The following is a 115,343-nucleotide window of genomic DNA, read 5'->3' as shown; positions in this document are numbered from 1 at the left end:
AAATTGACGGGTTAACAAATCCGTTTCGATACACACTTCAGACATGTTATTCACCGTTTGACGCTTTACGAGGGCGAACGCTTTCCAGTGCATTAGCTACTGTACTAAGCAACGTCTCTTGGCTGTAATCTAGATAGGCTACTTCATTGACAAAGACTTCAACAGCACTGTCTAATTTCTGCTGCTGTGCTTCCTGACTCAACATTTGGCGCTGCTGCGCCACAAATAGTCCTTTGCCTTGATGCGATTCAAGCACACCTTGTGAGGTAAGCTCGTTGTAGGCTTTTGCCACTGTATTGGCATTAACCAGCAGTTGCGTAGCAAGCCCTCGTACGCTTGGAAGTTTGGCCCCGACCTCTAGTTCATTGCGCGCCACCAGCATACGGACCTGATCGACAATTTGCTTGAAAATAGGGCGAGCATCTCCAGTGGAGACCTGAATACTTAACGGTTTCACTTTTTGTATATTTTGCATATTACACTCAACTGTACCATCTGTATTAATACAGTATACATCGTTCGTTATTTATGCAAACATTTTTTAAAAAAAAGGACAGACACAAAAAAACGGTGAGGCGTGCTATTGCTCGCCTCACCGTTTTTGTGCGGTATACCTACTAACTTAATTTATCGGCTAATCAGTCCCACTGCGGCGCGAAATCAGGGTCAACAATTCGCTTGCCGTTATCTAAACCGTCTATTCGCTGTAATTCTTCATCTGACAATTGGACACCACCATAGGCAAGGTTTTCTGAAAGGTGCTGTCTACTTGTTGAAGAAGGTATGGCGTAATAATGGCGCTTTTCCATCCAAGAGAGAACGACCTGAGCAGGGGTGGCATCATGTGCATTTGCGATTTGCTTTAACGTTTCGTCTTCCATGACATCGCCAACCGCAAACGGCATATAAGCGGTAACTCGGATCCCCTTATCGCGACACGCTTTCACCACCTGATGATTTTGCATAAACGGATGCAGTTCAATCTGATTGGTATACAACTCACCGTTACCTAGAATTGCCTCTGCTTTGTTCATCAGATCTATTGTGAAGTTAGACACACCTATGTGCCTTGCCAGACCTAGCTTTTTCGCTTCAGCGAGCTGAGTTAAGTAAGCTTCAAGCGCAATGTCTGTCCCAGGGTAAGGCCAATGAACAAGCAGCAAATCGACATATTCAAGCTTCAGCTTTGCCAAACTCTCGTGAACGCTAGGGATAAAATGATCGTCACCAAGCGACTCATACCATACTTTTGTGGTGACAAATAAATCTGAGCGCGCGATACCGCTAGTTTGAATTGCATCGCCAACTTGCGCCTCATTTCCATATATTTGTGCTGTATCAATATGTCTAAAACCCACATCTAACGCATTGGTGACAGCATCTCGCGCCACGTCACCTTCGAGTCGAAATGTGCCTATTCCTAACTGCGGCATGTCTTTCATAGCATCTCCTTGTCAACATTAATGAATACCAATACCTACGGCTAACATGCTGAGGAAGATCGCCTTTATACTTAAGTAGCAAATGTAATGTATTGCTCCCGTTGCGTTTTTTCTTGTGCTAATCTGCTGTTGATGTGAATTATGGCAAAGTATCTAGACAGGCTTTTGATATAGTGTTGAAGATAAACGTGTTTGAACACCTTGTATGCGCGCTCGCTGCTACAATATGTTTTGTGAGCCCATATTCACTTGCCACAGAAAATCAAACGCTGCCGAAAACCTTGCGAATTGGTGTAGAAGATATCAACTATGCGCCAGTAATGAATTTTACTGAAGGTAAGCACGACGGCCTCCTGTATCAAATTCTTCATGAATTCGCCTTACAAAATGACATTGAGCTATCATTTATTCCTCTACCATTGAATCGCTTTCCTTTCTGGTTCGATGAAAATGCCATTGATATCCGACTGCCTGATAACGCGCGTTGGAAGCTGAGCTCAACGAATAACATTCGTTACAGTGCGCCGATGATCACCGTGTGTGATACTACTGTAGTACTCGATAAAAATAGAGACATGCCACCAGATGCCTTCATGCGATTAGGCTTGCCAATAGGGTTTACGCCATCAAGCAAATGGAAAGATGCAATTGAGACGGGCAAATTAGAGATAGTAAGAGATACCTCCTTAAGGGTACTCGCACAAATGTTGGTTAATGAAATGATTGATGGCATTGATGTAAACATTGCTATCATCCAAAATGAGCTCAAGCATTTAGGCAAATCTCCTGCTCTTGTGTCGGTTTCTAGTCGCGTAAATGCCGATCCAGTGAAGTACCAAATTTCAACAAAACATCACACCGAAGTAATTGATAGCTTCAATAGCTTCGTTACTGACAACAAAGAAAGAATTGAAACCTGGGCAAATGACAATGGCATCGCCATAGCGCCCCAATGCGATCGTTTCCGTTCAAATTGATTCAGCCCAAAGAGTTTCATTGAACGTAACAATTATTTAAGCACAAAAAAAGCCGCTATTTAGCGGCTTCTCTGCATCATAATTTTGGGTGTTGGACAGTGCTACTTGCGTTTACTTGGACGCCCTGCTCGCTTGTTTAACCCCTGCTGCTTACGCACCTTGTGCTTTTTCACAGACCGGCGCATACGGCTAAGTCTGGCATGATCAAGCTTGCCTTGTCGCAAGTTCACCATAGTTTGCGTTTCATCTGGCAGTTGAACATGGCTTCGAAGCGCATTGACATCTTCAAGCCCTAGCTCTACCCAAGCGCCTTGTGGTAAACGTTTTTGCAGCTCAATTGGCCCGTATTTAACGCGGATAAGTCGGCTCACTTGTACGCCTTGCGACTCCCACAAACGACGAACCTCACGATTACGCCCTTCTTTCAAGGTTACGTTAAACCAGCGGTTCATGCTTTCTTCTTCAGCGTGCTGTGGCGTTGGCGTACCTGAAATTGTCAGGAATTTCGCTTCGCCGTCTTCCAGTTCAACACCTTTTTGCAAGGTGTTGAGGGTTTTGCCCGTTACCTCACCAAATACACGTACCGCATACTCGCGTTCAACTTCGCACTTAGGGTGCATCAAACGATTCGCTAATTCACCGTCGTTAGTAAACAGTAATAAACCGCTGGTGTTCATATCAAGGCGACCAACAGTGATCCACCTACCTAAGCGAATGGCAGGTAATCTATCGAACACGGTATCTCGGCCTTCAGGGTCGTGACGGCTACACAACTCGCCTTCGGGTTTGTTGTACATCAATACACGGCATATCGGTTGCTCGGTTTGACGAGACAATAAATGCCCGTCTACACGAATTTGCGCGGTGTGATCAACTCTATCGCCGAGAGTAGCAACGGCACCATTTACAGATACACGTCCCTCTTCTATCCAACGCTCCATTTCTCGTCGCGAGCCTAGCCCTTGGTTAGCCAGCACTTTTTGCAACTTTTCAGTCATGGTTTCACTCTTTAATTGCTTGTTTACGGTCGCACGGTCTATTCAGACGGTGCCTCATTTAACACCTTAAGCGGCGAGTCAGACGCAATGCTTTCAGCCATATTTTCAAACGCTTCAGCGTTAGGTAAATCACCTAACGACGTCATCGAAAAATAATCCAAAAAGCCTTTTGTGGTAGCGTACAATGCCGGTCGCCCCGGCACCTCTTTGTGACCCACTACCTTTATCCAATCTCGTTCTGTGAGTGTCTTTATAATATTGCTGCTTACCGCAACACCACGCACTTGTTCAATTTCTCCGCGCGTGATGGGCTGACGGTAGGCAATAAGCGCCAATGTTTCGAGCATCGCTCGTGAATATTTGGGCACATTTTCTTGCCATAATTTACTTAACCACGGGCTAAGCGCATCTAACGACTGAAATCGAAAGCCGCTTGCAACTTCTACTAACTGAATACCGCGAGGTTGGTAATCTAACTTTAGCTCGTTTAGCACCTTACTCAAGGTTCTATCCGCCACGCTAAATTCATTCAGTACAGTCTCTTTAAGCTGTTGTCTTGAAATAGGTTTATCAGCAACAAATATAGCTGCCTCTACCAACTGCTTAAGCTGCGCCGTGTTAATTTTCTTCATGAGCACCTAATTTTACATGAATTTTGGCATAAGGACCTGCCTGAATGCACAAAATAAGCTGTTCTTTTACTAATTCTAAAATGGCGAGGAAACAAACCACAACGCCGGCCTTACCTTCTTCTACCGTAAAAAGGCGCTCAAGAGGCGTATATTCGGTATTATTTAGCACAGATAATATCAACGACATGCGCTCTCTGGTGCTAAGCGCCTCCCGTTCAATGGTGTGATGCTCGAAGGCCTCAGCCCGTTTCATTGCTGCGCTAAAGGCAAGCACAATTTCAGCAAGGGTAACATCAGGCTCAATGCGAATAGGTGCTACGTTATCGCTTGTCTCTACATGCACGTTGTAAATGTCACGCTCTAGGCGAGGCTGCAAATCTAAGTCTTCTGCGGCCTGCTTCACCAGCTCATATTCTTTTAACCTGCGAATAAGCTCGGCGCGTGGATCTTCTTCTTCGTCCGACTCATCGCTGCGTTTTGGCAACAATAACCTTGATTTTATTTCGGCAAGAATAGCGGCCATCAACAGGTATTCAGCGGCCAGTTCAAGCTTTAGTGACATCATTGCATCAACATATTCCATGTATTGCTTGGTCACATCGGCAATAGGCAACGTAGTGATATCGAACTTTTGCTTTCTAATTAAATACAGCAGTAAATCGAGGGGGCCTTCAAAGGTCTCTAAAATAACCTCTAGCGCATCAGGCGGAATAAAAAGATCTTCAGGCTTTTCTATGACGGCCTCGCCATTAATAAACGCAAGCGGCAATGGCTGCTGTACCGGCGTTGCCGCGGTATTTTGCAGTGCTACTTCGTTATCTGGCGCAGTCACAACAGCGTCGCTCTGAATGCTGTTTTCTTTTGATTCCGGCACAATTCTTCGTTCTTGTTATGCGTTTTACACGCTTATTGTTATTTGTCGTTTATGTTATGCAGTGCGCAGAGTGTTTCCAACGCATTTGCGCATGGCGCCCGCACGCAATATGGCTAGCACGGCGTCTTATTCAAACGGTACTTTATTCAAATGGTGATGGGTCGCCCGTACCATGACGCACAATAACCGGCGTATCTTCGGAAAGATCCACAACCGTTGTAGGCTGCTCACCAATATACCCGCCGTGAATAATAAGCCCAACCTGTTTTTCAAGATTATCGCGAATAACATCAGGGTCAGATTCCGCCATTGTATTTCCCGGCAAAATCAACGATGTAGACATCAATGGCTCACCTAACTCTTCAAGCAGAGCAAGCGCAATGGCATTGTCAGGCACGCGAATACCAATGGTTTTCCGCTTGGGGTTTTGCAGCCGCTTAGGTACTTCTCGCGTTGCTTTTAACACAAAGGTGTAATGCCCTGGCGTGTTGTTTTTGATTTGACGAAAAGCCGTATTATCGACCTTCGCATAAATCGACAACTCCGACATATCACGGCACATAAGGGTAAAGTTATGCTCTTTATCTATCTGTCGAATACGGCAGAGCTGTTCAAGCGCCCTTTTGTCTTCCATCTGACAACCAATGGCATACCCAGAATCTGTGGGGTAAACCACAACTGCACCTTCTCGAATCAATTCACACGCTTGCGTTATTAAACGCTTCTGCGGATTGTCTGGGTGTACATAAAAAAACTGACTCATAACGCCTCTCTTATCTCAACTTGCTTGCTCTAGCACGCTGGCCTTGGTCTTGTTGGTTTGGGCATGCCTAGCTATTTACACACGCTTTGTATTTGCACACGCTTAGCTATTTGCCCCTAGTGCGTCAAACTGCGTCCAATTGTGCCAAACTGGAGTAAGTTTGCTGCTAATACCCAAGTTTTTGCCTAGCTCTGTCCATCGTGAAGGGAAATGAAAATCTGACCCTGCTGACGCCAGTAAACTATGGGTTTGCGCAAGTTCATTAATCAATTCTTGCTTGGTTTTATTAATGCCCGGAAATGCGGTCTCGATGGCATCACCACCGGCTTGCTCAAAAAGCGCCACAAGACGGCGTAGCCATTTTGTGGTCATATCGTAGTGGGCTGGATGTGCAAGCACAGCTTGACCGCCAGCATCTTGAATCCAGGTTATCGCCGTTTCAATACTGGGCCATTCAGCTTTAACCGCCGCCCGCTTGCCTTTGCCAAGGTATTTCTTAAACGCCGCTTCCATAGTAGGTACGCCGTAACTATTCACCAACACTCTTGCAAAGTGTGCTCGAGTTACTTGACCAACTCCGGCAAGTGTCTTGGCTCTGGGTAGCACGCCTTCAAAGCCGCACTTTTCTAATTTTTCAGCAATTTTCTCTGCACGCGCTTCGCGCACTTGTGCTTGCCCGTCTAAGCGCGCTAAAAATTCTGGGCACTGGCGGTTAACATTTAACCCCACAACGTGGATATCGAAGCCATGCCACAACGTGGAAATTTCCACCCCGTCAATCAACGTAAGCGACCGCTTTTGCTTTGCTTGAACGCTGTGCGCTTCGTCTAATCCAGCCACGGTATCGTGATCAGTAATCGCCAGCACATCCACCTGCATGGTGTGCGCGCGAAGGACAAGTTCTTCAGGGGTTAAATGCCCGTCAGAGAATTTTGTATGACTATGTAGATCTATTTTCAATGTCTTATGCAAATTTATGGTTGACACAAAAGGCAATTTGTTTTCTTCTATATACACAAAGTATACGTACTAACGGCTTCAAATCCTATTGAAGTTTAAACAAACAACGAGTAATTCATGCACACGCAAAAAATTTCTACAGCAATGACAGTTGCAACTTGGTGGTGGCACTCCCTAACTTAACGGGCGGTGTGCACTGTAGTGCGTGAATGAAAACACATAAAGGCCCGTTTACACGGGCCTTTTTTTTATCTTTTTGCAGTTGGAGAGAAGCAAAAATGAGTTTAGCGGAACTGGGCACTTCCCCAGGCAAGGTTGAGACAATAGAACAAGTAGGTCATTACATTGACGACCCACTCGCGGCTTTTGCTCACTTGTGTGGAAATACAAGCAACGCGTTATTGCTAGAGTCAGCAGAGATTGACTCGAAAGATGACTTACAAAGCTTGCTGATGGTTGACGCTGCACTGCGTATGGAATGCAGAGGTAATCGCGTTGAAATTACCGCACTTACTGGCAATGGCGCCTCTGTGCTTCCACTTTTCACTACGCAAAGCCCTGAAGGCCTAAATGTAGTAGACAGTTCAGCAACAACGGTTACCTTAGAGTGTGATGACGCCGATGCAGATTTAGACGAAGACAGTCGTTTAAAAGCCGCAAGTGTTATGGATGCACTGCGTATTGTTGTCAATAAGGTTACCCCCATACGTCAGCATCCACACGCTGTATTTCTAGGCGGTGTATTTGCCTATGACATGCTGGCTGGTTTCGAAAAACTCCCCGAGGTTGCAGAAGGCGAAAATGACTGTTCAGACTTTGTATTTTACCTTGCCGAAACGCTCATTACCGTAGACCATCAAACGCGCGAAACGCATATCATTGGTAGTGTATTTAGCGGGCAAGATGTCGCTCAGCAATACTTCACCATTGCCCAGCGCCTTGAAGCTATCCACCAACAGCTGCACGACATGCCAGCAGAGCCTGTCCTAAAAGGGCAAAGTGGACAGTCACTCGAAAAAAGTGGACAGTCACTCACTTTAACAGATAACCACGATGCTTCTGTGGACATCACCGACGAGCAATTTTGCAACCACGTACTTGACTTAAAGCAGCATATTTTGGCTGGCGATATATTTCAGGTTGTGCCATCACGCACATTTTCTCTCCCCTGCCCATCGCCACTGCTCGCTTATGCAAAGCTAAAAGAATCGAACCCAAGTCCGTATATGTTTTACATGCAGGATGAAGCATTCAGTATTTTCGGTGCGTCGCCTGAATCTGCTCTTAAATACGATAGCGAAAGCAACCAGGTTGAAATATACCCCATTGCCGGCACTCGACCACGCGGAAAACGCGCCGACGGCTCGATTGATAGAGATTTGGACAGTCGCATTGAATTAAACCTACGCGAAGACACTAAGGAAAAGTCAGAGCACATTATGCTTGTTGACCTTGCACGAAATGACGTTGCTAAAGTAAGCCGCCCAGGCACCCGCTACGTGAAAGACCTACTAAAAGTAGACCGCTACTCTCATGTAATGCATCTTGTATCGCGCGTGGTAGGTCAGCTTCGAGACGATTTAGATGCGCTGCATGCCTATCAAGCGTGTATGAACATGGGCACATTGGTAGGTGCGCCGAAAGTAAGTGCTGCCACGCTTATTCGTGAAGTAGAACAAAAACGTCGCGGCAGCTACGGCGGCGCGGTTGGTTATCTTAACGGGCAGGGTGACATGGACACCTGCATTGTTATTCGCTCGGCATTTGTCAAAAACAACACCGCGTACATCCAAGCGGGTGCTGGCGTCGTTCATGATTCAATCCCACAAGCCGAAGCCGATGAAACGCGCGCCAAAGCGCAAGCGGTTATTGGCGCTGTTAAAGCGGCACTTAAAGAAGAATATGTACCAAGCACGGAGGGCAACGCATGAACCAACAAGTGACCACCCTCTTTTTGCTAGATAATGTAGACTCATTCACCTACAACTTGGTTGATGAACTGCGCACGCTAGACTTAGATATTAAGGTTTACCGAAATACCGTTTCCGCCGACATGTTGTTTGAACGCATGCAAGAACAAGCAACAAAAGGCCCAGTATTATTAATGCTATCGCCAGGGCCTGGCGCACCCAGTGAAGCAGGTTGTATGCCAGCACTACTGAACAAAGTGCGAGGCGTATTCCCGGTAATTGGTATTTGCTTAGGCCACCAAGCCATTGTAGAACACTACGGTGGTACAGTTGGACGCGCAAGCCAAGTCATGCACGGTAAATCATCGGCAATTACTCACACTGAAAAGGCAATGTTTGAAGGGTTGCAACAACCCTTACACGTAGCGCGTTATCATTCCTTGGTTGCACATGAATTACCCGATGCACTGACGGTATGCGCATCGACAGTGAATGACGATGGCAGCGAAGCAGTGATGGCAGTATATAGCGAAGACGATCGTATGTTGGGCTTTCAGTTTCACCCAGAATCTATCTTAACCGCCCAAGGCAGTTTGCTACTTAAGCAAAGTATTGACTATTTAACGTTACAGGGAGCCAATCATGCTTAACGCAGGCCCACTTCTTGAACAATTAATGTTGCGTGAGTCACTCTCGCAAACCGAAGCCTACAGCTTGTTTAACAGCATTATGCACGGTGAGCAAAGCGAGGTAATGATAGCAGCGGTGCTTACCGCGCTTAAAATAAAGAAAGAATCGCCAAGCGAAATTGCAGGTGCAGCCAGTGCAATGGTTGCCAATGCCCTTCCCTTCCCAACGCCGAACTACGAGTTTGCCGACATTGTGGGGACAGGTGGTGACGGCCACAACACGATTAATATCTCAAGTGCAGCGGGTGTGGTAGCGGCTGCATGCGGCGTAAAAGTCGCTAAGCACGGTAATCGTAGTGTGTCGAGCAAATCAGGTTCGGCCGATTTGTTTCGTCAATTCGGGTTGAATTTAGAAATTAGCCCTGAGTTATCGCGAAAATGCTTAGATGAAGCAAATTTCACATTTCTTTTTGCTCCCGTTTATCACGCCGGTATGCGCCACGCAGCCCCCGTGCGCGCTGCGATGAAGACCAGAACCTTGTTTAACATCTTGGGTCCACTGGCAAACCCAGCGGGTCCAACTCATGGTGTATTCGGCGTATACTCCCCCGAACTGCTTGAACCGTATGCAAAAACCCTTATGCTGCTTGGTCAACATCGCGCCATGATAGTGCACGGCGATGGCCTTGATGAGCTGGCGCTGCACGGTGAGTCGATGATTTACGACTTAGAACACGGCGATATTCGCAAGCTAACCGTGACATCAGATGATTTCGGTTTACCGCGCTATCCGTTATCGGCTATCGAAGGCGGTGAACCGGAAGAAAACCGACAGTTTGTTGAAGCTGCCCTTAACGGTGAAGGCAAAGAAGCGCACCGTGCTGCCATTGCGATGAACTGTGGCGCATTGTTAAAAGTGACGGGCAAAGCTGATAGTTTCAAAGACGGCGCCGAAATGGCGATGGACGCCATGTCTAAGGGGTTACCCATGCAGTTACTTTCAAAGGTAGCCAAAATTACTCAGGAGGTAAGCACGAATGGCTAATGTGCTTGAGAAAATTGTTGCAGACAAGCGCGAAGAAATTGCGGCTAGAAAAACGGCTCTGCCATTAGACAGCTTTAAAGACGCTCTAGTGCCGTCTCAAAAAAGTTTGTTTGCGGCACTTAGCGAGCCTAACGCAGGCTTCATTTTTGAATGCAAAAAAGCGTCGCCGTCAAAAGGCCTTATTCGCGACAATTTTGATTTAGACGAAATTTTGGCAGCATATACCCCCTATGCTGCCGGTATTTCTGTACTGACTGACGAAAAGTACTTTCAAGGCAAGTTCGAATACCTTGCCTATGTGACCGAGCGCGTTGCGCAGCCTGTGCTAAACAAAGACTTCTTTGTTGAAACCTATCAAGTGTATCTGGCACGCCATTATAACGCCGATGCCGTATTGCTTATGCTTAGCGTATTAAGCGACGACGAGTATCGCGAGTTAGCCGCCGTTGCTGACAGCCTGCACTTAGACATTCTTACTGAAGTAAGTAACGAAGAAGAAATGCAGCGCGCTATAGCATTAGAAGCAAGCATTATCGGTATCAACAACCGTAACCTGCGCGACTTATCTACCGACCTTGCTACCACAGAACGCCTAGTGCCCATGCTAGAGGTTGCGACCCACGACTTTGTGGTCATTTCCGAATCCGGCATTTATACCCATGACGACGTGTTGAGACTAGCTGCCGTATCGGATGGGTTCTTGGTAGGCAGTGCACTAATGGCACAAGACGATCTGCCTCGTGCGGTTAAAACTTTGGTCAATGGTGCAGTAAAAGTATGTGGGTTAACCACCCCAGAGCAAGCGCAGATGGCATTTGATCAAGGCGCCAGTTTTGGCGGTCTGATCTTTGCTGAGAAATCGCCTCGCTACGTTACTCACGATATGGCGCAAACTATTACTCAACAAGTTAACGGCGCTTTTGTCGGTGTATTTGTGAATAGTGACGTAGACCAAGTTGCGTCACTGGCGGCATCGCTTAGTTTATTTGCCGTGCAATTACACGGTAGTGAAGATGAACATTATGTGGCCACACTTTCAGAAAAGCTGCCTGAGGGTTGCGAGATTTGGGTTGCACAAGGCGTGAAAGCAGATACAACAAACTCGCTGCCTGAAATAGTGGACAGACACTTAAATAACCCATTAATTAGCCGCGTGCTTCTGGATTGCCAAGTAGGCGATGCCAAAGGTGGCACGGGGGAATCATTCAACTGGCAATTGTTAGACGGCGCCGAGCAAAAGCATAAGCTCGTTCTTGCGGGCGGCATAAACCCGCAGAACGTAGAAGGCGCTATCGCCGCAGGTTGCGGCATCATTGATGTGAATTCAGGGGTAGAAGATGCGCCTGGCATCAAATCGGCTGACAAGTTGAGCGCACTGTTTGCAGTGTGCCGCCAATACTAATTCAAGAAACAGGACAACGTAATGAACCAACTAGATACAAAATTTGGCGAATTTGGTGGCATGTACGTGCCCGAATTGCTTATTCCCGCCCTTGATCAGCTGGAAAAAGCGTTTTTGGATGCCAAAGACGATCCCACGTTTAACGAAGAGTTTCTTTCGCTGCTAAAAGACTACGCGGGTCGTCCAACGTCGATGACGCTAACCCGTAACTTAGTTAGCAACCCGAAAGTAAAGTTGTACCTTAAACGTGAAGACCTATTGCACGGCGGTGCACACAAAACCAATCAAGTATTGGGACAGGCACTGCTTACTAAACGCATGGGTAAAACTGAGGTTATCGCAGAAACAGGCGCTGGTCAGCACGGTGTTGCAACAGCATTAGCTTGCGCGCTTCTGGGCCTTAAAGCGCGTATTTATATGGGTGCAAAAGACGTAGAGCGCCAAGCACCTAACGTGTTCCGTATGAAGCTGATGGGCGCTGAAGTTATACCAGTAAATGCGGGTTCTGGTACGCTCAAAGATGCGGTTAACGAAGCGATGCGCGACTGGTCTGCCAACTATGAGACAGCCCACTACCTATTGGGTACAGCAGCAGGTCCTCACCCATTCCCTACTATCGTGCGTGAATATCATCGCATGATTGGCGAAGAAACTCGCGCACAAATTATGGAAAAAGAAGGTCGTCTACCTGATGCCGTTGTGGCATGCGTGGGTGGAGGTTCAAACGCCATCGGTATGTTTGCAGACTTTATCGATGAACCATCAGTGCGCTTAGTGGGTGTAGAGCCTGCTGGTAAAGGGGTTCACACTAAAGAGCACGGCGCCACTATCGTTACTGGTACTAAGGGTATTTTGCATGGTGCTTATACCTTTATCATGCAAGACAAAGAAGGCCAAATTGAAGAAAGCTATTCAGTTTCAGCGGGGCTAGATTACCCAGCAGTAGGCCCTCAGCACGCGTATCTGCACGATATTGGCCGCGCTGAATATGTTGCAGCAACAGATGAAGAAGCCTTGAATGCCTTTCAACTACTGGCACGCAAAGAAGGTATTATACCCGCACTAGAATCTTCACATGCCTTGGCACATGCACTTAACATGGCCGATGAAGCCGAAGAAGAAACAATCATTGTTGTGAATTTGTCGGGTCGCGGCGATAAAGATCTTGCGCACGTAATTAACATTTTAGGGGATGATTTATAATGGAACGATATTCACAAATGTTTGCGCAATTGGATGAAAAGAACCAAGGCGCATTTGTCCCTTTTGTTATGGTTGGCGACCCTGACCTTGCGCAATCTGAAGCGATTATTTGCCAGCTCATTGAAAGCGGCGCTGATGCACTTGAGTTAGGTATTCCTTATTCAGACCCAATTGCAGATGGCCCAACAATTCAAGCATCAGCTATTCGCGCTTTGAACAACAAAGTTACCGTTGCTGATTGCATGGGTGTCATTTCTCGCGTTCGCGCAAAATATCCTAACGTGCCAATTGGCTTGCTGCTATACAGTAACTTAGTGATGGCGCAGGGCATTGAAACCTTCTACAACAAGGCGCAGGAAGCTGGCGTTGACTCAATATTGGTAGCCGATGTGCCAATTAGAGAAGCTGCACCTTTTCGAAAAGCCGCAGATGCAACGGGTATCTCGCAGATCCTTATTGCGCCGCCTAATGCAACTGACGAAACAATGGAAAAAATTGGCGAGTATTCGAAGGGGTATACGTATCTGCTTGGGCGCGCAGGCGTTACTGGCGCAGAAACAGCCGCCAATGTGCCTGCAGCAGATTTGATAGCACGATTGAATAAACATAATGCTGCGCCAGCCCTTTTAGGCTTTGGTATTTCGACGCCAGAGCAAGTTAAGTCAGCAATTGATGCTGGTGCCGCTGGCGCAATATCTGGTTCTGCCACAGTGAATATTATAGCTGCGAACCTTGATGACAACGACAAGATGCTAAGTGAGCTTGGTAGCTTTGTTGAAGGCATGAAAGCTGCAACTAACAAAGGGTAAAAAGCCATGCTATATATGATTTGTGCAACAGACGTTGCAAATAGCTTAGACAAGCGCCTTGCAGCACGCCCTGCACACTTAGAACGCTTGAATGTGTTAAAAGCAGAAGGTCGGCTAATAATGGCAGGCCCCTTCCCTGCTGTTGATAGCCCCGACCCTGGCCCTGCGGGTTTCACCGGTTCATTAGTGGTGGCTGAATTCGACTCGCTAGAAGATGCGCAAGCATGGGCCGATGCCGACCCATACATCGAAGCAGGCGTCTACGAGAGCGTAATAGTAAAACCGTACAAAAAAGTTTTGCCGTAAAAGAATGGACACCCACCCAAAAGCCTAGCATCCGCTAGGCTTTTTTGTTTCTACGAGAAATAAAGGACAGACACTCACTTTTGCAACGCATTTAAAAGCGGACAGACACTTTTTCTTTGGGTGCAACCAATGAACACACACTCTTATAAACAAAGCAGTTTAAATAGGACAGACACTCTTAAAAAGGAACTTCCCCCTGATTTGCCTTCTTCTATAAAAGTTAAGCGATGTCTACATGAAGTGTCTGTCCCTTATTTGGTTTGTCCCTTATTTGGTTACTAAGATAGGAATAGCCACTTACGGCTTATGTACACTTTTCCATAAGCAGGGTAGACTTATTTCAATTCAGTATTTGTTCAGATTGCTAACGTATACTTGGCGTTAGTTTGGTCTGGGCGAGATTTTTATGGTGAGGTTGTATGACGTTATCGCTTCGAGTTGCAATAGTATGTGTTGTGTTAGCTTTGTCTTGCACAAGTCCGGCTATTGCTCAGCAAAGCGCTAACGCCAGTATTTCCAAAAGTGAAGCTGCTGAACGCGCGAGAAATGCAGAAAATGGTCGCGTGTTAAAAGTTGAGCAAACTTCCAAAAAATATCGTGTAAAAGTACTGAAAAAATCAGGACGAGTAGTAACGGTGGATGTAGATAAACGCTCAGGCAAAGTGAAAACATCCAAAGATAAGGATTGATATGCGTATCCTAATAGCCGAGGACGACAGCAGGCTGCTAACCCAATTAGACACGCTACTTCAACAAAATGGATACAGTGTTGATTTAGCTGACAATGGCGAGCATGCATTATTTCTCATAAAAGAATACAGTTATGATTTGGCAATTATCGACATCGGCATGCCAAAACTAGATGGCTTTGAAGTTATCCGAAAAGCGCGACAAGCTGACATTTCCTGCCCTATATTAATACTGACAGCGCGCGACAGATGGCAAGAAAAGGTAGAAGGCCTTGATGCAGGAGCCGACGATTACCTTACCAAACCATTCCACAACGAAGAGTTACTCGCTAGAACGAAAGCATTGATTCGTCGGGCTTCAGGTCAAGCTAACCCAACAATTCAGTTCGGTCCAATAGCACTTGATACTGTCAGTGAAGAACTTTCACTCAACGGAGAAGCGCTCGACTTAACTGCTTACGAGTACAAAGTGATGGAATACTTGATGTTGAATCCACAAAAAGTAATTTCAAAGACTGAGCTAACTGAACATATCTATGATCAAGATTTCGATTTAGACAGCAATGTCATTGAGGTCTTCGTTGGTAGATTACGCAAAAAGCTTGATCCGACAGGCGAGTTAAAACCGATAGAAACCCTGCGTGGAAGGGGTTACCGGATAAATCGCAACCTATGAGGCAACTGTCGCTTCGACTAAGAAGTATCTTATTAGCAATAGGGCTATTAGCCCTATTTGCGCCTTTTACCGTCATTATTCTAGACGACGCTTATACCGAAAGTTTAACTCAAGCAAAAATGAGTGAGTTGCGCCTGATGAACTTAGGCTTGCTTTCCGCGTTTGAGTTAGATGGCGATTTACCCTATATGCCAGAAATTTTGTATGAAGAGCAACTCAACCTACCTGGCTCTGGATATTTGGGCATTATTGTTTTTCGAGACGAAGTCATTTGGCAATCAGCATCTGCTTTAGAATATACTTTTACCCCTCCTGATATTGATGTTGCGGTTGGAAACGAGCTCTTTATCGACAATCACAATCCTAAATTTGCTAGCGAGTCCACTTATTTCGTCTATGCATTCACCGCGGAATTTGCCTCTAGTAGAGATTTTGAGCCCGTACGCTTTTACATTTTTAATGACAAAGTATTGTTTGAGCAGGAACGAGACACTTTTTTAACGACTACATGGCAGTGGATATTCACGTTGTGCTTTGTTTTGCTTGTGTTTATTGTGGTGGGCATTAGCTTAGTACTCTCGCCTGTAAGAAAACTCATCGACGAAATTTCACTGACTTCAAGTGGCAAAAAACCGAAACTTGATGAACGATACCCCGTGGAATTTGACTCGCTAAAACGCTCCATCAACGACTTGTTACACACTGAAGCTAAACAAAGAACACGCTATAAAAACAGTTTGGGTGATTTGGCGCATAGTCTAAAAACACCGCTTGCAGTTGCTTCAGGGCACAAGAGCCTTCCTGCTGAGGTTAAAGAATCGCTGTCTCAAATCGATAGGATAATTCAACGGCAATTAAAAAGAGCGAGTGCTGGAAAAACAGGGTGGCAGAATGCAATTCGAATAGAACCTGTTCTGCATAAACTCGCAGATGCAATGGATAAAGTTTATCAAGATAAAGCACTGACTATCGAATTTGATGTCGACGAAAAGGCGCAGTTTAAGGGCGACGAAACAGATTTAATGGAGCTGTTTGGCAACATTCTTGATAACGCCTGTAAAGCAGCCAACACCCAAATTACGGTTTATGCGCAGATTAACGATAATTGGTTAACGGTAAAATTCGATGATGATGGCCCCGGTATCCCAGATGATAAAAAATCGGTGCTGTTAGAGCGAGGGATGCGGCTTGATACATACACCGAAGGTCATGGCATAGGTATGGCTTTAGTAGCAGATTTGGTATCGATTTATGAAGGCCGAATGAAGATAGAGGACAGTCACTTAGGTGGCGCAAGCATTACTGTCAGCTTTCCCTATCACGAAGTCGAGAACTAGTTCTCGACTTCTAATAAAGTGGACAGACACTTTTTCGTGATTTTTTGTGACTGTCCATTATTATTTTCTCAAAAAGGTGTTTTGCTATAGGTAGCATTAAGTGTGTATCCGTTTTCACAAGCACCCATAAAAAACGAGTTATGCCGCCTTCTTATCACCTTCACTTGATAGCAACACTGCAAGCCATTTACTCTCTTCTCTCGATTCTAAAGCTATTTTTACAACCATAGTTAAAGGGACAGAAAGTAACATTCCAACAGTACCCAGCAGCCATCCCCAAAAGATTAAAGATAAAAATACGACAAGCGTAGATAGTCCCATTCCTTTACCCATCAACCGAGGTTCAACCATATTACCCATAATGGTGTTCACTAATACAAAGCCCAAAGCTGCAAACCCTGCCTGTGCTGGACCAAGCTGAACAAAGGCGATTAGCACGGCAGGTACTGCGGCAATAATAGAACCAATATTCGGAATAAAATTAAGCATAAAAGCAAGTACAGCCCACAGCATAAAATGGTCCACACCCATTATGTAAAGCCACAGGCCGATAATAAGTCCAGTACCTAGACTCACCACTGTTTTTATTGCGAGATAACTGTTAACGGAGCGGATGAATCGGTCGATGTGTTTTAGCTTCATACCAGGGTCAGCCAACGCAATATGCAATCTGCGAGGAATACTATCCGCTTCAAAAAGCATGAAGATAACAGTTAGAAGAATCAAGAATAGATTAGACAAAACACCGCCCATACCGCTTATGAAATTGGTAGCAACCGACATTGCCGTAGCAGGATCTAGGTGAGAAGCGATCAACTCGCGGTTTATATGAATATTGTATTCAGCCAGTTTAGACACAACCCATGCAAACTCAGAATCCAATTTACTTCTATATTCAGGCAGATTTTCTCTAAACTCTGTCATTGACTGTCCAACGAGACCCGCCAAAAGAAATCCGAACACAACAATTATCAGTATAACAAAGGTGATAGATAACCATTTGGGCACGCCAAATCTAGAAGTCCAGTGAATAATTGGACTGCACGCTATAGCGATAAATATAGATAGAAAGAAAGGCACCATAATGGTGCTGGCTGCCTTAATGCCTGCCATTACAACCACGAGGCAAGCAAGTACAATAAGAATTTTTGCGGTTGGTGATCGTAGTTCCACTGACATTTTGTGCTACATTCCTGACTGAAACGACAATACTTTACAACGACTTATAACTAACTACAAACAAGAGACTGTAATGAACTTCAACCTCGCCACAATAAAAATTAAAAACCTCAGACTTCGAACGTATATCGGCATTAACGAAGATGAAATCAAAAACAAGCAAGATGTAGTGGTAAACGTAAAAATCGACTACGACGCTGAGAAAGCGACTAATACTGACGATATGAGCGATGCACTAAACTACAAAACGATCACCAAGGCGATTATAAAATTAGTCGAGGATAATCGGTTCTCTTTGTTAGAAAAACTCACAGCCGATGTACTTAGCATTGCCGCAGAGCATTCGTCGGTGCGCTATGCAGAAGTAGAAGTAGACAAACCCCACGCGCTCAGATTCTCTGACTCGGTATCATTGACGCTTTCGTGTAACAAGTCAGCGTAGCGGAGAGCTCCATGAATATTCTCATTACCGGTGGAACAGGCCTTATAGGCAGTGAATTCATCAGCCAATATCGAAACCAGCATACGTTTACAGTTGTATCGCGAGACACAAGTAAAGCAAAGGCAAAGTTGGGAGAAGACATTGCTGTAATAAACGCTGTTTCAAAAATTGAGGATATTTCGGCGTTTGATGCGGTTATTAATTTGGCGGGTGAACCAATAGCCGACAAACGATGGACAGACACTCAAAAGAAAGTGATTTGCGAAAGTCGATGGTCAATCACTTCACAACTCGTCGCTAAAATCAACGATGCTAAGCAGCCTCCAAAAATCTTTATTTCGGGGTCAGCGATTGGTTTTTATGGGAATCAAAATGATAAAGTAGTGACTGAAGACACCAGCCCTCACGATGAATTCACCCATCAACTATGCAATAAATGGGAGTCAATTGCTCAGGGCGCGATAAGTGAATCAACTCGCGTCGTTTTATTGCGCACCGGTGTTGTACTCTCTAGAAACGGTGGGGCGTTAAGTAAAATGGCGCTACCTTTCAAATTGGGTGTGGGCGGAAAACTGGGCTCAGGGGATCAATATCTGTCATGGATCCACCTTCAAGACATGATAAGAGCCATCGCATTCTTGCTTGAAAACAAGAATTGTAGCGGCCCTTTTAACGTAACTGCACCAGAGCCAGTTTCAAATATTACATTCTCTAAGCAACTCGCAGCATCGCTTAATCGCCCATGCTTATTCACTGTCCCTGCCTTCATTATGAAAATCGCGATGGGAGAATCATCAACAATGATTTTGGAAGGTCAACGCGTTATACCTCAAAATTTAACTAACGCTGGGTTTACCTTTGAATACCCTACTTTAGAAATGGCACTTAACGACATTAATCGATGAGCTGATTAGATTTCGTTAGCTGCAAAGTTCTAATGCATTCGTTAATCCTTTAATGCCGTTAATGCCGTTAATGCCGTTAATGGACAGACACTTTTTATATGAGTGACTGTCCACTTTCTTTTGCTCTAAATCACACCATTTTTCTCAACATTTGGCTCGTATTTAGCGTTAGCAAGCGCCAGCAACCAAAGGCCCCAAGAATGCCAACTACAACAGCACCTACTGTAGGCGCTACAGCCCAATATTCGAAATGCAGACTGCCATCCATTTGAAAAACTGATGTTTGAAGCAAGTAAAGACTTAACTCATTAGCCAATGCCGCCATGAATCCAGCGACTGTCCCTATAATTACGAATTCAAAAATTACACTTTTACGGATAAGGCCGCCTTTCGCGCCCAATGTCCTTAATATTGCAATTTCCTGCCTACGCTCATCCATACTGGCTTGCACTTGGGCTATCAATACTAAGCTCCCAGCCATCAGTACTAGCACCAGTATAAATTCAACCGCTACTGATACTTGATCTACTATCTCGCGCAGCTGATTTATGCGAGCATCCACATCAAACATCGTTATTGAAGCAAAGGGCTTTAATAGCTCAGTGAGTTGTGATTTTCTCTCGATGGGTAGATAAAAACTAGTAATATAAGTAGGTCGGAACGAAGCCATTGCATCAAGATGGATGACAAAGAAAAAGTTAGGTTGCATCGTCTGCCAATTTACTTCCCTGATACTGGTCACTTGGGTTTCGACTATTTCACTTCCCACATTAAAAGTTAACTTATCACCCACTTTGATGTCTAAACGCATCGCCACTTCTTGCTCAACTGATACAGGATAAACGCCATCATCGATACTCGAAACCCCATCACCATGCCAAGTGCCTTCCACTACCTTATTTTCTTTTTGTAACGTGTTACTCCACGTTAAATTCGCTTCTCTGCCTAGCCCGCGACGCCCTTCCCTGTTAGATTCATCTTCCTTTGATACCTCTGTGTTTACGCCTTCCTCGTTAACAGCTACAAACCGACCTCTAATAACAGGGTAGAACTCTTCTATTTGAATGCCATTCTCTTCAAAGTGTCTGTCCAATTCAGGTTGAATATCTGGTGTTATGTTGATAAGAAAGTAGTTGGGTGTCCCTTCGGGCAACTGTGAACGCCACTGCGACACCATATCATTGCGCATAACGAGCACTACCAACAACAGCATGATTGTTATCGAGAAGCTAATGAGTTGTACACTATTGTCCATTGCTCTTCGCTTGATCCGCGCCCACGCTAGCTGCCAAGGCCCCATTCTGCCACTACCTAAACGTCGGCCAATAGCAATTAACCCATAAGTAGCCAGCAATAAGCTTGCAACAAGCACTGTGCCCGATAAGAACAAAATCGCACTTATCTTAAGGTCCTGACTGTACATCCACATTAACGAGAAAATCGCTCCGCCAGAGGCAATAAACTGAATGCTACGAGAACGCAGATTGGCACTAATGTCTTTTCTAAGTACCCGAAGCGGGGGTACCGAGAATAACTGAAGTAATGGATACAGAGAAAACAGCAGCGCGCACGTCGCCCCAGTAGCAACGGAGATAATCACCGGGCGCCAATGCCAAACATTAAGAGATACATCTACTTTATCAGCAACAAACGTCACCACTACTTGTTGGCCAATAAATCCGACAATAAGACCAATAAAAATCCCCAGTGCTGTGATTAACAAAATTTGAATGAGGTAAATTTTACGAATCGTTCCGCTGGTAGCGCCCAAGGTTTTCATAATGGCCACTGGATCGAAATGTCGTTGTGCATAACGCTGTGCCGCGACAGCTATCGATACTGCTGCAAGTACAATTGCTAATAGACTTGCGAGCAGGAAATAACGTTCAGCGCTTGCCACAGAGCGTCCAATTGCAGACTCATCATCTGCAACAGTTCGCCAAGAATGCAAGTCGTCATTAAGATTGGGCAATAGCCAGTCGCTGAAGCTCTCCAATTGACTCGGCTCGCCAGCAAAGTACCCCACATAACGAACCCTACTGCCAGGGCCTGTAACAGCCGTTTTGTCGAGGTCACTTAGATTCATTAACACAATAGGGTCTGTGTTAAAAATGCTAAACCCAGCATCTGGAATATCTACCAAAACGCGCGTCACCGTGAAGACACCTTCGCCAATCTCTATCTCATCACCCACCGTGATTCCTAGCGTTTGAAACAATCTCGATTGCACCCAAGCTTCACCAGGCTGGGGTAAAGCATTGGTTTCCTGCTTTTTACCAAAAGGCTTATCGGTAACGCTTACCGCCCCTTTTAGAGGATAGCCGTCATTCACGGCTCGAAGATCGACAAGTGACATTTCGTCACCGCTAAATACCATCGAACGCGTAGTCACTTGTTTAGCTGTTGTTAACCCCTCCTCTTGCGCTTGTAGCAACCAAGATTCGTCTATAGGATCATCCGAGCGCAACTGTGCATCAGCGGCAATAAAGGCGGCTGAGCGCGATTTCAGGGCTCCTTGAAGTCGTTCGCTAAACAACGATAACGAGAGAACTGCCGCTACAGACAATACAATAGCAAGTAGTATAATTGTGAGCTCGCCGCGTCTGGCTTCATGGCGAAACAATCGCCACGCTAAATTAAACGAAGTTGACATTTATACCGCCTCTTTCGCGTCGTTTTGCTCTTTAGCAGCGGTAGTTTCAACGAGTTCGCCCGCACTCATTGTTAGCTGCCTGTCGCAATGCTCTGCCAACGTATTATCGTGTGTAACAAGTACTAAAGTAGTGCCTTTTTCTCTATTCATTTTGAACAAAAGTGACTCTATTTTTTCACTGTTCTTAGCATCAAGGTTGCCTGTTGGCTCGTCAGCAAACAAAATTTTAGGCGATGTAATAAACGCTCTCGCAATCGCTACACGTTGTTGCTCACCACCAGATAACTGGTTGGGAAAGTGGTGCGCTCTGTGTTGCAAACCAACTTGTTCTAAGATTTCATTGGCCAGCGCTTTGGGATTATCTAACCCAACTATTTCAGCAGGTAACATGACATTTTCAAGTGCAGTTAGGCTTTGAACCAACATGAAGCTTTGAAATATAAAACCCACTTTATTACCGCGTAGAACAGCTCGCTGCTCCTCATCCATATTGTGCAGCCCTTCACCATCCAAAAAAATCTCACCTTCTGTAACTTGGTCCAAGCCCGCCAACAAGCCTAACAATGTTGATTTACCTGAGCCGGACGCACCAATAATGGCAACGGACTCACCAGACTTGACTTCGAAGGAAATTGGACGAAGGATCTGCAGTGAACCTTCACTCGTATCAACTACTTTGGTTACAGAGTTTGCTTTTATCATAAGGGGTCATCTATTCGTGTTTGTTAGATTTCGTAATTTGTTCGTATTTTTAGTCATTCTTTTAATACCCTCTCACGCGCTATCAGATCAAGCTGATAACCAGGAGAAGAGCGAAAATGCTGTCCTACTTATATTAGGTGACAGTCTATCCGCAGCTTACGGATTACAGCAACGCGAGGGTTGGGTTAGTTTGTTACAAAAAATGTGGCAAGACGACAATATTCCGATTGAAATTGTAAATGCTGCGGTGAGCGGAGAAACGACCGATGGCGGTCTAGCAAGGTTCCCTCGTCTTCTAGAGCAACACAATCCTACGCATGTTTTAATTGAACTGGGTGGTAATGACGGCTTACAAGGCCACAACATTAGAAAAATTAGAGACAATTTAACGTCATTAGTTGAAACAGCGAAAAGCAGCGAAGCGCAGGTTTTTCTTCAAGAAATGCAAATTCCTTCAAATTATGGAAAGCGATATACGCAAATGTTTACCAAGAGCTTTTCGCAAGTGGCTGACGCACAGAGCGTGACAAAAATTCCTTTTTTTCTGGAGGAAATAGCATTGAAAAGTGAGCTTATGCAAAGTGACGGGATTCACCCTAATGCGACGGCGCAACCAATGATTGCAGAATTAATGGACAGACACTTAAGAAAGTTAATCCTTAATGATGAATAAATGTGCTATTTTATAATAGAGTGATTCACATAATTCGGAGTCTAGTATGGATGTTTCATCAGTTAATTCAGGCCCAGTATCAACCGTACTTGAAACACCTCAGCGCGCGCCTCAGCAGCAAGTGGAGCAACGCAACGAGCAAGAAAAACAAGCCAATCAGACTCAGCCTACACAGCAGGCATCGAGCAATTCAGACGGTCGAGTAGGCTCACGCGTGGATGTGTTTGTATAAGGCTTTGTTTGATAGACTGGACACCCACACGATGTCTTTACAAATTCGCCGCATAAAGCTAGCCAAAGTGGACACCCACTTGTTTCCACTTACTAAGCCATTCACTACGGGCAGTCCATTAGAGCACTTAAGTGACTGTCCACTTTAATTCACTGTTCAATCTAGTTCCAAACCATTCATCTCAAAAAACTGTACCAAAACTGGCCTCATAGACACTTAAAAAGAAGTGTGAATTTCTCATAATGCGTAAAAACATTAGGGATATGGAAATGCCTTTACCTCGCTACAAACAAATCAATACGGATGTCACCCCCTATTATCATTGTATTTCACGATGCGTACGTCAGTCGTACCTTTGTGGTAGGGATAATAATACAGGGATAAACTATGAACATCGCAGAAAGTGGATCCAAGACAGGCTGCATAAGCTCTCACAAGCTTTCGCTATTGATCTTTGTGCTTATGCTGTTATGCACAATCATATTCATGTTGTGCTCCATGTCGCTAAAGGAAGAGCAGAGGGTTGGTCAATGGATGAGGTCCTTCTTCGCTGGCGAATGTTCTATAAATGTCCACCGCTTGTGCAACGTTACTTAGAAGGAGAGTCAGAGAGTGAATTATCCCCCGAAGAGTGCGCTGAGTTACAAAGGCTTTCATCACTTTACCGAAGCCGGCTTCAATCAATTAGCTGGTTCATGCGGATGCTCAACGAATACATCGCTAGAAAAGCGAATAAAGAGGATGATTGTAAAGGCTATTTTTGGGAAAGACGTTTTCGGTCTCAAGCGATATTAGATGAAAAAGCACTGGCTGCGGTTATGGCATACGTCGACTTAAATCCAATTCGAGCCAAAATTGCAGACTCTCTCACTACATCAAACTACACGAGTATTCAGTACCGGTTAAATGCACAACGAGTGAATAAAACACCCAAATTTTTGATGCCATTTGAAGATTGTATTCAACAAGGCAAAAAATCTCATATTCCGTTCAAGTTAGATGACTATGTTGTACTATTGAAAAATACGTTGGCGCGACAGACAAAGAAAGTTGCATCCCCCTTTCCAAAGCTGAAGAATAGTTTACTCAAACGCCTTGGTATGACATCGCAAAACTGGCAACTAGTAACAAATAATTTTGAAACATTATTCTCAGGTCCGGTTGGCTGTCCGGACGCGATGACAGATTTTGCGAAGTTTTGTGGCAGAAGCTGCCGGCCTAATGTGACAAACGCCACAAAATATCTCTCATAAAAAAGGCTTTCTAATGAAAGCCTTCAGCAATTAAATCTCTCTATTCACTTCGCTGATACTGCGAGGGCTTTTTGCTATTTCCAGTGCCGAGTGATAAATACCTATCTCGAAGTTTTGTTTGTCGAGACTCCATTTTAATTGGCAGTCCATTGATGAACACTGACTCAGCAGCTTCGGTTACTTCCAACGGATCGCCCGACCAAATGACAATATCTGCTTGAAGGCCAACCTCAAGGCTACCCACTTCGGTATCAAGCCCAAATATTGACGCTGGTACACGCGTTAAACTTTCTAAGCCAACCTCATGTGGTAAACCATTTGCTACGGCATTACCGGCATGTTGTGCAGCTAGTCGAATGTTGTGTGTGTCCATTCCAATAGCTACGCTAACGCCTGCTTGATGAAGACGTGCGGCGTTGCTTAGGGTAGCGCCCATTTGGTCAAATCCACCTGGCAAGTTGTACTCTGGATCGATAATCACAGGAATATTTGATTGCGCAAGCTCACTTGCAACGCGCCAAGCTTCTGCGCCATGAACCAAAACCACTTTCACAGAAGGGTGTCTGTCCTTGAAGGCGATAACTTGGCGAATATCCGCAGCGCGATCAGCTCGCATCAATAACGGCACTTCACCTTGTATAACGCGCTTTAGTGCTTTTACATCAGAGCGAGTGTTCAGCCCATACCATGGCTTCTCTGCTGACAAGTCGCCCGACGCATTCGAAGCTTCCTCAAATACTTTATCCAGCATTACCCAAAGTGCAGCTCGTGAACCACCAGTATGCTCAGCACCTTCGCTACCCACGTCTATTGTCATAAAAGCGGCTGATTTTAGAACGGGTGACTGTCCACTTAACTGGATGATTGCGCCAAGCCCACCAAATAAGTATTTACTGCCATTAATGGCTGTAGCCGCGGATGTCATGCCCTCTAGGCGCGTAATTGCAAGCAGTGAGCTGTCAGGGTTAACAGCGTACTGAACATCTAACGCTGCACCTGTGTTTGAAATTGGCGTCATTTCAATACTTGAATCTACCACGCCTGATGACGATGACACTTCAACTAAACCTAAAGAAGTGAGTGCACCGATAAAGCCTGGCGTAACTACCTTTCCACTAGCATCTATACGTTCGTAACCTTCAGGTACGCTTTCACCACTCTGTACCGCCTCAATTCGGCCATCTCTAACAAGAATGGTTCCTTGATCAATAATGCCCTGTGAGCCCATGGTGTGTATCTTTCCACCGACAATGGCGTAGTTATCGGCAAATGTGGATGTCACTATCGACATTGTAGCCAGTAATACCGCTAATTTTCTCATTTAGAATCTCCTTCACCCACTTGGCCTAGCTCGAAATCGCTCACTGGCCATGACGACGTATCCGTTAAGGAGTAGGCTAAACCGCCATCAATATATACCTGCTCTGCTTTCGTGTAAGTTGAAAATGGATTTCCATTCCATACTACGATGTCAGCTTGTTTACCGGCCTCGAGAGACCCCGTTTTATCAAAAATACCGAGTGACTTCGCTGGATTAGCCGAGAGCCAAATCCAAGCGTCTTCCATAGGAATATCAATACCAGCACGCTTACCATCCGACCACGCTTTGGCCGCTTCTTGATTTAAGCGCTGTATCCCAAGGTCGCTATCAGAATGTACTATCGCACAAGCACCGGCAGCATGAACCGCGGGAATGTTTTCACGAATGCCATCGTAAGCTTCCATCTTGAAGCCCCACCAATCTGCCCACATCGCTGAACACACATTGTTTTCTTTCAGCTTGTCAGCAATTTTGTATGCTTCAACCGCGTGATGAAAAGTGCCAATTTGATAGTCAAACTCTTTCATCACATCCATCATTACGGTCATTTCATCCGCTCGATAACAATGCATATGAACGCGAATATCACCTTTCAAAACGCCTGCAAGCGTCTCTAGCTTCAAATCTCTTTTAGGTGGTGACGCATCTTTACCGGCTTCATAATCACGTTCGTAGGCTTCCCATTTTCGAAGGTAATCTTGAGCATCTGACCATGCTTGTCGATATCCCGCTACGTTACCCATCCTTGTCATTGGCCCACCTTTTTCACCGTAGACGCGTTTCGGGTTCTCACCACAAGCCATTTTCATGCCATAAGGAGCTTGTGGAAACTTCATATCCTGCATAGTACGACTTGGCACATTTTTAAGTACCACCGAACGGCCACCAAATAAATTAGCCGAGCCTGGTAAAATTTGTAGCGTTGTCACCCCGCCGGCTAAAGCACGCCCAAAACCAGGGTCTTGCGGCCAAACAGAGTGCTCGGCCCAAACCTGTGCAGTAACTGGATTGGTCATTTCATTGCCATCAGAATGGGAACGAGTAGACGGTGACGGATACACGCCTAAGTGACTATGGTTATCGATAATACCTGGTGTTACCCACTTACCAGTGCCGTCGATTATTGTTGTGTTGCTCGCGGTATCGAGTGACTGTCCACTTTTGGCAACAGCTTGAATCTTTCCTTCAGCGAAATAAACACTACCATTTTCAATTTTGCCGCCAATGCCATCAAAAATGGTTACGTTGGTAATGAGGGTAGGTTCACCTTGGATTGGTTTGTACGTACTTGGATAAGGGTCAGAATTTATCGATACTTTAGGTGCTTGTGTGCTATCAACGGTGGCATCTTGGCCACATCCCATCAAACAAAATGATGCGATGCAAGCCATCGATAGTGCCAGCTTCGAAGGTATAATTTTCATGTGTTCCCCAGAGCTATTCTTATTATTTGTGGATACTGGGGGTTATTGATTCAGTTTCCCCAGTACAAAACAGCCTAGCTAAGGAATGTGCACTTGCCAAGTTGCACTGGGGTAAAGCGTTATATTAATGCGAGGACTGGCGAGCTAGCACATCAACGATATCTTGAGAATTGGTCAAGCGCCTAATATCATTGAATAAAATTTCAGCTTCTGGATACTGTCTTTTTAAATACCCACACCACTGCTTTATTCTGTTCGGATAGTATTTGCCCTTATCCCCGAATATTTCATAACCTGAGTACTGTATCAAAAGCGATGCTAGTTCAGGCCATGGCATGGGGTCCTCACCATTTTTGATACACAGCGCTAAGTTTGGAAGGGCTAACGCTCCTCGCCCTATCATTAGATTTTCACAATCAGATTGCTGTTGGCAGCGCTTAGCATCCTCACTACTCCAAATCTCGCCATTAGCGACCAAAGGAATTTGTGTATGCTGTTTAATTTTTGCAATCCAATCCCAGTAAGCAGGTGGCTTGTACCCTTCCGTTTTAGTTCTTGCGTGCACCACAAGCTCTGAGGCGCCTGCTTCGGTAATAGCTATAGCGTTATCGATTGCTAAAGACTTATCTTCAAAACCCAGTCGAATTTTCGCAGAAACAGGAATGTGACTTGGAACAGCCTCTCTGACTGCTTTTACGATATCGTATAGCGTTTGTGTTTCTTTAAGCAACACAGCACCGCCTTTGCTTTTGTTTACCGTTTTTGCTGGGCATCCAAAGTTGAGATCTACACCTGGCGATCCTAGCTCAATAGCGGTTTCTGCATTCTCAGCTAGCCATTGAGGATGTTGACCAAGCAATTGGACACGCACGGGAACGCCAGCTGGAGTTTTGCCACCATTGTGAAGTTCAGGGCAGAGACGATAGAAGGTTTTTTTCGGCAGCTTTTGGTCGACTACCCTTACGAATTCTGTAACGCATTGGTCGAAACCGCCTACACGAGTCAACATGTCTCTCATTAAGTGGTCAACAACCCCTTCCATCGGGGCTAGCATTACTTTCATCAGGTAAAGTCTCTTTCAAGCTACATTAAAAAACGGCGCGAGATTTTATCAAAAAGCACTAGAGGTCGCTATGGAATAAACATGGATTGCTAAAGAATTAACTTTGCAAAAAAAGTATAGAAATGGACAGACACTTGATGAGTGAAATATGAGGGCTCAAATGGACAGACACTTATTTAAATAAAGTGTCTGTCCATTATGAGTTTAGAGCTTGATACTATTAATCGAATTTGAGTGTGTGTCCGATTTTTTATAGAGCCGCTCGAACACAGCTTGTTTTTGCGACTCAGTGTAATGTTGCCAGTGCGTAATTTCATCGATTGTGCGCTGACAGCCAATACAAATATCTTGTTCGTCAAGCTTACATAATGCCACGCACGGTGAAGCTAGATTCATAGTGAAATGTTACCTATTTCTTCTTGCGATTGGTGAGAAACACGAGAAGCCGCAATGGCGTTAAGTGTGCTCTCTGATAACTCTTTATTCGACCACAGGCAAACAAAGCAACCAAACTTATCTTCCAAGAATGCGGAAAACTCAGTGTCTGTCCTGCATTCGTGACGAATAAGATTTTGTTTGTTGCCGTCGTAAATTACTGCCGAATAGATAAACACAATTGAGCCCCCTTCATTGAAGGCTCAAATATACATCTAGACGTCTAAACGTTCAAGCGTCTATTTAATAAATTCTAATGCTGCGCAAATTGCTGCCACTTGTGCGTCGTTACAGTTCTGTGGTGTAGCGTTGGCACTATCGGGGTAAACCTCTGTAGTAGTAACAAATTCAGCGTCAGTCATTCCACCACATAGAAACAGTGCTTTCTTGTCGTAACAAATAACCCCAGCGCTCACTACATCTGCGCCAATAATTTTCCCATTCTCATCAGGTGGTGCGATATGAGTAACTTGCTTGACCGCTTTAATCACCGACTTTTGAAAGGCTATTTGTGGGTTCGGCGTATTTGCTACAGTGTAAAATCCATCTGGGATATTCCAATTATCATGCGTAGTGCCGTCTCTTGCAGCAAGGGCGGGCCTAAACTCAGAGTTGTCTGTATCAGTGGTTTCGTGCAGGTCAATGTGTAGTGAAAGCGGTATGTTTAATTCATCTATTAACGTCATCAGTTGCGCCGCTTCAGGCGCTGGCGAGTTTTCAAAAAATGAACGATTCGGATCTAGCGCAAGAGGATTCCAGCGATTTATTGTCTCATATCCCCAAGGGCTTACACATGGCACCACCACAATATTGCAATCTTTTGAATACTTAGAAAGTTTAGTTTCAATAAATTGAAGCGCTCCCTGGACGCCACTGGTTTCGTAACCATGAACACCGCCTGTTACTAATGCTGAAGGCTTATTTGGATCAAAACTTGTAGGGAGTACAGCAAACAGCGGGTAGCGCGCTTCATCGTACGGTAGTGCACCATATTGCTTAAGTGAAAATCCGTCAGGAATAATTTTATTTAGCTTATCAAGCACTTCTTCTTTGTAGCTTCGCTGAATACGTTGCTGTGCTTTCCATTGTGCTTTTTCTTCGTCTCCCCACGGTTTACCCGGGGTTCCTATTGGATAATTCTGCATATAACACCTCGTAGTTTGGAAGGTAATAATAACAGTCATTTAATCCATAGTATGTGCTGATAACTCTAAACTCGTTTTTTTCAACGCCGTAGGTGTATAGGTGCAATTACACCATAAAGGCGACGAGTGGTTTTGAAACACGCAAAGATTTGTTCAACTGACTCGACTTAGAAAGTGACTGTCCACTTTGCGCATTCGTCTAACCTCGTTGCTTTAGAGTTTGCGATGAACTTAACCTGCGACAGAGAATAAGTGTGTGTCCACTTTTGATTCAAATAAAAAGTGACTGTCCACTTTCATCATACTTTTAAAACGCTTTGGCTTGGTGACTTGAAGAAACGCAATTTGAGAGAGGTAAAAACAAAAAAACCAGCCGGATGGCTGGTTTTTTCGATATGGCGTCCCCTAGGGGATTCGAACCCCTGTTACCGCCGTGAAAGGGCGGTGTCCTAGGCCTCTAGACGAAGGGGACAGAAATTTTGCTAGTGAGGCAAAGCTTCACTAAATTTCTGTAAGGCGAGATGAACTCTGCGAATCGAGCGACATTATCCTTACTGAAATTTCCGTCCGGAGCTAAACACTCCAGCATATTTCACAGTTTTAATCGACTGTGACGCGATAAAATGGCGTCCCCTAGGGGATTCGAACCCCTGTTACCGCCGTGAAAGGGCGGTGTCCTAGGCCTCTAGACGAAGGGGACAGAAATTTTGCTAGTGAAGCAAAGCTTCACTAAATTTCTGTAAGGCGAGATGAGCTCTACGAATCGAGCGACCTTTTCCTTACTGAAATTTCCGTCCAAAGTTAAAAACTCCAGCCTATTTCACAGTTTTGATCGACTGTGACGCGATAAAATGGCGTCCCCTAGGGGATTCGAACCCCTGTTACCGCCGTGAAAGGGCGGTGTCCTAGGCCTCTAGACGAAGGGGACTGAAAATCTTCTTTCGAAAGCTTCGCTTTCGAGATTTTCAGTAAGGCGAAGTGAGCCAGCGAACTGAGCGACCTTTCCTTACTGATTTTTCAGTCAGAAGTTGAATCATCAACTCCAGCCTATTTCACAGTATTAATCGACTGTGACGCGATAAAATATGGCGTCCCCTAGGGGATTCGAACCCCTGTTACCGCCGTGAAAGGGCGGTGTCCTAGGCCTCTAGACGAAGGGGACAGAAATTTTGCTAGTGAAGCAAAGCTTCACTAAATTTCTGTAAGGCGAGATGAGCTCTGCGAATCGAGCGACCTTATCCTTACTGAAATTTCCGTCCGAAGTTAAAAACTCCAGCCTAAATCAAACCACATACTCTGTAGCTTGGTGGAGCCAGGCGGGATCGAACCGCCGACCTCCTGCATGCCATGCAGGCGCTCTCCCAGCTGAGCTATGGCCCCGTCATAGTCCCAATCACTTTTTGTGTGACTGTTCCGTGACAGCGGGGCGCATTCTAGGCATCCCCCCCTGTCATGTCAACGGTTTTTTTATGAATTTTCTCTGTTTGCTATAAAAGTGAGCGCTTTGTCGATTCTCTCGCCAATTTTCTCTTTTGAAAGCAGATTCAAGGTGATATCTAACGATGGCGAGTTACCACCACCGGTAACAGCTACACGCAACGGCATGCCTACTTTACCCATACCAACTTCCAATTCTTCCGCCGTACCATTAATAGCGGCTTGAATATTTTCAGGGTTCCACTCTTCAATTGCCATTAATTTAGCTTTCACGTGCTCAAGGGGGCCTTTCGCTACTGGTCGAAGATGCTTTTTCGCAGCGTTGGCGTCAAAATCGTCGTAATCTTGATAAAAATACGTCGATATCTCTGCAAGCTCTTTCAACGTCTTAACACGGTCAGCTTGAATTGCAATTATTGACTCAAGCGCAGGTCCTGCTGTTAAGTCCACGCCTAAAGCGTCAAAATGCCATTTAGCGTGAGACGCTACTTCGCTCGCTGGTAGTGATTTAATATAATGCTGGTTCAACCAAATCAATTTTTCTGTATTGAATGCAGAAGCAGACTGCCCTATCGCATCAAGACTAAATTTCTCTATCATTTCGTCTAATGAGAAAATTTCTTGGTCACCATGAGACCAACCAAGTCTAACTAAATAGTTGAGCACCGCTTGTGGTAAGAAACCATCGTCGCGATATTGCATTACGCTCACTGCACCGTGACGCTTTGACAACTTCTTACCGTCGTCACCTAAAATCATAGAAACGTGTGCGTACTCTGGTACTGGTGCACCAAGCGCTTCAAGAATATTAATTTGGCGTGGCGTATTGTTTATATGGTCTTCACCACGAACTACGTGAGTAATCCCCATATCCCAATCGTCAACAACTACGCAAAAGTTATACGTTGGTGTGCCATCAGAACGCTGAATAATTAAATCATCAAGTTCTGTATTACTAATTTCAATTTTGCCTCGAACATGGTCGGTAATTACTACTTTGCCTTCAAGTGGGTTCTTAAACCGGATAACAAAAGGTTGGCCTTCAGGGTGGTCAGTTCTGTCTCGCCAAGTACCAGGGTAACGAGGTTTTTCGCCACGCTCTTTTTGCGCTTCGCGAATGGCATCAAGTTCTTCTGAGCTCATAAAGCATTTATATGCCTTACCTTCATCAAGCAATTGTTGAATTAGCTCTTTATAACGATCGAAGCGATCAGTCTGGTAAATAGGACCTGTATCCCACGTTAATCCAAGCCACAACATTCCGTCTAAGATGGCCTGCTTTGCTTCTTCTGTTGAACGCTCGATATCTGTATCTTCAATACGAAGTACAAACTCGCCACCATTATTTTTTGCTAAGAGCCAAGAATAAAGCGCTGTACGTGCGCCACCAACGTGAAGGTAGCCTGTTGGGCTAGGTGCAAATCGTGTAACAACCGACATGGTCACTCTCTATGTGTTAAAAAATTTCTAAAGTTGCGCGCATTCTACCAGTGTCAGCGTGATGACAAAAGACGGTAAGCACTTTCAAGGCTATTTATATCTTCTTAAGCGAGTTGAAGATAAAAAAGGACAGACACTTTCTCGGTGCTCAGCTTCTTCTATATAGGACAGGCAATATTGCAAGCAGTATTGGACAGTCACTTTTTTAGAAGTAATTAGAGAAAAAAGTGTCTGTCCGCTTTTTATATACATCTAATAAAAGAGTGGGTGTCCGATTTAAGTTCTAGATAAGTTCTAGACAAGCAGTATTGGACAGTCACTTTTTAGAAGTAATAAGAGAAAAAAGTGTCTGTCCTCTTTTTATATACATCAAATAAAAAAGTGTGTGTCCAATTTATATACGTGAAGTTTCTGGGGTAGCTAAATAAGTGTGTGTCCGATTTAAGTTAGATTTGTCTTTTGCGCGTAAATTGGGTGAAAAATGCGGCGCTTTTCATCAATTTAATCAAGATACGAACAGAATGTTTAAATTTCCGCCATACGATCACTTTTCTTTAATTTTATAGTTGACACTAACGGAACCGACTCTATAATACCGCCCCACTTGCTTAGGCAAGCAAACAAAGAGATGGACGCTTAGCTCAGTTGGGAGAGCATCGCCCTTACAAGGCGAGGGTCACTGGTTCAAGCCCAGTAGCGTCCACCACCTTCTTTGTTTTGAAACTAAATGGACGCTTAGCTCAGTTGGGAGAGCATCGCCCTTACAAGGCGAGGGTCACTGGTTCAAGCCCAGTAGCGTCCACCATCTTTCTGAAAGATTTAGTTTCTCGAATTACATATCGGACGCTTAGCTCAGTTGGGAGAGCATCGCCCTTACAAGGCGAGGGTCACTGGTTCAAGCCCAGTAGCGTCCACCATCTTCTATGTGTAATTCCTCAAAAAATCAATTGGACGCTTAGCTCAGTTGGGAGAGCATCGCCCTTACAAGGCGAGGGTCACTGGTTCAAGCCCAGTAGCGTCCACCACTTCTTTTTCCCTGATATCTTCAACATTGCACTAAAGTTTTATCGCTAAATATCCGATAAGCATGTTATACGCGAATTAACGCAACTATTTGTTATAACAACTATACTTACCTTATCTCACTTTCGTGATATGGTTGGGTATTGTACCTATTATCGGTTTTATGTGGATGAAACTTAACTTAGCTAAAAACACTAAGTTGCTGATTGCAGAGGATCAAGTGCTGGCCAAAAGCCATATGCACTATGCCCTCGAGCAGTTGGGTTTCAAAAACATGGACTATGTCGATAGGCCCTCACACGCACTCGTTGCAATGCAAGAGCGCGATTATGACGGTATCATTTGTTCATATAGCCTTCGTTCTGAACAAGGTGGCTATTTTCTACTTGAGCAACTTAATGCAGAACAAACCCTTCCCTTAACCAGTGCCTTTATTTTTACAAGTGCCGATACTTCTTCTGAAGTTGTTCATGCCATCATTGAACTACAGCCTGATGAGTTTATTGCAAAGCCCTTTTCAGTTAACGAACTTGATAAGCGCCTATCTCGCGTTTTGTCGCGCAAGCATGCGCTTCGAAATGTCTACCTGCAAATGGACAAAAAAGATTACGAAAAGGCATTAGCTGAAGTTGAAAATTTTTTGCTTCAGCCTGAACATTCAGAGCACTTCCCACTTGCCCTAAAAATTAAAGGCGAGATGCTGGTGCAAACGCAGCGCTATCACGAAGCCATTTCGTTTTACGAATCCATCATCAATATTCAAGATTTTAGCTGGGCGAAACTCGGCATTGCCACCTCATTAATGGCCTTAAACGAGTTTGACGACGCAGAAAGGGAAATTATACAACTGGCGCTTCGTCCCGACGCCGCGTTAAATGCCTATGACTTACTTGCGAAGCTCCAAATCAAGCAATCTGCTTTTGACGATGCATTAGAAAGTACCTCTCTTGCCTGCGACATTTCGCCTAGAAACATTCCACGGCATCAGCAAGCAATAGATCTGGCGCGTATTACACACGACTATGAAAGCCAGTTTAATAGCGCAAAAAAAATGGTGCGTTACGCCAAGGGCTCTATCCACGACAGTCCTGAGATTTACCTAACTGCCGCTCGTGCAGGTGTGGATTTTGCGATGACATCAGATCCAGAGCACGTGAATAATATTGTAAAGCAGACCGGTGAATACCTTCGCCAATTAAAGCGCGCGCACCCTAAGGCGGTAGTCAATGATGAACTTGCAGTCATCGATGCACGCCTTCATTATTTGAAAGACGACGTTGTAAAAGCGCAACAATTATTGTCAGATTTTAATGTAGACGGTGATCAATATCATTCTACCGAAGCGCTGCTCGATAGAGCCAAGGCACTTCATGAAATAGGTATGCGTGCTAAATCACTTGAAATATTAGATGCCATTGCCGAAAGAGAGCCGTCAAAAAAAGGGGAAGTAAACCTACTTGCCACCTACTTGAAACAAGAACGAGCAGAAAGAAAAGCCATTACGTTGAGCCCCAAAACACTCAACAATACTGCAGTGGCCCAATACAAAAAAGGCCACCTGGAACAGTCGTATACCACGTTTTCTCAAGCATTTAGAGTAATGCCCAAAAACCCTTCTATTGCACTTAACTATCTACAAGCAATAATTAGAGCCCGAAGAAGTAACACCCCACTGCCCCCTAACACGGTAGACGCTATCAAGAAATGTAGAGAAACATTAGAAACGGCCTCATTGTCTGAGGAGCAACGTTCACGCTACGAATCAGTGATGCATATTCTCAACCGTTAGGCAGTCAGCTAATTGGTGTAAACCACAACAGTTTCATGAAATAGTTTATCTTTGTATTCAAGTTCGTGGCTGAAGGTCATACCAAGCTTTTTCATGATATTGATAGATGCAGCATTGTCTGGATTAGCAATAGCTGAGAATTTCTCAACGCCGATATCGAATAAAGCATCCTTTACTGCCATAGCAGCTTCGGTTGCATAGCCTTTACCCCACGTGCTGCGTTTAAAACGCCAACCTAGTTCCATGTTATCGCTTTCGGGATTTTGAGTAAAAAAGCCAAAGGGGCGAACTAGTATCCATCCAATACTCTCTTTTTCAGCCAGCGTTTCAACACGCCATAGCCCCCACCCTAATGCTGGGTTGGAGTATGCAAGAAAGCGAGGTACAAAAATGTCGCGAATATCTTCCTTAGAAGATTTTTTCCCGCCATTGATAAACTTCATTACTAGTTCGTCTTGATCGAGTTCCCATAAGAAGTCGGCATCAGCTTCTGTGATGTAGTGGTAGGAAAGACGCGCACTGTCCATGATATGCATATACTTCCTTTTTCATTATTATTTTTAATTATGTTTCAATCGATGAATATAGCTCATTTTTGCAACAAACCAAACAAAATACGACCAATTTCGCCTAATGTTTTTTACTCACTTACCTTAACCACCTAACATGGCTAAGTGTTTAGTCGCGCCGGTTTTGCCTTCGTGCAAATAGTGCGTTTCGTGCTTTTGGCCAAGCACATTTTGAAGAAACTGCACTACTTCATTTACATCACCACCTGCCAAAAGCTCGCGCATATCAATGCCGTTTTCACTAAACAAGCATAAATGCAATTTGCCCGGCGCAGACACGCGAAGTCGGTTGCAGGTTTTACAAAAATCTTTGCTATACGGCATTATTAGGCCAATTTTGCCCGCGTAATCTGGGTGATAAAATTCTTGAGCAGGGCCTGCGTCTTTACGACGTAGCAAGGGCTGCCATCCCATCTCGACCAGCGTATCTTTTAATGGAGTGCCACTTTGATGTTGTTTATTGAAAAATTGATGAAGGTCGCCAGTTTCCATAAGTTCGATAAAACGCAAGGTCACGGGCATATCTTTTAGCCATGCAAGAAAACGGTTCAAGCGGCTATCTGAAAAATCGTTAAGCAGCACCGAGTTCACTTTTACATCCAAGCCGCAGTCGATAGCTGCGTCTAGGCCGCGCAACACGGTTTTAAGCTTATCTTGCCCGGTAATGGCTGCAAACTGACGAGGGTCTAAACTATCAATGCTCACATTAACCTGATGAAGGCCTGCCTCTTTCCACTGGGCAGCAAATTTTTCCATGCGACCACCATGCGTAGTCATAGCCACACGGTTTATCCCAGGCGTATTAGCGGTTAAACGAAGAATATCCAGAAAGTCGCGGCGAAGTGTTGGCTCCCCGCCCGTTAGCCGTACTTTAGACGTTCCCAATTGCGCAAAGGCTTTTAGCAAGGTATCTATTTCAGCAAGCGACATGAACTGGTCGCTAGAAGGGCCGTCGTATCCATCGGGCAAACAATACTGACAACGGAAGTTGCACGCTTCGGTCACTGACAAACGTAAATAATGAAACTGTCTACCGAAACTATCTTCTAACAAACTCACTCCTCGTTGCGTTGCCTGTTGGCATTGCATATCTTTTTTACTTTGCGCTTTTCTAACGCTACACATTTAGTAGTTACTAAACTAAACCACTCGTAGTGTACGACGCGAGAAAACAGATTTAAATACCTTCATGAATATAATTAAGACCAAATTAATCTCTTAGATCTTTCAAAACGTATTTCAAACAGCGCAATAGCGAAAAGTCGTGTACTCTACTACACGGTTATACCGCCCGTTCTTTTATCTTTACTACATTTCACACTATAAAATGAGAAGAAACCGATTTCCCACCAATGTCGATGAACCTGTTAAATGGCACGTTCTTTCGCAACTTTGGCCTTATTTACTTGAATTCAAGCGCCGTGTAGCGCTGGCACTTTTGTGTTTGATAGCCGCTAAACTCGCCAGTATTGGTCTGCCCTACGTGCTTAAGTACACGGTCGACAGTTTAAACGGCGACTTAACCACATTAGCCCTAGCGGTGCCTATTAGCCTTATCATTGCTTATGGCGCTTTGCGGCTTATAAACGTTTTGCTTGGCGAAGTGCGTGACACGCTATTTGGCCGAGTAACAGAGCGAGCCATGCGAAGACTTGGGCTAAAAGTGTTCAAACATTTGCATAACCTCGACTTAGGGTTTCATTTAAACCGCAGAACGGGCGGCTTGTCGCGAGATATTGAGCGCGGCACCAACGGCATTAGCTTTTTAATGCGCTTTATGGTGTTTAACATAGTGCCTACCCTGCTAGAAATTGCGCTTGTTGTGGGCCTGCTCTTGGTACAGTTTGGCGTATCTTTCGCCATGATCATCATATGCAGCGTGGTGGCCTATATTGGCTTTTCTATGAAAGCCACAGACTGGCGCACACGCTTTGTTACTCAAATGAATGAGGCCGACTCTACCACCAACTCGCGAGCCGTAGACAGCTTACTCAACTTCGAAACGGTAAAATACTTTAACAACGAGGCGTTCGAGGCCAATCGCTACGATACCGACCTTGCAGCATGGGAAAAAGCGCGCCGTAAAAACCGACTGTCCCTTTTTGCATTAAACGGTGGGCAGGCCAGCATTATTGCTATTGCAATGACTTCAATGATGGCTAATGCCGCGTTTGGGGTTATTAACGGCGAAATGACCATTGGTGATTTTGTACTGATAAACGCCTTTACCATGCAAATTTTTATGCCGCTTAACTTTTTGGGCTTTGTGTATCGCGAAATTCGCGGCAGCCTTGCTAACATCGATAAGCTATTCGACTTACTCTCTCAGGCGCCAGCCATTAAAGATGCCGATAATGCGTCTACACTGGTCACAACCAACCCCGTCATCACTTTTGATAACGTGGCGTTTGCGTATAACGAAAAGCGCGAAATTTTAAAGGGCATCAGTTTTGAAGTACCCGCAGGTGCTAAGGTAGCTGTGGTGGGTGAAAGCGGCGCAGGAAAATCAACGCTTATGAAACTACTGTTTCGCTTCTATGAGCCAAGCAGCGGTAGCATTAACATTGATGGGACAGACATTCGCAGTATTACTCAACAGAGCTTGCGCAGCCACATAGGGATTGTCCCGCAAGACACCGTGCTGTTTAACACCACACTGCTTGAAAATATTCGCTACGGTAATCCAGATGCTTCAATTGAAGACGTTGAAAATGTCATTAAGCTGGCGCACCTAGAAGACTTTATTGCCAAACTTCCCGATAAGCTTGAAACCACAGTGGGCGAGCGAGGCTTGAAACTGTCTGGTGGCGAAAAGCAGCGCGTTGCCATTGCAAGAGCGCTACTTAAAGGTGCGCCTATCATGATTTTTGATGAGGCCACAAGTTCGTTAGACAGTACGTCAGAGCGGGCCATTCTTTCTGCCCTTCGCGATGCCGCTAAAGGGCACACTAGCTTGGTCATTGCCCACCGCTTATCAACTATTGTTGATGCTGACAAAATTTTGGTGCTTAAAAACGGTAATATCGTAGAAGCAGGCACGCATTCTGCGCTTTTAGCCGCCAATGCTGAGTACGCGACTTTGTGGCACGCACAGCAACGTGAAAAGTACGCTGACAATGAGCAATAAGATAGATGGATCCGACACTAATAAAAGATGCCATTAACCAAGTGATGCCATTTGGCAAATACGCTGGAAGGCGATTATTTCATTTGCCTGAACCGTATCTTGTGTGGTTTCACAAACAAGGCTTCCCCCAAAACAAACTGGGGGAACAACTTGCATTGATGTACGAAATTAAACTTAACGGGCTAGAGTCTGTTGTCGAACCTTTATTAAACGACGATTAGCCTATTGTATTACCCTATTGCCAGTTTTGCGTCTGGGTGTTTAATTCTGCTCATACGAGGGCTGGCGATAAAGTAAGCGAGTGTTAACGGGCCAAGTCGACCAATGTACATTAAGAGAATAATGATAAATTCTCCGCTATCTGACAGACCTCCCGTTAATCCTCTCGATAGCCCTACCGTGCCTAGTGCAGAAACCGCTTCAAACACAATGTCCAAAAAAGGGGCATCTTCAGTAATCAGAAGTAAGAAAATGGCTATCCAGGTGATGCCAATCGAAATAAGCGTTAACGCCAGCGCCTTGCTTACTGTTTCAGTACTTATTGCCTTACCGTAAAGTGTAGGTGCGGCACCACGGCTAATATAGTTATATGCAGCTAGTAGCAGCACTACAAACGTCATCAACTTAATGCCGCTTGCGGTACTCATTGAACCGCCACCAATAAACATAAGCAGTAACATAATAGCCGTCGTGGCATCTTCAAGCGACGCTATATCAATGGTGTTAAACCCCGCGGTACGAGGTGTAACGGCCTGAAACCATGATGCCCATACTGCCGATACTGTGTCTAATTTACCCAAGGTGGCCGGGTTATCTATTTCGATCATCAATATTGAGATAAACGCCAGCACATTAAGCGCCAATGTGCCCAAGATCATGGTTTTGGCATAAACAGAAATAAGCTGCCACTTTCTTTTTTTAAGTAATTCTAACCACACAGAAAAGCCAAGTCCGCCAACAATAAACAACGCCGTAATTGTGATATTGATTACGGGGCTGCCGACATAGGCAGACAAACTGTCACTGCTTAAGGCAAAGCCTGCATTATTAAACGCCGATATCGTGTAAAAAAACGCGTTAAACATGGCATCTGATGCGGGCATTTGGGGCCACCAAAATGCGTTTAAGATAATAAATCCCATCATCTCAACCACAAATGCAAAGGCCAATACAGCTTTGGCGGTAGACACCAATGTAGACATATCGGTTTGGTTAAATGCCTCTTTCACGGCCGACTGTTGTAGAAAGCTCATTTTATTGCCCAGTGCAATAAGCGTGACTACAGCAAATGTCATAAGGCCAAGGCCACCCAATTGAATTAGTATGGCGATAACGGTTTGCCCCGCCATGGTAAACGCCGTTCCCGTATCGACCATAACCAGGCCCGTCACAGTAACCGCAGACGTTGCCGTGAATAAACTTTCAACCCACGTAATAGGTTCAACCGTCATCACAGGAAGTTTAAGCAGTAACGTGCCTACAATAATTACGGCTAGAAAACTCAGGCTTAAAATAAGCGGCGGTGCAGCATGTACTTTTGCAGCCCCTTGAGGTTTGCGTTCTAACGGCTTGTAAGCCGGACTCCATTTGTTCATTTCACAAACCTAGGCGCAATTTTTACCAGTGAATCACGTGGCCCGCAAAGGATGACGGTGTCGTGCGCCTGTATTTCAAATTCGCCAGCAGGTGATTGATTAAGTGTCTGTCCACGTTTTACTAGAAGGCAGCTGATGTCTTTCTCAAAACCAGACAAAACGCTGCTTATTGGCTGGCGGGCGAAGTCACTATCTAAAATAAGGTCGACAATATAATGCCCGTGCCCAATACCAATATAGTCATTCACCATTGGGTAATTTAGGGCTTGGGCAACCCGTGCGCCCATTTCTTCTTCTGGGTGGATGATTTTTGACACACCCAACTTCGACAATATGGTGTGATGAGCGCTGCTATTTGCTTTTACCCAAATATTTTTCACCCCAAGGTGTTTAAGCGCTAATGTACACAGCAAGCTGGCCTGCATATCTTCGCCAATGGCGACCAATACCGCTTCGCTCTCGCATAAATTAAGCTCCGAGAGCGCTCGTTCGTCGCTAGCATCACAAATTAGCGCCTGGGTTAAATCACCTGCACAGTGCTCAACTAAGCGCTCATTTTTATCAATGCCAGTTACTGTGTGCCCCATATGAATAAGTTCTAAGCTTGCAGTTAAACCAAACTTGCCTAAGCCCAATACAGTGAAATGCGACATTTACCAACCTCTATTACAAATGAGAAAACCGGTACCCTTTCTTGGGCATATTTTCAATAAATGATGAACTGCAGCCGTAATCGTCAAGTTTCTTACGTAACTGACGCACCAGTACCCTGATATAATGGCTGTCTTCGCTATGATGATGCCCCCAAATTCTACGTATAAGCTCTTGCTGGCTAATATATTCGCCAGGCTGCTTGGTCAACTCGTCAAGAAGCTGCACTTCTTTTGGTGCTAGGGCAATGTTATTGCCCTCTATCGTTAGCATTCGATCATCAACAGACAGTGTGACCGCGCCAAATACGCGTTGTGGTGAAGCAGGTGCAATAACTGGGTTAAAGTCTCTCAGTAACACTTTAGCCCTTACCACCAGCTCTTTTATTCCAAATGGCTTGCTTACATAATCATTGGCACCTTGTGAAAGTAGCTGAACTTTGTCTACTTCTTGATCTCTCGCGGAAAGCACCAGCACGGGAACTCTACTGGTTTGACGTATGCGGGATAACACGTCAGCCCCTTCACCATCAGGCAAGCCCAAATCAAGAATGACCAAATCGGGGGCCTGTTTAGTGAAAATGCTAATGCCCTTTGCCACGGTAGGCGCTTCAAGGCAGTCGTACCCTTCGGCCCTCAAGGCAATACTTAGCATTTGGCGAATGTTTGCCTCGTCTTCAATTACTAAAATACTATTTGTCATACAGCCACTGATTGATTAGGGATAACTAAGGTGACGCAGCAACCCACTTTCTCGTTGCTAACCGTGATGGTGCCGTTGTGCGCATCAACAATACCCTTGCAAACGCTTAGCCCTAACCCAATGCCACCTTTGCCGCTGTCTCGCTGACGCGTAGATTTAAAAAGTGCAAACGGCGCGTCCAGTTTTGCGTCACTAAATCCAACGCCTTCGTCAAATACTTGAAATTGAATGTTGTCGCCAATATTGCTTACTCTCAGCGTCACTGTGCGCTCGCTAAACTTAAGTGCGTTATCAATTACGTTATACAGTGCTTGTTCAAAAAGAGATTCAGACAAAGTAACATTTTGATGTGAAGACAAATTTTTTATCACCAAGCGAGAACTATTCACTCTGGCTTCCAGCTTTTGTAAAAAAGTAACCAATGATGTTTTTGACAGATTGATGGTAAGCGCGTTGTGCTCAATTTTGGTCGCTTGAAGCAGGTTCTCTATGTAAACGTAAAGTCTCTTTGCTTCGCTGTGAACGCCCTGCTGTAGCGCCTGTCTCTCGCTGTCATTAAGTTTATTTTGATAAGTAAGAAGGGTTTCGACAGAGCCAATTATGGCAGACAAAGGAGTGCGAAGATCATGTGATACCGAGCGTAGTATAGTGGTTTGTGTATTGGCAACTTCAAGCGCACGCTGCTGCTTTCTGACATACACGGCCAACTCGCTAGTAAGTAACGCAACAAGCATGAACACGACAAAATTAATGGTGTCTTCTACTTTGTCTATCTGAAACGTAAATAACGGTGCGGTAAACAAATAGTTAAAGCTTAGCGCCCCAATTACGCCAGCTGCTACACCGCCCGCGCGAGACGTGGTTAATGCTGCTATTGCACAGCCCAATTGCAATATAAGTAATATGCCACCCAGCGGCAAAAACCACTTACTTAACGCGACACAAATGCAAATTGCGACAGTCATAATTAAAATTGTGTATGCCGCCAGCTTTATTTGATTCATTGCTTCACTAAAATTTGATTCAACCTCTACAGCATACCAAGCTGATGTTTTCGAAACGCGTAAAATTTTGGTAAAACCCGCCTGCCCGCCCAAAATTGCAAGCGTACGCATCAGTACTCAGACCATAAAAATCTTGCTTCAAGCTCTTCTACTTGATACGGTTTTCTATGTTAATGAACTAGTTAGGAAGTCTAGTTTGACTCGCTCACTTCGAATCCCGCTAACCAATGTTTACGCTAAAGGCGGCTATTGCGCCCATGTAAAGTTAGGAAAGCATCAGCACCCCGTTAATTTAGTGCTAGATACCGGCAGTAGCACGCTAGTGGTACACAACGGTAGCTATCAGCCTGAGAAAGACACCGCTTTAACGCCAACATCTTATGAACAAGATGTCTGCTACGGCATGGGCGGATGGTATGGGCCAGTGGTTAATACCCGCGTGTCTTTTCACGGGTTAGGGCTAAGTATTCACTTAGACGATGTGCACGTTGCCGTAACGGCAAAAGAAGAAAGCCAGAGCTTTGCGCAGGCAGACGGTATTTTAGGTCTTGCCTATGACGGGCTGAATACAGCGTATGACTTAACGTCATTTTTGCAAACCCGTGATGTCAGCCCAGAAGTGACGTACCCGTATACCATGAGTCAAACCGATGACAGTGTGCGAGATTATCGTAAATGGTTGCACCAGTACCCCAGAAAAGCACTGGTGCCTTATTTTACCCAACTAGAAGCGCAAGGTGTTGTCGCTAATCAGTTTGCGCTACTCACACACCGTTCTAGTATTTTCCAAACCAACAGCCACTGCCCTGTTCGAAAGTTACAGGCCAGCAAAGCCAACCATGGCTTATTGGTACTTGGCAAACCGCACATTCACGCCGATTTGTATAAGCCGCCTATTCACACGGCGAAAGTGCTTCACGACAAATACTACAATGTAAACGTAAAAGCGGTGCAAATAGACGGCCAACCCAAACGCAGCGCGCCTGCGTTAAAAGAAAATGAAGTGAAAGGCTATTGTACTAATGGCATTGTAGATAGTGGCGCGTCGATGGTGATGTTTCCCCCCTCGCTGTACAAACAGCTAATGGACGATTTTGCCAGCCATAACGCTCAGTTTACCGAGATACTCACCCCCTTCATGACCTTTGATGGTACTGAAAAAGGCATTGATGCGGAAAAGGTAAACCTGAACGACTGGCCGAACATTTATTTGTACCTTGAAGGTGAAGACTCAGACATTTGCCTTTGCATTTCCCCTGAATACTACTGGCAAATACACGCACCAAAGCCCGAGCTTGCGTCATTTAAAATACTAAGCACGCCTAATTGGCCAAATCAAAGTATTCTGGGGTTGCCCCTACTTAATAACTACTACACCATTTTTGATAGGGAAAATGGCGACAAAGGCGTGGTTCAATTTGCCACAAAGGCCACATTAAGCGACGCCCTGCATTTAGAAAGCTGTCGGCTTTTTCACGCCCACACCGAATTAAACAATACCAAGGAATAACATGAGCGCATCGCAAGCAAAATCAACGTCACAGCAAGGCAGCATTGTATGCGTTGGCGTGGGCATGACCTTGGGGTCACATATTTGCCCGCTTAGTCGCAGTTATATTGAACAAGCCGATGTGGTGTTTTGCAGCATGTCTAACCACTTTACCGAACTATGGGTAAAAGAGATGAACAGCGACGTGCGTAGCCTGCAAACCTTGTATGCCGAAGGCAAAGACCGTCGCGATACGTATAAAGAAATGGTAGAAGCCATGATGGTTGAAGTACGCGCTGGTAAAAAAGTGGTTGGCGCTTTTTACGGCCACCCCGGCGTGTTTGCATGGGCACCGCATAAGGTAATAGAGGTTGCGCGTAGCGAAGGGTTTGACGCCCATATGGAAGCCGGCGTATCGGCAGAAGACTGCCTTTATGCCGATTTGGGCATAGACCCAGGTAAAACTGGTTGCCAACACTTTGAAGCGTCGCAATTTATGTTTTACGAACGAAATATCGACCCTGCGGCCTACCTCATTTTATGGCAAGTAGGCATTGCTGGCGACAGAAGCGCCGCCCGCTTTGAAACTACAAACGTATACAGAACTGTACTTAAAGAGCTGCTTTTAGAAATATACCCAAGCGACCATAAAGTTGCGCTGTACGAAGCCAAAACTTTACCCATTGACGAAACTCGTATGGATTGGATTGCGTTAAGCGACTTCGATAAGGTTGTGGTTAATCAACACACCACTATGGCCATTCCACCTGCCACAAAAATGCAGCGAAACCACAAAGTGCTGGCTCGCTTGGCAGAATTAGACGAGCAGAACGGTCAATGACCGCCTTTTACACCGAGCGTTTAAGCCATCGACTGCTAGAAGAGCAAGATGTAGCGTTTGCCGCCTCGCTTTACCAAGACCCAAAAGTGATGCGGAAAATTGGGCCTGTCTACACGAGGGAGAAAGCTGAAAAAGCAATGATAAATGCTGTCAAAGCAAATCAACATTCTCCACCAAACCTAAGAATTTGGCTAATTAGCGAACGAGAAAACGAGAAAGCCGTCGGTATACAAATGCTCAAATGGGCTAAAGATAAAAATGGCGAAGCTGAAATTGGGATAATGCTACTGCCTAAAGCCAATGGTAAACAATATGCTTTTGAAGGTATGGGGGCATTAGTGGATGTTGGGTTTGAAAAGTTCGCACTCACCGGTATTTTTGCTCATTTTGACACCTCAAACATTCCTGTAGCCAGATTCGTTAAAAGTCTTGGGTTCTCTATTCATGACGATGATAGAAACTCTCATTCTCTGTGTACAATTGAACGTGCTCGTTGGGATAGTAAAGTAAAAGCAATCGTCATCTAGCTACGTAGCAATCGGCGAACAAAAAAGCGAATGCAGACTAACAATTGATTTATTACTTCTTATTGAATCTAATACCTAATTAATCACACAAATGATTAATAAATGTTGATATAGTGTCAGAGAACTTTTTCGTTCTTAATCAAAAAAGGAAAAACAATGAGCGCAGTACAACTTTTAGAAAAACTAGGGGCAAGTGCAGAACTTCAAAAAGACAAGAAGCTTTCTAGCGCAATCTTGGACGAGCTGAACAACGAAAATGAACAGATGTGGTGTTTACTCTTCCCTGCAGAAGACGATAAGCCAGAGGAAGGAGAGAAAGAAGAGGAACAAGAGACTGATTCAAATATCTCACTTCACTAATATAAAATGAAATCGCTAATTCTCACTATTGCATTTGGTTTAGCGTTGTTCGCCAGCCAACCATCGGCTGGCGTTACAGTTAACTATGACGAACTCCTGCAACAGGCAGAAAAATACAAAAGTAGCGACGTTTCAAAATTCAACGCTATTTTGTCTACCCTCCAAAACAATGAAAGCCAACTAACCGATGAGCAATACTGGCTTTTCACTTACCTTAAGGGATATGCGACTGTATATTCAGGCAAACCGAGCGAAGCCCTAACGCTTTACAATAAAGCCTTTAACGGCTCGAACTCTATAGAACTCAAAATTTTGTCACTTCGTTCGATATTAAATATCCACGCGATGCAGCGTCAATTCGAGAAAGGGTATTTGGCTGCTACCGAATTGCACTCGTTATTGCCTAGAGCATCTCAAACAACGGTTGACCACGCGAGAGTTGGTCTAGCAATTTTCTACAATAAGGCAGGCGAATTTGAGCAAGCGATAGAAGAGATAAGAAGCGTCGAACTCTCTAATGCTGACATGAGAACACAATGTTTTGGAAAAAGTATTCTGGTGGAAGCACTATATAAAACAAAACACTCTTCGTTTGATAGCGCAGTCAATGATTCATTAGATATCTGCTCAAAAGCTGAGGAAAATGTTCCGTACGGACTCAATTTGTTGTTTAAGGCAAAATACGAAATTAACAACGGCTCGCCCGGCTCAGCTTATGAGCTACTAAGTAATAATATGTCCATAATCGAGGCGACCGCGTACCCATACTTGCAAGCAGACTTTTATTCAACTCTAGGTGCAGCGCTTTTTTCATTGAATGATCGCGTAGGTTCCCTTTCTTATTCTGAAAAGGCCCTAGAAGTTTCTATAAATATGGCAGATGTTGAACCTAAACTTCTTGCCCTTGAAACATTAGCCAAATTAAGTGAAGAATCCGGGGATTTTGCTCAGGCGTTGACTCTATATAAACTCTACGCAGAAGCCGAAAAGGCCTTTCTTGACGAGACCAAGGCCAAGCAGCTTGCCATTCAACAAGCTAAAATTGAGTCTATCGAGAAAACTAACCAAATCGCCCTACTTGACAAGGAAAACGCGGTATTAAAAGCTGAAGCCCGTGCGGGTAAAGAAGAGCAGCTTAATGCTCAGTTAACTGCTGGTATGCTGGCGTTACTTGCCCTTGCAACACTTATGTGGGCATACAAAAATCGTCGTATGCACCTTATTTTGCGTCACAAAGCGCAGACTGACCAACTCACTAAAATTGCAAACCGTAGCCATTTTAGCGCTGAGTCAGAGCAGCTATTAAAACAGCGTAAGTTGGTTAAAACACCAGTGGCATTTATTATTTTCGACTTAGATTTCTTTAAGCAGGTTAACGATAACCATGGCCATATTGTGGGCGATTGGGTGCTAACTAACGCCGTACAAGCCGTTAAGCCTCTATTGCGCGCCACGGATAAGTTTGGCCGTATGGGCGGTGAAGAGTTTGCCATTATGCTTGCGGGGTGCGATGCACAACAGGCCATGGCCGTTGCCGAGGATTGTCGTCAAGCCATAGAAGCTATGGATTGTTCACCCTCTGGTGCAGCGTTTAATGTCACCGCAAGCTTTGGCGTAGCAGACTCTACCCAGTGCGGATACAATTTTGATAAGTTATATGGCTGTGCTGATGAAGCCCTTTATCAAAGTAAGCATGCGGGTAGAAATCGCGTATATCTTTATCACCCCACTACACAGCAAAGTACGCAAACATTGGTACACGCTTAGCGTGGATGCATGGCACATTCATTTTTGATGTGACTGCTATTAGCTAACACTTATTTCATAAAAAAGCCCCAGCAACAGCTGGGGCTTTTGTTTACTTTGCTAAATACGCTTTTTTAAATTAAGCGCGTTATGCATTTCTAAGGTGGTCAGCCACCAAGAACGCCATCTCCAATACTTGGTCAGCATTTAAGCGTGGGTCACACTGGGTTTTGTACGCTTGTGCTAGGTCTTCATCGCTAATTTGATATGCACCACCTGTACACTCGGTTACGTGCTGCCCTGTCATTTCAAGGTGAATACCACCAGCATGAGTGCCTTCTGCGTCATGCGCTTGGAAGAACTGCTTAATTTCACGCAAAATAGCGTCGAAGTTACGGGTTTTATAGCCGCTTGATGCCGAGAAGGTGTTGCCGTGCATTGGATCAGAGCTCCACACCACATGACGCCCTTCTTCTTTAACGCGGCGCAGTAAGCGCGGCAGATTATCTGCCAAGTTGTCTGCGCCCATACGCGTGATCAAGGTTAAGCGACCGGGGTCGTTAAGCGGGTTCAATGCGTCAATCAAACGAATAAGCTCGTCTTCTTGCATGCTTGGTCCTACTTTCACACCAATTGGGTTGTGTATACCGCGGAAGAACTCTACGTGCGCATGATCAAGCTGACGCGTACGCTCACCTATCCATACCATGTGAGCTGAACAATCGTAAGGCTTGCCTGTTAAGGTGTCTACACGAGTAAGCGCCTGCTCATAGTTAAGTAGAAGCGCTTCGTGCGACGTAAACAACGACGTTTCATGTAAGGTCGAGCTAGTTTGTGCATTAATACCAATAACGTCCATAAACTCGAGGGTGTCTTGAATACGCATGGCCATATCAGAATAACGCTCTTTAAGCGGGTTATTCTCTACAAACGCCATGTTCCAGCGGTTGACTTCGTGTAGGTCGGCCAAACCACCTTGTGCAAACGCGCGCAGCAAGTTAAGCGTTGATGCGCTGCGGTGATAGGCTTCTAGTAAACGGTCGGGATCAGGTCGGCGTGCAGCTTCGGTAAATTCAAAGTTATTAATGATATCGCCGCGATAGCTTGGCAAAGTCACACCGTCGCGGGTTTCAAAATCAGATGAACGAGGTTTTGCGTATTGCCCCGCCATGCGCGCCACTTTTGTTACCGGGCAACGACCAGCAAAGGTTAAAACAATCGCCATTTGCAGCAACACTTTGAAGGTGTCGCGAATTTTTGGTGCGTTAAACTCGTCAAACGATTCTGCGCAGTCACCGCCTTGTAGTAAAAAGCCTTTGCCCAAGCTTACTTCACCTAGCTGACGTCGAAGCTCGCGTGCTTCAGCCGCAAAAACAAGTGGCGGATACGTACTAAGTGTTTGCTCTACTTCGTTTAGTCTTACTTTATCGTCGTACTCGGGTTGTTGAAGAATAGGTTTATTTCTCCAACTGTCTACTTGCCAATTACTCAACGGTGTTCTCCTGAAAAATATGTACGTAGGGCAAATGTTTTACTGAAAATGCTGACTCAAGCGTAGCGCTTTTTTACAATCAGTCTAATTTGAAAAATTGAATGCTATTATTGTTTTTGGGCACTGAAGGCACTTTACCACATTTATTCCAAGGTAATAGGTGCGCAAACTTGAATTTCTAGAAAGTTATCGTGCTTGCTTATAGCAAAATGGCATTCAAACACCCGCTCAAGGTTGGCCTGAGTGGCAACATCAGCCGGATTCCCCTCTGCTACTATTCTGCCTTTTTGCATTAGCCATAAGGTGGTCGCGTAATTTGCACTAAGTGCAATATCATGTGAGCTCATTATAACCGTATTGCCTTTTTCGCTTAGCGCCTTTGCCAGCTGCGCTACTGCATATTGATGACGGATATCTAATCCTTGTAAGGGCTCATCTAAAAGCACTAAGGCCTCGCCCTGCTCTATGGCGGGCCAAAGTTGAAGCAGTGCTCTACATATCTCTACCCGTTGGCGCTCGCCGCCAGACAATTGGGTCAGTATTTTGGGTAGAAAGTTGTTAACTTCTAAAGCTTTTTCAAGTAGCGAAGGTATACCCGAAGAAGCCTGTATGTCTGCATAAAACTGCAGGTACTCGTGCACGGTTAAATGAAAGCTACATTCGGTTTGCTGGGCAAGTAACGTGCGCATTGACGCTAAGCTCGCCAGCGACCACGACGATACGGATTTGTTAAACAGTATAACGCTACCCGCATCTGCTTCTAATAACCCAGCTAATACCAGTAGCAGCGTAGATTTACCCGCGCCGTTTGGCCCGAGAATGTGTACACACTGGCCTTTGGTCACAGTTAATGACGCGCTTTGAAGGCGGTTAGATACCGACACGTCATGTAGCGATGCGACTTCTAACGCGACTTGCGATGAAACGTTTGACGAGCTTTGTGACGCGCTGTTTGACGTGCTGTTTGACAAAACATCTGCACTCACCGCTTGCCCGTGTTCATCCGCCGCTTTGTTGGTGTTACTCAAAGATGGGTTAGCACTGTGTGTGTGTTTATTCATGCTGTTCACGCCATGCATTAAGGGTTACCCCTTAACTTGCCCTTTTGACAATGCCCAAATCAATAATGGGCCACCAAAGGTTGCGGTAATCATTGATACCGGCAATGTAATGGCGCGCGTAAGCTCTGAACACAGTGCCACCAATAACAGCATGCACGCGCCCGCGAGCGCACTAAGCGGTAACAGCAGTGCATTATTGTGCCCCACAACACGGCGTAGAATATGTGGTACCAGCAAACCGACAAAGGCAATCGAGCCCGCCATAGACACCGCAGCCCCCACCGCGACAGCGCTGGCAACCAGTGCGCGTTCTATTAGCTGTTCAACATTAACACCACTACTTTTCGCGGCAATATCGCCGGCATAGAGCTTGTTAAGATGCTTGGCAACGTAAAGCTGATAACCAACGGCCACCACCACAAAAGGAGCACCTAACGCTAAAATAGGCCAGTTGGTTTGATACAAACTGCCCATCAGCCAAAATGTGAGATTTCTAAGCGCGTTCGCATCGCTTAGCATGTAAAGCCACGCAATAATAGCGCCGCTTAGGGTAGAAATTGCAATGCCCGACAAAATAACCGCAGTAGCAGAGCCAAGCAATTTCCGCGCAAGCCGATAAATAATGAAGGTAGAGGCTAGCGCCCCTAAAAAGCATCCGACAGGCAATACATAATGCATGTACGCGTTTGCCCAGTCAGGCGTAAGCAGCAGTAAGATAGCCGCTACCAGGCTGGCACCACTGGTTATACCCACAATACCTGGGTCGGCCAGCGGATTTCTTAACACCACCTGAAGTGTTGCGCCACTTGTTGATAGTGCCGCCCCCACTAATACAGCGGTAAACACCAACGGCATTTGAATTTGTAGCGTAATGTGCTGTTTTAGCGTGTCTGGCGAGTCAGATAACATGACAACCGCAAGTATTGCCGCCACAGTAACAATGAATAAAACAGACAGCAGCGCGGTGATCACCGCGGATGCTTTATAAGGTTTAGTCGTGTTGGGCGTTAGCACTGTTTGCCTTAATATGCGCAATTAATCCGTCTGACGCAGCTTCTATTAAGTCTAGTACCAACTCAAAGCCGCGTTTTCCGCCGTAGTAAGGGTCTGGCACTTCTTTGTCTTCTTCGTCTGCATAGTCTAAAAACAGCTTAATTTTGTCGTGATATTGCGCTGGCGACATGCCGTGCAGGTTAGACAAATTGCTGTTATCCATAGCCAAAATATAGTCAAACTTTTCAAAGTCACTTTCATCAACACGGCGGCATTTCAGTCCTTTAAAACTGTAACCGCGTTCAACACCTGCTGCCTGAGAACGCTTATCTGGTGGGCTACCAATGTGATAACCATGGGTGCCTGCCGAGTCAATATTCAACGACAATCCAGCCTCTGCCGCTTTTTGTTTAAACACCGCTTCTGCTGTTGGAGAGCGACAAATGTTACCCAAACACACGAATAACACCGATATTGACTGTTCCATTTAACTTCCTTTCACCATGCTATAACGGAGCGTGACTAAACTTTATGTTCAGTTTCACGTATGATACGCCGTCAGAAAAATTGTGGAGTTTGTATGACCGCACATGTACTTATGCTGAGCAGTTCACGTCAAGGTAGTGAGCCTTACCTCGAACACGCCAGAGCGCTTATTTTTGCACACTTAGGTGATATTCGCGACCTTCTATTTGTTCCTTATGCCGCCGTAACACAAAGTTATGATGCATATGTTGATGCCGTGGCTAACGCGCTACCAGAATGCAAGGTAACGGGCTTACACAGTGTTGACGACCCAGTAGCCGCCATAAACAACGCAAAACAAAACGGCCAAGCTATTGTGGTAGGTGGAGGAAATACCTTTCACCTATTGTCGACTCTTTACGCCAACGCGTTAATTGTACCTATGAAACACGCCATCGCCGATGGCACGCCTTATATTGGTTGGAGCGCGGGTTCTAATATTTGTGGGCAATCAATTCGCACCACCAATGATATGCCTATTATTGAGCCACCGAGCTTTGAGGCACTCGATATTGTGCCCTTTCAAATTAACCCACATTACACTGATTACCAGCCGCCGGGCCACAATGGTGAAACGCGCGATCAGCGCCTTGCAGAATTTACTGCCCTTAACCCAACTACCCCGGTTGTTGCCATTCGCGAAGGGACGGCCCTTAAATTAAGCGAGGCCACACTTGCGTTTGAAGATGGTCGCGAAAACAAGGCCGACAATGAGCACGATGGTTTTATCTTTTTGGGCAAAGAGAAAACGCCAATTAATGCCGGCGATAGCTTAAACCAACTGCTCGATAGCCTGCTGTAAAACCGCGTCAGAGGGTTGGGCTTTAAACGGTATTTCCGCCAGCAATGGCGCTGGCATCATGGCTTTTAGCGATGCGAGGTTTTCATCGTATCGCGTCATGTTGCCAGTGACATCGTTTGCTACCCAACCAGCAATGGTTAGGCCATCGGCAAGAATAGCTTCGGCGGTAAGCATTGCGTGATTCAAGCAGCCCAAACGCATTCCTACCACTAAAATAACCGGCATATTTAGCGACTTAACCACGTCAGATAAATAGCGTGTCGGCGCGTCGTCATTGCCCAAAGACAACGGCAGTCGCCAACCACCCGCACCTTCCATTAAAAGGAAGTCTACATTGTAGCTTTGTAAGTGGCTTAGCCCTTTTTCTATGGCATCTTGCGTAAGCTCGACACCCGCTTCGCTTGCCGCTATGTGCGGCGCAATAGGCGGCTTTAGTGCAATCGGGTTTATTTCGCTAATGGGTAAAGACAAGCCGCTTGCCTTTTGAATGTTAGCGGCATCCTCGTTTACCCATTCGCCATCCACTAAGTCGCAGCCTGCCGCAATAGGTTTGTAACCTATCGAGGTAAGTTTTGCTTGAGTTGCTGCGCGAAGAAGGTGACAGGTTACGTAGGTTTTACCCACTTCGGTGTCTGTCCCGGTTACAAAATACTGCTTCATCGTTGTTCCAATCTGAAATGGCTCACTCGGTAGGTAAGCGGTAACTCACTGCCCACGGCGCTAATGTTCTGATAGGCCATGGCGAGCTTCTTGATATCTCGTCGCGATAATGGCGGCTGCTTCTTTCCGGTTTCACCCGCGCCTACCCCTTTCACAGAGTGAAGCAGCGACATAATTGATGAGTGACTGTCCACATAATCTTTGGTGATCACGCGCGTAAGTACGAGGGAAGATTGTTGAAATGCATTAACCCACGTGGTCGTTGACGGCATTGGCGTAGTTGCTTCAACAAGCTGCGCAATTTTGCGTGCTTTTTTAAGCTCACTGAATGAGCCATCAACCATAATGGCCAATTCGGCAACACCGCCCTGGCTGAGCACTTTACTGATCTGCTGTGCCACAATAGCCGGTGAGCTTGCCCATTGCAGTGCCATGGATGAAAACACGGTAGTAAATTGACCCAATTCAAAAGGCAGTGACAAGGCGCTAGCATTTACAAAATGTGGGTCTGGATAGGTTTCTCTTGCTACGCTAAGCATTCCTTCGGCAATATCTACACCTGTAGTATTTGCACCCCGCTCGCACAGCGCTTGTGTATGCACACCGGTGCCGCAGCCGATATCAAGCGCGTTACCTGAAAGCTTTTGCGGTAAGTTATTCAGCGCTTCATGAGCAATCACTTTTTGAATACAGGCAATACTGTCATAGCGTGTCGCCGCTTTTGAAAAACGCGAGGCAACTGCGCGCTCGCTCATTACGTTTGTGTTTGCATTTGCGTTTTCATCTAATGCAATATCATTTTGCTCGGCGTTCACTCGCTACACTCCTCAGCGGCAAGCGCAATGGCATCAAGCAGCACATCAATATCTTGCTGAGTATGATTGGCTGACAAGGTAACGCGCAGCCTATCTTCGTTTTTAGGCACCGTAGGATAACGAATGGCCGTTACCCAAATGCCGCGGCGTTTTAGCCCTTCACTTAATGCCACCGCGCGTTTAGGACAACCAACAATAATAGGCTGAATAGCACTGTTTGAATCGGCAAGCGTAAGTGCTGTTGTACCACTAAATTTAGCGTTAAAAGCATCTCTGAAATGCATAATATTTTGCGTCAAGGCATCGCGGCGCGGCCTGTCACTGGCAATATGGGTAAGTGAATAAAGTGTTGCCACCGCCTGCGCCGGGGGCATGGCCGTTGAATACACATAGTGTTTGGCAAAATTAACTAAAAAATCAATCAGTACCTGACTTCCGGCAATAAACGCGCCTGCGGTACCAATGGCTTTGCCAAAAGTGCCCATGACGATAGGCACCTGCTCTTGTGTTAGCCCCAGCGCTTCAACTGTGCCAAAACCGGTTTCACCGAGTACGCCCATGCCGTGGGCGTCATCTAGCATAAACCATGCACCGTACTGTTTGGCTAACGCCGCTATTTCGATACTTGGTGCATAGTCACCGTCCATACTAAATACGCCTTCACTGACAATCAGCGTATCTTGATTGCCTTCTGCATTGCCGCGCTTTTGTAAAAGGCTTTCTAAATGCGTTAAATCATTGTGCCTAAAGCGGCGCAGCTGAGCTTGCTCTCCCACGCACATAGCACCTTCCAAAAATGACGCATGCATCAGTTTGTCGGCCAATATATGGCTTTGCGGTTTTGAACTAGACGCAGAGCTTGATGAAGCAGGCTTACCCGCATGACGTGAAAACAACGCCATACACAAAGCTTGATTAGCTGCAAAGCCTGAATTGAACAATAATGCCGCCTCGCGATTGAGACCATCGGCAATATACGCTTCAAGGGCTAAGTGCGCCTGCGTATGCCCTGTCACTAGCGGAGATGCGCCGCTGCCAGCGCCAAATTGCGCCAACCCTTCTACCCACGACTGCAATACCCCTTCATGCTGACGCATACCAAGGTAATCGTTGCTCGAAAAGTTAAGGTAGTGCTCGCCATTAATACAAACGATGTTGTCTTTTTCATATTGCTGGCAATGGCGCTGACGAAGCAGGCCTTGCTGGGCGCGCTCCGTCAGTTTTGCTTCTAACCAATTAAAAGCCATTAGGCATCCATCGTGCTGGGCGTTTTATCGCTTTTTGCTTTTGGCTTACTGGCGTCATAAAACAAGTCGCCACTGTCTGTTTGTTCTTGCTGCTGCGCAATTTCTTCTTCTAACACTTGTTGGTGAGCTTCATCAGAAAAATCGCGCGTACGCTCGGTATTGATACCAAGTTTTTTAAACAACATTACATCTTCGTGGGTGTCTGGGTTTGATGTGGTTAACAGCTTGCAACCATAGAAGATAGAGTTTGCGCCAGCCATAAAGCACAGCGCCTGCATTTGCTCGTTCATTGCCTCGCGGCCTGCCGATAAACGCACGTGAGATTTAGGCATCATTATACGCGCCACGGCGATAGTGCGAATAAATTCGAAATAATCGAGGTCTTCCACATTATCAAGCGGCGTACCTTTTACCTTAACCAACATGTTAATTGGCACACTTTGCGGCTGCTCAGGTAAGTTCGCTAGCTGCACAAGCATGCTTGCGCGATCGCTTACTGTCTCGCCCATGCCCACAATACCGCCAGAGCATACGTTCATGCCCGCTGCACGCACGTTTTCTAGCGTGTTTAAACGGTCTTGATACGTACGTGTGGTAATAATGTCGCCATAAAATTCTGGCGATGTATCAAGGTTGTGATTGTAATAATCAAGGCCTGCTTGCTTTAAGGCTACCGCTTGGTCGCGAGTTAGCATGCCAAGAGTCATACAGGTTTCAAGACCTAGACTTTTCACCTCTTCAACCATTTTGACAATGTAAGGCATGTCTCGGTCGCGCGGGTTTCGCCACGCCGCGCCCATACAAAAACGCGTTGAGCCAACCTGTTTGGCTTCTTTCGCTCGCTGGATCACTTTTTCAATTTCAAGCAAGCGCTCTTTTTCAAGGCCAGTGTCATAGCGCGCGCTCTGCGGGCAGTATTTACAGTCTTCAGGGCATGCACCTGTTTTAATCGACAATAGCGTACTAACCTGCACTTCGTTTGGGTTGAAGTGTTGTCTGTGCACCACCTGCGCTTCAAATAGCAGGTCGTTGAACGGCATAGCGAATAATGCCTCTACTTCGGCTTTAGTCCAATCGTTACGAATAGTTGTCGTTTGCGCCTGTTGCGCTGAAGCCAGTGTCATTGACTGTCCTTTACTAATTAAGAATGGTGGCTTAGTCTATGCGTCATTGCAAAGTTGTCAACTCTGACCATTTCAAAAGCTTTACTAACGGTTAAATTTTGAACAATATAGAATTCGATAAACAACACATTTGGCACCCTTATACGTCTGCGGTTAACCCGCTTCCTTGTTACGAAGTAACCGGCGCCAAAGGCGCTGAGCTTACTCTAGCCACTGGCGAAGTACTGGTTGATGGCATGTCGAGTTGGTGGGCTGCCATTCATGGTTACAACCACCCCGTACTTAATAAAGCCGCTCATGATCAAATAGAGGCGTTTTCTCACGTCATGTTTGGCGGTATTACCCACCAGCCTGCAATAGATGTCTGTAAAACCTTGCTCGATATGGTGCCCGCAGGATTAGAGCGCGTGTTTTTGGCCGACTCTGGCTCGGTATCGGTAGAAGTTGCCATAAAAATGGCTATTCAGTATTGGGCATGCCAAGGGCGCGCTGAAAAGTCGCGTATTGTTGCGCCTCGCAACGGCTATCATGGTGATACTTTCGCCGCCATGAGTGTATGCGACCCGGTAAACGGCATGCACAGCTTGTTTGAAGGCGTGCTTAGCAAACAGATATTCGCCCCTGCCCCACAAACCCGTTTTGGTCAAACCTTCAGCGAAGATGACATTCTTCCACTAGAAGAATTATTTGAAAAGCATCACCACGAAATGGCCGCCCTTATTTTGGAGCCTGTTGTGCAAGGTGCGGGCGGCATGCGCATTTATCACCCGGAATATTTGAAGCGCTGTCGCCAGCTGTGCGACAACTATGATGTATTGTTGATTTGCGATGAAATTGCCACGGGATTTGGGCGCACTGGTAAATTGTTTGCGTGCGAACACGCAGGTATTTCGCCAGATATCATGTGCTTAGGTAAAGCGATTACCGGCGGTTACATGACATTAGCGGCCACTTTGTGCACCGAGGATGTGGCGCTTGGTGTATGCCAAGGCGAACCTGGTGTATTCATGCATGGGCCTACGTACATGGGAAATCCACTGGCCTGCGCCGTCGCTAATGCAAGTTTGTCGTTGATTAATCAAAATCACTGGCAACAGCAAATTCCTGCTATTGAGAAACAATTACAGGCCGAGCTTGCAAAATGTGCAGAGCTTCCGCGTGTTGCGGATGTACGCGTGCTGGGCGCCATAGGTGTTGTGGAAACCGTAAAACCGGTTAATGTCGCTGAAATTCAGCGCCATTTTGTGAAGCATGGCGTATGGATACGGCCTTTTGGAAAGCTGGTATACATTATGCCTCCCTATATCATAAGCCCAGAGCAGCTCAGTATGTTAACGCATGCCATCTATACTAGTTTGAAGTAGTAATAAGGTGACATTCTACAACTAACAGTGAAGTTATTGATTGCTCAACGGAAGTGGCTAGCCAGTATGTACGATGATGGAGTGAGTTAAAAAATGATTGTTAGAGTACTTGATAAGGTGTTATTTGCCGTTTTGTTTATCATTACACTACAAGTGCCTATTTTGGCCGACCATTATCGTCAGTACTTAAGTGGTTATTACGATGCACTTCGCGATGAAGTAACAAGTTCAACTGAGTTGGCGAAGCAGCATGGTTTTTCATCAGTGGAAGCCATGCTGGAAAGCTTGCAACAAAACAATGAAGCTGTTGTGCGAGAAAATGCCACATTAAAAGCAGAACGCTTTGCACAAATTAATGCCATTGAGCAAGGTATGCGTAAATTGGAACACGGCCACTACTTCGAAAAGCTCGTATTTATGGCCACACCGTCTCAATATGACACGTTAGATAGGGTATTAGACAACTTCAGCCCTTCGGTTCCTCTGACCCCCTCATCAATTGTATTTAGCTTGGTCACGGCTATTTTATTGAATTTGCTTATTTGGACACCACATTTTTGCTATTGCCAAGTAAAAAAAGCTCGTTCAAAACCAAAGCGTTTCTCTTATAAGTAATACTTAAAAGTGAGTTCACAAAACCATCGATTAGACACCTTCACTACTGATTGATAGACAATTTATTCAACTAAAGTCGAATAAATTGCACATTATTTTAAATCCTTGTCTACACTTTTCTCGTTAGCTGAGATTATTAACGATTTTTAATAATTACTTTTGCTAATTCTTGTACTTGGAGCAGATTGAGCAAAGCCTCAACTTCAAGCATGACGAAATAATAAGCAACAGTATATCTTGGCTTCCAATTTAAAGATTGCGCAATGAGCGTTACAAAGCAACTGCTTAGGTTTTGCACAATCTAGGGCGTAACTTGAGATAACGCGTTTCAAGCGCCAAGCACCGCATTGTATTTGTCTGTTTCAACGGCATACAGGTACCTAGGTGCATTTTCAGATACTGTGAAATTGTTGATCAGGAGTGATCTATGAAGTTGGCGAACCTTTTAAAATCAAAAACCGATTCAAGGTATACCGAGCATCGCATTCAAACGTTAGAGCAGAGCTCTACAAGTTTTATGATTGCAAATGCTGATAGAATTATTATTTATGCAAACAAAGCGGTGGTTTCTTTACTTAAGAAAAGTGAAGAAGAGCTGCGCAAAGTGTTGCCTCAATTTTCAGCAGATAACCTTATCGGCCAAAGTATCGACCAATTTCATAAGAACCCCGCTCATCAAAGCAGCATTCTCGCAAATTTACGAGACGTAATGGTGTCGTCAATCACGGTAGGTTCGTTAAACTTTCGCCTAACGCTAATGCCGCTTAAAGACGAAAACGGCGCCAGCATTGGCACTGCTGTAGAATGGCTCGACATAAGCGAACTTTTATTAAAAAGCGGTATGTTAGATGCGCTCGACCGCTCGCAAGCGGTGGTTGAGTTTAGCGCAGAGGGTAATGTCTTAAATGCGAATGAAAACTTTCTCAAGATAACCGGGTACGACATTGAAGAGATTCGGGGTAAGAGCCATAAGGTATTAACGTCAAGCGATGATAAAACCTTGGCAGCCAACCGAGAGCTTTGGTCGCAAATGAAAGAAGGCAACTTCCAAACCGGCGAATATCGATATATTCGTAAAGACGGTGAAGAAGTGTGGCTTCAGGCCTCGTACAACCCCATTATGAATAGTTCAGGCAAAGTGACCGGTGTGGTGCAATATGCCACAGATATTACCGCAGAAAAAATGCGCAACGCCGACTATGCCGGACAGATAGACGCCATTGGCAAGTCGCAAGCCGTTATCGAGTTTCAGATGGACGGCACAATTATTACTGCTAATGATAATTTCCTTAATACTGTCGGTTACTCTCTTTCTGAAATTAAGGGTAAGCACCACAGTTTGTTTGTAGATGCAGAACACCGCAGAAGCCAGGAATACCAAGATTTCTGGGCACAGCTTGGTGAGGGTACTCACGCTAGCGGCGAATTTAAACGCATTGCAAAAGGCGGAAGAGAGGTTTGGATCCAAGCCACTTACAATCCGATATTTGATGTTAATGGCAAACCGTTCAAAGTCGTTAAATATGCGACTGACATAACAGCCACAAAAATTGCTGTGAATGAGATAAAACGTGTGTTGATGCGCTTATCTGAAGGTGACCTAACCACACGCTTAGAAGTCGATTTTGAGGGTGAGTTTATTCAAATCAGTCAAGCGATGCGTTCGTTTATTGAAAATCTCGTGAACATGATTTCAGAAATTCGTTCTGCGTCAGACTTAATTAACACCGCAGCGACTGAAATAGCCCAAGGGAATAGCGACTTATCAAGTCGAACCGAAGAACAAGCGTCCAGCTTAGAACAAACTGCGTCAAGTATGGAAGAGCTAACGGGCACAGTTAAGCTTAACTCAGAAAATGCAGATCAGGCCAACGGCCTTGCCTCGCAAGCTTCAACCATTGCTATTGATGGCGGCAAACTCATTGGGCAAGTGGTCGATACCATGGGTTCAATCAATGAATCGGCGCAAAAAATCTCAGATATTATTGGTGTCATTGACGGTATTGCATTTCAAACCAACATACTTGCGCTTAACGCTGCCGTTGAAGCAGCAAGAGCCGGCGAGCAAGGCAGAGGCTTTGCGGTAGTTGCATCTGAAGTGCGTTCACTTGCACAGCGTTCTGCTGAAGCTGCGAAAGACATTAAGAATCTCATTTCAGACTCGGTTAACAAGATTGAAAATGGTAACGAGTTGGTGAATAAGTCGGGCAAGACGATGGAAGAAATTGTGCTTTCTATCAAGCGTGTTAACGACATTATGGGTGAAATAGCTGCCGCGTCTTCTGAACAGGCCTCAGGCATTGACGAAGTGAGCAAAGCTGTTTCTCAAATGGATGAAGTTACCCAACAAAATGCTGCGCTTGTTGAGGAAGCTGCGGCGGCCGCAGAAAGCTTGCAAGCTCAAGCACAAAACATGAACAAGCAAATTTCAGCCTTTAAGTTAAGTGAAGATCAAAACCGCGCACAAAAGAGCACCCTTTCAACGGTTGAAAAAATTGCAGCTCCCAAGGTGAAAGAGCGCTTAGTCAAAATGGTATCTCCCGAAGAAGATGAATGGGAGTCGTTTTAAGAATAGAAATCGCGGCTGCTGTATATGGAGCATAGAGAGTTTGAATTTACGGCCAACGATTTTGATAAAGTGCGTGCGATACTGCACCAAAATGCAGGTATTTGCCTAGGCCAGAGTAAAGACTCAATGGTGTATAGTCGGCTTTCACGCCGGCTACGCGCACTTAATCTATCTCGTTTTTCTGATTACCTCGCGTATCTGGAAGGTAACCATGGTGAAATGGAAAATTTCATTAATGGGTTAACTACAAACCTCACCTCTTTTTTCAGAGAGTCGCATCACTTTGACACGTTAAATACATATTTGTCATTAACTCGAGAGCCAAAGCGCATTTGGTGCGCTGCCAGTAGCACGGGGGAAGAAGTCTACTCCATCGCCATGACGGTGGTGAAAGCTTATGGTTCCTTCGAGCCTCCGGTTGAGATTATTGCAACAGATATAGACAGCAATGTTTTACTTAAGGCAAACCAAGGGATCTATACTGATGACACCGCGTCATCGCTTACCTATGACGACAAAAAGCGTTTTTTTCATAAGGGAACGGGTAACAACAAAGGCTTTGTGCGTGTTATTCCGGAGCTAAGAAAATTAGTGTCTTTCAAGCAGCTAAACCTTATTAATAATCAATGGTCGTGCATACCGAGCAACTTAGATGTCATCTTCTGTAGAAATGTGATGATTTATTTCGATAAAACAACGCAAGCACAATTGTTACACCGGTTTGCCCAAAAACTTAAAAACGGCGGATTGTATTTTGCTGGGCATTCAGAAACGGTAGCCAATTTGAATTCGAGCCTGATATCGGTTGGACGAACCGTATATCAAAAGCGAAGTGGGACGCCCTGATGCAGAGTAACTTTAATGCCTCGCCAGAAGCCAACCTCTACTTCGACCGGTATTTCAACTGCAACGCTGTCAAAATACTACCCGGAGAGTTTTATGCGACGTCGAATAATCACCTTATCGTTACCGTATTGGGTTCATGTATAGCCACTTGTCTGTTCGATCCTATCAATAACGTGCGCGGCATGAATCATTTTTTGTTGCCCAGAGATGATATGGAAAAATCGGCCTTACTTTGTGAGTCTGCGCGCTACGGCACATACGCAATGGAATTGCTTATTAACGAGATGCTTAAGTTAGGGGCTAAAAAGAACCAAATTGTGGCGAAAGTGTTTGGCGGAGGCAACGTAATGAAGGGGCTTATTCACAACAATATTGGCCAGAAAAATGTCGATTTTGCGTTTGAATATCTCAAAAATGAGTCAATACCGATAATAGCCAGCGATGTGCTCTCTGATTTCCCAAGAAAGGTCTATTTTTTTGAAGAAGGTGGCCTAGTGAGAGTGAAAAAAATAAAAGCGCTTCACAACACCACTATTCTTGATAGGGAAAGCGAATATCGAATTAGACTTAAAAATGCCTCTATTGATAGCTCAGTGGACTTATTTTAGGAGGAGCGATGATAAAAGTACTGATAGTCGATGACTCCGCGCTAATTCGAAGCCTGTTGTCTGAAATCGTATCTGCTACGCCCGACATGGTGGTTGTCGGTGCAGCACCTAATGCTTACATCGCTCGGGATATGGTTAACCAACACAGTCCTGATGTGATAACGCTAGATATTGAAATGCCAAAAGTTGACGGCATAACGTTTTTGTCTAAGTTAATGAAAGCCAGACCGACGCCTGTGGTCATGATCTCTACGCTCACCGAAAAAGGTGCTGAAGCAACATTAAGAAGCTTGGAGCTTGGTGCTGTCGACTATATCCCTAAGCCTAAGATTGGTGTTACCGAGGGTATTGAAAAGTATAGTTCGCTTATTATTGAGAAAATTCGACTTGCGTCAAAATCAAAAGTTAAAAAGCTCTCTTCAACACCTACTGCAAAACAAGAATCTATCATTTCAGGTACAGAGAAAATTATTGCTATTGGCGCATCAACCGGCGGAACCATTGCGATTAAGCGCTTTTTAGAAACCATGCCGGCCAATGCTCCCGCAATAGTGATAACGCAACATATGCCTCCTGGGTTTACCAAAACCTTCGCACAGCGACTGAATGCTTCTTGCAGTGTTAATGTCGCCGAGGCACGTGGCGGTGAAAGGCTACTACCAGGCTACGTCTACATAGCGCCGGGCGATATTCACATGGGCATAGAGCGCAGCGGCGCAGATTACCGCACCGTGTTAATAGATTCCGAGCGTGTAAGTGGGCATAAGCCCTCTGTAGATGTACTTTTTGATAGTGTAAGTAAAGCGGCGGGGAAAAATGCGATAGGCATCATCATGACGGGAATGGGAAAAGATGGCGCCCACGGGTTGCTTAAATTAAAACAAGCAGGTGCATTTACGCTGGCACAAGATGAAGCGTCTTGTGTTATTTTCGGCATGCCTCGGGAAGCTATTAAACTGGATGCAGCAAATAAAGTATGCGACCTAGACGCCATTCCTGCAGCCGTTTTTGAATACTTACGTCAACACGGTGGAAATTCAAGACTGTAAAACGCTTATGCTTCTGCAAAAGACGACTATATTGTAATGCAGAAGAATAAGGTTAAATCATCTGAGCCACTGATTTCAGCGCGGTTGCGTGAAAATCAAAACGCTGTGATGCGGGATTCAGTCGTATCGTTTGAGTTTTAGAAATTTTTTGAGTTTATCTACGAAGCAGTGATAAACGCGGTTAACGTCAAAGAAAGGGCTTATTATGTTTCTTGTAAGACTAATTTACGCAAGTACGGTTGGCGAATCCTTCAAACCAAGTGATATAGAATCAATCCTGTACAGTGCTCGAAAGAATAATAAGCAGCAGGGTATTACAGGTATGCTGTGTTTTAACTCGCGTTACTTCCTTCAGTGTTTAGAGGGTTCGCGCTCAGCGGTCAATGACTGCTTCTCAAAAATTCAAACAGATACCAGACACAAATCAATAATGCTTCTGTCTTATACTGAAATTGCTCATAGGGCTTTTAGCTCTTGGGAAATGGGGTATGTGTCTGAGCAGGCTATTACTAAGCGCTCAGTACTTCAATTTAGCACCAAAGACGCGTTTGACCCTTACTCGATGCTTGGTGACAGCGCACTTTCATTACTCGCAGACTTTAGACAGCTTGCAGAGTAACTTTACTCGCATTGTGCGACGCACATGCGAGTTAATTGCAAAATGCGTCCACTTTTTATACAACTCATTTCTAATACCTATTGAGCTTTTTCAATAATTAACACGCCAATTCATTGTGTTAGCTTATTTCTTATCTACTTTGGCACTGATGATGCACTATCAATAAGTGAACGAAGGAAAGTGTAACTTGAAAATGGTTTGTTTAGCCCTCGCATTAAATGCAAAAGCTAAGTAAAACAAAAAGTTACCTAATGATAGCAGTATAGGAGATATAATTATGCCAACTGATGCACAATTATTAATCGGAAAAGTGTTGCAAATTAAAGACAAACTTAGTGCAAAACGTCATTGCATTCCCCGAGATTTACAGGGTGAATGGAAACAATTAGACAAGCAAACTGCTTGCTTTGAAAGTACCGCTTTGTATAACAGTGCGGTAAAAGGCCAACAAATGAACAAGCACATTGAGTACTCAGGATCAGTTAAAGAGCTATCTCAATTAGTAAGTCAGCTTAAAACACTGAACAACAAAGTTAGCGTTTCTCAAGCCCATCATTAGGGAAAGCCTGTAATGTAGGCTTCCCTAATTTGAGTTGACCACCAGCTCGTAGCTAGTGCGGCGGGTTGAGTAAAACCAGCGTTCTGACTTTACGTGTACCATAACTTGCTAGGCGCAAAAAATCTTCACGCGCAACTGGAATGTGTTGATATTCCACAGGTTGCCCTTCACTGGCATCAGGGTCGTGAAGATAATAGCAATGCGAGTCACAACTGGTAATAGCCACCCAATGTGGTATTTTTTTCTTGTCGAAGGCGTAAGTGCTGATCAAGCACAATACCGTGCTACCTGCACGCAGAGCGTCATCAATAATGTCTGTGTGCCAATCAGTAATTTCAACCTGTATCTGCTTATCCTTGGCGTCTTGCATAAACTGCATCTCTACGCTTTCTACAATGGCTTTTTTCTCAGTGTTTCGTACACCATCTACAAATAAAGGTACGTTTTGATTAATGATTACTCGTGCTGAAAACCCCTCTGAATGGGCTGCTAGCGCTAACCCTACAGGATGACAACCACCATGTCCTGACATCATGAAAATGGTTGTCGCCTTTCGCCACAACGCCAATTCGTTTTGTTGAGACATTTCATATTTACTGTCTAAGGCGCACATCGCCATCATTAGCGCGGAAGGACCACACGTAAAATCAGTCGTTTGTTGATACCACGGATACACTTCAGATTTGGCCGAACGACTTGGCACCAATACCTTTTGCATACGCAATGCATCGGTGTGGTCATCGTAATAATCGGTATACATACCAAACTGACTAAATCCTAGCTTTTTGTATAGCGCGATTGCACCTGTGTTACCAACTGCAACTTCCAGGCGCATAAACCGCTTTCCCCGCGAAAGCGCCCGCTCCCCCAAGCTGTTTATAAGCTTTTCAGCAATGCCCAAACCTCTAGCACTTGGTAACACGGCAATAGAGTAAAGTCGTGTTAATTGCGTACCTCTACGCAAAAGCAGAAGGCCGTAGCCAACTACTGTGGGTTCGGTGAATGTCATCGCTTGAGCATTAGGGTGGGCGCCACTTTCACTCGGTGTAAATTCCACAACCACAAGTTCAGCATGCGGCGCTTCAATGTAAAATTTAAAGCGCGACTTAGTGAGTCTATCTGTGGTGAAACAGGTTTTCTCGATATGCTGAAGTGCAGCCAAATCACTGGTTGTGGCAATCCGCAAAGCGAGTTGCCCAGGCTGACTATCTAGCACCTTGTTAGACTGCGATGCTGCTGCCATACCTTGTGTCACATCAGTCGAGTTTTGCGACTTTGCAGCGCTATCACCAATAAATTGTACTTCAGCCGATGGAATCATCGCCCTCTTTGCTCCAACCTGTTAGCAAATTCTTGCATGATTAATTCATACAGTTCTTTGCCTAAATATTTGTCTTCTACACCTGAATCGATACTTGGGTTATCGTTCACTTCAATTACGTACACAGCGTTCCCTGCCTGTTTTATATCCACACCATATAAACCATCACCGACTACCTTTGCTGCTTTCACTGCCGCTTGTAGCACCGGTTTCGGTACTTCAAAGGTTGGCATGGTGGCAAAACCACCCGAAGAAAATCTGTCCCCTTGATGGTTGTATATCTGCCAATGGTTTCGAACCATAAAGTATTGGCACGCGTAAATAGGCTTGCCGCCAAGCACACCAATTCGCCAGTCGAACTCAGTGAAGATGTATTCTTGCACCAGCACTAACGCAGATTCCGACAACATTTGTTCCAGTCTCAGTTTTAGTGCCTCTTTGGTCTCTGCTTTGTGCACGCCTCGCGAGAACGAACTCTCTGGCAGTTTAAGTACCAAAGGCAACCCAAAGTCATTAATCAGTTTTTCGCACACTTCATCGCTTGCACTTGATACAAAGGTTGCTTTAGGCGCAGGGACTTTTTGATACGCAAATGCGTCTTGTAAAAACACCTTATTACAACAGCGCAAAATAGACTGAGTATCATCCATCACCACGATACCTTCGCGCTCTGCCGCACGGGCTAAACGGTAAGTATGATGATCAATGGCGGTCGTTTCACGAATAAACAACGCATCATAATGCCCCAAATCTTCAGGCTTTAATCGACTTACTACGTCAGCGCGAAAGCCCACCTTCTCTGCTGCTTTGACAAAGTGCTTTATCGCTTTTTCATCGCTTGGCGGTGTGCTTTCTTCAGGGTTTACTAAAATAGCCATATCCCAACGCGCTTTCTTGCTGGCCTTACTCGCCCGCCACTGGATTTTTGTGTATGCAACTAGCTGTTCAATAAAACGAACCTGTTGCTTGTCGGATAACTCATTGAACGCTTTAGCCTGTACGCTTGCCACCCCTTCAATTTGAACTTTGCCCGCCCCTTTCGCTAACGTTTTTGTTTGCGTAATAGTGGGCGTTAACAACAATACTGGGCACGGGTACTTTTCAAACGCCTGTCTTGCAAGGCGCTTAAAACGCTGATCTTTCACTTCACCGAACAGTACTAATAAAGGTTCTTCACTAAGCTCGGCGTTGTCTTGTGTTGCTGATACCGAGAACACGATACGATCAATACTTTTCTCTTCTGCCATGCGCAGATCATTAATGGTATTTACCGATGGCAAAACAGAGTGACTTCTTGCTTGCGCCAATAGTGAACAGTAATACCCTTCGCTTAAATAACGCGAGGTATCGCATAAGTTTATTACGCGTGTTTTGGGTTCGTTCAGTTTTGGGAACTCTGCAAGGTAGTCTTGAAAAGTAAGCACGGTTAAAGCTGTGTTACAAAAAGGAGTAACATCATCAGTAACAATCAGTGTATTGTGCATGTAATTCGCTTCTAAAAAGTGTGTTGTCGGTTACAATTAAAGTTGCTATTGCGCAAATTGCAATCGCATTTAAAACAGCGCTGAGTTTACGCTTAACTTGAACTTTGCATAGCATTATCAGCACGGCTTTTTTTCATCGTTAAGACAACGAAAACTGATGCAACGATGAACAAAAATGTTTACTCATTTGGAAGGATACTCATCATCGTGTTGACCTGTTTTTATAAGCGTTCGTGTTATCGTTAACCGTCGCGAAGCAAAACATATAGATTTAAGGAGTAGGTATGTTATTGGCCAGTTTGGCTATTGCAATCGGGTTACCTGTATTGTTATGGAGTGCAGGCAAATTTGTAGGTGGCGCGGCTTCTGTTGCTAATCACTTTGGTGTGTCGCCATTGCTTATTGGTATGCTCATCATTGGTTTCGGCACGTCTGCTCCCGAAATTATCGTGTCTATTTTTGCCGCCATTCAGGGTAATTCTGGTATTGCATTAGGTAATGCATATGGCTCGAACATTGCCAATGTCATGCTTATTCTTGGTATTACCGCCGTAATAAGCCCTATTGCCGTCAAATCAGAAATTATCAAAAAAGAATTGCCTGTATTGCTTGGCATCACCTTTTTTGCTGCATGGCAGGTACTTGACCAACAAGTATCAAAAGACGACGCCTTTTCATTACTTGGTCTTTTTGTGTTGCTTATTTCATGGAGCATATATCACGGTATGAAAGGTGATAGCGATGCGCTGGCGGGTGAATACAGCGACGAAATTAATGCAACCGAAGGTACGGTAAAAACCCATGTAATGTGGTTAATTGCCGGTTTATTGTTACTGGTAGCAAGCTCGCGAATGCTGGTGTGGGGCGCGGTTGAAGTAGCCACCTTTTTTGGTGTTAGCGATACGATTATTGGCCTTACTGTTATTGCCATCGGCACATCACTGCCAGAGCTTGCATCTTCATTGATGGCAGTACGCAAGGGTGAGCACGACCTCGCCATCGGGAATGTTATCGGGTCAAATATGTTTAACACGCTTGCGGTAGTCGGTATTGCTGGCACCATTCAGCCAATGGCAGTCAGTGCAGACTTTTTGTATCGCGATGTGGTGGTTATGCTGGCATCAACTGTCGCACTATTTATCTTCTGTATTGGCATTAAGCGTCAGGGCCGCCTAAATAGGCTAGAAGGCGGCGCATTCGTTGTCGCGTATGCCGCTTATACTTACTGGTTGATACAGGCTGCGTTCATTTAACAAGTTATGCTAAAAGCCTAGCGTAGTAGCTACAGTGACTAAACTGATAGCTACTATCGCTATGAGCACAATCAAGTTCACACCAAAATTATCGTTTTCTCGTCGAGTTCGCTTTGCTCTCATTACAATACTCACCAAACTTAACGCTAAACACACCAAAAGCATCACTGTCATAGCGTTAACGTGAGTTTGAGACCAGGATGTATCCCCTTCTATGCCCCAATATTCTTGCACCCCGCTAATAAAGTCTGGTCGCGCATAGTGAAATAGAATTAACACAACAACCAGCCCTACCCAGCCTAAGATATTTAGACCCAGCATCACTTTATAAAATGTTGTTTGCGAGCGAGGTGTCGAGCGCCTTTCGGCTAGCATTTCGTAGGTGACAATATCAGGCTTTTCGTCTTTACGAGATGACAAGTTGTCACCCGTTGGCGAAGTCAACGGTGAATTTGGTGATGATGAACTGTTTTTATTTCCCATTTGTCACTCTGTTCTCTGGCATCCCGCTTAAGGTTGAGTATACTAGCGTGCTAGTGGATTGTGCCTTTTTGTCTATTTTTACACCACCATAGCATGCTTCTAGGTATGAATACGTAAAAATGCCTAGCTAGGTTTGTGTTTTTTATCGGCACAGCAATCCAGAACATTGACCATAAAACAAGTTTTCGTGCATTTTGCACTGTGTTGTTGAATATCACTTAGTAGAGAGCAACAACATAAAATTAGTAAGACGGAGAAATTAACATGACGCATGCGCCCGTAGTTGACGTACTTAAGGGTAAGTACGCCGTTGGCGAATCGGTAACCGTAAAAGGTTGGGTAAGAACACGCCGAGACTCAAAAGCAGGTTTATCATTTATTGCACTACACGATGGTAGCTGCTTCGATCCTGTACAGGTTATTGCGCTAAATTCTCTGTCAAATTACGCCGACGTTCAGCGTTTGACGGCAGGCTGCTCTCTGTCTGTAACAGGCACGGTTAAAGAGTCTCAAGGCCAAGGTCAGTCAGTTGAAATCGATGCAACAGACATAGAGATTTTGGGCTGGGTGGAAAACCCAGACACTTATCCAATGGCAGCAAAACGCCACAGCATTGAGTATTTACGTGAATACGCACACCTTCGCCCGCGTACCAACGTTATTGGCGCTGTAACACGTGTGCGAAACTGCTTGTCTCAAGCAATTCACCGCTTCTTCCACGAAAAAGGTTACTTTTGGATCTCTACGCCAATTCTTACCGCGAGTGACACCGAAGGTGCTGGTGAGATGTTCCGCGTATCAACGCTTGATATGATGAACATTCCGCGTGACGACAAAGGTAACGTTGATTATTCAGAAGACTTCTTCGGAAAAGAAACCTACTTAACGGTATCAGGGCAGCTTAACGTTGAGACTTACTGCACTGCAATGTCGAAAGTATATACGTTTGGTCCTACGTTCCGCGCAGAAAACTCTAACACTTCTCGCCACCTTGCAGAGTTCTGGATGATTGAGCCAGAAGTGGCCTTTGCTGAACTTAAAGATGTGGCACAACTTGCAGAAGATATGCTGAAGTACGTTTGTAAAGCAGTACTAGAAGAACTGCCAGATGACATGGCTTTCTTCGCGCAGCGTATCAAGAAAGATGCAATTGAACGTCTAGAAAAGCTAGTTAACTCAGATTTCGTACGCATGGATTACACCGATGCTATCGAAATCTTGCAAAACTGCGGCAAAGACTTTGAATTCCCTGTTGAATGGGGAATCGACCTTTCGTCTGAGCACGAGCGTTACCTAGCAGAAGAGCACGTTGGCGCGCCAATTATCATGCAGAACTACCCGAAAGATATTAAAGCGTTCTATATGCGCATTAACGATGACGGTAAAACGGTTGCTGCAATGGACGTGCTTGCGCCGGGTATTGGTGAGATTATTGGTGGCTCACAACGTGAAGAGCGCCTAGATGTTTTCGATGCACGTCTTGATGAAATGGGCCTATCGAAAGAAGATTACGCATGGTATCGCGACCTTCGCCGTTACGGCACTGTTCCTCACTCAGGTTTCGGTCTTGGTTTCGAGCGTCTTGTTGCCTATGTTACAGGTATGCAAAACGTACGTGACGTTATTCCATTCCCTCGCACACCGGGCAACGCTAGCTTCTAAGCGTTCCTAATAAAAGAAAGCCCGCGGTAGCTAACTACCGCGGGCTTTTTTGTTTCACTTGTTTAAAAAGTAAAATTTAACTACAACCCAATTGCCGCCGATTTGCACGCCTTCACTTGGTAAAGGTAGCCAATTTCGTTTTCTTCGCTTTTATCGCGAGTAATTTCAAGGAACTCGTAGTCATTTAACTCTATTACACGACTATCTTGTGAATGCGCACAGCGTGAACGAGAGTCTGCTTCAAACACATAAATGAAGTCAGCTAAAGCGCGTTGCTGCATCTTTTTGAATGCTTTACTTCTCACCTTTGCATCTTTCCATGCCTGTTCAAACTCTTCTTCAATGTCTGCATTTGCGTTGTTGATGTCATTAATCGTTTTGGTTGCGTCATCTAACGCGACATTATTTTCTGCATTACTTGCTTCATCACCTGTCTCGTCACCTAGTTTAACTGTTAAGCCGGGCAACTCAGCCCCCTCATCAGACAACACATCGCCATCGGCTTTTTGCGCTTTTTGTTGCTCAGCAATTTTCTTAACAAGTGCATCACCGGCAAATTGAACCGATGCCATTTCGCTTGCTACTTGCTCTTCATCCTCCCACATCAATCCTGCTTGTGCAGAAAGCAGTGAAAACTCAACCAACAATAAAACAGTCCAAATGAAACGAATGAACGTGGTCGTTAGCACAAATCGATACTCAGGCGGGTGCCAAATACGCTTAACACCAAAGGGCTTAAGTACCAGCAGTACCATCATATACAGTGGCGTTAAGAGTATTAAAAGAAGAAGCGCCATGATTGACGTGATAAAGAACCACGTTGGCATAGTAAGTATAAGCGCGAAGTTATGACTATAGGGCAATGCGCTGGCCGATACCCCCGCGATATCGTTAACCATGCCACTTGCCGAGGCTAATGCAAAATTAGCAATAATGGCGTATACAAATAGGATGACCGCCTTGCCCGGCAGGCTGTGCCACACAATCATAAAACGGGGCCATATTTCGTTTACGATCCCTGCCAGCGCAAAGGCATACATTACAACATCAAAAGCGGCGCTTTGGACGTTGAAATACATCCCTAGTAGCCCCATTCCCGTTGCAACAAGGTAGCACCGTTGAGCAAATGTTAGGCTGCGCCAAAAGCGCACGCCACTAATACTGCGCTTAGACACAAAGCGTCTACCGCGTCGTTTACCCGTTGAGTACAGACGTTGAATGCCACTTCGTTTGTCCGTAAACATATTTTTAATTTCTTCTTGTTTTTCGTGGTTTAAAAACTGCATCACTTCCCGATACCCTCGCAATGCGCTATGCTGTGAAATCTGTAAATCAATAAGTTATCCCTAATTTTGATAATACACATTGGCGCCGCGGCATACTAATTTTTATGGAACACACAGATAACCTAACGCTGGTTTGCGAGCAATGCCATACTTCTGTGAAAATTCCATCGCTTTCTCATCGTCAGCGGGCGGTTTGCCCCGTGTGCAATCACACACTGGTGTCATTTAGAAATCAAGCCAGTGAAAAAATGCTCGCGTATTCATTTAGCGCGTTTATATTTCTACTGCTGTCGTTGCCATTTAACTTTTTAACCTTCAAAGCAAGCGGGCAAAAACACAGTATCGATCTACCTACTGGAATCACCGTACTGATAGAACAAGATTATTTGTCGCTGGCTATCATTACAAGTCTTGCAACGGTGTTGCTTCCAGGCATTGTGATTGTGGGTATATTTTTGTTGTCATTAGCGCAAATCAAACAACAACGCCCTTTTTACTTAAACCGGTTATTTCGGTTAGTAAAAGCACTGTTACCTTGGAGCATGGCAGAGATATTTTTGGTTGGAACCTTGGTGAGCCTAATCAAAATAACCGAACTCGCCGATGTTGCCATCGGCATGTCTTTTTATGCTTTTATTGGTTTTTCTGCATTGACGGCATTGTGCATAAGTCAATTTGACGTAACGCGATACCAAATGTGGCTTAGTCAAGGTGTGCCACCCTCGCCGAAACCACTCAGCGAAACACAAGCGAGCGAAAGTATTCAACGTACATGGGCTTTACTTATAACGGCATGTATTTTGTATATACCTGCCAATGTATTGCCAATTATGTATACTGAACTTTTCGGGCAAGAAACGCCAAATACCATTATAGGCGGCGTAATTTCACTCTGGGAGTCAGGATCTTATCCCGTCGCCATTGTGATTTTAATTGCCAGTGTTGTGGTACCCGTAGCCAAGATAGTCATATTGGCGTGGCTTAATTTTTCAGTCCAACGACAAAAAACCAGTTCAAAGCAACTGCGCATTCGCTACTACCGTATAACGGAAGCTATTGGTCGTTGGTCAATGATTGATGTATTTGTGGTGGCAGTGTTAGTAGCACTCATTCAAATGGGTAACACATTGTCAATTTATCCAGGCCAAGCGGCATTAGCCTTTTGTGCTGTAGTATTTGTAACAATGATAGCTGCAATGACATTTGATTCGCGGCTAATTTGGCAGCAGTGGAAGCAATTACCATGACCGATAACGCACAGGTTAGCGACGCAACCGTGAAACCGACCAGCTCCGTATCTCGCATTTGGATCATCCCGCTTTTGGTGATCATTATCGGCGGTTGGATGGTGTATTACCAATGGAAAAACCAAGGCCCCCTCATCACCATCGAGTTAAAGTCTGCAACGGGTATAGAAGTCAATAAAACCCCTATAAAGGTGCGCGATCTGGATATTGGTCAGGTCAAAAAAATTACGTTAAAACCAGATTTAAATGGCGTGTTGGTCACTGCGAGAATTGATGCAAGTGCAGCTCATCTTCTTAACGAAAACGCCAATTTCTGGGTAGTGGCTCCGCGCATTAGCTTCTCTGAGGTATCAGGTCTTAACACGCTACTATCAGGTAGCTACATCGCGATGTCAGCAAACGATAAAGGGAGCGAAAAGTTACATTTTGTAGCGCTTGAGCGCCCTCCCGTTACCCCTCCAGGCACGCCGGGGCTACATGTCATGCTCAAAAGTGACGATGAGTTCGCATACAAACCCGGCGACCCTATCATTTACAAAGGGTTTAAAGTGGGCGAATTTGAAGATGCTACCTTTAATATTGAAGAACGCGTTGTTTATTACGATGCCTTTATTGAAGCGCCCTATCACAAGCTCATTACCGAAAACACACGCTTTTGGGATGTAAGTGGCGTTAAGCTCCTTTTAGAGTCTAGTGGTGTAAGTGTGCAAACAGGAAGTTTGGAAACCTTGCTGGCAAATGGTATTACTTTTGGCATTCCAGAAGGCGTCAGTAAAGGCCAGCAAGTACTAGAAAATGCATTTTTTACTATTTATGAAGATCAGAGCGCCGCTTCAGATGCGCGTTTTAAAGTAGCTGCAGAGTATTTATTGCTTATCGATGAAAGTGTACGAGGTCTTACGGTTGGCGCACCAGTCGAATATCGCGGCATCGAAATTGGTTATGTAACCGCGATTAACTCATTTCCCGCTGTTGAAGGGAACATACTTCAACAGGACTACCCTATTCCTGTGCTGATTAACATTTACCCGGGTAAAGCGCGACAACCTGACACTGAAGAAGGCTTAAAGGCAATCAAACAAACAATACGCAACTGGCTAGAACGCGATTTGCGGGCCTCTTTGCGTATGGGCAATATACTTACTGGGGGCCTTTATGTGGACTTACAGCACTTTCCTGAACATACCGGGAACACAAAAATTGACGTTATAAATGGTTATGAAGTGATCCCTACTGTGAGTAACGAATTCACACAGTTAACCCAAAAAGCGGATGCGATTTTAGACAAAATCAATCAACTTCCTCTAAAAGAAATGGTTGAAAATGTGCAGTTGGCAGTAGAAGACATGAAATTGGCAGCAGAATCTGTCGAGACTGCAAGTAACGACTTTGATCTACTTATTGCAGATATTGATGCGAAAGCACTAAATGCCAACCTAAACCAAGTGCTAGTTAGTTTGGACGGTTTACTGAAGAATTACAGCGAAGGCGGCTTTAACCAGTCTGAAATTAAAGAAACCGTCGACGCTTTGCAAGAAACCATGCGCAACATTCAACCCTTGTTGCTGAAGTTGAATGAATCTCCGAATAGTTTGATTTTCTCTCAAGATGATGGCGCTGATATTCAGCCAAAAGCCAAGCGAGAAGAATAACATGCAGGCTAATTTGAGCTGTATTGCACATGATTTGAGAAAAGGAATAACGAACATGATACTCAAGCGAATTACAGTACCCCGCTTTAAGGGCGCTAAATTTAATAAATGGGGCCTGTTGTGCATCACTATTTTCAGTTTGATGGCGTGTAGCGGCACGCCCAGTTCATTAACCTACTATCTATTACACTCACCGTCTTCAGGCGCAATGAGTGAAACGTACCCAACGACTGCCAAATTAGTGATCATTGACAGAATCACATTGCCTGAATATTTGAAGCACCGTGGTTTGGTTTATCAAACCAGTGACACCAATTTACATATCTCAACCAAACATTTATGGGCAGAGCCCGTTGAAGAAGGTTTGACTAAGTCGCTAAAACAAGCCCTAGCAACCCGCAATGTTAAACTTCTACGCGCCGACCACTACGACGGTAAGGCTGCCATACACGTTTCGCTGCATGTAACCGATTTTGTTAGCACTCATAAGGGTGAAGTCATTTTCACTGGCGACTATGTTATTACGTCGTCACTGGATGAATTAACGCATTTCACGTTTGATCTACGCACTGATTTAGAAAATGATGGCTTTTCAGCAAGTATTGATGCCATGAGACATGCCATTGATAAGTTGGCTGAAACAATCGCAATCGAAGTGGGTAAAATTGACTAGGTTATGCTAAGTCGCATCAAGCAATACGTTTACAGTGGTGTAAGTCACCGTTATAGAGATGAAACTAACCGGCGAATAGTCGTTGTAAACTTATTCGCTGCAGTTGGCATGTCTATTACCTTTTTATTAGGTGTGCGTGCCCTGTTTGCTCAAGAACTGTCATTGGCAATTACGTTACTTATCGCCAGTACGATTTTTGCCGTTTCGCAACAATTACAAGTTCGTTTTGAGTCGGCCAAAGCACGAACAGCTTCTATCACACTGTTAATTTCGTGCTTGATGGTACTAACTCTTTTGCTCCTTATTACAGGCGGAAAAGACAATACAGGGCCGTTGTGGATATACCTGGTGCCACCTGTTACGATGTTTTTTGCAGGTTTCAAAAGAGGGTTGTTAGCGCTACTGGCCTATACGGTAATAAGCGCCATAATACTTTTCGCTTTGGGCGATGTTTTACTACTAACCAGTTATACCTATGCATTTAAGTCACGACTGCTCTATTCATTTTTAACGGTTTCGTTTCTTTCTGCCTTTTATGAATACAGTCGACAAAAAAGCTACGACACGGCGCTTCATTTGAAAGAACAATTCGAGCGCCAGGCGAATCACGATCATCTCACAAAGCTACTCAATAGACGCGGCGCCCAGCAGTGTCTTGAAAGGGAGTACGCCCGGCTGCAGCGCAATAAAACGTCTTTCTCTATTGCTATCGCTGATATTGACCGTTTTAAAAGCATTAATGATACGTTAGGTCATGAACAGGGCGACGAAGTATTGAAACAAATTTCAAACTTATTTACTTCTCGCATTCGCGGGCAAGACATACTGGCACGCTGGGGCGGTGAAGAATTTATGTTTATTTTTCCCGAGACCAATGAAGCTGAGGCACTCAAGGCGCTTGAGCTTATTAGAAAGAAATTAAACACTACACCACTGCGAATCAATGACGTTGAAATGCACGTAAGTAGTAGCTTTGGTGTGTGTGAGGTTAATCTTACAAATACCGTCGCCTTCGCCATCAAACAAGCGGATAAAGCCCTTTATCACGCTAAGGAAACGGGCAGAAACAAAGTAAGCGCTTTCTCTTCACTGGAAAATCAGTCTTAGTTTTACCTTTTCCTTTATCACTCTTTACACAAAATTGACTCATGTTTCGTTACATTTGCACTATATCTTTGAAACAGTTTAGCGCTACACTGTAGCCTGATTTTGATACTAAAGTAGAATTGGTTATGAAATGGATGAGAATTGCACTGCCAGTCGGTGTCTTTATTGCTGGTTACCTGGGGATGAAAGGTATAGAGGCCTCTGCGTCAGACTCTGCAATTAAAGAGGAAGTAGACACTCGCCCAACCGTTACCATTGAATCGCTTTCTCCTGAGGATGTGCGCGTAAGGTTAACGTCATATGGTGAAATTACGCCCCTAGAAACCACTAATTTGGCTGCCCAAGTATCGGGCGAAGTTGAAAGCTGGAACCCTAAATTTGTATCAGGCGGCTTGGTGCGCCGCGGTGAAACTCTTTTCTCAATCGAGCAAGATGCCTACGAGGCGGCTTTGCTATTAGCAGAAGCTAATTTGGCTAGTGCCAAAGCACAACTCATTCAAGAAGAAGCGCAGGCTGATGTGGCAGCGAGAGAGGCGAAAACCATGCCTGATGCTCGTGTAACCGACCTGTACTTACGTAAACCGCAAGTAATGAGTGCGCAAGCGGGTGTTAAATCGGCTGAAGCGCAACTAAAAATTGCCAAGCGAGATCTTGATAACTGTAAAGTTAAAGCGCCTTACGACGCACTGATAGTGTCGCGTAATATCAGTACGGGTGACTATGTAACCCAAGGCAGCCCTGTTGCAGTGATCAACAACATTGAGTACGCCGAAATTACCTTCCCTGTTGCCGGATTTGACAGACTGTTTCTTGCCGACAATACAATAGGTAGCGATATCGCTATTGAAGTCGATGACGTACAAGGCGCAACGGTTAAAGGTACTATTCATCGTGATACGGGTGTTATCGATAACAATACTCGCATGAGCTATTTTGTAGCGCGTATTGAAGACCCTTACGCTATCAACACAACCAAACCAATCGTTAAGTTTGGTTCATACAGCACGATTTCATTTGAAGGTAAAACGCTAAGTGACGTTTATCGCGTGCCTCAAGAGCTTGTGACCAATCGCAAACTATGGACCCTCGATGAGGACAACAAATTGACCTCCCACAAGGTTAAAGTAATTCGTGAAGAAAACGGTGATTTTTTAATTCAAGGTGAGTTTAACGCTAGTAAGGTGGTGATGACGCTGCCTGAATACCCACAAAACGGTATGGCGGTAAAAGTTATTGAGAATTCGTCTGACCTTGTGACAGCACAAACAAACTAAGGGCGCTGTCATGGAAAACCACAACGACACTCAACACGGCATTATCTCTTGGTTTGCGCGCAACTCGGTTGCCGCAAACTTAATGATGATTTTTATCATCATTATGGGCATTGTAAGCTACCTCACCATTCAACGTCAGATGTTTCCCAACATCGAAATCAACTATATTAACGTTGAAGCGACTTACCCAGGCGCTTCGCCTCAAGAAATTGAAGAAAGTATCTTCATTAAGGTAGAAGAAGCACTGAAAGACGTTACTGAGATAAAACGTACAGTATCGCGCGCTAGGCGTGGCGGCGGTGCGGTTACACTTGAAATTGACACCAAAGCTGAACTTACTGACGTGTTGGATAAGGTAAAACTTCGCGTTGACAGTATCGCAACCTTCCCAGCGGGTATGGAGCCAGTTAACGTTTCCCAAGTTGAGTTTCAGCAACAAGTGATTGAAATGCCATTGGTGGGCGACCTTCCCCTTTCTGAACTCAAATTATTGGCAAAAGAAGTTGAGGATGAACTGCTACAACTTGGCTCTATCTCACTGGTACAAGTGTCGGCACCAAGCGATGAAATAGCGATAGAAATTAAACCCGATACGTTGCGTAAATACGGCATCAATATTTCTGATATTACCCAAGCGATTAACAGCTATTCTGCGAATATCTCTGCCGGCCAGCTACGCACTAATTCAGGTATTGTTTCTGTTCGAGTTGAAAACCAATATTACAACGGTGACGAGTTCAGGCAAATCCCTATCAAAATAGGCAATGCTGGCGCTAAAGTTACCCTTGGTGATGTTGCGTACATTAATGATGGTTTTGTAGAAGGCGAGCGGTATTTCAAATACAACGGCATGAACGCGATTTACATCGCGGTAAAAGCGACAAAATCGCAAGACACCATTCCGGTAGCGGAAACAGTAAAAGCCTACATCGAGCAGAAAAATGAAAAGCTACCACAAGGTATTAGCTTAGAAGTATTGGTTGATATGACCTATTACCTCAATGCGCGTTTAGACATGATGCTGTCTAACCTTATGCAGGGTTCTGTGCTCGTTGCCTTCATGCTAACGCTTTTCTTACGCTTTAGGCTCGCGTTGTGGGTAATGATAGGCTTACCCGTGTGCTTTTTAGGCGCAATGATGATGATGCCGTTATTTGGTGTGAGTATTAACATTCTGTCGCTGTTCGCCTTTATCATGGTATTAGGTATTGTGGTAGATGATGCCATTGTTATAGGGGAAAGCGCCTACACTGAAATTGAGAGTAAGGGCGGCGGTATTGATAATGTTATTCGCGGAGCGAAACGGGTTGCTACACCTGCAACGTTTGGCGTATTGACCACTATCGCAGTATTTGCGCCATTTACTTTGAGCAGCGGCCCTGAAGGTGCCTTCTTCTACAACATTTCTGTGGTTGTTATTTTGTGCTTGGCGTTCAGTTTGATTGAGTCGAAGCTCATTTTGCCTGCGCATTTGGCGCACACGCGCTTTTCACCAGTTAAACCGACCAGTTGGCGTTCGCGTTTTAACAAGAACTTTTTTAAGTTTGTAAACGGCCCGTACAAGCGTACCGTTGAGCGCGCAATTGAATGGCGTTGGGCAGTACTAATGATGTTTATTGCACTGCTTATGCTAAGTTATGGTCTTATCAGTGCTAACTATGTGCGTATGGTGCCCAACCCTAAAGTGCCACACGATTTCCCAAGTGTTCGTATTGAAATGAACGAAAACGTGTCAGATGAAGCAACCATTACTGCGCTTAAAATTGTTGAGCAGACTATCTTGAAAGTAGAGCAAGATATTGTCGACGAATTTGGTACAGGCATGATCCGCGATCGACTTGCATTTAACGATGAGCGCACTGAAGGCCGTATTTTAGCGCCGCTAGTGAATGAAGAAGACCGTCCTATCGACACCTTCGAACTCGCTCGTCGTTGGCGTGAAGCTATTCCTGAAATTTCAGGGATGAAATCGTTTACGGTTATTGATGATGTAAACGGCAATGGCGATGACGGTGAATTTGGTTACCTGTTGTTTGGTCCAGATATTGATACGCTTAACGCAGCAGGCCTTAAATTTATTGAAATGCTGCAGCAGCAAGACGGATTATTTGACGTAAGTTCAACCATTGACCCACCAAGCAAAGAAGTGCAAATGACTTTGCTTCCAGTGGCGTATGACTTGGGCCTTACGCTTTCAAATATTGCGTCACAAGTGGGTGCGGGTTTCTATGGTGGTGAAGCGCAGCGCGTCATCCGAAACGGTGAAGAAGTGCGCGTAATGGTACGCTACCCTGAACTTACCCGTGAACGTTTTGCAGACCTTAAATACACACTGATTAAAACGCCGCAAGGCGAAGAAGTCATGCTGGGTGATGTCGTGGCGCTTGAAGAAAAGCCAGGTATAAGCTATATCCGCCGAGAAGGTGGTTATCGCAGCGTTTACATTTGGGGCAACATTGACGAAGAAAAGGTTGAGCCAAACGAAGTCGTAACTGAAATTAGAGAAAAGCTATTACCTCAGCTTAAGGAGTCGTTCCCTTCTGTCATGACAGAACTCGGTGGCGATATTGAAGAGCAGCAAGCGCAACAAAACGAGCAATTACTGTTTTTCGTTGCTGCAATGATAATGGTATACATCCTTCTAGCTGTGCCACTAAAAAGCTATGGACAGCCGTTGATTATCATGTCGGTTATTCCATTTAGCCTAACGGGAGCTATCTGGGGGCACTACTTCCTAGGATTAGACTTGTCAATGATGTCGACATTCGGGCTTATAGCCGCGGCTGGTGTTGTGATTAACGACTCACTGGTAATGACGGACTTTGTGAACCAGCGCCGTGCACAAGGCTATAGCGTTAGAGAGGCAGTGGTTGAAGCAGGCACAGCACGCTTTAGGGCCATTACCCTAACGTCTATTACAACGTTTGCGGGTGTATTACCCATCTTGTTTGAGACAAGTCTACAAGCCGCGTTTGTTATACCAATGGCGGCTGCACTTGGTTTTGCAGTACTTTATGCTACCTTGGTAACCTTGCTACTAGTACCGTGCTTGTACGTTATTTTGCTTGATTTAACGGGACCGTTTTCGTTTGTCAAAAGCAAGCTAACGTCACGTAAAAAAGCGCCTTACAGCGGTAGTGCAAGCGATCCATTGGGTGAGCCACAAACCCAGTCAGGCATAGATTAACAAAACCTGTTCGTATTACCTTTTGAAAATCGGCCTTATTACACGGCCGATTTTTTTTGCAAGAACGAAAATGGTTTGAACCTTCTTTCATTAGACTTCTAAAGTTAAAACCCCTACCCTTTCGAAAAACAACTATTGGACCTTTTATGACTGACACGTTAACGATTAGAAAAGCCACCAGCGACGATGTAGCCCAAATTCGCCAGTTCATTTTAGAGTTAGCTATTTATGAAAAAGCAGAGCATGAGGTTGAAGCGACAGAAGCTGATTTGCACAACACGCTATTTGGCGAAAGCGCAACAGCGCATTGTGTTATTTGCGAAAATAGCGGCCAGGCAATTGGATTTGCGGTTTACTTTTTCAATTATTCTACGTGGCAAGGTAGAAATGGCCTTTACTTAGAAGACTTGTATGTATCCCCCTCGTCACGAGGTCGAGGTGCTGGTAAGGCACTGCTACAACACCTTGCTAAAATTGCAGTAGATAACAACTGCGGACGCTTTGAATGGAGCGTATTAGATTGGAACAAGCCAGCAATAGATTTTTACGATTCGCTTGGCGCTAAACCCAAAAGTGAATGGCTGGGTTATAGAATGGATGGACAGACCTTGATTGATTTTGCCAACAACGGGTAATTTCAGCAAAGGCTCATAGCCATGACCAACAAAAAAGCCATTCGCAAGCGAATGGCTTTTTTACGTCTATAAACTATCTACATTGCAGATATTAGAACGAACCTACCAGCGACAGTCGTGCATTAATAGGCGCACCTACTGTAGCTTGATGTCGAGAGTGTGCGTTCGGGAAGTACAGCGTATCAGTTAGGTTTTCAATGTTAAGCTGCAAACGCATTTTGTCGCTTAAGTCATAGTATGCCGATGCGTCTACACGAGTGTAGCTAGGCAATACTGGCGAGTTTTCTGCCGTTAGAATATAGCTTTCGTCTTGATACGTTGCACCTAAACCGAAACCGAATAGATCATTAACCTGATACGTTGTCCATACCGACAATGTATTTTCTGGTAGTTCACGCAGTTCAACACCATCAGCATTTTCGCCGTCTAGGTTGCTGTAGTTAGCAGTAATGTACCATTTGTCAGTCAGGTTGCCTTGGAATTGAAGTTCAAAACCCGATACGTCAGAGTCTACTTCCACAAAACCTTCTGGATCGTTTGGATCGTTATCTAGTGATTTTTGCTCATTTTCAAAAATTGCTGCAGTGAAGCTTAAGCCTTGCGCAAAATCCCATTTCACACCAATTTCTTGGTTAGTGAACGTATCTGGGTCTAGTTGGTTAGCATCGCCATTGATATTTGCGTATTGCTCACCACTTCGCGGTAAGAACGACTCGCTGTAGCTTGCATAAATTGAGATATTTTCTTGTGGTTTGTATACAAGACCAGCACGTGGTGATACTTCTTCATCTTTGCGATTACGTGTTTCTAACACCGCCGGACGTGCATCGAACACTTCAATATCGAAGCTATCGAAACGCGCGCCGATAACAACATCAAAGTTATCTGATAGAGCAATTTCGTCTTGCACGTAGAAAGAGTAAACGTCCAAGTCTACATGGGTGTCATCGTTAAGCGCTGAGAATGAGGTTGTTACTGTCTCACCGTCCGCATTAATACCTGTAAGGCCTCTAAAGCTTAATGGGCGCTCTACCGCAAAACGCTCTTTATCGTTGCCAGTCGAATCAAATACTGGATTGAAACGATCTTGGTTAGACTTAGTGTTGATAACTTCACCACCAAAGATAACGGTATGCTCAAAACTACCCGTTTCAAACTCACCTACCAAATTAGCCGATAAAATCAGGTTTTCACGCTGTGTAGTATCAATGTAACCATCTAGCGTAGCAACATTGGTTTGTGCATCGAAATCGGCAGCGTAAAAGTTTGCGTAAACTTTGTCGTAATCGCCGTAAAATGCGTTGAAGTTACCTTTCAGGTTGTCTGAAAATCTGTGCTGAAGGTTTGCGCGAAATACGTCAGCATCAAGTGTTTGATAGTTATTTTCCGGATCGCCAAACACAATATCTTCAAACGCTTCAACTGGCTCGCCATTGGCACCTGTTGGAATACCACGGTCAATAAAACGCTCGTGATCAATATACTCGTAAGACAAATCAACAATAGTATTATCGCTAAGTTCTAAGCGTGCTGTAGGGTTGAAGCCATAACGGTCGCCATCGTAAAAATCACGGTGGTTATCTAAGCTTTCGTACATAGCGTTGATACGAACTGCTGATTCATCACCCGTATCGATATTGGTGTCTAATTGCAGGTTGTAAGCGCCAAAGGTATTGGCAGATACATTGTAATTTACAAACTGCTCGCCGGTTTTCGCTTTCTTAGATACGCGATTTAAAATACCTCCTGTACCACCACGGCCGAAAAGCAACGCGTTTGGACCACGCAAAATTTCCACCTGCTCTACATTGTAGAGTGCACGGTAGTATTGAACGTCGTCTCGGTTACCATCTAGATAGAAATCTGCTGTTGAACGCACACCACGAAACACAACAGAGTCACGGTGACCTTCACCCTGTGACGTGTTTACACCTGGTGTGTAATCAATGATCTGACCAATGCTGGTAATACCGCGAGCTGTAATCTCTTCAGACGTCATAATTGATAAACTTTGTGGTACATCAATAATTGGCGTGGGGCTCTTGATTGAGTTTGATTGGTTTACAGAAAGGTACTGACCATTAATCGTTACTCTTTCGATATCTTCTACATCAACTGCCAGCGCAACTGGGCTTAACAATACTGCCGTAGCGATACTCGTAAGTTTAAATTTCAATGTCTATCTCCGTGTGTTCAAACAGGTCTTATATTTTGGGTAAACGGCAAAGTGGCAAATAGCATAGAGAACTAGTGCTCTGAAAAGCTGGCGTTTTACCCAACAAGTTAAGTGCTAATAAGAATCGTTGTCATTTTCGGTTGAGATGATATAGAAAAATGACGCTGTTGACGAGAGGCAAAGTAAGTTTTTTTGAATGTTGTTTTTATTTTTACTTTATTGCGCAATAAATAAGCGTGTAAAAAGCCTTTATATTGCGCTCTTAAGCGCTATGAGTGAGTTTAGATATAGAGATGTGAGTTGAGCGTGTCGACCTTTGCTTTACGTTTTAATAGCGAAGGTCAAACACATTAGGTAATTGCATAGCGGCACAGGATGAGTGCTGCGGTATTGTCTGCGACACGCTGTTTGTCCTTGTCGCTTAGGGCATCTTCAATTTTGAACAACTGCGGCCAAAAACACTGGCCCTTTACTAAGCTGTCAATTTCTTCAACTACTCTGTCTAATTCGTCGAAGCGCATTTTGCCATCTGCTTTGGCATCTTTTAACCAACGATGCATTGCGGTTTCTTGTGCCTTGAGTTGAGCAACTTCATCTTTAAGCTTTTCTGGCTCGTAAAAGAAGTGGCCTATAGCTACGCGCGCGAGTTCAAGATGGGTTTCGCTGGCCATAAACTCTATGTCTTGCAAGATAAGATCACGTAATTGTTCATCTAGTGCTATCGCACTGTCATAACGCGTGGTGACGTTTAAAATAGCACTTTGCCACTGCTGTGTGACCAAGTACATGACCAACTCATCTTTTGTCGAAAAGTGATTATACACAGTACGCTTTGATACATTGGCCAGTTCTGCCAGTTTATCCATACTCGTGCCATTCACGCCATATTCCTGAAAAGCCTGCGTAGCAGCCTGAATAATAGCTTCTCGTTTCAAGTCACTGCGCGTTCGCGTATTGCTCGTCATAAAAGGTACTCGTATTTATCTTGTCCGCCATTTTACACCGAACAGTTTACTTTTCAAAGCGCGCACATTAAAATGCACTCACCAGTTTACTTTAGACATTTATGACGTCGCCGTTATCAAATGCCTAATGCGTTTACTATCAATACTATTTTCACTTTACTAATGGATTACATACGCCCATGTCCATGAAACGATTTCCTCTTGTGCTCATGTTGAGCGTCTTCAGTGCAATTACACTTACTGCTTGTACGTCTGAAAAAACCGTTGAACAGACGGAAAATACACCTCGATACGTCAAGTTAGCCGCGATTGAAACCATCCCTAACTTTGATGAGTTTACCTTTCCCGCTGTGGTATCTGCGGTAAAAACTGTTGACCTTAGTTTTGAAGTGTCGGGCCGCTTAACACAAACTGACTTGGTGACAGGCAGTGATATCACCAAAGGCACGCTACTAGCCTCAATTGATAGAAAACCTTTTGAGAGACGAGTGGAACAGTCAAAAACGCGCTTAGAGCAAGCCAAAAGAGAACTTGATCGCATTGAAAAAATGTTTGCCCAAAAGCTGGTGGCACAAAGTGCGCTTGATTCAGCCATGACATCATACGAGTTAGCGGTAATCGATTTAAAAAACGCTGAACAAGATCTTAGCTACACAGAGTTATACGCTCCCTTTGACGCCAAGGTATCTCAGCGACTGGTAGAAAATAACAGTTTTGTAAAATCAGGTACTGCAATTGCGCGCTTGCAAGATGTATCAAAAATTTATTTCAATATTAATGTGCCCGAGCGTTTGCTTACTGCCAATATTGGCAGAGGTATAAAAGAAGCCAGTGCCACACTCGCCACTAATAGACGTCAGTGGTACCCCGTTCAATACGTTGAGCACTCAACGCAACCTGACCCTGTATCGCAAACTTATGAAGTCGTGTTTGCGATGGCACCAAGAGATGAATTACCGCTAACCCCAGGTGCGCGCGCCGTGGTTAAAGTGAGCTTGCAAGGGACGCTATATCCAGATGGCGTGGTTGTACCTGTAAAAGCGCTAGTTGGCGATGAGAACAACGGTTTCGCGGTTTGGCTTTACAACGACAAAACCCAACAGGTTTCTAAGCAATCAATTAGTGTGAAACATATCGAAAACAATCTTGCCATTATTGAAGGTAATGTGCAGTTGGGTCAGCAAGTAGTGGCTGCAGGCGCTGCGCAAATGCGAAACGGTATGAAAGTGCTTCCTTACAAGGGAGAGAAGTAGTTTATGGATATTGCACGTTATTCCATAGATAAACCCGTCAACGTATGGCTAATGGTCGTTATACTGCTACTTGGTGGCATGCTGGCAATGACTAAAATTGGCCGACTTGAAGACCCAGCCTTTACTATTAAGCAGGTAAAAGTGTACACATCCTACCCTGGTGCAAGTGCTGAAAAAGTTGAGCGGGAAGTCACTGAGCGATTGGAAATTGCTATTCAACAAATGCCACAATTAAAAGAAGTCACGTCTATTTCTTCGCCGGGTCGTTCTGAAATTACTGTCGAGGTAAAAAGTACCTACGATAGCCATTTACTGCCTCAAATTTGGGACGAGTTAAGAAAACGCCTTCGCGATACTACACCGTCGTTACCAGCAGGAGCACAAGAGCCTGTGGTATTTGACGATTTTGGCGATGTTTATGGTTTGTATTATGCGCTGAGCGCTCCTGATTTCGACACGAGAGAACTTCGCGAATTTGCCCGCATTATTCGCCGTGATCTACTGACTACGGAAGGTGTCGCTAAAGTCAATGTTACCGGTGTTCAAAAAGAACAAATTGTTGCCTACATTAACCCCTATCAACTTGCTGGCTTGGGAATTTCATTTCCCGACCTCGCCTCATTGTTTCAAGACAATCTTCGTCCGTTTAATGGTGGTCGGGTAAAAGTTGATGAAAAAAATGTGCGTATTGTCGTTGAACGCGCGCCTGACAGACTAGAAGAAATATCAAATCTGTCATTGGTGGTTCCAGGTACCAACCGTTCCATTCGCGTTGCGGATGTTGCGACATTAAAACTTGAACCCGCGGATATTCAACCTATTTTAGTCCGCTACAATGGTGAGGAAGCATTAACGCTAAGTGTTTCTGCCCTAACCGATGTGAACATTGTAGATGTTGGTAACCGTGTTAATGCCAAAGTCGATGCGCTATTAAAACAGCTCCCTATTGGGATAACTCTGACACCTATTTACGATCAAGCCGCAGTGGTTGATGAGTCGGTTGATGGCTTTATCAATAACCTCGTAATGTCGGTAGCAGTCGTAACTCTCACTCTGTGTTTATTCATGGGGTGGCGCTCAGGTATTGTCGTTGGCAGTGTATTGCTTGTGACGGTATTAGGCACCATTTTAATAATGTGGCTAATGGATATTCAACTACAGCGCATTTCATTAGGTGCCATGGTCATTGCCATGGGTATGTTGGTTGACAACGCTATTGTTGTTGCCGAAGGTATGATGCTAAGAATGGCTACAGGTGCTACGGCCAAAGAAGCAGCCAGCTTTATTGTAAAGCGCACGCAGTGGCCGCTACTTGGCGCCACGGTAATCGGTATTGCTGCCTTCTCAGGCATTGGTTTGTCTAACGATGCAACTGGCGAATTTCTCTACTCATTATTCGCCGTGGTGTTGGTGTCACTCATGATTAGCTGGGTATTGGCCGTGACACTAGTCCCCGTGTTAGGTGCGCAATTCTATAAAAAAGGCATGAGCCAAGCCTCTGACGCTTTACCTTCATTGATGCAACGCTGGTTCAAAAATGCGCTCGTTGGAGCATTGAAGCTTCGCTGGGTTACTATTGGTGTGTTGATGCTTATTACTGTAGTGGCTTATGGCAGCTTTGGCATGGTGAAGCAAGGGTTCTTCCCTCCTTCAAACGCGCCGTTGTTTTTTGTGCATTATTGGGGGCCGCAAGACCGGGATATTCGCGCAACGGAAGCTATCGCCAAAGAAGCGGAACAACGTATTCTCGAGTTAGACAATGTAACGGCTGTGACAACATTTATCGGTCAGGGAGCAGACCGTTTTACCCTTACCTACGCGCCGAAAAGTGCGAATGAAAACTATGCGTTTTTTATGGTACGAGCTAACGCGCTTGAGAACATTCCAGCAATACAACAAGCGTTGTCTGGCAGACTCAATAGTCTAGATCTAGACGCTAATTTTTACATGGAGCGTATGCAGTTTGGTCCAGGTGCAGGCGCTAAGTTAGAAGCGCGTTTTTCTGGCCCAGATACCGAGGTACTGCGCACCCTCGCCGAACAAGCAAAAACGCTACTGTTTGAGGACGGACAAGTCATTGATATACGTCACAACTGGCGTGAAAAAGGCTTTGCTATTAATACGCAGTACGATAACTACAATGCAGGTATCGCAGGGGTTTCGCATTCTGACTTTAGCCAAACCGTACAATACGCAAGTAGTGGCGTACGTTTAGGCACGGTTCAGGACGGCGATTATGCGTATAGCATTATTGCAAAAATGGGTAATAGCGATGATAGCGAGCTTCAGTCTATTCGCGAATCGCAGGTCTGGTCTACACAACAGCGACAATACATCCCATTTACGCAGGTATCACAAGGCCTGGAGCTCATGACTGAAGAAATGCGCATTCACAGAAAAGATCGCGTGCGCACCATAACCGTTGAAGCTGAACCGGGCGAAAATGAAACGGCGGCAAAAGCCCTTGCGCGTATTCGACCTGTTATCGAAGGTATTACTTTACCGCCGGGCTATTCACTTGAATGGGGTGGTGAATTTGAGAGCTCTAGTGAAGCGCAACAGGCGCTAGGAGCAGGCCTGCCAGCAGGCTTCCTAGTAATGTTCATTATCTCTGTTTTGCTTTTTGGTCATGCACGTCAACCCCTTATCATCTGGCTTGTGGTACCCATGGCAATTGTGGGTGTGGTGACCGGATTATTGTCAACCGACATGCCGTTTGGTTTTATGTCTTTACTAGGTTTCTTGAGCCTGTTTGGCATGCTCATTAAAAATGCCATCGTACTTATTGAAGAAATCGACCTGCAAATTGAAGAAGGGCTGGTTATTCATAAGGCCATTGTAGAAGCTACGTTAAGTCGTGTTCGTCCTGTGGCGTTAGCGGCTGTTACTACCATACTTGGCATGGCGCCGCTGCTGTTTGATGCGTTCTTTGCCGACATGGCGGTGACCATTATGGGCGGACTTGCCTTTGCGACAGTGCTAACCCTAATTGCAGTACCGATCCTCTATAGCTTGATGTTTAAAGCCAGTTTTCGCAACAATTAACCACGCTTTTGGCAAGCTAAAAGAGAGTGACCTTTACTGAAGCTGTTTCTGTAAAGGTCACGCTTTCTATTTGTTATCAGTCATTCTCTAACGTTTCGATTGCACTCGCTGCTGCATAAACTGCATTACATCACGCCAAGACACCATGCCTACAGGTCGATTTTTATCGTCTACAATTGGAATACATGAAATTTTGTTACTGTTAAACAGCTCGATTGCAGTCACAATAGTATCGTGAGGCTCAAGTGTAATGACCTCTCGTGTCATTATTTGATGCGCTTTCTTGTCCAAGGTCGCCCGGTCCAACATTCGCTCACTAATGGTATCTACAAAAGGACTGACTGCTTTCATCAAATCACGATCTGAAATAATACCTTTGAGCTCGTTATCATGCACTACGACGAGATGATGAAACCCAGTCGCGGCAAATAGTTCTCTGAGCGACTGCAAGCTGTCATCCATATGCACACTGACTACGCGTTTAGACATGATGTTAGCAACACCCATCACCTACCCCACTCTTATAGTTTGCCATTATTTGGTCATTGCTTACGAGAAAAAGCCTTTTTGATGAGCATAGAAATGTGAAACTCAAAACGCAAGTACATCGCTTTTATAAGCACTTTAATGGAGGCTTCATGAAAGTGAGTCGTTTGCATCACAGCCAGAATATTAGGTGTTTTATCAATGAAAATTGGGTTATAACGTAAGGAATTATGTAGAGCATGTTGAAAAGATTTATGAATATTGAGCACCTAAAGCTCTTTGTGCGCATTGCGAGCACTTCAAATATTAGTCTTGCAGGGCGAGAGCTTAACATATCTCCTGCGGTGGCTAGCGCACATATTGGTAAGCTTGAAGATACATTGGGTGTAAGGCTTGTGCATCGTACAACACGCAAAGTGTCGTTAACCGATGAAGGGCAGTTATTTTTACCCCATGCTCAAGAAGTGCTAGACAGTATAGAAACGGCCCAAGCAGCCGTTGGTACTGGCGCGCGAACGCCTCAGGGTACACTAAGAGTCACCGCTCCAGCGTCGTTTGGGCGCATGCACCTTGTACCAGCTATACATGAGTTTTTGGCTAAGTACCCAAAACTGAATATCGATTTTCGTTTTAGTGACAGCATTTTAGACGTCGTAGATGGTGGTTTTGACGTGGCCATTCGAGATGCAGAACTTAAAGACTCCAACCTGCATGCGAAAAAACTGACTGACGATAAGCGCATTATTGTTGCCTCGCCAGAGTACCTAAAGAAACACGGAGAACCTAAAACGCCAAATGACCTGAAAGAGCATATGGCGGTCAACTTGCCAGCGCTTGACGTTTGGGAATTCAAAACAGGCAACAGCGTTACCTCTATAAAGACTAAAAGCCGGGTGCGCATGGACAACGGTGAAGCCGTGCGAGATGCCTGCGTGGCAGGCTGCGGTCTTACACTTACTGCGACATGGTGTAGCTATGAAAATATAGCTCGTGGTGAACTGGTGCAGGTATTAAAAGACTATCCCGTCGCAACAGACTGTGCCCTTTGGGCCGTATATCCCAGTAATAGGCTGCTCGCTCCAAAGGTGCGCGCATTCATTGATTTTCTTGCAGAGCGTTTTAGCGGCACACCTTATTGGGATAAAAAGCTTATCGGTATGATTCAATAATCACGCGCTAGTTTTTCGCGATTATCGCTTCAATGGTATTAATAAGCTGCTGGCGGTTATCTGCGCTCATCGCAAATTGATGTGGTGTTGCAAAAACGCCATGATCGTTGTCGAAGTACTCTCCACAGACATTCTCAAATTGTGAAGAGAGAGCTGCATCAACAAATATGCTTGCCCCCAGTTTTAAATCGCCGCCGGCTATTCCGTATGCTTCTTTCACCATTTTACTGCCAAGAAGCGACTTGGGGTTAACCGAGACAAAACGCGGCCCACTTTGTGCGTGGCGTTCACCAAGAGACATTGTCCACATGGTAATAGCCAATTTACTTTGTGCATAAGCCTGCGCATCGGATAAAAGTACCTCTCCTCGTAGCGCGTCAAAATTCACGGCCGCTTGAGCAGCAGAAGATACATTTACCACACGGCCAGACGGGGGAATGCGCTTCAATACACCTAGAGTGAGCATATAAGGGGCGATGGTATTTACCATGAACCGCGCGTCTAACCCTGATTGCGTTAGCGAGTTTGTAATATTAAATACACCCGCGTTATTTATTACTACATCGATACGCTCGTAACGGTTATTCACTGTATCAACAAGTGCCCTTACCTCGTCGAAACTCGACAAGTCTGCACAAAGCGTATCGACGTTTGCTTTTGGATAAGTACTTAATAGTGACTTTTTTACACTTGCTAACTTTACTTTGCTGCGCCCATGTATAATAACCTCAAGGCCCCGCTGTAAGAACATTTTCGCGGTTTCAAAGCCAATTCCATCTGTTGCGCCAGTAATTAAAACGGTTTTCATAACAATACCTAAGCTGTGTTTTGCTGCTTTTAATGAGCCGCATAGAACCAAGTGAATATAGAGCATGGTAACAAGGTGTTGCCAAACAGATAATGTTCATAATTTTTGAATCAGTATCAACGGAATCTATAAACTGAAACCGATTCAAAAATTTACTTATATCGAGAAAGGAATATTTATAAAAACCACCTAGCCACTGCACAGAATTAGGCTTAGACTGCGAAGATAAATATAAAAACGACAGGTATTGTGCAGGTAATTAGCTAAATTACTTGCTTGCTTATCATTTTAGAAACAAGGGTTCTCAGTTTAATGTCACAACAAAAAGTAGGTCTAGTGGGCTGGCGCGGTATGGTTGGCTCAGTATTAATGCAGCGCATGCAAGAAGAGCAGGATTTTGCGCACATTGAGCCCACCTTTTTCACTACCTCTCAAAAAGGTAGTGCAGCACCAGATTTTGCAGGCAAAGATGCTGGTGTACTTGAAGATGCGTTCGATATCGACGCACTATCAAAACAAGATATTATTATTACCTGCCAAGGTGGAGACTACACCAAAGCGGTTTACGCCGATTTGCGCGCGACGGGCTGGAAAGGCTACTGGATAGATGCAGCATCAGCCCTGCGTATGAAAGACGACGCCGTTATTATACTCGACCCAGTAAATCGAAAAGAAATTGATAACGGCATGGCAAACGGCATACGCACGTATGTCGGCGGTAACTGCACTGTTTCACTTATGCTACTGGCGCTTGGCGGCTTGTTTGAGAAAGATCTTGTCGAGTGGGCATCACCTATGACCTATCAAGCAGCGTCGGGCTCTGGTGCAAAACACATGCGCGAGCTGATCAGCCAAATGGGTGCTATCCACAGCAACGTGAAAGATAAAATTGATGATCCGGCTACTGCCATTTTAGACATTGACCAACAAGTTGCCGAATTTATTCGCAGTAACGAATATCCAAGTGACCAGTTTGGCGTGCCTCTAGCAGGTAGTCTTATTCCTTACATCGATTCGCAGCTTCCTTCTGGTCAAAGCCGCGAAGAGTGGAAAGCACAGGCAGAAGCTAACAAGATTTTAGGCACCTCAGGCGGTGAAGTACCTATTGATGGTATTTGTGTACGTGTAGGTGCTATGCGTTGTCACAGCCAAGCCATTACCTTAAAGCTGAAAAAAGACTTAAGTGTAACGGAAATAGAGCAAATCCTAGCCCAGCATAATGATTGGGTGAAAGTCGTGCCCAATGACCGCGACGCCACTATGCAAGAGCTTACTCCAGCGAAAGTAACTGGGACCTTGTCTATTCCTGTAGGTAGAATTCGCAAACTGACCATGGGGCCTGAATATATTTCGGCGTTTACAGTGGGCGACCAACTACTTTGGGGTGCCGCTGAACCGCTTCGCAGAATGCTCAGAATTGTTCTAGAACAAGCTTAATACACAGCAAAACGCCCCAGACATGGGGCGTTTTTATGCTAGTTATCAGACTCTGACCACACCGCAAGTTCATTACCGCCTGGCTCGATAAAATGAAAACGACAACCGCCTGGAAATGAGAAAATCGGCTTACAGATAATGCCACCAGCCTGCTCCACGATAGCTTGAGTGTTGCTGATATTTGCAGAGTAAAATACCAAAAGCGGTGCACCGTTTTGCGCTTGTGTAACCCTGTCACTTGAAAATATCCCGCCGTCGAGGCCCGCATTTGAAAACGCACTGTATTCACTGCCGTAATCTATAAACTCCCAGTTAAAAACATCACTAAAAAACTGTTTTGACGCGGATAAGTTTAGCGATGCAAATTCGACGTAGTTAAGCTTTACGTTTTCTTCCATGACACATCCTTTGATTGATTCAATCCACGTTTCAAAAATAGCGTATCTGAAGCAAATTACCAAGCACCAAAAACGGTGATTTTTCTTATGCTAGCGACGGCGAGGGCGCCCCTTTTTAGCCTTGTTGTTTGTCTTTAGGCCAAGTGCTTGGGCGCGCAGGTTTTTCTTTGAAGACTTGCGTTTAGCGTTATTCGATGTCTCTTGTGCATCGGGATTAGGTTCAAACCCTTCTTGCCACTGTAATAAAAAATGCGCTGAAGTAAGCTTTTCAATGTCAGCCAAGAGGTATTTCTCTTTATGCGATACGAGCGACACTGCCAACCCTGCATTACCGGCGCGGCCGGTTCGCCCAATTCGATGAATATAGTCTTCAGCATTGTAAGGAAGTTCAAAGTTGATTACATACTGCAACTGGTCAATGTCTAGACCTCTAGCCGCAACGTCGGTTGCGACAAGCACTCTCACTTTACCTGTTTTGAAGTCTTCCAAACCGCGGTCACGGGCCCCTTGAGACTTGTCACCATGAATGGGTGCCGTGCTGATCCCATCTTTTTTTAGCTCTTTGGCAAGGTCATCTACAGCTTGTTTGGTGCGCGTAAATATAAGTACCTGATGCCAATTATTCGCGCCAATTAAAAAGGCCGTTAGCGCAGCTTTACGTTGACTGTCCACTTCGTAAAAGCGCTGTTCAATTTGTGTAGCCGTCGCGTTTCGCTGTGCTACTTCAATAAGCTTTGGCTGGTTTAGCATTGTTTTGCTTAAAGCGAACACATCATCATTAAACGTTGCCGAGAAAAATAGTGTCTGAATGCCCTCAGGCAAGCGCTTAAGAATACGCGTAATATCAGTGATAAAGCCCATATCTAGCATACGGTCGGCCTCATCTAGCACCAGTGTTGTTAGGTTATTAAGGTCAATGAGCTCTTTTATAACAAGTTCGAGTAAACGTCCTGGCGTTGCGACAAGCACATCACAGCCTTCACTCAATGCGGCAAGTTGTGGATTTATACTGGCACCGCCATAGGCTGCAACGGTATTCAAATTTAGGCCTTCGCTATAGCGCACGAAGCTTTGGTGCACTTGCTGAGCAAGCTCTCTCGTAGGCGTTAACACCAACACGCGAATGTCACTATTTGCTTCCTTTTGGGCAGTAATACGTTGAATTAGCGGCAGCGCAAAGGCGGCAGTTTTCCCAGTTCCCGTTTGCGCACCAGCCATCACGTCATGACCTGCAAGAACCTGTGGAATTGCTGCTTGCTGGATAGGCGTTGGGTCTTCATAACCTAATGCATCAAGAGTAGATAGTAGATTTGCCTGCAAACCTAAGGTTGAAAACCCCATAAAAATACCGCTATTTGAAATTGAAAACGCGTCATTATAACACTGTATAAGGCAGAGGCGGCATGTACCTTGTTTTCTTGCTTTATCAGCCGTGTGTCACATGAGCTGAGCAGGTAACAACATTGGACTACCTTTTTTCTTGCGCTCGGCGTCTTTCACTAACGCTACAATTTTACTGTTTACCGGCGTACTGATACCGCTTAGTCGACCGAGCCGCTCTATTTCACCGTTCAAAAAATCAATTTCGGTTCGTCTACCCAGCGATAAGTCTTCATACATTGACGAACGCGCTTGTGGGTCAATTTTAAGCGTTGAAGCCGCAACAACTTGGAACAGAGCATTAGGAAGAACCATGATAGTTGGCATTAGTTTCGGGATAACCTTCCCCGTTCTTGCCACAGTGATGCCATGTGCCTTAAACACGTGAAGGGCTTCTTTGAGTACTTTGGCCATTACCAAACGATAAGCTCTATTCCCAAGCTGCTGCTTTAGGGGGATCCCAGAAAGCGCATTTACTGCATTGTTCAAGTTCATGATCAGTTTTCCGTACTGAACTGCAGTTATATCGTCATACACGGTGACGTGTAGCAAGGCTTTGTTAAACTTCTCAAGCAAACTACCGCATATTCCCTCTTTATCTTCAATGGCTAAATTACCTTCTGTGCCACAATGAAAATGTCCTTTTCCTTCGTAGAAGACATTGAATGGCACCATTCCTTTGATGACTTTCTGCGACAAGGTCTTTGCGAGAACATCGCCGTTAGTAACGCCATTTTGAAAACTCACAATCACTGCACTGGGGTTAGCATGCGCTTGAATAAGCGTTGCAGCCTCTTGTGTATCTTGGCTTTTAACACACAGTAAAATGAAGTCGGCCGATGCGAGAGCATCATTTGTTACCGAAAAATTCACACCGGCTGAATCGACGAAGACATCCCTACCTTGCCAATCTGTAAGCGTTAGGCCATTTTTTGAAATGTCATTTTGAAGTCGTTCTCGACCTATGAAGGTCAATGAGCTAGACAACTCGGGGTTACCAGCAAGTAAGCATCCTCCGAGATAGCAACCTATGCTTCCCGCCCCTAAGATCACAATATTGCTTGCGTTGTTACCTTTACTCATTGCTTCTCGCATGTACTGCTAAGCGCCTTTATGTTCGTGCGCTAATTTAATACCTTAACACTACATTTACAAATAAATGACTGGTAGTACAGGTTTTTCAATCACGCTGATTCAAACTTTCAATTTTCGCCGTTTTTTCTCACGCTTTAATATAGCGCAAGGTAGTTAATAAATTAGCGGGTTGCGCGAGGTTTTCTAATGTCAGGTCATTCATCATCCAACGTGGTAACACTTAGTGGTAGTCAGGCAACTAAGGTAGCCTTGGTTGCCGAAGGTGGTGGACAACGTGGTATTTTCACTGCAGGTGTATTAGATACATGGCTTGAAAACAATTACGACCCATTTGATATTCTAATTGGCACTTCTGCTGGCTCTCAAAACCTTACGAGTTATGTTGCGCGCCAAAAAGGGTACGCAAAGCGTCTTATCCGTGGCCTTACTCGCCACAAACGCTTTTTTCAACTAGGTCGTGCGCTAACAGGTAAGCACATTGTCGACTTAGATTGGTACTTTGATAAAACCAGAGAGGCCAAGCGTTTGCTTGACTTCGACACCGCATTAGAAAATGTACACGGTAGAGAAATATTATTTACTGCCACTAACGTACGTGACAGAAAAGCGTACTACCTTAACCCACTCACAAGCCAAAACGCATGGGTGGATTTAATTAAGGCATCGAGCGCATTGCCTATGTTATACAAACAGGGCGTGCCGCTTACCACCTTACACGAGTACGATGTTAATGCCGCAAATACTGACTTTTACTTAGACGGCGGATTAGCTGCACCGCTTCCTGTAATAGAAGCCTATGAGCGTGGCGCGCGTAAGATTGTTGTTATTCGTACAGTGGATAGCAGTTTTCAAGCCCAATCAGTTTGGTTACAGCGGCTAAGTACCGTTATGTGCGCGACAGGACAATGCCCAAAAACAATCGATTATTTGCTGCAGCATGAACGCGCCTATCAAAAAGCGCTAGCATTTATTGAAAATCCGCCTGAAGACGTCGAAATAGTACAAATATTCGCTGAACAGAAGTTACAGAGTAAGTTGCTGGGCAGTAGTGATGCAGAACTTAAGCACGACTATAAACTGGGTCTCAAGGCAGGAGAACACTTCTTGCAATCACAACCCGAGGTATCTAGCGATTTCACAACAAACAAGGTTCGTTCGTTGTTAGCATCAAATGGTGTTACAGGTGGGCAAAATCAACCAAAGCGTACGACATTGTCGTACGCTTAATGTAAGTCACAGGCTGCTCAACGCAACTCGAACATGTGCTCAACAGGTACATCAAAGTATTTCGCTATTTTAAGCGCAATGACCACGGATGGCGTGAAGCGCCCTGTTTCTACCGTGCTAATTGTTTTGCGAGAAACCCCTATTGCATCAGCCAGTTCTTGCTGAGAGATTTTATGCTGCAACCTAAACTTGTGGATGTGGTTGTCTAACTCCTCATTCATTTAGGTCTTCCTCTCGCAGTTTCGCCACAATAATGCCACCGTGCACTAAAAATGCGACGCTCACTAACAGTTGAACAACAGTGTTAAGCGGCAGTGGCGAAACAAGCGCTTTAAACCACATATCACTACCAAAAAAGCCAATGATAATGCCGCCGTACATCATAATGTGACAGGTAATTCGCAAACTTATACCACTTACAAAGTCAACGTATTCGTCATTGAATTTTAGCGTCCAAAACCCGACTCTATTGAGGTTTCTTGTGTATTTAAACGACCTAATGCACAGTGTGATCACCGCAGTTAGCGCAACCAATGTTCCACCACCAAGTACCCACTCCCAAGCCGTATCCTGACCGATGTTGGCATTTGACAATGCGGTAAAAAACAAAATAAAAGCCACAGCAATACTCGATTGCCCTATCAAAGACAGATAGTCCTCTTCCATTGCTGCTGTTACTTCAGAAGGTGAAGTGTGTGTCATAAATTAAATCCTTTGCGTAGTTCGCACGGTAAATGCGACAAACTAAAAAAGTAAAACGTTATATCGAGCCATGGCATAGTGGGAAACCGTCGGTTCTATGATACCTAAACCAACCATATGTAACCCTTAGGTATCAATGATACCCAAAGGTTACATGAAAGCAAGTTATTTTTTAGACTGTGCGCGGAATTAGTCTACAATTTCGCGTAATGACACACGAGACAACCACTTATTATCCAAACAAACCTCAAGTTGCCGTAGCCATGTAGAGAGTGCACGAAGGTGATTGTCTGAAGACACATGGGTATTCAACCACGATTCGTTGTCTATCAACCATAGCGGCGACTTTTCTAGGATATCAGTGGTTAGAGCGATAGGCGGCAACGCTAATGCAAGCGCAGCCATCGTTTGGTGCTGTCTTAAGTCATGGTCCCTGACCAATTCAGCATTCATAAGTCTTAGGTCATCAATGGTAAAGATCTGTAACTTATGCAGACGCTTGGTAAGCTGTGGACCTACGCCTTGAAGGTGAATAACCTCAATATCGCCTTTTAAGCCTTTCCATTTCGCAGGTACCGGTTGTGTATCAAAAGCATGAACGTTGTAGTTAATGTCTAGTAACCACCCTTGTTGGGCTAGCGGGTAGCGCTGGACATCAAGCTGGGGAGCCGTTTCACCGTTATCTCCGTTATCAGTTAGCTGCCCCATTCTTACTCGGATACTCTCTACACCAAAGCCTGACTGCTGATTGGCTAGGGTGTTCATCACCGTTGCCATTTCAGCATGAACCAGCCAAATTAAGCTCTGCACGTCTGTGGAAGTAGTCATAAAATGGACTTGAAGTGAATTTCAACTTCGCTGTAAATGTTTGCGCTGCTTTGTGCGTCCTGCGGCGCTCGGTTACTCGCTGGCGTAATGTTAAGCCTTGTTTTTATCAGTTTTGACGTATCAATAACACCGGCAAATCGATTGGCCACTGACAAATTGTTCACAGCGAAATTGTTGGTTATTACTGCATTGTTGCTCGGCGCAGAGTTACTCTCATCTTCCTCTTCCTGCGAGCCCTCATCCTTCATGCTGAATGTTAGCTTTGCGTTGATCTTGCCGTGATCGACAGACAACTTGGGAATACCATTTATCAATACATCAGAAAGCAGTTGGCGCTGTTTCTGCGCAATGTTAAACATGACGGCATTTTTTATTTTCTTTGCACCTTCTTCGGTTAACTTTTTACCTGAGAAGTGCAGTTTTTCTTCCAGCGAAATTCCTAGATCATTAAAAAATGGTGGCTGCTCTTCCTTTTGTTGCGTTGGTGGCTGGTACGGCGCGCCCTTGAAGACCGCATGTGCTGTATCACTATCAAAAGGGTAGCGCTGCTTGAGATTCTCTTCTAACTGAAACACAAGATCGTCGTCTTGCATGCACATTGCAACAAACTCGTCGTCCGAAAGTGACAGTAAATTCGTGAGTTCTGTTATTTTATCTTGCTGTTCGATTTGCGATGCGAGAACCGCACCAAAGGTATCTGAGATGAGTTTTGCCACAAACTCGGCAAAACCCAGCTCATTAAGAGCTGAGTTTGACATGGCGTGTATCCTTACTGATCTAACGGTAAATAGTCGGTGCGGAAGTTAATTTTCACACCACCAAAAATATTTACTCTTGAGCCTGACCTATCCTGATCAACTTTGCTTGTTGTCGTCACCGTCACATTAGAATATTTGGTTGACGCCGATGCTTTGACCCACGGCGATAAGATAGAACCGGTTTTAGCGCGAGCCTTTGCAGAAAACGCTTTGCGGTTGTATTTGTTCTGTGTTTCTCGGCTAAACGACGAACCATAGGTGGTAAAAGTTAAACGCGTTTCTATATCGCCGTTTTCGATAACCAGTCGCAAAATTCCTTGTTTTACCATTTCTTTGAGCATGTCGTATTTATTTACTGATATTCGCCTTGCTACGGCATCTAAAATAGCGTCATACGAGTTTTGGCCATCTACGGCAACTTGGTTATTGTCAGTGACACCGGCTTCTGCTGGCGTTTCAAGCGCTGCATTTAGCGTATTGGCTTGATCTTGATTGAGTGTGGCGTTGCCACCGTTATTTTCAACCGCAGTAACCTTCTCTTGATCGTCGACATCAGCAGGTAACGCGCGAGCTAAAAAGTCTAAAATCATGTCACCGCTGATATCGTCTTTGGTGTCATTGATAAAAGAAGAAAGCGACTTGCTAGTTTGTTGAAGCAGCTCGATATAGGCTTCGGTTTGGCGGATATTGCTAGAAATTAATGCGTCAAATACATCGGTTATGAGTTTAGTCGTAAATTCAGGGAATCCAATTTCGTTTAGTCTTGTGGCCTGAGTAACTGCTTCAGAAGTTCCAGACATGATACACCTCCATAGTGATAATCTAGAATGAAGTGACATTTACCGCAGTCATTGATTGTACGTGCTGACCGCTTCACTACACTTCTTCTCTCCAAGCGAATTTAGGCAATGAATATGATGTCCGTAATTTGGCTGTTTAAAAAATGTAACGACCAAGTCAGCATTTATCAGTGTTACACATTGATCAAAATTTAACCACAAATTTATGACATTAAACTTTGTGTGTCCCAGTGCAAACTGGTTTTTGTTGCCACTCCCCTCTCAATGAGCACAAAACCGTAGTAGAGCGTACTCACTATGAGCCGGAAGACTCCTAAGCGGATCAGTAAAATAAGGTTACGTAAAGGGAAGTGAACATCTGTCAAATTACTCTGATTATTTTATGAACGTTTATTAATTTAACAATGTCTTGCGCTTTGCTACATTGGATTTTCTAACCCAAACGTTAGAAAACCTCTACTACAAAAATTAATCAACTGCGCGAGTTTGTATTTAAGGTGTTGCAACTTTCAAGCAGCTGAAAGGACTTAGTAAAATGAAAAAAAGCAAAAAGACAGTACGCTTAAGTCTACTAGCATGCAGTATGCTTTGTGTTTGGCAAGGCGCTAGTGCCCAAGATATTAATACTACCACATCACTTCCTGTCATCATGGATGACTGCGGTCAAACCTCTTGCCTTGACAGAAGAGCGCTATCGGTTGAACAAACTCTGGCGCTACTATCAGACGCATCTGACAAAGAATCCGCCATTAACGCACAAGTAAACAGTGGTAAACAAAGCAAAAATAGTAAAAAAGGCCAAGGTGTTGCCGTTGGTCAGCAGAACACCGATACCCAAGTAGTCTTCCTTGACTTTGAACAATCATCGCCTACTTTCGAAGCGATTACGTTTGTACCAAATGTACGACAAACGTTTACCAGCTATCAGTACTCCCAAAGTGAGCGCGATCAAATTCAAGCGAATATTGAGAGTCGCTATGAAGGTTTTGACATTAGCTTCACGCAAACAAGACCTACCGAAGGAGATTACTCTACTCTTATTTTTGAATGTCGCGACGAAGACGGTGTATGTATCGACTTTAACAACGGTATTCTTTTTGGCCGCGCCCAGTCTATTGATATTAGAAATGATATACGCGACGACAGTGCATTTGTTGATGCAAGTCTTTGGCAGGTACTCGTAGCACTCGATCCTTCTGGCGATTTCTTCTCGCGTATTTCAGGTATTCCTATCGTTGATGGCGATGTGGATGCTGCATTGTCGACAGCAATTGTTAATCAGGCATCGAACACTGGGGCTCACGAATTAGGCCATAATTTAGGGTTGCGTCACCACGATAGTTTCGGCGCACCAGGTGATGGTGTAACACCGGGTACGGGTGACTTTTTCCCTGTATTTGACGGCCCACTTGCTGCCCTTGAGTCATTTGATCATACAATGGCATCTGGTGCTAGTGTAGGTACAGGCTTTGCCGATAGCACTGTAGACTTGCGTTTTTTCTCTGAACGTTCAGCGTTGAAACTCGCTGCAAATCAGCGAGCGAGGTTACTGCAAGAAGAGAGTGTCACTGGCGGTAATAAAAAGGTAAAACTACGAAAAGTACTTGCACCAAATACATTGGAAACTGGCGATAATGCTGGTGGTAAACTCGAGTTATTAGAAGCGCGTGTAGCTGGACGTATTGACGTTGCAGGAGAAGTAGATAGCTACCGGTTTACAGCGAAGTCAGGTCAGTTTTTAAGTGCTGAGTTCTTCGGCTTTGATACACCGTCAGCAGAGCATAATGCCCTAGCTGATTTCGTCATTGGTGCTGTCGCGCTTTATTACGTAGAGCGTGATGGCTCGCTAACACTCGTGCAACGCAACTTCCAAAACTTCGAGGGTTTTGATGCGTATATGGTTGATGCTCCGCTTAACCAAGACGGCGATTACATACTGCAAGTTTCGTCACCTGATGAGTTGCTGTTGCCCGGCGTGGGAATAATCTCTCTTGACGGTACAGGTAACGGTACGTTCAGAACAGGAAATTACGAAGTTAGCATGTATATTACTAACGGAAAGAATGGTAACGGTGTGCCTGCAGTACCTGGCAGTAACTAGTTTATCTCTTGTACAAAAAAGGCCAGATTCAAACTGGCCTTTTTAAATTCACGTACAAGCGTGTTTTATTCAAACAAATATGAAATTGTTGCACCAAAAGTACGAGGTTGATTCGGATATCCGTTGAAGCTCCCCGCTTGAATAGGCGGTGGGAATGCCGATAAGAAATACTCGTCATTGGTGAGGTTACGAACCCATACCTGTACGCTAACGCCATTTTCAAACTCAAGACCAGCACTTGCATTTAGTGTACTGACTTCTCGAGTCATTTCAGGTGGTACGTTCTCTACAATGTGAACTTCACTTTCATACAGGTAATCGCTTCGCACATAACCTGTCATGCCATTTTCGAAATCAAGGTGATACGTTAAGCCCGCAACAAAGCTTCGTTCATGGATACCAGCAGGCATAGTGCCCGATAAATCCGTTGGTCCATTTAGTCCATTAGCGCCTTCGAACGAGTCGTAAACTGGGTCTAAAATGGTACCTGCAAAGTTAAACACTAAGTTGTCAGTCACATTATAGGTTGAATCAAATTCAACACCTTTTGTAGACTGCTTACCTGCATTAGCTAACACAAAGCCTGTTCCAACAAATATGCTTGATTGGAAACCTTCAATAGTTTGATCAAACAATGTGATGTTAAAAGCACCGTCTTTAAATCGGGCCTTCATCCCTAGCTCGTATACCGTTGACTCTTCAGGTCCCGCATAACGCGTACCGTAACTTTGATTGGGCTGAGTTAGATTGGCCGCTTCAAGTGCGCTTTGGTCCGCTGCGAACGGGCGCGTGTCGCGGGACAAGTTCCATGAAGACGCCTTAAAACCTGTTGCAGCCGTAGCAAACACATTGATGTTTTTGTTTACTTCATAGGCAATACGCGCACTCCAGGTGACTTTGTCATCGTTGGTATTACCACTTTCAACTGCGTTTGGATAAGTCAGCTGAGGTGGTAAAAACTGTACACTTTGCAACGTTGGGATAAACGGAGTAAGTGCTGGCACAGCGGTGGAAAGCGGCACACCAAACACCGTAGGTGTAGTAGCAAAGTCTATCGAAGACAATACTTCGGTATTTACTTGCTCAATAGACACATCTTTTTCATCTTCTGTGTAGCTTACGCCGAATGTCCCCGTCAAACGGTCTGAGAAGTGATAGTCCAAACTAAGGAATACCGAAAGCGCGTCATTGTCTTGTAAGAACTCGCTATTCACGAACTGATCTGGCCCAAAAAATGTTCCAGGAGCTTGCCCGTATAGCGGCTCAAATGTGCCTAAGAAACCATCAGGAAAAACGGCTTCAAATGGCAGTGGAGCAATAGCTTGCGCTACGCCAGCGTTAAGTAAAACGTCAAAGAAAGGGCGCACCGCTGAACCGTAAAACAACGTATCTCCAGTATCTACTTCTTCAGAGAAGTAGAACATACCCACCATCCAATCTAGCTTATTTTCGCCCGTTGAAGTTAAGCGAAATTCCTGAGTGAAAGTATCAATATCGGTATGCCCCTCCTCGGCTAAGATATCTAGCGAGGTATAATCTACATCAACAAAGTAGTCTGATTTGTTGTTTCGATACGCACTGATTGACGTAAATGAGAATGTTTCGAAGTCCACATCCAGCTGCAATGACACACCACCGTCTTCCACACTATTGTTTGGATTGAAGTTTAGTGCAGACTCGTAAGCATAAGGGTCTTCAGTATCTAATACCGTTCCCCCTAGCGCTCTTACCACACCTGTTGTTGGGCCATTAATAAAGTCTGCTACCGTACAGCAACGCTCATCAATTTCGCTGTAATCGGCAATAAAGCGAAGTCGAACATCTGAGTTTGGTTCGTAAAGGGCTTGTCCACGAATATTCCAGCGATCGCGGTTATTAAGCTCGTCAACACCCTCCACAACACTATCAGTGTAGCCGTCGCGCTTATTGATACCACCAGATACACTAAAAGCAAATTCATCAGTAATACCGTTGGTATAGTATCCCTTTAATAGTCGCTGGTTATAGTTGCCGATACCAAGCGTAACCTTACCTTCTTGCGTAAACGATGGTGCATCGGTTCTAATGCTGATTACCCCAGCCGACGCGTTCTTACCAAATAATGTACTTTGCGGGCCGCTTAATACTTCGACTTGTTGTACCCGCGGTAGATCACCAATTTGCGCAGCAGCGCGTGAACGATATACACCGTCGATAAACACGCCGACGGACGGCTCTATGCCCGTATTGTTAGTTCCGTTACCGAAACCGCGAATTGAGAAGTTGGTGTTGGTAGAGCGCTGAAGCGGTGTTACGCGCAACGTAGGTACAAGTGCCTGCATATCTTGAATATCTAACACTTGGGTTTGTTCAATGGCTTCACCGCTAGTAACTGAAACGGCGATAGGTGTTTCTTGCAAACCTGTGCTTCTTTTTGAAGCCGTGATAAGAATTTGTTCTACCAATTCATCTTCTGCAGGCTCTGTGGTTTCCTGCGATAACACCGATTGACTGGTAAGGCTTAAACTAAGTGCGATGAGCGTTGCGACTTGTTTGCGTTTAAAGGTTAAGGGTAAGCGTTTACTCATTATTATTCTCTTACTTGTTTTTATGTGTTTTTATTATTTTTGAGCGATAGTCCACATCAACAACGTAGCGAACGGCTCATTAAGTGTGGGATATCTACAATAACCAAGTAAGAAAAGGCATGTAAACAAAATGTTTAATTTTTGTTATTTATAGTGAGAATTCTGAATTTACTGTATAGACGCTTTTGCTTGCGAAACGCGGTCTGTAGTGCAAATAAGCCATTACTCTCAAATATATTTAAAATTTGAATAGTGACGAATTAGTGTGATGGATTGGTGTGCTAAGAGTTCAGTCACCTTTTGCAATCAAACTTCAAAAGACGGGTTTAGGAGTACCAACTAATTTCGCTTAACTTCTTCACTTCCCTCTTAGCCCAATACTCCCCAACTATTCATTTTTGAATAACTAACATTCAGTTTTATGGAATGGGCATCATCTCAATATACCTTCAAAATATAACCCTAAATATCTGCCCACCTGTGACGACTTGATATACAAGGAAGAACTGATGAGGAGATTTATTTGTACGATAAGTATTAAGGACTTTTATGGTTTCATCTCGCGTCGCTCTATTTACCATTACTCTTTTGGTCCCCTTATTCGTCATTGGCAATGAATCAGGCAACGAATTGCCTAGTTCTGATTATTTAGCCGTTGGTAATTATTGTTACCTATCATCTGTTCCAGATGGTGAAAATCAAAAGAAAGTTGTCGCAAAGGTCTCGAAAAAAATAGTAAAGAAAGGCGACAAAACATTTATTGCTATTCATCAAATTATGCCGTCACGTAATTTTAATATGAAAGATGAATTTGTATTAAATAGAGATATGACTCCTACCCACTTTTATCACTCGCGGATGGGAGGGAAGTCTCTGAGCATCGACTATGACTTTGATGGCGATAGCACTTCTGTGTTTTTATTGGGCCAGCAGACAAATAAAGATGGTTTCAGCCTAATGTTCGACGGAAAACTCTGGGAAGGAAATTTGTGGGGTACTTTATTTACCGCGCTGCCACTGCAACATAATACTACATTCTCAATTCCTACATATCACTATCAAAATGGACTGTCTCAATTAGAAATTGTCGGCGTGCGAAAAAACGACATCGTATTTAATAAGCAATCGATTCCTGTTTTTGAGGTTGACGTAAATGCAAGCGGGTTGATTACAACATACTTTATTAGCGTCGAAGATAGAATAGAGCTTGGCTACGAAAATTCTGCTTTCTCGCAATGGATAGGCGGCAATTGCAATGATATGAAATCATTGAATTGAGTCACTATGAAAACTCAGCCATAACTATTTAATAAATCAGGAGCAACGGATGAAACGTTTTACAGCAATGCTATTTCTCGTGCTTGCGATGCAAGTAAACGCGGACACCCACTGTGATAATCAGTGTCAATTAACCCTAATCAAAGACTACTATCAAAAAATAAACCTCTCTGTTGTTCAACATTCGACCACCGAGAATGTTGAAGTATTTTTGGGTTCGCTACACGAAGATGTTGTCTATTTACACGAAGAGTATGAAGCTAAGTTTGATAAGAATATTTGGAGAAAAGCCTTTCTTCGTCAAATGGAAAGAGGTGGCTATGCCAACACTGTTGAAGCTAACACTGTATTAAAATCAGTGATTCATGGGTATCAAACAGCAGCGGTAGAATTCGTGAGTCAGTACCGAAATCAAGAAGATACTGAAGTAACTTCGAGTCCATCTCGCTTGGCTATTTTTAAATTCAAAGACAGTAAAATCGTTTTTATACAAGATCACTGGTATCACTTGGCAGAAGAAACGCTTAATAAGTAATTAGGTGGTAAGAAGCGCGTCAGCAATATTCATTACTGAATAAAGTGCATTCAGTTTTATGGAATGGGCAAAAGACTTATTAACCTTCAACATACAGAACGATAAGAGGCCTATCAATGACTCACTAAGGATAACAATGATAAGCAAAAAGGAAATCAAGCAAGCAATTCGAAATTTGAGCGGCTTAGCAGTAATAGTTTTTTTGATGATGCAAATTGTAATGATGTTAGTGCTGTTTGCGCTCTTGTAGGCAGTCACTCAAATTTATTTAACGGTTTAGGGCATATGATTAAAAAACAAAACGAAAAGCGCATGTTTCTAACCTCTGGTGTGGGCTATTTCTTTATTTTCTTTTTAGCCATCTACGCAAACTTTTTTGTTATTGAAGCGATAAAGAACGCCCCTTTAGAAGTAGTATTTAGTCAATCAAATATCGTCGAGCGCGGTATAGCAGCCCTAATGCTTACCATCCTTTTTGACGTTATCATTGCATGTACGCTATATACATTGTTCAAGCGCAATTCACTTACCATCGCCAGTACACTGTTTCGCTTAATACACGCCCTTTTTCTTGCTGTCGCTACTGTTTCACTCGTTAACAGTCTTTCTTTCCATTCTGAGGGGCTTATCTTAGACGGTATAAATCGCTTCAACTCTATCTGGATGTTAGGCCTCGCATTTTTCGGTATTCACTTGATATTACTTTCGATGATTGTACCCGCCCCCACCAGCATTAGAAGCTTTCTGTTCTTTGGTGGATCAGCGTATTTAATTGATACCATATTACATCTGACATTTTCTGCTTACTCTGATTATGCTTTCTCTTTACTTCTTTTCGTTGCAATTCCAACAGTCGTTGGCGAGTTTTCACTTGCCGTGTGGTTTATCAAACAAGGTACGCAACTAAAAGTGGCTCAATGAGAGAGTTGGTGTGGAATGGCTGTCCAAACATGTATACTAGTTTTTTGCAAAACATAGAGAAGCGTAATGGATTTCGATTGGAATGACGCCAAAGCCTTTCTTAGAACCGCAGAAACAGGCTCTTTAACTGCAGCTGCCAAACAACTTCATGCCAGTCAACCTACCGTTGGACGCCGTATAGCAGCGTTGGAGAAAAGTCTTGGAATTGTGCTATTCGAGCGTTACAAGAATGGCTTAATTCTAACTCCTCAGGGAGAGCGCGTTGTCGAGGCCTTACAAGGCATGGAGAAATTAGCGAATGACACCATTCTTATTGCGCAAGGGGCGACAGAGTCTCATTCTGGCATAGTGACTATTGCTGTAAGCCAAATCGACGCCGTGTTTAACTTGCCATCGCTAATTGCTGAACTCAGAACGATAGAACCATCTTTGCAGATAAAACTAAAAGTATCGAACCGCCGCACCGATCTTATACACCGCGATGCTGATATCGCAATTCGACACTATAGACCTGATGAAGAAACACTCATCATTCGTAAACTTGGTGAAATGCACGTTGATCTGTTTGGCACTGCCAGTCTTTGTAGTGCTCTTAGAAACTCAAACGATGATGAAAAGCTGATTCCGATTATAGGCTTTCTTGAAACTGACTACACAACTCAACTATTGCACAACAGTGGTATCGCTGAAGAAAGCCTTGACTACGTTTGTTTAAGTGACTGTCAACTTAGTCAAATTGAGTTGGCTAAACAAGGACTTGGGCTAGTGCTACTGCCCGCATATCTCGGTTCAGAAATTGACGAGCTAGAATTTGCGTTCACTCAGGATTACTCAATCTACGAATACGATACTTGGTTGGTCTGTCACTCAGAGCTCCGCCACAACAAACGCATACGTTTTGTATATGACTTTTTAGCGCAGCGACTTAGTCGCTGATTCCAATCTGTCTACTTTCCTACTCGTTTCGTTTACTTTTACAACCGTAATGCCTAACCTTATTCTTTATATACGCTGGGGTTAATTGGGTAATATTGATTGCGTGTGGTAAACACAATTGCTTGCGCAAAGATACTCGCGACAATGCTGGCAGTGCTTTGGTTTAGATTCATCAAGTCAAATAGAAGAACAGTTACTACGAAGCAAGTGTACGCACCGAGAGATGCCATCAAAGCGCTTATCTTATCTGATAATTTGAGCATTCTTTCTTGTTGCTCAATAAAGTGGTCTTTTTTCTTGCCGAATATAAGAACGCAGACTAAGCGAAAGATGTATAAGGTAACCGCAGTACTAAGACCTATCAAATAGACAGACTTAAGCTCCCCAGGCTTTGCAAAAAAATACATGTAAACAACCAGCCCAACTGAAATCAAGTAAACTGCTAACGTAAAAATCAATGTGCGCAATGATATGAAATCAAACAATGTGTAATTTGTTAATTGAGCTGTGCGCCTCTTTTTGGGGTAACGATTTGATATCAATCGGCTATTTTGATTACACCAATAGGCAGAAACAAACATTGGGCTGAGCTGAAGCAGTGCGACCAATAGCATGTAATCAGCAACATTATTTGGACTTTTTGCCGTAGTTTGTAAATAAAGCAAAACCGCTAACCCTATTACAAATATCGCATAGTCTAGCCATTTCCTTACTATCAGCCGTTTATTCTCGGTTAACTCATCCCTCGCGTATAAATTTGGAAATACAGACTGTGGGTACTTTGTTAGTAGCACTCGCCTACTCTCGCGCCAAGCTCTTGATACATAAATGGAAATAAAAAAGAGCTGAAATAGAAATACAAAGTTGATGATTGTTTCAGATAACTCATTAATGAAATTCAATGTCTTCTCTCCAACTATTTCATGGCTGACGCAAAAGCATTTCGTATTTCAGAATCAGTCAATCCAAGCTCTCGTAATTGTCTTACATTTTCTACCATTAAACTTAGTGCTGTCGCGTTGAGATCTGTCTCGCAAAACTCTAACGCGTTTTCATGAATAAAGGTCCCTCGGTATCCTTTGCCAGCTATAACGCTGTCTCTTTCTAATAGTTTGTAAGCTTTAGACACTGTATTAGGGTTTATGCCTAGGTCATTTGCAAGTTTGCGAATTGAAGGCAAAGGCGCGCCTGGCTTGAGCGCTTTAGTCGCTACTCCTTGCTTTACCTGCTCTACCAATTGAGTAAATATCGGCGTATCGCTCTCTACATCAATGACTATATTCATCGCACTCAATACCTCATTTCATCCCCACACTTGCTTCATTCCTGCATCATACAATAACTTTCAAACATGTACCACTTGACTTAGTAGTACAATTAAACGTAATGTATTACTTGTACTACACGAACCAATAGTACAACAAACTCTATTATAAGGATCAGCGTCATGAAGTGTTTTAAAGAAAATAGAAAATCCATTGGCTTTAGTATTGTTTGGGCAGGGCTAATTCTACTTATCGCTTATTTATCAAAAGACAAAGACTTCGCCTCTACTGCGTTTATTTTTACAATAGGCGGTTGGTACATTACTTATCACTATTTATTTAGACCGAATTCAATGGGTTGTCACACAAGGCATTCTTGTTCCGTCAATGCAAAGTTCGACGAAAATGGGGAGCACTAGCATGAAATCAGTAAAAGCACTTTTGACGCTAGTCTTGTTTATCATGCTTTGCAGCAATAAAAATGCATTGGCAGAACAACAAAAAAACAAAGATATTACAGGAAGTTGGGAAGGTTCACTTTCAGTGCAAGGTCAGAGTATACCGCTCGTGTTTAATATTAATTCAGATTTGACCGCAACAATGGACAGCCCAGCACAAGGCGCTACTAACATACCCATTGAGTCGGTAACCGTTGATGGGTTAGAAGTTAATATTAATGTTGCCGCAGCCGGTGCTTCTTTTATAGGCCGTTTAACCCTTGCAAACAATGAAATAAAGGGTCATTGGCTACAAGGTCTCAATAAACTGCCCTTAAGCTTAAAAAAGGCGGGCAAGGAAATAAGCTCCGTAGTCAAAAGACCGCAACATCCATTGCCTCCCTATGAATATGTAGTCAAAGAAGTAAAGTTTAAAAACCAAGAACAAAATGTAGAGCTTGCTGGCACATTAACTTTGCCCTCTTCAACAGGCAAGTACCCTGCTGTCGTATTGATTAGCGGTTCCGGCCCGCAAGATAGAGACCAAACGTTTATGGGTCACAAAACGTTCTTAGTATTAGCCGACTTCCTGACAAAGAAAGGGATAGCCGTTTTGCGATTTGACGATAGAGGAGTGGGTGATTCAACGGGTAATTTTGCAGCTGCCACCAGCGCTGATTTTGCTAGCGATGTTAGCGCAGCAGTGAATTACCTCTCTTCTCACGCTAATGTTGCGAAAGACAATATCGGATTAATTGGCCATAGTGAGGGAGGACTTGTTGCGCCAATCGCTGCTAACACTTCACCCAATGTGAGTTTTATTGCTTTACTTGCTGGACCTGGACAGAACGGTAACGAGATTGCTGTATGGCAAGTGAAAACAATCCTTAAGGCGACTGGGTTGAGTGATGAAGCAGCGAATGCTGGGAGTACTATGACCAGAGCGCTGAATGAAGTGGTGATGATAAACTCAGACAGTACAACGCTAACCTCCGAACTAATAAGTACTTACGAAAGAAACTGGCAAGCACTACCTGAAAATATAAAATCAGAGATCAAAACAATTGGTGGAGGCAAGCTATCACAAGCACGAATTAAGGAGTTGACTTCAAATTGGACAAAGTTCTTTCTAGCACACAAACCTGAGGTGTATCTTGGCAAATTGCAGATACCAGTATTGGCAATTCACGGAACCAAAGATACTCAAATGGATGCGAAACAGAATCTAAAAAAGATTAGCGACGCTTTACATGAACACCCTCTTCATCGGGTTGAAGAAATAGCTGGAGTAAACCATCTATTTCAACAAGCCAATACCGGCTTTATGACGGAATATGCCAAGATTGAAGAGACCATGTCACCGAAAGTACTAGAAATCATCGGCGACTGGGTGCTTAAGGTTACCGCAGAGAAACAATAAAAAGCCTTCTGGGTGGGTTCGAACTTAAATGTGTCTACCCAGTAAGCAATGACATCAATTATTCATGAGAATGAATGTGACCTACAAGAGGAGTAGAAGAAACTCAACGTCGCTTACCACCTAACTCTAACCTTATTCCGAAATGGTTCTGCGTCTTTGTGTGAATGTTAAAACGAGAGCAACCGCGCAATACTAAAACTAAAAATAATGAAAATACTGTTTGCTAGTGCTCTCACAAACCACTGATAGACGAACTTGGCAAGGTAAAAACTCCAGATCGGGTTCCAATAATACCAAAACTCAGAAAAAGACTTCGCACCGAAAGAGCGATACAGCATATTTCTCATCGAGCGCTTTGCGCCAAGAGAAACGCCATTTCTTTTTTTACATACTGAGACAAAGAGATTGTTTTACGCATATCATCAACGCTATCAAGCTAGCGTTTTGTTACTGTAAGCAGGCGAAACAAAGGCATAGCTCATCGAATTTTCCCTAAAGTCGTTATTAACGCTAGCCTGTTCACACCATTTTAATAATTCAATTGCGAAGTGCGCTTTAGGCAATTGCCTTACCAATAATTTCATGCCCATATGAGTTATCGATGGTACATAACCAAACTCCATCTTCTGACTTCTTGAACACGTAAGTAGCTTTGCGCGTCACTGCGGGAAAGTCTGGACCAGAAACAACCGTGTTTGCCAAAACTAATGCAGTGTCGTCTGATTCTAAAACCTCCAACCCGTTTTGCTCTACGCGCAAGCCGTTATCGAAAAACTCGCTTATTTTTACAAAGGCATTTCTGATCTTATCTTTTCCTCGTGCATTTCTGCCTGGCTCTACGACCAGTACAGCATCATCAGTATAGATTGACATTAACATGTCATAGTCTTTTTCCATGATAGCTCTGTCTGCAATCTCTATTTGTTGCTCCACTGTATTTTGATTTTTTTTCAACATTTCACATTTCCTATCTATAAATCGTGGGCACCTTTTGGCGTCAGATGCATCGTTAAATACCTATTAAGCCTTTATATAACAAAAACATGGAAGTACTAACCTCTCATGCTTTATTGGAGTTTCACAAAAACACTTTATTTTTGTACCGTTTCGCATATAATAAGTTTAAGACAAAATATTGCAAGAACATTTATGCAAGCAGAAAAATCAAAAGCGCGAGGGCGCCCAAGAAAATTTGATAAGAATAAGGCGCTAGACGGAGCTGTAAGTCTATTTATGCTGAAGGGGTATTCAGCTACTTCTCTTGACGACCTCGCAAAAGCTATGGGTATCAACAGACCAAGCATGTACAACGCGTTTGGCAACAAAGAGGCAATCTTTATTCAGTCTGTTGAGCACTACTTCGACAAAATATCAGCGCCACTTGCGCAAGCACTTGAGCATGAGCAAGTAGAGGATGCCTTTAAACGCTTTTTTGCTTGTCTGTTGGATTTCTATTGCAGTGACAATCTTGGCTGTATGGCGACAAGTACTATGCCCGCTGAGAGCGCCGAGAACGGTAATGTTCATCATTTTTACAAGGGCATCATGAGTAAGATTGATGCGCTGTTAAAAGCTAGGTTAGATGTTTGCGGTGAAGACGAGCAAAACACGCTCAACGCCCAACTACTGCAAGGCTTGATGCAAACGCTCAGCTTACGCGCGCGCGCTGGCGCTGACAGGTCCGAATTAGAAGAGCTCTATCTTTTTGGTTTAAAGAAGATCCTTTGATCTCTAGATGCAACTTCTTGTCCTAGCTCTGGACAAGTTAACGAAACACAATTTACTGGGTAACATGACGGACTTTTGATATGACAACGCCAATCATTATACTTGCTTTACTAACTCTCCCATTAACGTTGGCCTTTTTGGCTTCTAAGTTGAATGGGTCGTCACTTGATAAGAGGAAATATGCCCTTTGGGGATTAGGTATTGCTTTTATCTTTTTCTCAATAGGGCACATTGTTAAAACAGAAGGGATGGTTGAGATGCTCCCTCCATGGGTACCTTTTCGACTGTTACTAATCTACCTCACGGGTGCTTTGGAGTTAGCCGTGGGTTTAGCGCTTTTTGTTCCTAAACTGCAGAACATTGCTGCTAAGTCCGCTATTGCTATCTTTATCATTTTCTTCCCCGCAAATATTTACGCAGCGCTAAATGCAACAGGTCTTGGTGGACACCAATGGGGTGCAATCTATTTGTTGATTCGAACTCCACTTCAGCTCATTTTAATTGGCTGGGCTTATTTTCTATGCCTTGAAAAGACAAAAGGTCGAAACAGTTCGACCCCAGAAAGTTACTGAGTGGATGAGAAGCATACAGAGTCGAGGGCTTACGAAACCAGCTCACGCTATACGAAATGCTCTCGAGACTATTGCTTTATTGAAAACTAACTAACACCACACTGGCAGCAAACAATGAAGAAAATAGCGGTATTTGGAAAGCCTGCAAACGGTAAATCTACATTGAGCCATCGCCTATCCTTGGCTACTGGAATTAAGAAATATTCTATAGACTCAATACTGTATGAAAGCTCTGGAAAGGAAATTGAGCGAAGCTCTTATGAGACAATGCATTCTGAAATTATTTCGTCTCCTGAATGGATAATTGAAGGTTTCGGACCGCTCAATTCATTAGATTCGTTTTACCAACGTATCGCTGCTGCCGACACGCTTGTATATATAGATTTATCTTACCCTGTAACTTACTGGCTTGTTATAAAACGCTTGTTGAAAAGTATATATAAGAAGCCTGAGGGTTGGCCAAAA

General features: G+C 44.4%; 109 protein-coding genes and 9 tRNA genes (2 of these 118 running past the window's edge). 61 read left to right on the top strand and 57 right to left on the bottom strand.

The window, feature by feature from the left end; translation table 11 throughout:
- The 3 genes from OZ660_RS07110 to dkgB form a co-directional block, all read right to left on the bottom strand.
- Positions 1-45: the beginning of an ABC transporter ATP-binding protein gene (locus tag OZ660_RS07110; RefSeq protein WP_274743011.1), read on the bottom strand. Its footprint begins 870 nt before the window's first position; only the first 45 of its 915 coding nucleotides appear in the window; it begins with the start codon at positions 43-45; its stop codon lies beyond the left edge, outside the window.
- A 1-nt stretch (position 46) separates the two neighbouring features.
- Entirely contained in the window at positions 47-475 is a 429-nt protein-coding gene (locus OZ660_RS07105) for a GntR family transcriptional regulator (RefSeq protein WP_274743010.1), read from the bottom strand.
- A gap of 163 nt (positions 476-638) precedes the next feature.
- Positions 639-1,442 carry a 2,5-didehydrogluconate reductase DkgB gene (gene dkgB / locus OZ660_RS07100; RefSeq protein WP_274743009.1) on the bottom strand — a complete coding sequence of 268 codons (804 nt, stop codon included), beginning with the start codon at positions 1,440-1,442 and terminating at the stop codon, positions 639-641.
- A gap of 233 nt (positions 1,443-1,675) precedes the next feature.
- On the opposite strand from dkgB, the gene OZ660_RS07095 reads away from it, so the two are divergent.
- Positions 1,676-2,419: a hypothetical protein gene (locus tag OZ660_RS07095; protein ID WP_274743008.1), complete on the top strand. Its 744-nt coding sequence runs from the start codon at positions 1,676-1,678 to the stop codon at positions 2,417-2,419.
- 101 nt (positions 2,420-2,520) lie between these two features.
- Here OZ660_RS07095 and rluB read toward each other — a convergent pair whose 3' ends face one another.
- The 5 genes from rluB to OZ660_RS07070 all read right to left on the bottom strand — a co-directional run bounded on the left by rluB (position 2,521) and on the right by OZ660_RS07070 (position 6,646).
- On the bottom strand, positions 2,521-3,417 hold the full coding sequence (gene rluB, locus OZ660_RS07090) for a 23S rRNA pseudouridine(2605) synthase RluB (protein ID WP_274743007.1): 897 nt from the start codon (positions 3,415-3,417) through the stop codon (positions 2,521-2,523).
- 38 nt (positions 3,418-3,455) lie between these two features.
- On the bottom strand, positions 3,456-4,049 hold the full coding sequence (gene scpB, locus OZ660_RS07085; protein WP_274743006.1) for an SMC-Scp complex subunit ScpB: 594 nt from the start codon (positions 4,047-4,049) through the stop codon (positions 3,456-3,458).
- Positions 4,036-4,881, bottom strand: a complete 846-nt coding sequence (locus tag OZ660_RS07080; protein ID WP_202265958.1) for a segregation and condensation protein A — start codon at positions 4,879-4,881, stop codon at positions 4,036-4,038. Before OZ660_RS07080 ends, scpB begins: the two co-directional genes overlap by 14 nt.
- Positions 4,882-5,065: 184 nt before the next feature.
- On the bottom strand, positions 5,066-5,686 hold the full coding sequence (locus OZ660_RS07075; RefSeq protein ID WP_159627999.1) for an L-threonylcarbamoyladenylate synthase: 621 nt from the start codon (positions 5,684-5,686) through the stop codon (positions 5,066-5,068).
- 102 nt (positions 5,687-5,788) lie between these two features.
- On the bottom strand, positions 5,789-6,646 hold the full coding sequence (locus tag OZ660_RS07070; protein ID WP_274743005.1) for a PHP domain-containing protein: 858 nt from the start codon (positions 6,644-6,646) through the stop codon (positions 5,789-5,791).
- Between the two features lie 278 nt (positions 6,647-6,924).
- Between OZ660_RS07070 and OZ660_RS07065 the strand changes: the two genes are divergently transcribed.
- From OZ660_RS07065 to OZ660_RS07020, 10 genes are all read left to right on the top strand, one after another.
- On the top strand, positions 6,925-8,577 hold the full coding sequence (locus OZ660_RS07065) for an anthranilate synthase component 1 (protein ID WP_274743004.1): 1,653 nt from the start codon (positions 6,925-6,927) through the stop codon (positions 8,575-8,577).
- Positions 8,574-9,206, top strand: a complete 633-nt coding sequence (locus OZ660_RS07060; protein WP_159627993.1) for an aminodeoxychorismate/anthranilate synthase component II — start codon at positions 8,574-8,576, stop codon at positions 9,204-9,206. Before OZ660_RS07065 ends, OZ660_RS07060 begins: the two co-directional genes overlap by 4 nt.
- Positions 9,199-10,230 carry an anthranilate phosphoribosyltransferase gene (trpD, locus tag OZ660_RS07055; RefSeq protein ID WP_274743003.1) on the top strand — a complete coding sequence of 344 codons (1,032 nt, stop codon included), beginning with the start codon at positions 9,199-9,201 and terminating at the stop codon, positions 10,228-10,230. Before OZ660_RS07060 ends, trpD begins: the two co-directional genes overlap by 8 nt.
- Entirely contained in the window at positions 10,223-11,632 is a 1,410-nt protein-coding gene (gene trpCF, locus OZ660_RS07050) for a bifunctional indole-3-glycerol-phosphate synthase TrpC/phosphoribosylanthranilate isomerase TrpF (protein WP_274743002.1), read from the top strand. The genes trpD and trpCF overlap by 8 nt, the downstream gene beginning before the upstream one ends.
- Positions 11,633-11,653: 21 nt before the next feature.
- Complete coding sequence (gene trpB / locus OZ660_RS07045; protein WP_159627987.1) at positions 11,654-12,835, top strand: tryptophan synthase subunit beta; 1,182 nt, start codon at positions 11,654-11,656, stop codon at positions 12,833-12,835.
- Positions 12,835-13,644: a tryptophan synthase subunit alpha gene (gene trpA / locus OZ660_RS07040; protein WP_274743001.1), complete on the top strand. Its 810-nt coding sequence runs from the start codon at positions 12,835-12,837 to the stop codon at positions 13,642-13,644. Before trpB ends, trpA begins: the two co-directional genes overlap by 1 nt.
- 6 nt (positions 13,645-13,650) lie before the next feature.
- Positions 13,651-13,950, top strand: a complete 300-nt coding sequence (locus tag OZ660_RS07035) for a YciI family protein (protein ID WP_274743000.1) — start codon at positions 13,651-13,653, stop codon at positions 13,948-13,950.
- A 419-nt stretch (positions 13,951-14,369) separates the two neighbouring features.
- Positions 14,370-14,639: a PepSY domain-containing protein gene (locus OZ660_RS07030; protein WP_226433223.1), complete on the top strand. Its 270-nt coding sequence runs from the start codon at positions 14,370-14,372 to the stop codon at positions 14,637-14,639.
- 1 nt (position 14,640) lies between these two features.
- Positions 14,641-15,315, top strand: coding sequence for a response regulator transcription factor (locus OZ660_RS07025; RefSeq protein ID WP_159627979.1), 675 nt, complete (start codon positions 14,641-14,643; stop codon positions 15,313-15,315).
- Positions 15,312-16,652 (top strand): ATP-binding protein, encoded by a 1,341-nt coding sequence (locus OZ660_RS07020; protein ID WP_274742999.1) that lies wholly within the window; start codon positions 15,312-15,314, stop codon positions 16,650-16,652. The genes OZ660_RS07025 and OZ660_RS07020 overlap by 4 nt, the downstream gene beginning before the upstream one ends.
- Positions 16,653-16,790: 138 nt before the next feature.
- Here OZ660_RS07020 and OZ660_RS07015 read toward each other — a convergent pair whose 3' ends face one another.
- A complete protein-coding gene (locus tag OZ660_RS07015; protein WP_274742998.1) occupies positions 16,791-17,831 on the bottom strand; it encodes an AI-2E family transporter in 1,041 nt (346 codons plus the stop codon).
- Positions 17,832-17,904: 73 nt separating this feature from the next.
- Here OZ660_RS07015 and folX point away from each other — a divergent pair, with 73 nt between their 5' ends.
- Together folX and OZ660_RS07005 are read left to right on the top strand one after the other, a co-directional pair.
- A complete protein-coding gene (folX, locus tag OZ660_RS07010; RefSeq protein ID WP_159627972.1) occupies positions 17,905-18,273 on the top strand; it encodes a dihydroneopterin triphosphate 2'-epimerase in 369 nt (122 codons plus the stop codon).
- An 11-nt stretch (positions 18,274-18,284) separates the two neighbouring features.
- Positions 18,285-19,178 (top strand): TIGR01777 family oxidoreductase, encoded by an 894-nt coding sequence (locus OZ660_RS07005; protein WP_274742997.1) that lies wholly within the window; start codon positions 18,285-18,287, stop codon positions 19,176-19,178.
- 130 nt (positions 19,179-19,308) lie between these two features.
- On the opposite strand, the gene OZ660_RS07000 is transcribed toward OZ660_RS07005, so the two are convergent.
- Both OZ660_RS07000 and OZ660_RS06995 read right to left on the bottom strand, forming a co-directional pair.
- On the bottom strand, positions 19,309-21,831 hold the full coding sequence (locus OZ660_RS07000) for an ABC transporter permease (protein WP_274742996.1): 2,523 nt from the start codon (positions 21,829-21,831) through the stop codon (positions 19,309-19,311).
- Complete coding sequence (locus OZ660_RS06995) at positions 21,832-22,533, bottom strand: ABC transporter ATP-binding protein (RefSeq protein ID WP_274742995.1); 702 nt, start codon at positions 22,531-22,533, stop codon at positions 21,832-21,834.
- Between the two features lie 16 nt (positions 22,534-22,549).
- On the opposite strand from OZ660_RS06995, the gene OZ660_RS06990 reads away from it, so the two are divergent.
- The 3 genes from OZ660_RS06990 (at position 22,550) to OZ660_RS06980 (ending at position 24,691) form a co-directional block, all read left to right on the top strand.
- A complete protein-coding gene (locus OZ660_RS06990; protein ID WP_274742994.1) occupies positions 22,550-23,206 on the top strand; it encodes an arylesterase in 657 nt (218 codons plus the stop codon).
- 46 nt (positions 23,207-23,252) lie between these two features.
- Complete coding sequence (locus OZ660_RS06985; protein WP_274742993.1) at positions 23,253-23,438, top strand: hypothetical protein; 186 nt, start codon at positions 23,253-23,255, stop codon at positions 23,436-23,438.
- A 269-nt stretch (positions 23,439-23,707) separates the two neighbouring features.
- A complete protein-coding gene (locus tag OZ660_RS06980) occupies positions 23,708-24,691 on the top strand; it encodes a transposase (RefSeq protein WP_274742992.1) in 984 nt (327 codons plus the stop codon).
- A gap of 40 nt (positions 24,692-24,731) precedes the next feature.
- Here the strand turns inward: OZ660_RS06980 and OZ660_RS06975 are convergent, their stop codons facing one another.
- From OZ660_RS06975 to gltX, 12 genes are all read right to left on the bottom strand, one after another.
- Positions 24,732-26,012 carry an amidohydrolase family protein gene (locus tag OZ660_RS06975; protein ID WP_274742991.1) on the bottom strand — a complete coding sequence of 427 codons (1,281 nt, stop codon included), beginning with the start codon at positions 26,010-26,012 and terminating at the stop codon, positions 24,732-24,734.
- Positions 26,009-27,436, bottom strand: a complete 1,428-nt coding sequence (locus OZ660_RS06970; RefSeq protein ID WP_274742990.1) for an amidohydrolase — start codon at positions 27,434-27,436, stop codon at positions 26,009-26,011. Before OZ660_RS06970 ends, OZ660_RS06975 begins: the two co-directional genes overlap by 4 nt.
- Positions 27,437-27,560: 124 nt before the next feature.
- Positions 27,561-28,499: a tRNA dihydrouridine(16) synthase DusC gene (gene dusC, locus OZ660_RS06965; protein WP_274742989.1), complete on the bottom strand. Its 939-nt coding sequence runs from the start codon at positions 28,497-28,499 to the stop codon at positions 27,561-27,563.
- A 204-nt stretch (positions 28,500-28,703) separates the two neighbouring features.
- Positions 28,704-28,895: a DUF1289 domain-containing protein gene (locus tag OZ660_RS06960; protein ID WP_159627952.1), complete on the bottom strand. Its 192-nt coding sequence runs from the start codon at positions 28,893-28,895 to the stop codon at positions 28,704-28,706.
- Entirely contained in the window at positions 28,892-29,113 is a 222-nt protein-coding gene (locus OZ660_RS06955) for a hypothetical protein (protein WP_159627950.1), read from the bottom strand. Before OZ660_RS06955 ends, OZ660_RS06960 begins: the two co-directional genes overlap by 4 nt.
- Before the next feature lie 60 nt (positions 29,114-29,173).
- Positions 29,174-30,079: a M14 family metallopeptidase gene (locus OZ660_RS06950; RefSeq protein ID WP_274742988.1), complete on the bottom strand. Its 906-nt coding sequence runs from the start codon at positions 30,077-30,079 to the stop codon at positions 29,174-29,176.
- 396 nt (positions 30,080-30,475) lie between these two features.
- A tRNA-Glu gene (locus tag OZ660_RS06945) sits at positions 30,476-30,551 on the bottom strand.
- Between the two features lie 152 nt (positions 30,552-30,703).
- Positions 30,704-30,779, bottom strand: a tRNA-Glu gene (locus tag OZ660_RS06940).
- A gap of 152 nt (positions 30,780-30,931) precedes the next feature.
- Positions 30,932-31,007: transfer RNA gene (locus OZ660_RS06935), tRNA-Glu, on the bottom strand.
- Between the two features lie 158 nt (positions 31,008-31,165).
- A tRNA-Glu gene (locus OZ660_RS06930) sits at positions 31,166-31,241 on the bottom strand.
- Positions 31,242-31,383: 142 nt separating this feature from the next.
- Positions 31,384-31,459: transfer RNA gene (locus tag OZ660_RS06925), tRNA-Ala, on the bottom strand.
- An 87-nt stretch (positions 31,460-31,546) separates the two neighbouring features.
- Positions 31,547-32,956 carry a glutamate--tRNA ligase gene (gltX, locus tag OZ660_RS06920; RefSeq protein WP_159622932.1) on the bottom strand — a complete coding sequence of 470 codons (1,410 nt, stop codon included), beginning with the start codon at positions 32,954-32,956 and terminating at the stop codon, positions 31,547-31,549.
- Positions 32,957-33,586: 630 nt separating this feature from the next.
- Here gltX and OZ660_RS06915 point away from each other — a divergent pair.
- From OZ660_RS06915 to OZ660_RS06895, 5 genes are all read left to right on the top strand, one after another.
- A tRNA-Val gene (locus OZ660_RS06915) sits at positions 33,587-33,662 on the top strand.
- Positions 33,663-33,685: 23 nt separating this feature from the next.
- Positions 33,686-33,761: transfer RNA gene (locus OZ660_RS06910), tRNA-Val, on the top strand.
- A 36-nt stretch (positions 33,762-33,797) separates the two neighbouring features.
- Positions 33,798-33,873 (top strand) — tRNA-Val (locus tag OZ660_RS06905).
- A 32-nt stretch (positions 33,874-33,905) separates the two neighbouring features.
- Positions 33,906-33,981, top strand: a tRNA-Val gene (locus OZ660_RS06900).
- Between the two features lie 167 nt (positions 33,982-34,148).
- Positions 34,149-35,768, top strand: coding sequence for a response regulator (locus tag OZ660_RS06895; protein WP_274742987.1), 1,620 nt, complete (start codon positions 34,149-34,151; stop codon positions 35,766-35,768).
- An 8-nt stretch (positions 35,769-35,776) separates the two neighbouring features.
- Here the strand turns inward: OZ660_RS06895 and OZ660_RS06890 are convergent, their stop codons facing one another.
- Both OZ660_RS06890 and moaA read right to left on the bottom strand, forming a co-directional pair.
- The gene (locus OZ660_RS06890; RefSeq protein ID WP_159622936.1) at positions 35,777-36,304 is read right to left on the bottom strand and encodes a GNAT family N-acetyltransferase; all 528 of its coding nucleotides are present in this window, start codon (positions 36,302-36,304) and stop codon (positions 35,777-35,779) included.
- Between the two features lie 117 nt (positions 36,305-36,421).
- Positions 36,422-37,390 carry a GTP 3',8-cyclase MoaA gene (gene moaA / locus OZ660_RS06885; RefSeq protein ID WP_274743437.1) on the bottom strand — a complete coding sequence of 323 codons (969 nt, stop codon included), beginning with the start codon at positions 37,388-37,390 and terminating at the stop codon, positions 36,422-36,424.
- A gap of 274 nt (positions 37,391-37,664) precedes the next feature.
- On the opposite strand from moaA, the gene OZ660_RS06880 reads away from it, so the two are divergent.
- Positions 37,665-39,464, top strand: a complete 1,800-nt coding sequence (locus OZ660_RS06880) for an ABCB family ABC transporter ATP-binding protein/permease (RefSeq protein WP_274742986.1) — start codon at positions 37,665-37,667, stop codon at positions 39,462-39,464.
- Between the two features lie 5 nt (positions 39,465-39,469).
- Complete coding sequence (locus OZ660_RS06875) at positions 39,470-39,685, top strand: DUF3820 family protein (protein ID WP_159622940.1); 216 nt, start codon at positions 39,470-39,472, stop codon at positions 39,683-39,685.
- Between the two features lie 9 nt (positions 39,686-39,694).
- Here the strand turns inward: OZ660_RS06875 and OZ660_RS06870 are convergent, their stop codons facing one another.
- From OZ660_RS06870 to OZ660_RS06855, 4 genes are read right to left on the bottom strand one after another with little or no spacing between them, the layout of a single operon-like run.
- The gene (locus OZ660_RS06870; protein WP_274742985.1) at positions 39,695-41,059 is read right to left on the bottom strand and encodes a TrkH family potassium uptake protein; all 1,365 of its coding nucleotides are present in this window, start codon (positions 41,057-41,059) and stop codon (positions 39,695-39,697) included.
- On the bottom strand, positions 41,056-41,712 hold the full coding sequence (locus OZ660_RS06865; protein WP_274742984.1) for a potassium channel family protein: 657 nt from the start codon (positions 41,710-41,712) through the stop codon (positions 41,056-41,058). Before OZ660_RS06865 ends, OZ660_RS06870 begins: the two co-directional genes overlap by 4 nt.
- A gap of 13 nt (positions 41,713-41,725) precedes the next feature.
- Positions 41,726-42,412: a response regulator transcription factor gene (locus tag OZ660_RS06860; protein ID WP_274742983.1), complete on the bottom strand. Its 687-nt coding sequence runs from the start codon at positions 42,410-42,412 to the stop codon at positions 41,726-41,728.
- On the bottom strand, positions 42,409-43,527 hold the full coding sequence (locus OZ660_RS06855) for a sensor histidine kinase (protein WP_274742982.1): 1,119 nt from the start codon (positions 43,525-43,527) through the stop codon (positions 42,409-42,411). Before OZ660_RS06855 ends, OZ660_RS06860 begins: the two co-directional genes overlap by 4 nt.
- Positions 43,528-43,612: 85 nt before the next feature.
- Here OZ660_RS06855 and OZ660_RS06850 point away from each other — a divergent pair, with 85 nt between their 5' ends.
- From OZ660_RS06850 to OZ660_RS06830, 5 genes are all read left to right on the top strand, one after another.
- Positions 43,613-44,926: a pepsin-like aspartic protease gene (locus tag OZ660_RS06850; RefSeq protein ID WP_274742981.1), complete on the top strand. Its 1,314-nt coding sequence runs from the start codon at positions 43,613-43,615 to the stop codon at positions 44,924-44,926.
- A 1-nt stretch (position 44,927) separates the two neighbouring features.
- A complete protein-coding gene (locus OZ660_RS06845; protein ID WP_274742980.1) occupies positions 44,928-45,746 on the top strand; it encodes an SAM-dependent methyltransferase in 819 nt (272 codons plus the stop codon).
- Positions 45,743-46,273, top strand: a complete 531-nt coding sequence (locus OZ660_RS06840; RefSeq protein ID WP_274742979.1) for a GNAT family N-acetyltransferase — start codon at positions 45,743-45,745, stop codon at positions 46,271-46,273. The genes OZ660_RS06845 and OZ660_RS06840 overlap by 4 nt, the downstream gene beginning before the upstream one ends.
- Before the next feature lie 156 nt (positions 46,274-46,429).
- A complete protein-coding gene (locus OZ660_RS06835; RefSeq protein ID WP_274742978.1) occupies positions 46,430-46,633 on the top strand; it encodes a hypothetical protein in 204 nt (67 codons plus the stop codon).
- Between the two features lie 6 nt (positions 46,634-46,639).
- A complete protein-coding gene (locus tag OZ660_RS06830) occupies positions 46,640-48,400 on the top strand; it encodes a GGDEF domain-containing protein (protein ID WP_274742977.1) in 1,761 nt (586 codons plus the stop codon).
- Between the two features lie 127 nt (positions 48,401-48,527).
- On the opposite strand, the gene OZ660_RS06825 is transcribed toward OZ660_RS06830, so the two are convergent.
- From OZ660_RS06825 to OZ660_RS06810, 4 genes are all read right to left on the bottom strand, one after another.
- A complete protein-coding gene (locus OZ660_RS06825; protein WP_159622957.1) occupies positions 48,528-49,871 on the bottom strand; it encodes a class II 3-deoxy-7-phosphoheptulonate synthase in 1,344 nt (447 codons plus the stop codon).
- Positions 49,872-50,014: 143 nt separating this feature from the next.
- Positions 50,015-50,932 (bottom strand): ATP-binding cassette domain-containing protein, encoded by a 918-nt coding sequence (locus tag OZ660_RS06820; protein WP_274742976.1) that lies wholly within the window; start codon positions 50,930-50,932, stop codon positions 50,015-50,017.
- Positions 50,933-50,956: 24 nt separating this feature from the next.
- Positions 50,957-51,946: a FecCD family ABC transporter permease gene (locus OZ660_RS06815; RefSeq protein ID WP_274742975.1), complete on the bottom strand. Its 990-nt coding sequence runs from the start codon at positions 51,944-51,946 to the stop codon at positions 50,957-50,959.
- On the bottom strand, positions 51,924-52,412 hold the full coding sequence (locus OZ660_RS06810; protein WP_226432815.1) for a low molecular weight protein-tyrosine-phosphatase: 489 nt from the start codon (positions 52,410-52,412) through the stop codon (positions 51,924-51,926). The genes OZ660_RS06815 and OZ660_RS06810 overlap by 23 nt, the downstream gene beginning before the upstream one ends.
- A 93-nt stretch (positions 52,413-52,505) precedes the next feature.
- Between OZ660_RS06810 and pepE the strand changes: the two genes are divergently transcribed.
- Positions 52,506-53,252, top strand: a complete 747-nt coding sequence (gene pepE / locus OZ660_RS06805; protein ID WP_274742974.1) for a dipeptidase PepE — start codon at positions 52,506-52,508, stop codon at positions 53,250-53,252.
- On the opposite strand, the gene bioD is transcribed toward pepE, so the two are convergent.
- From bioD to bioB, 4 genes are read right to left on the bottom strand one after another with little or no spacing between them, the layout of a single operon-like run.
- Positions 53,223-53,912, bottom strand: coding sequence for a dethiobiotin synthase (bioD, locus tag OZ660_RS06800; protein WP_274742973.1), 690 nt, complete (start codon positions 53,910-53,912; stop codon positions 53,223-53,225). The two genes, pepE and bioD, sit on opposite strands and share 30 nt — an antisense overlap.
- Entirely contained in the window at positions 53,909-54,727 is an 819-nt protein-coding gene (locus tag OZ660_RS06795) for a methyltransferase domain-containing protein (protein WP_274742972.1), read from the bottom strand. The genes bioD and OZ660_RS06795 overlap by 4 nt, the downstream gene beginning before the upstream one ends.
- Positions 54,724-55,974, bottom strand: coding sequence for an aminotransferase class I/II-fold pyridoxal phosphate-dependent enzyme (locus tag OZ660_RS06790; protein WP_274742971.1), 1,251 nt, complete (start codon positions 55,972-55,974; stop codon positions 54,724-54,726). Before OZ660_RS06790 ends, OZ660_RS06795 begins: the two co-directional genes overlap by 4 nt.
- Positions 55,974-57,098, bottom strand: coding sequence for a biotin synthase BioB (bioB, locus tag OZ660_RS06785; RefSeq protein ID WP_226432810.1), 1,125 nt, complete (start codon positions 57,096-57,098; stop codon positions 55,974-55,976). The genes OZ660_RS06790 and bioB overlap by 1 nt, the downstream gene beginning before the upstream one ends.
- Positions 57,099-57,196: 98 nt before the next feature.
- On the opposite strand from bioB, the gene bioA reads away from it, so the two are divergent.
- The 8 genes from bioA to OZ660_RS06745 all read left to right on the top strand — a co-directional run bounded on the left by bioA (position 57,197) and on the right by OZ660_RS06745 (position 65,327).
- A complete protein-coding gene (gene bioA / locus OZ660_RS06780) occupies positions 57,197-58,462 on the top strand; it encodes an adenosylmethionine--8-amino-7-oxononanoate transaminase (RefSeq protein ID WP_202264666.1) in 1,266 nt (421 codons plus the stop codon).
- A 93-nt stretch (positions 58,463-58,555) separates the two neighbouring features.
- Positions 58,556-59,077 carry a DUF2937 family protein gene (locus OZ660_RS06775; protein ID WP_274742970.1) on the top strand — a complete coding sequence of 174 codons (522 nt, stop codon included), beginning with the start codon at positions 58,556-58,558 and terminating at the stop codon, positions 59,075-59,077.
- Positions 59,078-59,504: 427 nt separating this feature from the next.
- The gene (locus tag OZ660_RS06770; RefSeq protein ID WP_274742969.1) at positions 59,505-61,646 is read left to right on the top strand and encodes a methyl-accepting chemotaxis protein; all 2,142 of its coding nucleotides are present in this window, start codon (positions 59,505-59,507) and stop codon (positions 61,644-61,646) included.
- A gap of 24 nt (positions 61,647-61,670) precedes the next feature.
- Positions 61,671-62,492, top strand: coding sequence for a CheR family methyltransferase (locus OZ660_RS06765; RefSeq protein ID WP_274742968.1), 822 nt, complete (start codon positions 61,671-61,673; stop codon positions 62,490-62,492).
- Entirely contained in the window at positions 62,489-63,100 is a 612-nt protein-coding gene (gene cheD / locus OZ660_RS06760; protein ID WP_442859702.1) for a chemoreceptor glutamine deamidase CheD, read from the top strand. Before OZ660_RS06765 ends, cheD begins: the two co-directional genes overlap by 4 nt.
- A gap of 8 nt (positions 63,101-63,108) precedes the next feature.
- On the top strand, positions 63,109-64,149 hold the full coding sequence (locus OZ660_RS06755) for a protein-glutamate methylesterase/protein-glutamine glutaminase (RefSeq protein WP_274742967.1): 1,041 nt from the start codon (positions 63,109-63,111) through the stop codon (positions 64,147-64,149).
- Positions 64,150-64,354: 205 nt separating this feature from the next.
- Positions 64,355-64,768: a BLUF domain-containing protein gene (locus OZ660_RS06750; protein ID WP_202264657.1), complete on the top strand. Its 414-nt coding sequence runs from the start codon at positions 64,355-64,357 to the stop codon at positions 64,766-64,768.
- 277 nt (positions 64,769-65,045) lie between these two features.
- Positions 65,046-65,327: a hypothetical protein gene (locus OZ660_RS06745; protein WP_274742966.1), complete on the top strand. Its 282-nt coding sequence runs from the start codon at positions 65,046-65,048 to the stop codon at positions 65,325-65,327.
- 52 nt (positions 65,328-65,379) lie between these two features.
- On the opposite strand, the gene OZ660_RS06740 is transcribed toward OZ660_RS06745, so the two are convergent.
- On the bottom strand, positions 65,380-66,570 hold the full coding sequence (locus OZ660_RS06740) for a peptidase C39 family protein (RefSeq protein WP_446698974.1): 1,191 nt from the start codon (positions 66,568-66,570) through the stop codon (positions 65,380-65,382).
- 74 nt (positions 66,571-66,644) lie between these two features.
- The gene (locus OZ660_RS06735) at positions 66,645-68,132 is read right to left on the bottom strand and encodes a RimK family protein (RefSeq protein WP_274742964.1); all 1,488 of its coding nucleotides are present in this window, start codon (positions 68,130-68,132) and stop codon (positions 66,645-66,647) included.
- Between the two features lie 284 nt (positions 68,133-68,416).
- On the opposite strand from OZ660_RS06735, the gene OZ660_RS06730 reads away from it, so the two are divergent.
- A complete protein-coding gene (locus tag OZ660_RS06730; protein WP_274742963.1) occupies positions 68,417-69,385 on the top strand; it encodes a calcium/sodium antiporter in 969 nt (322 codons plus the stop codon).
- Between the two features lie 9 nt (positions 69,386-69,394).
- On the opposite strand, the gene OZ660_RS06725 is transcribed toward OZ660_RS06730, so the two are convergent.
- The gene (locus OZ660_RS06725; RefSeq protein ID WP_202264640.1) at positions 69,395-69,868 is read right to left on the bottom strand and encodes a hypothetical protein; all 474 of its coding nucleotides are present in this window, start codon (positions 69,866-69,868) and stop codon (positions 69,395-69,397) included.
- Positions 69,869-70,132: 264 nt separating this feature from the next.
- Between OZ660_RS06725 and asnS the strand changes: the two genes are divergently transcribed.
- Positions 70,133-71,530 carry an asparagine--tRNA ligase gene (gene asnS, locus OZ660_RS06720; protein ID WP_202264638.1) on the top strand — a complete coding sequence of 466 codons (1,398 nt, stop codon included), beginning with the start codon at positions 70,133-70,135 and terminating at the stop codon, positions 71,528-71,530.
- A gap of 80 nt (positions 71,531-71,610) precedes the next feature.
- Here asnS and OZ660_RS06715 read toward each other — a convergent pair whose 3' ends face one another.
- On the bottom strand, positions 71,611-72,816 hold the full coding sequence (locus OZ660_RS06715) for a hypothetical protein (protein ID WP_446698973.1): 1,206 nt from the start codon (positions 72,814-72,816) through the stop codon (positions 71,611-71,613).
- A gap of 104 nt (positions 72,817-72,920) precedes the next feature.
- Between OZ660_RS06715 and OZ660_RS06710 the strand changes: the two genes are divergently transcribed.
- From OZ660_RS06710 to OZ660_RS06680, 7 genes are all read left to right on the top strand, one after another.
- The gene (locus OZ660_RS06710) at positions 72,921-74,063 is read left to right on the top strand and encodes a paraquat-inducible protein A (RefSeq protein WP_274742961.1); all 1,143 of its coding nucleotides are present in this window, start codon (positions 72,921-72,923) and stop codon (positions 74,061-74,063) included.
- On the top strand, positions 74,060-75,715 hold the full coding sequence (gene pqiB / locus OZ660_RS06705) for an intermembrane transport protein PqiB (RefSeq protein ID WP_274742960.1): 1,656 nt from the start codon (positions 74,060-74,062) through the stop codon (positions 75,713-75,715). The genes OZ660_RS06710 and pqiB overlap by 4 nt, the downstream gene beginning before the upstream one ends.
- 55 nt (positions 75,716-75,770) lie before the next feature.
- Positions 75,771-76,388 (top strand): PqiC family protein, encoded by a 618-nt coding sequence (locus OZ660_RS06700; protein ID WP_274742959.1) that lies wholly within the window; start codon positions 75,771-75,773, stop codon positions 76,386-76,388.
- A 3-nt stretch (positions 76,389-76,391) separates the two neighbouring features.
- The gene (locus tag OZ660_RS06695; RefSeq protein WP_274742958.1) at positions 76,392-77,495 is read left to right on the top strand and encodes a GGDEF domain-containing protein; all 1,104 of its coding nucleotides are present in this window, start codon (positions 76,392-76,394) and stop codon (positions 77,493-77,495) included.
- Between the two features lie 125 nt (positions 77,496-77,620).
- On the top strand, positions 77,621-78,769 hold the full coding sequence (locus tag OZ660_RS06690) for an efflux RND transporter periplasmic adaptor subunit (protein WP_159623009.1): 1,149 nt from the start codon (positions 77,621-77,623) through the stop codon (positions 78,767-78,769).
- A 10-nt stretch (positions 78,770-78,779) separates the two neighbouring features.
- Positions 78,780-81,956: an efflux RND transporter permease subunit gene (locus OZ660_RS06685; protein ID WP_274742957.1), complete on the top strand. Its 3,177-nt coding sequence runs from the start codon at positions 78,780-78,782 to the stop codon at positions 81,954-81,956.
- Between the two features lie 146 nt (positions 81,957-82,102).
- On the top strand, positions 82,103-82,591 hold the full coding sequence (locus tag OZ660_RS06680; protein WP_274742956.1) for a GNAT family N-acetyltransferase: 489 nt from the start codon (positions 82,103-82,105) through the stop codon (positions 82,589-82,591).
- A gap of 91 nt (positions 82,592-82,682) precedes the next feature.
- Here OZ660_RS06680 and OZ660_RS06675 read toward each other — a convergent pair whose 3' ends face one another.
- A complete protein-coding gene (locus OZ660_RS06675) occupies positions 82,683-84,767 on the bottom strand; it encodes a TonB-dependent receptor (protein WP_274742955.1) in 2,085 nt (694 codons plus the stop codon).
- A gap of 350 nt (positions 84,768-85,117) precedes the next feature.
- Positions 85,118-85,732, bottom strand: a complete 615-nt coding sequence (locus OZ660_RS06670) for a TetR/AcrR family transcriptional regulator (RefSeq protein ID WP_159623017.1) — start codon at positions 85,730-85,732, stop codon at positions 85,118-85,120.
- Positions 85,733-85,917: 185 nt separating this feature from the next.
- Here OZ660_RS06670 and OZ660_RS06665 point away from each other — a divergent pair, with 185 nt between their 5' ends.
- Positions 85,918-86,985 (top strand): efflux RND transporter periplasmic adaptor subunit, encoded by a 1,068-nt coding sequence (locus OZ660_RS06665; RefSeq protein ID WP_274743436.1) that lies wholly within the window; start codon positions 85,918-85,920, stop codon positions 86,983-86,985.
- Positions 86,986-86,988: 3 nt separating this feature from the next.
- Positions 86,989-90,030 (top strand): efflux RND transporter permease subunit, encoded by a 3,042-nt coding sequence (locus OZ660_RS06660; protein ID WP_274742954.1) that lies wholly within the window; start codon positions 86,989-86,991, stop codon positions 90,028-90,030.
- Positions 90,031-90,117: 87 nt separating this feature from the next.
- Here the strand turns inward: OZ660_RS06660 and OZ660_RS06655 are convergent, their stop codons facing one another.
- A complete protein-coding gene (locus OZ660_RS06655; protein WP_159623057.1) occupies positions 90,118-90,537 on the bottom strand; it encodes a CBS domain-containing protein in 420 nt (139 codons plus the stop codon).
- A gap of 233 nt (positions 90,538-90,770) precedes the next feature.
- Here OZ660_RS06655 and OZ660_RS06650 point away from each other — a divergent pair, with 233 nt between their 5' ends.
- Positions 90,771-91,685 (top strand): LysR family transcriptional regulator, encoded by a 915-nt coding sequence (locus tag OZ660_RS06650; RefSeq protein WP_202265944.1) that lies wholly within the window; start codon positions 90,771-90,773, stop codon positions 91,683-91,685.
- Positions 91,686-91,692: 7 nt separating this feature from the next.
- Here OZ660_RS06650 and OZ660_RS06645 read toward each other — a convergent pair whose 3' ends face one another.
- Positions 91,693-92,493: an SDR family NAD(P)-dependent oxidoreductase gene (locus OZ660_RS06645; RefSeq protein WP_274742953.1), complete on the bottom strand. Its 801-nt coding sequence runs from the start codon at positions 92,491-92,493 to the stop codon at positions 91,693-91,695.
- A gap of 312 nt (positions 92,494-92,805) precedes the next feature.
- Here OZ660_RS06645 and asd point away from each other — a divergent pair, with 312 nt between their 5' ends.
- Positions 92,806-93,930, top strand: a complete 1,125-nt coding sequence (gene asd, locus OZ660_RS06640; RefSeq protein ID WP_274742952.1) for an aspartate-semialdehyde dehydrogenase — start codon at positions 92,806-92,808, stop codon at positions 93,928-93,930.
- A gap of 38 nt (positions 93,931-93,968) precedes the next feature.
- Here the strand turns inward: asd and OZ660_RS06635 are convergent, their stop codons facing one another.
- The 3 genes from OZ660_RS06635 to OZ660_RS06625 all read right to left on the bottom strand — a co-directional run bounded on the left by OZ660_RS06635 (position 93,969) and on the right by OZ660_RS06625 (position 96,791).
- On the bottom strand, positions 93,969-94,328 hold the full coding sequence (locus OZ660_RS06635; protein WP_274742951.1) for a VOC family protein: 360 nt from the start codon (positions 94,326-94,328) through the stop codon (positions 93,969-93,971).
- 90 nt (positions 94,329-94,418) lie between these two features.
- Positions 94,419-95,669, bottom strand: coding sequence for a DEAD/DEAH box helicase (locus tag OZ660_RS06630; protein ID WP_274742950.1), 1,251 nt, complete (start codon positions 95,667-95,669; stop codon positions 94,419-94,421).
- Between the two features lie 96 nt (positions 95,670-95,765).
- Entirely contained in the window at positions 95,766-96,791 is a 1,026-nt protein-coding gene (locus tag OZ660_RS06625; RefSeq protein ID WP_274742949.1) for a 2-dehydropantoate 2-reductase, read from the bottom strand.
- A 198-nt stretch (positions 96,792-96,989) separates the two neighbouring features.
- Between OZ660_RS06625 and OZ660_RS06620 the strand changes: the two genes are divergently transcribed.
- Entirely contained in the window at positions 96,990-98,030 is a 1,041-nt protein-coding gene (locus OZ660_RS06620; RefSeq protein WP_202264596.1) for a patatin-like phospholipase family protein, read from the top strand.
- Between the two features lie 17 nt (positions 98,031-98,047).
- Here OZ660_RS06620 and OZ660_RS06615 read toward each other — a convergent pair whose 3' ends face one another.
- From OZ660_RS06615 to OZ660_RS06595, 5 genes are all read right to left on the bottom strand, one after another.
- Positions 98,048-98,251, bottom strand: a complete 204-nt coding sequence (locus OZ660_RS06615; RefSeq protein ID WP_202264594.1) for a helix-turn-helix transcriptional regulator — start codon at positions 98,249-98,251, stop codon at positions 98,048-98,050.
- Positions 98,244-98,732, bottom strand: a complete 489-nt coding sequence (locus tag OZ660_RS06610) for a hypothetical protein (protein WP_274742948.1) — start codon at positions 98,730-98,732, stop codon at positions 98,244-98,246. The genes OZ660_RS06615 and OZ660_RS06610 overlap by 8 nt, the downstream gene beginning before the upstream one ends.
- 189 nt (positions 98,733-98,921) lie before the next feature.
- Positions 98,922-99,560, bottom strand: a complete 639-nt coding sequence (locus OZ660_RS06605; protein ID WP_274742947.1) for a hypothetical protein — start codon at positions 99,558-99,560, stop codon at positions 98,922-98,924.
- Positions 99,557-100,318: a hypothetical protein gene (locus OZ660_RS06600; protein ID WP_274742946.1), complete on the bottom strand. Its 762-nt coding sequence runs from the start codon at positions 100,316-100,318 to the stop codon at positions 99,557-99,559. Before OZ660_RS06600 ends, OZ660_RS06605 begins: the two co-directional genes overlap by 4 nt.
- 11 nt (positions 100,319-100,329) lie before the next feature.
- Positions 100,330-101,118 (bottom strand): hypothetical protein, encoded by a 789-nt coding sequence (locus tag OZ660_RS06595; RefSeq protein ID WP_202264586.1) that lies wholly within the window; start codon positions 101,116-101,118, stop codon positions 100,330-100,332.
- A 535-nt stretch (positions 101,119-101,653) separates the two neighbouring features.
- Here OZ660_RS06595 and OZ660_RS06590 point away from each other — a divergent pair.
- Positions 101,654-103,219 (top strand): hypothetical protein, encoded by a 1,566-nt coding sequence (locus tag OZ660_RS06590; RefSeq protein WP_274742945.1) that lies wholly within the window; start codon positions 101,654-101,656, stop codon positions 103,217-103,219.
- A 65-nt stretch (positions 103,220-103,284) separates the two neighbouring features.
- Here the strand turns inward: OZ660_RS06590 and OZ660_RS06585 are convergent, their stop codons facing one another.
- Positions 103,285-105,786 carry a TonB-dependent receptor gene (locus OZ660_RS06585; protein WP_226432778.1) on the bottom strand — a complete coding sequence of 834 codons (2,502 nt, stop codon included), beginning with the start codon at positions 105,784-105,786 and terminating at the stop codon, positions 103,285-103,287.
- Between the two features lie 549 nt (positions 105,787-106,335).
- Between OZ660_RS06585 and OZ660_RS06580 the strand changes: the two genes are divergently transcribed.
- From OZ660_RS06580 to OZ660_RS06565, 4 genes are all read left to right on the top strand, one after another.
- Complete coding sequence (locus OZ660_RS06580; RefSeq protein WP_274742944.1) at positions 106,336-107,064, top strand: hypothetical protein; 729 nt, start codon at positions 106,336-106,338, stop codon at positions 107,062-107,064.
- Between the two features lie 49 nt (positions 107,065-107,113).
- Positions 107,114-107,599, top strand: coding sequence for a hypothetical protein (locus OZ660_RS06575; protein ID WP_274742943.1), 486 nt, complete (start codon positions 107,114-107,116; stop codon positions 107,597-107,599).
- Positions 107,600-107,884: 285 nt separating this feature from the next.
- A complete protein-coding gene (locus OZ660_RS06570; protein WP_274742942.1) occupies positions 107,885-108,520 on the top strand; it encodes a DUF4386 domain-containing protein in 636 nt (211 codons plus the stop codon).
- A 66-nt stretch (positions 108,521-108,586) separates the two neighbouring features.
- Positions 108,587-109,456: a LysR family transcriptional regulator gene (locus OZ660_RS06565; protein WP_274742941.1), complete on the top strand. Its 870-nt coding sequence runs from the start codon at positions 108,587-108,589 to the stop codon at positions 109,454-109,456.
- A gap of 59 nt (positions 109,457-109,515) precedes the next feature.
- Here the strand turns inward: OZ660_RS06565 and OZ660_RS06560 are convergent, their stop codons facing one another.
- Positions 109,516-110,250 carry a hypothetical protein gene (locus tag OZ660_RS06560; RefSeq protein ID WP_274742940.1) on the bottom strand — a complete coding sequence of 245 codons (735 nt, stop codon included), beginning with the start codon at positions 110,248-110,250 and terminating at the stop codon, positions 109,516-109,518.
- 122 nt (positions 110,251-110,372) lie between these two features.
- Positions 110,373-110,741, bottom strand: coding sequence for a GntR family transcriptional regulator (locus tag OZ660_RS06555; RefSeq protein WP_202264570.1), 369 nt, complete (start codon positions 110,739-110,741; stop codon positions 110,373-110,375).
- Positions 110,742-110,903: 162 nt separating this feature from the next.
- Between OZ660_RS06555 and OZ660_RS06550 the strand changes: the two genes are divergently transcribed.
- Together OZ660_RS06550 and OZ660_RS06545 are read left to right on the top strand one after the other, a co-directional pair.
- Positions 110,904-111,140, top strand: a complete 237-nt coding sequence (locus OZ660_RS06550; protein WP_274742939.1) for a hypothetical protein — start codon at positions 110,904-110,906, stop codon at positions 111,138-111,140.
- A gap of 1 nt (position 111,141) precedes the next feature.
- Positions 111,142-112,578, top strand: coding sequence for an alpha/beta hydrolase family protein (locus tag OZ660_RS06545; protein ID WP_274742938.1), 1,437 nt, complete (start codon positions 111,142-111,144; stop codon positions 112,576-112,578).
- Between the two features lie 555 nt (positions 112,579-113,133).
- Here the strand turns inward: OZ660_RS06545 and OZ660_RS06535 are convergent.
- On the bottom strand, positions 113,134-113,535 hold the full coding sequence (locus tag OZ660_RS06535; protein ID WP_274742937.1) for a YybH family protein: 402 nt from the start codon (positions 113,533-113,535) through the stop codon (positions 113,134-113,136).
- A gap of 192 nt (positions 113,536-113,727) precedes the next feature.
- Between OZ660_RS06535 and OZ660_RS06530 the strand changes: the two genes are divergently transcribed.
- The 3 genes from OZ660_RS06530 to OZ660_RS06520 form a co-directional block, all read left to right on the top strand.
- Positions 113,728-114,306: a TetR/AcrR family transcriptional regulator gene (locus tag OZ660_RS06530; protein ID WP_274742936.1), complete on the top strand. Its 579-nt coding sequence runs from the start codon at positions 113,728-113,730 to the stop codon at positions 114,304-114,306.
- A gap of 80 nt (positions 114,307-114,386) precedes the next feature.
- The gene (locus tag OZ660_RS06525; protein WP_202264551.1) at positions 114,387-114,878 is read left to right on the top strand and encodes a DoxX family protein; all 492 of its coding nucleotides are present in this window, start codon (positions 114,387-114,389) and stop codon (positions 114,876-114,878) included.
- Between the two features lie 114 nt (positions 114,879-114,992).
- Positions 114,993-115,343 carry the 5' portion of an adenylate kinase gene (locus tag OZ660_RS06520; RefSeq protein WP_274742935.1) on the top strand. It continues 168 nt past the right edge of the window, so the window shows 351 of its 519 coding nt (coding positions 1-351); it begins with the start codon at positions 114,993-114,995; its stop codon lies beyond the right edge, outside the window.

Source organism: Alteromonas sp. 009811495 (genome assembly GCF_028865455.1).
Lineage (GTDB): Bacteria > Pseudomonadota > Gammaproteobacteria > Enterobacterales > Alteromonadaceae > Alteromonas.
This window is presented reverse-complemented; position numbering and strand designations above follow the sequence as displayed.

Bases quoted from the DNA above. Each gene is read 5' to 3' on its own strand.
- OZ660_RS07105 (WP_274743010.1), bottom strand. From the start codon at position 475: ATGCAAAATATACAAAAAGTGAAACCGTTAAGTATTCAGGTCTCCACT.
- dkgB (WP_274743009.1), bottom strand. From the start codon at position 1,442: ATGAAAGACATGCCGCAGTTAGGAATAGGCACATTTCGACTCGAAGGT.
- rluB (WP_274743007.1), bottom strand. From the start codon at position 3,417: ATGACTGAAAAGTTGCAAAAAGTGCTGGCTAACCAAGGGCTAGGCTCG.
- scpB (WP_274743006.1), bottom strand. From the start codon at position 4,049: ATGAAGAAAATTAACACGGCGCAGCTTAAGCAGTTGGTAGAGGCAGCT.
- OZ660_RS07075 (WP_159627999.1), bottom strand. From the start codon at position 5,686: ATGAGTCAGTTTTTTTATGTACACCCAGACAATCCGCAGAAGCGTTTA.
- OZ660_RS07065 (WP_274743004.1), top strand. From the start codon at position 6,925: ATGAGTTTAGCGGAACTGGGCACTTCCCCAGGCAAGGTTGAGACAATA.
- OZ660_RS07060 (WP_159627993.1), top strand. From the start codon at position 8,574: ATGAACCAACAAGTGACCACCCTCTTTTTGCTAGATAATGTAGACTCA.
- trpD (WP_274743003.1), top strand. From the start codon at position 9,199: ATGCTTAACGCAGGCCCACTTCTTGAACAATTAATGTTGCGTGAGTCA.
- trpCF (WP_274743002.1), top strand. From the start codon at position 10,223: ATGGCTAATGTGCTTGAGAAAATTGTTGCAGACAAGCGCGAAGAAATT.
- trpB (WP_159627987.1), top strand. From the start codon at position 11,654: ATGAACCAACTAGATACAAAATTTGGCGAATTTGGTGGCATGTACGTG.
- trpA (WP_274743001.1), top strand. From the start codon at position 12,835: ATGGAACGATATTCACAAATGTTTGCGCAATTGGATGAAAAGAACCAA.
- OZ660_RS07035 (WP_274743000.1), top strand. From the start codon at position 13,651: ATGCTATATATGATTTGTGCAACAGACGTTGCAAATAGCTTAGACAAG.
- OZ660_RS07030 (WP_226433223.1), top strand. From the start codon at position 14,370: ATGACGTTATCGCTTCGAGTTGCAATAGTATGTGTTGTGTTAGCTTTG.
- OZ660_RS07025 (WP_159627979.1), top strand. From the start codon at position 14,641: ATGCGTATCCTAATAGCCGAGGACGACAGCAGGCTGCTAACCCAATTA.
- OZ660_RS07020 (WP_274742999.1), top strand. From the start codon at position 15,312: ATGAGGCAACTGTCGCTTCGACTAAGAAGTATCTTATTAGCAATAGGG.
- OZ660_RS07015 (WP_274742998.1), bottom strand. From the start codon at position 17,831: ATGTCAGTGGAACTACGATCACCAACCGCAAAAATTCTTATTGTACTT.
- folX (WP_159627972.1), top strand. From the start codon at position 17,905: ATGAACTTCAACCTCGCCACAATAAAAATTAAAAACCTCAGACTTCGA.
- OZ660_RS07005 (WP_274742997.1), top strand. From the start codon at position 18,285: ATGAATATTCTCATTACCGGTGGAACAGGCCTTATAGGCAGTGAATTC.
- OZ660_RS07000 (WP_274742996.1), bottom strand. From the start codon at position 21,831: ATGTCAACTTCGTTTAATTTAGCGTGGCGATTGTTTCGCCATGAAGCC.
- OZ660_RS06995 (WP_274742995.1), bottom strand. From the start codon at position 22,533: ATGATAAAAGCAAACTCTGTAACCAAAGTAGTTGATACGAGTGAAGGT.
- OZ660_RS06985 (WP_274742993.1), top strand. From the start codon at position 23,253: ATGGATGTTTCATCAGTTAATTCAGGCCCAGTATCAACCGTACTTGAA.
- OZ660_RS06980 (WP_274742992.1), top strand. From the start codon at position 23,708: ATGCCTTTACCTCGCTACAAACAAATCAATACGGATGTCACCCCCTAT.
- OZ660_RS06975 (WP_274742991.1), bottom strand. From the start codon at position 26,012: ATGAGAAAATTAGCGGTATTACTGGCTACAATGTCGATAGTGACATCC.
- OZ660_RS06970 (WP_274742990.1), bottom strand. From the start codon at position 27,436: ATGAAAATTATACCTTCGAAGCTGGCACTATCGATGGCTTGCATCGCA.
- dusC (WP_274742989.1), bottom strand. From the start codon at position 28,499: ATGAAAGTAATGCTAGCCCCGATGGAAGGGGTTGTTGACCACTTAATG.
- OZ660_RS06960 (WP_159627952.1), bottom strand. From the start codon at position 28,895: ATGAATCTAGCTTCACCGTGCGTGGCATTATGTAAGCTTGACGAACAA.
- OZ660_RS06950 (WP_274742988.1), bottom strand. From the start codon at position 30,079: ATGCAGAATTATCCAATAGGAACCCCGGGTAAACCGTGGGGAGACGAA.
- gltX (WP_159622932.1), bottom strand. From the start codon at position 32,956: ATGTCGGTTGTTACACGATTTGCACCTAGCCCAACAGGCTACCTTCAC.
- OZ660_RS06895 (WP_274742987.1), top strand. From the start codon at position 34,149: ATGAAACTTAACTTAGCTAAAAACACTAAGTTGCTGATTGCAGAGGAT.
- OZ660_RS06890 (WP_159622936.1), bottom strand. From the start codon at position 36,304: ATGCATATCATGGACAGTGCGCGTCTTTCCTACCACTACATCACAGAA.
- OZ660_RS06880 (WP_274742986.1), top strand. From the start codon at position 37,665: ATGAGAAGAAACCGATTTCCCACCAATGTCGATGAACCTGTTAAATGG.
- OZ660_RS06875 (WP_159622940.1), top strand. From the start codon at position 39,470: ATGGATCCGACACTAATAAAAGATGCCATTAACCAAGTGATGCCATTT.
- OZ660_RS06870 (WP_274742985.1), bottom strand. From the start codon at position 41,059: ATGAACAAATGGAGTCCGGCTTACAAGCCGTTAGAACGCAAACCTCAA.
- OZ660_RS06865 (WP_274742984.1), bottom strand. From the start codon at position 41,712: ATGTCGCATTTCACTGTATTGGGCTTAGGCAAGTTTGGTTTAACTGCA.
- OZ660_RS06860 (WP_274742983.1), bottom strand. From the start codon at position 42,412: ATGACAAATAGTATTTTAGTAATTGAAGACGAGGCAAACATTCGCCAA.
- OZ660_RS06855 (WP_274742982.1), bottom strand. From the start codon at position 43,527: ATGCGTACGCTTGCAATTTTGGGCGGGCAGGCGGGTTTTACCAAAATT.
- OZ660_RS06845 (WP_274742980.1), top strand. From the start codon at position 44,928: ATGAGCGCATCGCAAGCAAAATCAACGTCACAGCAAGGCAGCATTGTA.
- OZ660_RS06840 (WP_274742979.1), top strand. From the start codon at position 45,743: ATGACCGCCTTTTACACCGAGCGTTTAAGCCATCGACTGCTAGAAGAG.
- OZ660_RS06835 (WP_274742978.1), top strand. From the start codon at position 46,430: ATGAGCGCAGTACAACTTTTAGAAAAACTAGGGGCAAGTGCAGAACTT.
- OZ660_RS06830 (WP_274742977.1), top strand. From the start codon at position 46,640: ATGAAATCGCTAATTCTCACTATTGCATTTGGTTTAGCGTTGTTCGCC.
- OZ660_RS06820 (WP_274742976.1), bottom strand. From the start codon at position 50,932: ATGAATAAACACACACACAGTGCTAACCCATCTTTGAGTAACACCAAC.
- OZ660_RS06810 (WP_226432815.1), bottom strand. From the start codon at position 52,412: ATGGAACAGTCAATATCGGTGTTATTCGTGTGTTTGGGTAACATTTGT.
- pepE (WP_274742974.1), top strand. From the start codon at position 52,506: ATGACCGCACATGTACTTATGCTGAGCAGTTCACGTCAAGGTAGTGAG.
- bioD (WP_274742973.1), bottom strand. From the start codon at position 53,912: ATGAAGCAGTATTTTGTAACCGGGACAGACACCGAAGTGGGTAAAACC.
- OZ660_RS06790 (WP_274742971.1), bottom strand. From the start codon at position 55,974: ATGGCTTTTAATTGGTTAGAAGCAAAACTGACGGAGCGCGCCCAGCAA.
- bioB (WP_226432810.1), bottom strand. From the start codon at position 57,098: ATGACACTGGCTTCAGCGCAACAGGCGCAAACGACAACTATTCGTAAC.
- OZ660_RS06775 (WP_274742970.1), top strand. From the start codon at position 58,556: ATGATTGTTAGAGTACTTGATAAGGTGTTATTTGCCGTTTTGTTTATC.
- OZ660_RS06770 (WP_274742969.1), top strand. From the start codon at position 59,505: ATGAAGTTGGCGAACCTTTTAAAATCAAAAACCGATTCAAGGTATACC.
- OZ660_RS06765 (WP_274742968.1), top strand. From the start codon at position 61,671: ATGGAGCATAGAGAGTTTGAATTTACGGCCAACGATTTTGATAAAGTG.
- OZ660_RS06755 (WP_274742967.1), top strand. From the start codon at position 63,109: ATGATAAAAGTACTGATAGTCGATGACTCCGCGCTAATTCGAAGCCTG.
- OZ660_RS06750 (WP_202264657.1), top strand. From the start codon at position 64,355: ATGTTTCTTGTAAGACTAATTTACGCAAGTACGGTTGGCGAATCCTTC.
- OZ660_RS06745 (WP_274742966.1), top strand. From the start codon at position 65,046: ATGCCAACTGATGCACAATTATTAATCGGAAAAGTGTTGCAAATTAAA.
- OZ660_RS06740 (WP_446698974.1), bottom strand. From the start codon at position 66,570: ATGGCAGCAGCATCGCAGTCTAACAAGGTGCTAGATAGTCAGCCTGGG.
- OZ660_RS06735 (WP_274742964.1), bottom strand. From the start codon at position 68,132: ATGCACAATACACTGATTGTTACTGATGATGTTACTCCTTTTTGTAAC.
- OZ660_RS06730 (WP_274742963.1), top strand. From the start codon at position 68,417: ATGTTATTGGCCAGTTTGGCTATTGCAATCGGGTTACCTGTATTGTTA.
- OZ660_RS06725 (WP_202264640.1), bottom strand. From the start codon at position 69,868: ATGGGAAATAAAAACAGTTCATCATCACCAAATTCACCGTTGACTTCG.
- asnS (WP_202264638.1), top strand. From the start codon at position 70,133: ATGACGCATGCGCCCGTAGTTGACGTACTTAAGGGTAAGTACGCCGTT.
- OZ660_RS06715 (WP_446698973.1), bottom strand. From the start codon at position 72,816: ATGCAGTTTTTAAACCACGAAAAACAAGAAGAAATTAAAAATATGTTT.
- OZ660_RS06710 (WP_274742961.1), top strand. From the start codon at position 72,921: ATGGAACACACAGATAACCTAACGCTGGTTTGCGAGCAATGCCATACT.
- pqiB (WP_274742960.1), top strand. From the start codon at position 74,060: ATGACCGATAACGCACAGGTTAGCGACGCAACCGTGAAACCGACCAGC.
- OZ660_RS06700 (WP_274742959.1), top strand. From the start codon at position 75,771: ATGATACTCAAGCGAATTACAGTACCCCGCTTTAAGGGCGCTAAATTT.
- OZ660_RS06695 (WP_274742958.1), top strand. From the start codon at position 76,392: ATGCTAAGTCGCATCAAGCAATACGTTTACAGTGGTGTAAGTCACCGT.
- OZ660_RS06690 (WP_159623009.1), top strand. From the start codon at position 77,621: ATGAAATGGATGAGAATTGCACTGCCAGTCGGTGTCTTTATTGCTGGT.
- OZ660_RS06685 (WP_274742957.1), top strand. From the start codon at position 78,780: ATGGAAAACCACAACGACACTCAACACGGCATTATCTCTTGGTTTGCG.
- OZ660_RS06680 (WP_274742956.1), top strand. From the start codon at position 82,103: ATGACTGACACGTTAACGATTAGAAAAGCCACCAGCGACGATGTAGCC.
- OZ660_RS06670 (WP_159623017.1), bottom strand. From the start codon at position 85,732: ATGACGAGCAATACGCGAACGCGCAGTGACTTGAAACGAGAAGCTATT.
- OZ660_RS06665 (WP_274743436.1), top strand. From the start codon at position 85,918: ATGAAACGATTTCCTCTTGTGCTCATGTTGAGCGTCTTCAGTGCAATT.
- OZ660_RS06660 (WP_274742954.1), top strand. From the start codon at position 86,989: ATGGATATTGCACGTTATTCCATAGATAAACCCGTCAACGTATGGCTA.
- OZ660_RS06655 (WP_159623057.1), bottom strand. From the start codon at position 90,537: ATGGGTGTTGCTAACATCATGTCTAAACGCGTAGTCAGTGTGCATATG.
- OZ660_RS06650 (WP_202265944.1), top strand. From the start codon at position 90,771: ATGAATATTGAGCACCTAAAGCTCTTTGTGCGCATTGCGAGCACTTCA.
- OZ660_RS06645 (WP_274742953.1), bottom strand. From the start codon at position 92,493: ATGAAAACCGTTTTAATTACTGGCGCAACAGATGGAATTGGCTTTGAA.
- asd (WP_274742952.1), top strand. From the start codon at position 92,806: ATGTCACAACAAAAAGTAGGTCTAGTGGGCTGGCGCGGTATGGTTGGC.
- OZ660_RS06635 (WP_274742951.1), bottom strand. From the start codon at position 94,328: ATGGAAGAAAACGTAAAGCTTAACTACGTCGAATTTGCATCGCTAAAC.
- OZ660_RS06630 (WP_274742950.1), bottom strand. From the start codon at position 95,669: ATGGGGTTTTCAACCTTAGGTTTGCAGGCAAATCTACTATCTACTCTT.
- OZ660_RS06625 (WP_274742949.1), bottom strand. From the start codon at position 96,791: ATGAGTAAAGGTAACAACGCAAGCAATATTGTGATCTTAGGGGCGGGA.
- OZ660_RS06620 (WP_202264596.1), top strand. From the start codon at position 96,990: ATGTCAGGTCATTCATCATCCAACGTGGTAACACTTAGTGGTAGTCAG.
- OZ660_RS06615 (WP_202264594.1), bottom strand. From the start codon at position 98,251: ATGAATGAGGAGTTAGACAACCACATCCACAAGTTTAGGTTGCAGCAT.
- OZ660_RS06610 (WP_274742948.1), bottom strand. From the start codon at position 98,732: ATGACACACACTTCACCTTCTGAAGTAACAGCAGCAATGGAAGAGGAC.
- OZ660_RS06605 (WP_274742947.1), bottom strand. From the start codon at position 99,560: ATGACTACTTCCACAGACGTGCAGAGCTTAATTTGGCTGGTTCATGCT.
- OZ660_RS06600 (WP_274742946.1), bottom strand. From the start codon at position 100,318: ATGTCAAACTCAGCTCTTAATGAGCTGGGTTTTGCCGAGTTTGTGGCA.
- OZ660_RS06595 (WP_202264586.1), bottom strand. From the start codon at position 101,118: ATGTCTGGAACTTCTGAAGCAGTTACTCAGGCCACAAGACTAAACGAA.
- OZ660_RS06590 (WP_274742945.1), top strand. From the start codon at position 101,654: ATGAAAAAAAGCAAAAAGACAGTACGCTTAAGTCTACTAGCATGCAGT.
- OZ660_RS06585 (WP_226432778.1), bottom strand. From the start codon at position 105,786: ATGAGTAAACGCTTACCCTTAACCTTTAAACGCAAACAAGTCGCAACG.
- OZ660_RS06580 (WP_274742944.1), top strand. From the start codon at position 106,336: ATGGTTTCATCTCGCGTCGCTCTATTTACCATTACTCTTTTGGTCCCC.
- OZ660_RS06575 (WP_274742943.1), top strand. From the start codon at position 107,114: ATGAAACGTTTTACAGCAATGCTATTTCTCGTGCTTGCGATGCAAGTA.
- OZ660_RS06570 (WP_274742942.1), top strand. From the start codon at position 107,885: ATGATTAAAAAACAAAACGAAAAGCGCATGTTTCTAACCTCTGGTGTG.
- OZ660_RS06565 (WP_274742941.1), top strand. From the start codon at position 108,587: ATGGATTTCGATTGGAATGACGCCAAAGCCTTTCTTAGAACCGCAGAA.
- OZ660_RS06555 (WP_202264570.1), bottom strand. From the start codon at position 110,741: ATGAATATAGTCATTGATGTAGAGAGCGATACGCCGATATTTACTCAA.
- OZ660_RS06550 (WP_274742939.1), top strand. From the start codon at position 110,904: ATGAAGTGTTTTAAAGAAAATAGAAAATCCATTGGCTTTAGTATTGTT.
- OZ660_RS06545 (WP_274742938.1), top strand. From the start codon at position 111,142: ATGAAATCAGTAAAAGCACTTTTGACGCTAGTCTTGTTTATCATGCTT.
- OZ660_RS06535 (WP_274742937.1), bottom strand. From the start codon at position 113,535: ATGTTGAAAAAAAATCAAAATACAGTGGAGCAACAAATAGAGATTGCA.
- OZ660_RS06530 (WP_274742936.1), top strand. From the start codon at position 113,728: ATGCAAGCAGAAAAATCAAAAGCGCGAGGGCGCCCAAGAAAATTTGAT.
- OZ660_RS06525 (WP_202264551.1), top strand. From the start codon at position 114,387: ATGACAACGCCAATCATTATACTTGCTTTACTAACTCTCCCATTAACG.